The 115343-nt window shown below is 54.1% G+C and carries 102 protein-coding genes and 1 riboswitch (2 of these 103 cut by a window edge); of the genes, 74 read left to right on the top strand and 28 right to left on the bottom strand.

Features of this window, described 5'->3' with window-relative positions; all coding sequences use genetic code 11:
- From cobT to AC58P5_RS13295, 20 genes are all read left to right on the top strand, one after another.
- On the top strand, positions 1 to 165 hold the 3' end of the coding sequence (cobT, locus tag AC58P5_RS13390; RefSeq protein WP_497387170.1) for a nicotinate-nucleotide--dimethylbenzimidazole phosphoribosyltransferase. 885 nt of this gene lie to the left of the window's left edge; 165 of the gene's 1050 nt are visible here — the last part of the coding sequence; its start codon lies beyond the left edge, outside the window; its stop codon occupies positions 163 to 165.
- Positions 165 to 758, top strand: a complete 594-nt coding sequence (cobU, locus tag AC58P5_RS13385; protein ID WP_497387169.1) for a bifunctional adenosylcobinamide kinase/adenosylcobinamide-phosphate guanylyltransferase — start codon at positions 165 to 167, stop codon at positions 756 to 758. Before cobT ends, cobU begins: the two co-directional genes overlap by 1 nt.
- A gap of 9 nt (positions 759 to 767) precedes the next feature.
- Positions 768 to 1874, top strand: a complete 1107-nt coding sequence (cbiB, locus tag AC58P5_RS13380; protein WP_497387168.1) for an adenosylcobinamide-phosphate synthase CbiB — start codon at positions 768 to 770, stop codon at positions 1872 to 1874.
- Entirely contained in the window at positions 1850 to 2707 is an 858-nt protein-coding gene (cobS, locus tag AC58P5_RS13375) for an adenosylcobinamide-GDP ribazoletransferase (protein WP_497387167.1), read from the top strand. The genes cbiB and cobS overlap by 25 nt, the downstream gene beginning before the upstream one ends.
- Positions 2708 to 2879: 172 nt before the next feature.
- Positions 2880 to 3995, top strand: a complete 1116-nt coding sequence (gene cobD, locus AC58P5_RS13370) for a threonine-phosphate decarboxylase CobD (protein WP_497387166.1) — start codon at positions 2880 to 2882, stop codon at positions 3993 to 3995.
- Positions 3996 to 3997: 2 nt separating this feature from the next.
- Entirely contained in the window at positions 3998 to 5674 is a 1677-nt protein-coding gene (locus tag AC58P5_RS13365) for a cobyric acid synthase (protein ID WP_497387164.1), read from the top strand.
- A 175-nt stretch (positions 5675 to 5849) separates the two neighbouring features.
- Positions 5850 to 6419 carry a cob(I)yrinic acid a,c-diamide adenosyltransferase gene (locus tag AC58P5_RS13360; protein WP_497387162.1) on the top strand — a complete coding sequence of 190 codons (570 nt, stop codon included), beginning with the start codon at positions 5850 to 5852 and terminating at the stop codon, positions 6417 to 6419.
- On the top strand, positions 6416 to 7558 hold the full coding sequence (locus AC58P5_RS13355; RefSeq protein WP_497387160.1) for an RluA family pseudouridine synthase: 1143 nt from the start codon (positions 6416 to 6418) through the stop codon (positions 7556 to 7558). Before AC58P5_RS13360 ends, AC58P5_RS13355 begins: the two co-directional genes overlap by 4 nt.
- Positions 7559 to 7766: 208 nt before the next feature.
- The gene (locus AC58P5_RS13350) at positions 7767 to 8123 is read left to right on the top strand and encodes an arsenate reductase family protein (RefSeq protein WP_009676101.1); all 357 of its coding nucleotides are present in this window, start codon (positions 7767 to 7769) and stop codon (positions 8121 to 8123) included.
- Between the two features lie 39 nt (positions 8124 to 8162).
- Positions 8163 to 9245: a site-2 protease family protein gene (locus AC58P5_RS13345; protein ID WP_497387158.1), complete on the top strand. Its 1083-nt coding sequence runs from the start codon at positions 8163 to 8165 to the stop codon at positions 9243 to 9245.
- A 30-nt stretch (positions 9246 to 9275) separates the two neighbouring features.
- On the top strand, positions 9276 to 10457 hold the full coding sequence (locus tag AC58P5_RS13340; protein ID WP_497387156.1) for an aminotransferase class I/II-fold pyridoxal phosphate-dependent enzyme: 1182 nt from the start codon (positions 9276 to 9278) through the stop codon (positions 10455 to 10457).
- Positions 10458 to 10565: 108 nt separating this feature from the next.
- Positions 10566 to 11702, top strand: coding sequence for a DNA sulfur modification protein DndB (locus tag AC58P5_RS13335; RefSeq protein WP_497387154.1), 1137 nt, complete (start codon positions 10566 to 10568; stop codon positions 11700 to 11702).
- Positions 11702 to 12874, top strand: a complete 1173-nt coding sequence (locus AC58P5_RS13330; protein WP_497387152.1) for a DNA sulfur modification protein DndB — start codon at positions 11702 to 11704, stop codon at positions 12872 to 12874. The genes AC58P5_RS13335 and AC58P5_RS13330 overlap by 1 nt, the downstream gene beginning before the upstream one ends.
- 222 nt (positions 12875 to 13096) lie before the next feature.
- A complete protein-coding gene (locus AC58P5_RS13325) occupies positions 13097 to 16369 on the top strand; it encodes a glycosyltransferase family 39 protein (protein ID WP_497387150.1) in 3273 nt (1090 codons plus the stop codon).
- A 96-nt stretch (positions 16370 to 16465) separates the two neighbouring features.
- Positions 16466 to 17371: a 5'-3' exonuclease gene (locus tag AC58P5_RS13320; RefSeq protein WP_497387148.1), complete on the top strand. Its 906-nt coding sequence runs from the start codon at positions 16466 to 16468 to the stop codon at positions 17369 to 17371.
- A 358-nt stretch (positions 17372 to 17729) separates the two neighbouring features.
- Positions 17730 to 17948 (top strand): hypothetical protein, encoded by a 219-nt coding sequence (locus AC58P5_RS13315; protein ID WP_497387146.1) that lies wholly within the window; start codon positions 17730 to 17732, stop codon positions 17946 to 17948.
- A 25-nt stretch (positions 17949 to 17973) separates the two neighbouring features.
- On the top strand, positions 17974 to 18912 hold the full coding sequence (locus AC58P5_RS13310) for a hypothetical protein (RefSeq protein ID WP_497387144.1): 939 nt from the start codon (positions 17974 to 17976) through the stop codon (positions 18910 to 18912).
- Positions 18912 to 20117 (top strand): glutathionylspermidine synthase family protein, encoded by a 1206-nt coding sequence (locus tag AC58P5_RS13305; RefSeq protein WP_497387142.1) that lies wholly within the window; start codon positions 18912 to 18914, stop codon positions 20115 to 20117. The genes AC58P5_RS13310 and AC58P5_RS13305 overlap by 1 nt, the downstream gene beginning before the upstream one ends.
- Complete coding sequence (locus AC58P5_RS13300; RefSeq protein ID WP_497387140.1) at positions 20114 to 20779, top strand: signal peptide protein; 666 nt, start codon at positions 20114 to 20116, stop codon at positions 20777 to 20779. Before AC58P5_RS13305 ends, AC58P5_RS13300 begins: the two co-directional genes overlap by 4 nt.
- Positions 20776 to 21165, top strand: a complete 390-nt coding sequence (locus tag AC58P5_RS13295; RefSeq protein ID WP_497387138.1) for a DUF350 domain-containing protein — start codon at positions 20776 to 20778, stop codon at positions 21163 to 21165. Before AC58P5_RS13300 ends, AC58P5_RS13295 begins: the two co-directional genes overlap by 4 nt.
- Positions 21166 to 21307: 142 nt before the next feature.
- Here the strand turns inward: AC58P5_RS13295 and AC58P5_RS13290 are convergent, their stop codons facing one another.
- Together AC58P5_RS13290 and AC58P5_RS13285 are read right to left on the bottom strand one after the other, a co-directional pair.
- The gene (locus AC58P5_RS13290) at positions 21308 to 21571 is read right to left on the bottom strand and encodes a hypothetical protein (RefSeq protein ID WP_042229375.1); all 264 of its coding nucleotides are present in this window, start codon (positions 21569 to 21571) and stop codon (positions 21308 to 21310) included.
- 72 nt (positions 21572 to 21643) lie between these two features.
- Positions 21644 to 21937, bottom strand: a complete 294-nt coding sequence (locus AC58P5_RS13285; protein ID WP_497387137.1) for a DUF3055 domain-containing protein — start codon at positions 21935 to 21937, stop codon at positions 21644 to 21646.
- Positions 21938 to 22543: 606 nt separating this feature from the next.
- Between AC58P5_RS13285 and AC58P5_RS13280 the strand changes: the two genes are divergently transcribed.
- The 3 genes from AC58P5_RS13280 (at position 22544) to AC58P5_RS13270 (ending at position 26820) form a co-directional block, all read left to right on the top strand.
- On the top strand, positions 22544 to 23422 hold the full coding sequence (locus AC58P5_RS13280) for a protein phosphatase 2C domain-containing protein (RefSeq protein ID WP_497387136.1): 879 nt from the start codon (positions 22544 to 22546) through the stop codon (positions 23420 to 23422).
- Between the two features lie 160 nt (positions 23423 to 23582).
- A complete protein-coding gene (locus AC58P5_RS13275; protein ID WP_497387135.1) occupies positions 23583 to 24611 on the top strand; it encodes an HRDC domain-containing protein in 1029 nt (342 codons plus the stop codon).
- 205 nt (positions 24612 to 24816) lie between these two features.
- Positions 24817 to 26820 carry a peptidoglycan D,D-transpeptidase FtsI family protein gene (locus tag AC58P5_RS13270; protein ID WP_497387134.1) on the top strand — a complete coding sequence of 668 codons (2004 nt, stop codon included), beginning with the start codon at positions 24817 to 24819 and terminating at the stop codon, positions 26818 to 26820.
- A 96-nt stretch (positions 26821 to 26916) separates the two neighbouring features.
- Here AC58P5_RS13270 and corA read toward each other — a convergent pair whose 3' ends face one another.
- Positions 26917 to 27855, bottom strand: a complete 939-nt coding sequence (gene corA / locus AC58P5_RS13265; RefSeq protein WP_497387133.1) for a magnesium/cobalt transporter CorA — start codon at positions 27853 to 27855, stop codon at positions 26917 to 26919.
- Between the two features lie 511 nt (positions 27856 to 28366).
- A riboswitch (SAM riboswitch) is annotated at positions 28367 to 28496 on the top strand.
- An 85-nt stretch (positions 28497 to 28581) separates the two neighbouring features.
- Here corA and metA point away from each other — a divergent pair.
- The 4 genes from metA to mqnC all read left to right on the top strand — a co-directional run bounded on the left by metA (position 28582) and on the right by mqnC (position 33428).
- Positions 28582 to 29526, top strand: a complete 945-nt coding sequence (gene metA / locus AC58P5_RS13260) for a homoserine O-acetyltransferase MetA (RefSeq protein WP_497387132.1) — start codon at positions 28582 to 28584, stop codon at positions 29524 to 29526.
- Between the two features lie 35 nt (positions 29527 to 29561).
- Entirely contained in the window at positions 29562 to 30731 is a 1170-nt protein-coding gene (locus tag AC58P5_RS13255; RefSeq protein ID WP_497387130.1) for an aminotransferase class I/II-fold pyridoxal phosphate-dependent enzyme, read from the top strand.
- Positions 30728 to 31885 (top strand): trans-sulfuration enzyme family protein, encoded by a 1158-nt coding sequence (locus tag AC58P5_RS13250; RefSeq protein WP_497387128.1) that lies wholly within the window; start codon positions 30728 to 30730, stop codon positions 31883 to 31885. Before AC58P5_RS13255 ends, AC58P5_RS13250 begins: the two co-directional genes overlap by 4 nt.
- A gap of 409 nt (positions 31886 to 32294) precedes the next feature.
- On the top strand, positions 32295 to 33428 hold the full coding sequence (gene mqnC, locus AC58P5_RS13245) for a cyclic dehypoxanthinyl futalosine synthase (RefSeq protein WP_497387126.1): 1134 nt from the start codon (positions 32295 to 32297) through the stop codon (positions 33426 to 33428).
- 324 nt (positions 33429 to 33752) lie between these two features.
- On the opposite strand, the gene AC58P5_RS13240 is transcribed toward mqnC, so the two are convergent.
- Both AC58P5_RS13240 and AC58P5_RS13235 read right to left on the bottom strand, forming a co-directional pair.
- The gene (locus tag AC58P5_RS13240; protein ID WP_497387125.1) at positions 33753 to 35546 is read right to left on the bottom strand and encodes a sensor histidine kinase; all 1794 of its coding nucleotides are present in this window, start codon (positions 35544 to 35546) and stop codon (positions 33753 to 33755) included.
- Complete coding sequence (locus tag AC58P5_RS13235; RefSeq protein WP_497387124.1) at positions 35536 to 36237, bottom strand: response regulator transcription factor; 702 nt, start codon at positions 36235 to 36237, stop codon at positions 35536 to 35538. Before AC58P5_RS13235 ends, AC58P5_RS13240 begins: the two co-directional genes overlap by 11 nt.
- Positions 36238 to 36582: 345 nt before the next feature.
- On the opposite strand from AC58P5_RS13235, the gene ytxC reads away from it, so the two are divergent.
- The 4 genes from ytxC (at position 36583) to AC58P5_RS13215 (ending at position 43196) form a co-directional block, all read left to right on the top strand.
- Positions 36583 to 37557: a sporulation protein YtxC gene (gene ytxC, locus AC58P5_RS13230; protein WP_497387123.1), complete on the top strand. Its 975-nt coding sequence runs from the start codon at positions 36583 to 36585 to the stop codon at positions 37555 to 37557.
- Positions 37558 to 37920: 363 nt separating this feature from the next.
- On the top strand, positions 37921 to 39855 hold the full coding sequence (thrS, locus tag AC58P5_RS13225) for a threonine--tRNA ligase (RefSeq protein WP_497387122.1): 1935 nt from the start codon (positions 37921 to 37923) through the stop codon (positions 39853 to 39855).
- A gap of 231 nt (positions 39856 to 40086) precedes the next feature.
- Positions 40087 to 40947 (top strand): VOC family protein, encoded by an 861-nt coding sequence (locus tag AC58P5_RS13220; protein ID WP_497387121.1) that lies wholly within the window; start codon positions 40087 to 40089, stop codon positions 40945 to 40947.
- A 503-nt stretch (positions 40948 to 41450) separates the two neighbouring features.
- On the top strand, positions 41451 to 43196 hold the full coding sequence (locus AC58P5_RS13215; protein ID WP_497387119.1) for a methyl-accepting chemotaxis protein: 1746 nt from the start codon (positions 41451 to 41453) through the stop codon (positions 43194 to 43196).
- A gap of 440 nt (positions 43197 to 43636) precedes the next feature.
- Here AC58P5_RS13215 and AC58P5_RS13210 read toward each other — a convergent pair whose 3' ends face one another.
- Entirely contained in the window at positions 43637 to 45139 is a 1503-nt protein-coding gene (locus AC58P5_RS13210) for a mechanosensitive ion channel (RefSeq protein ID WP_497387118.1), read from the bottom strand.
- A gap of 214 nt (positions 45140 to 45353) precedes the next feature.
- On the opposite strand from AC58P5_RS13210, the gene AC58P5_RS13205 reads away from it, so the two are divergent.
- The 14 genes from AC58P5_RS13205 (at position 45354) to AC58P5_RS13140 (ending at position 61279) form a co-directional block, all read left to right on the top strand.
- Positions 45354 to 46055, top strand: coding sequence for a 3D domain-containing protein (locus AC58P5_RS13205; protein ID WP_497387116.1), 702 nt, complete (start codon positions 45354 to 45356; stop codon positions 46053 to 46055).
- Between the two features lie 172 nt (positions 46056 to 46227).
- On the top strand, positions 46228 to 47262 hold the full coding sequence (liaF, locus tag AC58P5_RS13200; protein ID WP_497387115.1) for a cell wall-active antibiotics response protein LiaF: 1035 nt from the start codon (positions 46228 to 46230) through the stop codon (positions 47260 to 47262).
- Positions 47263 to 47274: 12 nt separating this feature from the next.
- Positions 47275 to 48312, top strand: coding sequence for a HAMP domain-containing sensor histidine kinase (locus AC58P5_RS13195; RefSeq protein ID WP_497387114.1), 1038 nt, complete (start codon positions 47275 to 47277; stop codon positions 48310 to 48312).
- Positions 48309 to 48971 (top strand): response regulator, encoded by a 663-nt coding sequence (locus AC58P5_RS13190; RefSeq protein WP_497387113.1) that lies wholly within the window; start codon positions 48309 to 48311, stop codon positions 48969 to 48971. Before AC58P5_RS13195 ends, AC58P5_RS13190 begins: the two co-directional genes overlap by 4 nt.
- 389 nt (positions 48972 to 49360) lie before the next feature.
- Positions 49361 to 49774, top strand: a complete 414-nt coding sequence (locus tag AC58P5_RS13185; RefSeq protein WP_103994626.1) for a YugN family protein — start codon at positions 49361 to 49363, stop codon at positions 49772 to 49774.
- 231 nt (positions 49775 to 50005) lie between these two features.
- Positions 50006 to 51613 carry a S1C family serine protease gene (locus AC58P5_RS13180; RefSeq protein WP_497387111.1) on the top strand — a complete coding sequence of 536 codons (1608 nt, stop codon included), beginning with the start codon at positions 50006 to 50008 and terminating at the stop codon, positions 51611 to 51613.
- Between the two features lie 201 nt (positions 51614 to 51814).
- Entirely contained in the window at positions 51815 to 52504 is a 690-nt protein-coding gene (locus AC58P5_RS13175; RefSeq protein WP_042229337.1) for a response regulator transcription factor, read from the top strand.
- Positions 52505 to 54025 (top strand): sensor histidine kinase, encoded by a 1521-nt coding sequence (locus AC58P5_RS13170; protein WP_497387109.1) that lies wholly within the window; start codon positions 52505 to 52507, stop codon positions 54023 to 54025.
- Positions 54026 to 54070: 45 nt separating this feature from the next.
- A complete protein-coding gene (locus tag AC58P5_RS13165; RefSeq protein WP_497387107.1) occupies positions 54071 to 55024 on the top strand; it encodes a 4-hydroxy-3-methylbut-2-enyl diphosphate reductase in 954 nt (317 codons plus the stop codon).
- A gap of 32 nt (positions 55025 to 55056) precedes the next feature.
- Positions 55057 to 55611: a DUF2062 domain-containing protein gene (locus AC58P5_RS13160; protein WP_497387105.1), complete on the top strand. Its 555-nt coding sequence runs from the start codon at positions 55057 to 55059 to the stop codon at positions 55609 to 55611.
- A gap of 244 nt (positions 55612 to 55855) precedes the next feature.
- Positions 55856 to 56899: a 3-deoxy-7-phosphoheptulonate synthase gene (gene aroF / locus AC58P5_RS13155; protein ID WP_497387104.1), complete on the top strand. Its 1044-nt coding sequence runs from the start codon at positions 55856 to 55858 to the stop codon at positions 56897 to 56899.
- A gap of 234 nt (positions 56900 to 57133) precedes the next feature.
- The gene (gene glnA, locus AC58P5_RS13150) at positions 57134 to 58558 is read left to right on the top strand and encodes a type I glutamate--ammonia ligase (protein ID WP_497387102.1); all 1425 of its coding nucleotides are present in this window, start codon (positions 57134 to 57136) and stop codon (positions 58556 to 58558) included.
- 164 nt (positions 58559 to 58722) lie between these two features.
- Complete coding sequence (locus AC58P5_RS13145; protein ID WP_497387100.1) at positions 58723 to 60033, top strand: DUF1800 domain-containing protein; 1311 nt, start codon at positions 58723 to 58725, stop codon at positions 60031 to 60033.
- 16 nt (positions 60034 to 60049) lie between these two features.
- Positions 60050 to 61279 carry a DUF1501 domain-containing protein gene (locus tag AC58P5_RS13140; RefSeq protein ID WP_497387098.1) on the top strand — a complete coding sequence of 410 codons (1230 nt, stop codon included), beginning with the start codon at positions 60050 to 60052 and terminating at the stop codon, positions 61277 to 61279.
- Positions 61280 to 61390: 111 nt separating this feature from the next.
- On the opposite strand, the gene AC58P5_RS13135 is transcribed toward AC58P5_RS13140, so the two are convergent.
- The gene (locus tag AC58P5_RS13135; protein ID WP_497387096.1) at positions 61391 to 61492 is read right to left on the bottom strand and encodes a YjcZ family sporulation protein; all 102 of its coding nucleotides are present in this window, start codon (positions 61490 to 61492) and stop codon (positions 61391 to 61393) included.
- Between the two features lie 227 nt (positions 61493 to 61719).
- On the opposite strand from AC58P5_RS13135, the gene AC58P5_RS13130 reads away from it, so the two are divergent.
- A complete protein-coding gene (locus AC58P5_RS13130) occupies positions 61720 to 62526 on the top strand; it encodes a YheC/YheD family protein (protein WP_497387094.1) in 807 nt (268 codons plus the stop codon).
- Positions 62527 to 62672: 146 nt separating this feature from the next.
- Here AC58P5_RS13130 and AC58P5_RS13125 read toward each other — a convergent pair whose 3' ends face one another.
- From AC58P5_RS13125 to AC58P5_RS13100, 6 genes are all read right to left on the bottom strand, one after another.
- Positions 62673 to 63821 (bottom strand): YheC/YheD family endospore coat-associated protein, encoded by a 1149-nt coding sequence (locus AC58P5_RS13125; RefSeq protein ID WP_497387092.1) that lies wholly within the window; start codon positions 63819 to 63821, stop codon positions 62673 to 62675.
- 214 nt (positions 63822 to 64035) lie between these two features.
- Entirely contained in the window at positions 64036 to 64803 is a 768-nt protein-coding gene (locus AC58P5_RS13120) for a C40 family peptidase (protein WP_497387090.1), read from the bottom strand.
- A 26-nt stretch (positions 64804 to 64829) separates the two neighbouring features.
- On the bottom strand, positions 64830 to 65354 hold the full coding sequence (locus AC58P5_RS13115) for a C40 family peptidase (protein ID WP_497387088.1): 525 nt from the start codon (positions 65352 to 65354) through the stop codon (positions 64830 to 64832).
- A gap of 220 nt (positions 65355 to 65574) precedes the next feature.
- Positions 65575 to 66924, bottom strand: a complete 1350-nt coding sequence (locus tag AC58P5_RS13110) for a YheC/YheD family endospore coat-associated protein (RefSeq protein ID WP_497387086.1) — start codon at positions 66922 to 66924, stop codon at positions 65575 to 65577.
- A gap of 489 nt (positions 66925 to 67413) precedes the next feature.
- Positions 67414 to 67755, bottom strand: coding sequence for a hypothetical protein (locus AC58P5_RS13105; protein ID WP_497387084.1), 342 nt, complete (start codon positions 67753 to 67755; stop codon positions 67414 to 67416).
- Between the two features lie 420 nt (positions 67756 to 68175).
- A complete protein-coding gene (locus tag AC58P5_RS13100; RefSeq protein WP_497387082.1) occupies positions 68176 to 69273 on the bottom strand; it encodes a nitric oxide synthase oxygenase in 1098 nt (365 codons plus the stop codon).
- A 394-nt stretch (positions 69274 to 69667) separates the two neighbouring features.
- On the opposite strand from AC58P5_RS13100, the gene AC58P5_RS13095 reads away from it, so the two are divergent.
- The gene (locus AC58P5_RS13095) at positions 69668 to 69796 is read left to right on the top strand and encodes a hypothetical protein (RefSeq protein WP_497387081.1); all 129 of its coding nucleotides are present in this window, start codon (positions 69668 to 69670) and stop codon (positions 69794 to 69796) included.
- A 52-nt stretch (positions 69797 to 69848) separates the two neighbouring features.
- On the opposite strand, the gene thpR is transcribed toward AC58P5_RS13095, so the two are convergent.
- Positions 69849 to 70421: an RNA 2',3'-cyclic phosphodiesterase gene (gene thpR / locus AC58P5_RS13090; protein WP_497387079.1), complete on the bottom strand. Its 573-nt coding sequence runs from the start codon at positions 70419 to 70421 to the stop codon at positions 69849 to 69851.
- 139 nt (positions 70422 to 70560) lie between these two features.
- On the opposite strand from thpR, the gene serC reads away from it, so the two are divergent.
- Entirely contained in the window at positions 70561 to 71649 is a 1089-nt protein-coding gene (gene serC / locus AC58P5_RS13085) for a 3-phosphoserine/phosphohydroxythreonine transaminase (protein ID WP_497387077.1), read from the top strand.
- Between the two features lie 364 nt (positions 71650 to 72013).
- On the opposite strand, the gene AC58P5_RS13080 is transcribed toward serC, so the two are convergent.
- Positions 72014 to 72727: a response regulator transcription factor gene (locus AC58P5_RS13080; protein WP_497387075.1), complete on the bottom strand. Its 714-nt coding sequence runs from the start codon at positions 72725 to 72727 to the stop codon at positions 72014 to 72016.
- Positions 72728 to 72868: 141 nt separating this feature from the next.
- Between AC58P5_RS13080 and trmL the strand changes: the two genes are divergently transcribed.
- Positions 72869 to 73333 (top strand): tRNA (uridine(34)/cytosine(34)/5-carboxymethylaminomethyluridine(34)-2'-O)-methyltransferase TrmL, encoded by a 465-nt coding sequence (gene trmL, locus AC58P5_RS13075; RefSeq protein WP_497387073.1) that lies wholly within the window; start codon positions 72869 to 72871, stop codon positions 73331 to 73333.
- Between the two features lie 152 nt (positions 73334 to 73485).
- Here trmL and AC58P5_RS13070 read toward each other — a convergent pair whose 3' ends face one another.
- Positions 73486 to 74841: an ArsB/NhaD family transporter gene (locus tag AC58P5_RS13070; RefSeq protein ID WP_497387071.1), complete on the bottom strand. Its 1356-nt coding sequence runs from the start codon at positions 74839 to 74841 to the stop codon at positions 73486 to 73488.
- A 624-nt stretch (positions 74842 to 75465) separates the two neighbouring features.
- On the opposite strand from AC58P5_RS13070, the gene AC58P5_RS13065 reads away from it, so the two are divergent.
- Positions 75466 to 75723, top strand: a complete 258-nt coding sequence (locus AC58P5_RS13065; protein ID WP_170318711.1) for an AbrB/MazE/SpoVT family DNA-binding domain-containing protein — start codon at positions 75466 to 75468, stop codon at positions 75721 to 75723.
- A 179-nt stretch (positions 75724 to 75902) separates the two neighbouring features.
- The gene (locus tag AC58P5_RS13060) at positions 75903 to 76319 is read left to right on the top strand and encodes a DUF2500 domain-containing protein (protein WP_497387069.1); all 417 of its coding nucleotides are present in this window, start codon (positions 75903 to 75905) and stop codon (positions 76317 to 76319) included.
- 67 nt (positions 76320 to 76386) lie between these two features.
- Here the strand turns inward: AC58P5_RS13060 and AC58P5_RS13055 are convergent, their stop codons facing one another.
- From AC58P5_RS13055 to AC58P5_RS13045, 3 genes are all read right to left on the bottom strand, one after another.
- The gene (locus AC58P5_RS13055; protein WP_497387067.1) at positions 76387 to 77403 is read right to left on the bottom strand and encodes a serine hydrolase domain-containing protein; all 1017 of its coding nucleotides are present in this window, start codon (positions 77401 to 77403) and stop codon (positions 76387 to 76389) included.
- Between the two features lie 351 nt (positions 77404 to 77754).
- On the bottom strand, positions 77755 to 79386 hold the full coding sequence (locus tag AC58P5_RS13050; protein ID WP_497387065.1) for a response regulator: 1632 nt from the start codon (positions 79384 to 79386) through the stop codon (positions 77755 to 77757).
- Positions 79383 to 81356, bottom strand: a complete 1974-nt coding sequence (locus tag AC58P5_RS13045; protein ID WP_497387063.1) for a cache domain-containing sensor histidine kinase — start codon at positions 81354 to 81356, stop codon at positions 79383 to 79385. The genes AC58P5_RS13050 and AC58P5_RS13045 overlap by 4 nt, the downstream gene beginning before the upstream one ends.
- Before the next feature lie 119 nt (positions 81357 to 81475).
- Between AC58P5_RS13045 and AC58P5_RS13040 the strand changes: the two genes are divergently transcribed.
- From AC58P5_RS13040 to AC58P5_RS13030, 3 genes are all read left to right on the top strand, one after another.
- Positions 81476 to 82354, top strand: coding sequence for a carbohydrate ABC transporter permease (locus AC58P5_RS13040; RefSeq protein WP_497387061.1), 879 nt, complete (start codon positions 81476 to 81478; stop codon positions 82352 to 82354).
- The gene (locus tag AC58P5_RS13035) at positions 82355 to 83191 is read left to right on the top strand and encodes a carbohydrate ABC transporter permease (protein WP_497387059.1); all 837 of its coding nucleotides are present in this window, start codon (positions 82355 to 82357) and stop codon (positions 83189 to 83191) included.
- A 137-nt stretch (positions 83192 to 83328) separates the two neighbouring features.
- Entirely contained in the window at positions 83329 to 84630 is a 1302-nt protein-coding gene (locus AC58P5_RS13030) for an ABC transporter substrate-binding protein (RefSeq protein ID WP_497387057.1), read from the top strand.
- Positions 84631 to 84992: 362 nt separating this feature from the next.
- On the opposite strand, the gene AC58P5_RS13025 is transcribed toward AC58P5_RS13030, so the two are convergent.
- On the bottom strand, positions 84993 to 86447 hold the full coding sequence (locus AC58P5_RS13025; protein ID WP_497387055.1) for an MFS transporter: 1455 nt from the start codon (positions 86445 to 86447) through the stop codon (positions 84993 to 84995).
- 257 nt (positions 86448 to 86704) lie between these two features.
- On the opposite strand from AC58P5_RS13025, the gene AC58P5_RS13020 reads away from it, so the two are divergent.
- From AC58P5_RS13020 to AC58P5_RS13005, 4 genes are all read left to right on the top strand, one after another.
- Entirely contained in the window at positions 86705 to 87286 is a 582-nt protein-coding gene (locus tag AC58P5_RS13020; RefSeq protein ID WP_497387053.1) for a TetR/AcrR family transcriptional regulator, read from the top strand.
- Between the two features lie 188 nt (positions 87287 to 87474).
- Entirely contained in the window at positions 87475 to 88470 is a 996-nt protein-coding gene (locus AC58P5_RS13015; protein WP_497387051.1) for an NAD(P)/FAD-dependent oxidoreductase, read from the top strand.
- Positions 88471 to 88790: 320 nt separating this feature from the next.
- Positions 88791 to 89435, top strand: a complete 645-nt coding sequence (locus tag AC58P5_RS13010) for a hypothetical protein (protein ID WP_497387049.1) — start codon at positions 88791 to 88793, stop codon at positions 89433 to 89435.
- 220 nt (positions 89436 to 89655) lie between these two features.
- Complete coding sequence (locus AC58P5_RS13005) at positions 89656 to 89814, top strand: hypothetical protein (RefSeq protein WP_497387047.1); 159 nt, start codon at positions 89656 to 89658, stop codon at positions 89812 to 89814.
- A gap of 132 nt (positions 89815 to 89946) precedes the next feature.
- On the opposite strand, the gene AC58P5_RS13000 is transcribed toward AC58P5_RS13005, so the two are convergent.
- Both AC58P5_RS13000 and AC58P5_RS12995 read right to left on the bottom strand, forming a co-directional pair.
- A complete protein-coding gene (locus AC58P5_RS13000; protein ID WP_497387045.1) occupies positions 89947 to 90657 on the bottom strand; it encodes a hypothetical protein in 711 nt (236 codons plus the stop codon).
- 549 nt (positions 90658 to 91206) lie between these two features.
- Positions 91207 to 92217 (bottom strand): DUF2161 family putative PD-(D/E)XK-type phosphodiesterase, encoded by a 1011-nt coding sequence (locus AC58P5_RS12995; RefSeq protein WP_497387043.1) that lies wholly within the window; start codon positions 92215 to 92217, stop codon positions 91207 to 91209.
- A 256-nt stretch (positions 92218 to 92473) separates the two neighbouring features.
- Between AC58P5_RS12995 and AC58P5_RS12990 the strand changes: the two genes are divergently transcribed.
- From AC58P5_RS12990 to AC58P5_RS12970, 5 genes are all read left to right on the top strand, one after another.
- Complete coding sequence (locus AC58P5_RS12990; protein WP_497387041.1) at positions 92474 to 94369, top strand: PrkA family serine protein kinase; 1896 nt, start codon at positions 92474 to 92476, stop codon at positions 94367 to 94369.
- A gap of 206 nt (positions 94370 to 94575) precedes the next feature.
- A complete protein-coding gene (locus tag AC58P5_RS12985) occupies positions 94576 to 95964 on the top strand; it encodes an MATE family efflux transporter (RefSeq protein WP_497387039.1) in 1389 nt (462 codons plus the stop codon).
- A 175-nt stretch (positions 95965 to 96139) separates the two neighbouring features.
- Positions 96140 to 96496 (top strand): hypothetical protein, encoded by a 357-nt coding sequence (locus AC58P5_RS12980; protein ID WP_497387037.1) that lies wholly within the window; start codon positions 96140 to 96142, stop codon positions 96494 to 96496.
- 180 nt (positions 96497 to 96676) lie between these two features.
- Positions 96677 to 96943, top strand: coding sequence for a hypothetical protein (locus tag AC58P5_RS12975; protein WP_497387035.1), 267 nt, complete (start codon positions 96677 to 96679; stop codon positions 96941 to 96943).
- A gap of 163 nt (positions 96944 to 97106) precedes the next feature.
- Positions 97107 to 97883: a class I SAM-dependent methyltransferase gene (locus AC58P5_RS12970; protein WP_497387033.1), complete on the top strand. Its 777-nt coding sequence runs from the start codon at positions 97107 to 97109 to the stop codon at positions 97881 to 97883.
- A gap of 420 nt (positions 97884 to 98303) precedes the next feature.
- Here the strand turns inward: AC58P5_RS12970 and AC58P5_RS12965 are convergent, their stop codons facing one another.
- Positions 98304 to 99371: a LacI family DNA-binding transcriptional regulator gene (locus AC58P5_RS12965; protein ID WP_497387031.1), complete on the bottom strand. Its 1068-nt coding sequence runs from the start codon at positions 99369 to 99371 to the stop codon at positions 98304 to 98306.
- 212 nt (positions 99372 to 99583) lie between these two features.
- Between AC58P5_RS12965 and AC58P5_RS12960 the strand changes: the two genes are divergently transcribed.
- The 6 genes from AC58P5_RS12960 to AC58P5_RS12935 all read left to right on the top strand — a co-directional run bounded on the left by AC58P5_RS12960 (position 99584) and on the right by AC58P5_RS12935 (position 107133).
- On the top strand, positions 99584 to 100399 hold the full coding sequence (locus AC58P5_RS12960; protein WP_497387029.1) for a DUF817 domain-containing protein: 816 nt from the start codon (positions 99584 to 99586) through the stop codon (positions 100397 to 100399).
- 3 nt (positions 100400 to 100402) lie between these two features.
- A complete protein-coding gene (locus AC58P5_RS12955; protein ID WP_497387027.1) occupies positions 100403 to 101746 on the top strand; it encodes an MATE family efflux transporter in 1344 nt (447 codons plus the stop codon).
- 263 nt (positions 101747 to 102009) lie between these two features.
- Positions 102010 to 102702: a lysoplasmalogenase family protein gene (locus AC58P5_RS12950; RefSeq protein ID WP_497387025.1), complete on the top strand. Its 693-nt coding sequence runs from the start codon at positions 102010 to 102012 to the stop codon at positions 102700 to 102702.
- Between the two features lie 684 nt (positions 102703 to 103386).
- On the top strand, positions 103387 to 103884 hold the full coding sequence (locus AC58P5_RS12945; protein ID WP_497387023.1) for a DUF6022 family protein: 498 nt from the start codon (positions 103387 to 103389) through the stop codon (positions 103882 to 103884).
- 265 nt (positions 103885 to 104149) lie between these two features.
- Complete coding sequence (locus AC58P5_RS12940; protein ID WP_497387021.1) at positions 104150 to 105790, top strand: SNF2-related protein; 1641 nt, start codon at positions 104150 to 104152, stop codon at positions 105788 to 105790.
- A 683-nt stretch (positions 105791 to 106473) separates the two neighbouring features.
- Entirely contained in the window at positions 106474 to 107133 is a 660-nt protein-coding gene (locus AC58P5_RS12935; protein WP_497387020.1) for an FMN-dependent NADH-azoreductase, read from the top strand.
- Positions 107134 to 107392: 259 nt separating this feature from the next.
- On the opposite strand, the gene AC58P5_RS12930 is transcribed toward AC58P5_RS12935, so the two are convergent.
- The gene (locus AC58P5_RS12930) at positions 107393 to 108142 is read right to left on the bottom strand and encodes a MerR family DNA-binding transcriptional regulator (RefSeq protein ID WP_497387018.1); all 750 of its coding nucleotides are present in this window, start codon (positions 108140 to 108142) and stop codon (positions 107393 to 107395) included.
- A 157-nt stretch (positions 108143 to 108299) separates the two neighbouring features.
- Here AC58P5_RS12930 and AC58P5_RS12925 point away from each other — a divergent pair, with 157 nt between their 5' ends.
- Positions 108300 to 108794 (top strand): DUF6022 family protein, encoded by a 495-nt coding sequence (locus AC58P5_RS12925; protein ID WP_497387016.1) that lies wholly within the window; start codon positions 108300 to 108302, stop codon positions 108792 to 108794.
- A gap of 356 nt (positions 108795 to 109150) precedes the next feature.
- Here the strand turns inward: AC58P5_RS12925 and AC58P5_RS12920 are convergent, their stop codons facing one another.
- The gene (locus AC58P5_RS12920; RefSeq protein ID WP_497387014.1) at positions 109151 to 110191 is read right to left on the bottom strand and encodes a UCP032817 domain-containing protein; all 1041 of its coding nucleotides are present in this window, start codon (positions 110189 to 110191) and stop codon (positions 109151 to 109153) included.
- Positions 110192 to 110277: 86 nt separating this feature from the next.
- Entirely contained in the window at positions 110278 to 111072 is a 795-nt protein-coding gene (locus AC58P5_RS12915) for a MerR family transcriptional regulator (protein ID WP_497387012.1), read from the bottom strand.
- A 295-nt stretch (positions 111073 to 111367) separates the two neighbouring features.
- On the opposite strand from AC58P5_RS12915, the gene AC58P5_RS12910 reads away from it, so the two are divergent.
- Entirely contained in the window at positions 111368 to 111493 is a 126-nt protein-coding gene (locus tag AC58P5_RS12910) for a DUF6254 family protein (protein WP_497387010.1), read from the top strand.
- A 310-nt stretch (positions 111494 to 111803) separates the two neighbouring features.
- On the opposite strand, the gene AC58P5_RS12905 is transcribed toward AC58P5_RS12910, so the two are convergent.
- On the bottom strand, positions 111804 to 112901 hold the full coding sequence (locus tag AC58P5_RS12905) for a cation diffusion facilitator family transporter (protein ID WP_497387008.1): 1098 nt from the start codon (positions 112899 to 112901) through the stop codon (positions 111804 to 111806).
- Positions 112902 to 113179: 278 nt separating this feature from the next.
- On the opposite strand from AC58P5_RS12905, the gene AC58P5_RS12900 reads away from it, so the two are divergent.
- Both AC58P5_RS12900 and AC58P5_RS12895 read left to right on the top strand, forming a co-directional pair.
- The gene (locus AC58P5_RS12900) at positions 113180 to 113575 is read left to right on the top strand and encodes a metal-sensitive transcriptional regulator (RefSeq protein ID WP_497387006.1); all 396 of its coding nucleotides are present in this window, start codon (positions 113180 to 113182) and stop codon (positions 113573 to 113575) included.
- Positions 113576 to 113613: 38 nt separating this feature from the next.
- Positions 113614 to 113814, top strand: coding sequence for a copper ion binding protein (locus AC58P5_RS12895; protein WP_497387004.1), 201 nt, complete (start codon positions 113614 to 113616; stop codon positions 113812 to 113814).
- Positions 113815 to 113936: 122 nt separating this feature from the next.
- On the opposite strand, the gene AC58P5_RS12890 is transcribed toward AC58P5_RS12895, so the two are convergent.
- Positions 113937 to 114689, bottom strand: a complete 753-nt coding sequence (locus tag AC58P5_RS12890; protein ID WP_497387002.1) for an IclR family transcriptional regulator — start codon at positions 114687 to 114689, stop codon at positions 113937 to 113939.
- 261 nt (positions 114690 to 114950) lie between these two features.
- On the opposite strand from AC58P5_RS12890, the gene AC58P5_RS12885 reads away from it, so the two are divergent.
- On the top strand, positions 114951 to 115343 hold the 5' end (the start) of the coding sequence (locus AC58P5_RS12885) for an ABC transporter substrate-binding protein (RefSeq protein ID WP_497387000.1). The gene runs 717 nt beyond the window's last position; 393 of the gene's 1110 nt are visible here — the first part of the coding sequence; it begins with the start codon at positions 114951 to 114953; the stop codon falls past the right edge of the window.

The following is a 115343-nucleotide window of genomic DNA, read 5'->3' as shown; positions in this document are numbered from 1 at the left end:
CACGGACGGATGCTGGAAGCGGTCGGGCTCAGCCCCATGCTTCATATGGATATGAGACTGGGAGAAGGGACCGGGGCTGCGCTCTGCTTCACGCTCATGGATGCGGCGGGCAAAATCATGCGCGAGATGGCTTCCTTCGAAAGCGCCGGAGTGTCGCGGGGCTGATGGATCTGGCACATGATCTTACCCCGGGAACGGGAGCTGTCCTCGTGACAGGCGGCGCCAGAAGCGGCAAAAGCTCGTTTGCCGAGCAGCTGTCCTCGCGGCTGGCCTCTCACGGGACTTATCTCGCTACGGCCCAGATCTGGGACGAGGAGATGCGGCAGCGTATCGCTCTGCACCGCACGCAGCGCGAGCAGTCCGGCTTCCCTTGGATTACGGCGGAAGAGCCGGTGGAGCTGTCCGCCGTACTGAAAGCGTGCAGCGGCAGCAGGGGCCCGGGCGTCGTCCTGGTGGACTGCCTGACGCTGTGGCTTTCCAATCACCTGCTGCAGGCGGAGTCTTCGCCGGATGCGGCGGAACAGGTGAATTCCGCCGTGGATGAGCTTGTCCGGACGGTTGAGGCTTACGAGGGACCGCTCGTTCTCGTCACGAACGAAGTGGGGAGCGGCATTGTGCCCGAGTATCCCCTCGGGCGTCTGTACCGAGATCTGGCCGGCCGGATGAATCAGCGGCTGGCACAAGTTTGCGGCCGGGTTTTTCTGGTGACCGCCGGGATACCGGTCGAGCTGAAAAGCCGGGCTTACCGGTTTGAATAGAGGGAACTCATGATTTTTTATTCGCTAAAAGAAATCTTATGGATGATGCTGGCGGCCATTGCCGTCGACCTAGTGATCGGCGACCCGAAGTGGCCGACGCATCCGGTGATCCGCATCGGGAGTCTGATCAGCTTTCTGGAACGGAAGCTGAGAAAGGAGCCCGCATCGCGGGAGAGCGCGTCAGAATGCGCCGGAGGAGTCCCGGCCGAGGCGGGAGCCGAGACCGGGTCTGGAGACGGCGTGCCGCTTGAGACCGGCGCTAAGGCGGACAAGGCAGACGGACAAGCGGCCGCTCTGTCACCGCGCTCCTTGAAGCGGCGGGGAATTGTCTTGGCCGCAGCCGTCATGCTGGCCGCATTTGCCGTTATGACGGCCGCAACGGCCGCAGCCGCGGCGATTCATCCGTGGCTGGGATACGCGGTGACGACGTGGTTCATTTCGACGACGATAGCCGTCAAAGGCTTAAAAGACGCCGCTCGGCTGGTAGCGGTGCCCCTTGCCGCCGGAGATTTGGCCGCCGCGCGCACATATACCGGCTATATCGTCGGGCGCGACACGAAGCACCTGGACGAGGGCGAGCTGACGCGCGCCGTCGTGGAAACAGTCGCCGAGAACACCGTCGACGGAGTCGTTTCGCCGCTGTTCTACGCCCTTATCGGCGGAGCGCCTCTGGCGATGCTGTACCGGGCGGCGAATACGCTGGACTCCATGGTCGGCTACAAGAACGAGCGATATATTCATTTCGGCTGGGCCTCCGCGCGATGGGACGACGTGATGAATTGGATTCCGGCGAGACTGACGGGAATCCTGCTGATTCTGGCCGCGGCCGTACAGCCGCGGATGAGCGCTTCCCGGGCGGCCCGCTCGATAGGCCGGTTCGCCCGGCTTCATCCGAGCCCGAACAGCGGGATTCCGGAGTCGGCGGTTGCCGGGGCGCTCGGCATCGAGCTGGGCGGACGCAATACATACGGAACCGTGGTCAGCGAGCGCGCACGCATGGGTTGGCCTCTGAGGCCGCGGAGCCGCGGTGATATCGACGGAACGGTCCGGCTGCTTTACGGGGCGGCCGGCTGGCTGGCAGGAGGGGTAGTATGCGCAATTTGGCTGCTGAATTAAAGCTGTGGCTGCTTGGACTGGTTACGGCGATCCAGTTTCTTACCCGGCTGCCGGCTCCGGTAAGGATCGAGTGGACGCCCGCCGTTCTGCGGCGAAGCCTCGCTTTTTACCCGGTGGTCGGTATGATCTTGGGCCTGCTTCTTGCCGGTTCCGGCTGGGTGCTAGAGAAGGCGCTTCCCCCTCTTCCGGCGGCCGCGCTTCTTCTGTGCCTGTGGATCGGGCTGACGGGAGCACTGCATCTGGACGGGCTGATGGATACGGCGGACGGACTGCTCAGCCACCGCTCCCGGGAACGGATGCTGGAAATTATGAAAGACAGCCGTGTCGGAGCCATGGGCGTCATCGTATGTGTCGCGGTCGTGCTTCTCAAGTGGAGCGTGATGGTTCAGCTTCTGACGGGCGGTGCTCTTGCCAGGAGCTGGATACTTCTGCTTGTTCCGGTCTGGAGCCGGACTTTCATGGCCGCAGCCGTGGCTTTATGGCCGTATGCGCGGAGCGGGGGCGGCCTGGGCGGTTTTTTTGAAGGAGAAAAAAAGCCCTTCGCCCTTCTGGGTGCGGGACTCGCTTTCCTTCTGAGTGCGGGAGCGGCCGCGCTTTTCTATGAAACGGGCGGTAAGCTTCCGCTCAAACCTTCTTTGCATGTTTTGGAAGGGGCGGGGCCTTTATTGTGGGGGCTGATGCTCCTTGTGGTCACCTTTGCGCTTGGAGGAGTCTTGGCGGCCTGGATGGCCAAAAAGCTCGGCGGTCTGACGGGGGATACCTACGGGGCTTTAAATGAACTGCTGGAAGTTCTGCTGCTTCTTGCCGCCGCTTTCGTGCTGAATTTGGCCTAGATATGCGGGAACGCTTAAAAAAGCGCTGTTTGTCCCTAAGGCTGTAAGGAGCGTGCGGAGCAAGCGGATTTTCCGGTAGGAACGAAAAGAGGCGGGATGGATTCGTTGATCGGACTCCCGGCCTTTTTGCATATAAACGGATAGGAAATGAAAAAAAAGGTGGGGGATCACTATGCTGGAGCGATACGGACACGGCGGGGATGTGTGGACGGCGGAGGAGAAGTTCGGGCGCGGCCGGGAACAGTTTCTCGATTTCAGCTCGAATATGAATCCGTTCGGTCCGCCTCAAGCCGTGGAGGAAGTGCTGCGGTCAGGCTGGAAAAATATTGTCCGGTATCCCGACCCGGCCGTCAGGGAGCTTACAGGAAAAATTGCGGCCAAATACGGAGTTCCCGCAGAATCCGTGCTGGTGGGCAACGGCGCCGCCGAATTGATCGATCTTATCGTGCGTGTCCTCCGGCCCGAGGTGACGGCGCTTGCGCGTCCGTCTTTCAGCGAATACGAGGATGCGGTGCTTAAAACGAGAGGCCGTATCCATAGTATTCCGCTGAGTGCGGAGCATGGCTTCCGGCTGCAGAAGGCGGATGCCGAAGAAGCGGTGAAGCGGTCGGATCTGTTGTTTCTGGGACAGCCGAACAATCCGACGGGGAGGCTCATCCCCAGGGAACTGTTGAACGACTTGGCCGGCAGCGGGCATCCGCTCATTCTGGACGAGGCGTTCCTCGATTTCATGCCCGACGAAAAAAACGTGACGCTTCTGCGGCTTGCGGCCGAATCCAGGCATGTCGCCGTGATTCGTTCCATGACGAAGTTTTACGCGATCCCGGGAGCCCGGCTCGGTTTTATCGTCGCTCATCCGGATGTGATCAGCCGGATGTCCCGTCTGCAGGTACCGTGGAGCGTGAATTATTTCGCCCAGCTTATCGGATGCGCCGTCCTGGAAGATGAAGTTTTCCATGCGGAAACCGTCTCCTGGCTGCAGAAAGAAAGTCCCTGGCTTGCCGCCAAGCTTGCGGGTCTCGGGCTCGAAGTGACACCGAGCGACACGAATTATATGCTGTGCGCCCTCCCGGAAAGCAGTTCGATAGATGTCCGCATCCTTCAGGAAGAAATGGGCAGACGGGGGGTTCTCATCCGGGATGCTTCACTTTTCGAAGGGCTAGGCACGCGGTATTTCCGCACGGCGGTCAAACTCCGCAGCGATAACGAACGTATGCTGGACGCTTTGTCCGAAGTGCTGGAAGCGGCTCAAGCCGGTGAAATCTTCCTTGAAAGGGGCGGCCGATGAACATGACGAATTCCACAACATTAAAAGGACGCGGCGACAAGGCTCCGGCTGACCGCAGCGAGAATCAACCGGCGCACAGCCTGAAGAGCCCGGCCGGGATGCCGGCCAAGACTCTTATGGTGCAGGGGACGGCTTCGGATGTCGGCAAAAGCATTTTAACGGCGGCTTTGTGCCGTATTTTCGTGCAGGACGGCCTTCGTGTGGCGCCGTTCAAGTCGCAGAACATGTCGCTGAACTCCTACGTGACGCCGGACGGCAAAGAAATCGGGCGGGCTCAGGGGGTGCAGGCCGATGCGTGCCGCATACCGGCCACAACCGATATGAACCCGATTTTGCTGAAGCCGTCTCAGGATATGCGCTCCCAGGTCGTGGTGCACGGCAAGCCTTATCAAGACATGGACGCCAGAGCCTACCGCGAATCTTACCTGCCTCTGGCGGAGAGAGTCGTGCGCGACGCATTGGACCGGCTGCGTCAAACGGTTGACCTCGTTGTGCTTGAAGGAGCGGGAAGCCCGGCGGAAATCAACCTGAAAGACCGGGATATCGTGAATATGCGGATGGCCAAGTGGGCCGACGCCCCCGTGATTCTCGTGGCGGATATCGACCGGGGCGGGGTGTTTGCGTCCATTGTCGGGACGCTGGAGCTGCTGGAGCCCGAGGAGCGGGACCGGGTAAAGGGATTTGTCATCAACAAATTCCGGGGCGACGTCAGCCTGCTGAAGCCGGGACTGGACTGGCTGGAGGAGCGGACGGGTAAACCCGTACTCGGCGTCGTCCCTTACTATCCGAAGCTGGGGATTGAAGACGAAGATTCCGCTTCGCTGGATTCCAAAAGAAGGCTGGAACCGGCTCCGGCCGCACAGCAGGACGCTCAGCGGCCCGATGTGCTTGATATCGCGGTCGTCCGGCTGCCCCGGATTTCTAATTTCACGGATATCGATCCGCTCCACGAAGAGCCGGATGTGTCCGTGCGTTACGTCGGCAGCGCCGCCGAATGGGGAAATCCGGATATCGTCCTTGTGCCGGGGAGCAAAAATACGATGAGCGACCTTCTTTTTCTGCGGGAAAGCGGTCTGGCCGACAAAATCGTCCGTCATGCGGACCGCGAAGGTCGGGTTGCCGGAATATGCGGGGGATACCAGATGCTGGGCGCTGCGCTTTCGGACCCGCTCGGAACGGAATCCGATTACAGGGGGGACCGGGAAGGGCTGGGCCTTCTGCCGGTAGCGACCGAATTCACGCCGGAGAAAAAAACGGTGCGTGCCGAAGGCAGCTGCGGGCTCTTCCGTCAAAAGCCGGACCTGCCGGTCGACGGCTATGAAATTCATATGGGCGTGACGAGGATGACGGACGGAACGTCGGAACGGCCGTTTCGCCTTCGCGCTTCCTTGGCGGATCCCGGAAATGAAGCCGTTGCGGCGGACGATTTGCATCCGGAGGGAGCTTCGGCTTTCGAAGGACGGGTCTGGGGAACGTATCTGCACGGCATTCTGCATAATGACGATTTCCGCAGATGCTGGCTGAACGAGGCCCGTCAAAGCAAAGGCTGGGAACCTCTTCCCGCCGAACTGCGTTTCCGGGAAAAGCGGGAGGAAGCGTTCGACCGGCTCGCGGATCACGTCCGCAAACATATTGACATGGGTCTCTTGTACAAGATGGCGGGATTAACCGCTGAATAAACGCGTCCGGACAAGTTTCCGGAGAGATCGGCTAACCGACCGATTCTATTTGCACTGCCTGTCCGGGAAAGCTATGATAATAAAAAAGAGACTTTCGGAGCTAATGGAGCGAAAACGGGGGATGTTGATTTTTTTCCCTGATTAAGAAAGAAATTTAGCGTGAGGAGGAATACAGGTGAAAATTTATACGAGAACAGGGGACGCCGGCAAAACGGGTGTCATCGGCGGACGAGTCGATAAAGACGACGAACGGGTGGAAGCGTACGGAACGGTAGACGAGCTGAACTGTTATCTGGGGCAGGCCATGAGCTTTATGGACCCGGAGAAGTTTGCCGATCTGCTGGAGGACCTGCTTACGGTCCAGCATGAGCTGTTTGACTGCGGCTCGGATCTGGCTCTGCTCAAAACGGAGCTAAGGCCTTTTAAAGTGACGGCGGACATGGTGGACAATCTGGAGACATGGATCGACAAATACGATGCCGAGACGCCCGATATTACACGGTTCATTCTGCCGGGGGGAAGCCGGAGTTCCGCTGCGCTTCACATTTGCCGGACGGTATGCCGCCGTGCCGAAAGACGTGTCGTGACGCTGGCCCGCACCCAGGAGATCAACGTGGAGGTACGCCGTTACCTGAACCGCCTGTCGGATCTGTTCTTTACGATTGCCCGCACGGCCAACTTCAGGGAAGGTCAGACGGACGTAGAGTACGTCCGCAGCGCCGAGGTGTTCCGACGGAAAAAATGATGAATTATTACCGTCCTTTAACGTATGTGGTCCCTCCCGATGAGGAGGGTTTTTATCTGAAGACGATTTTGCAAAACCGGATGGGTCTTTCGCGGAAACTGCTCTCCAGGCTTAAGCTGACGGAGCAGGGCATTACCGTCAACGGCAAGCGCGAATACATCAGCATCAAAGTGAAGAACGGAGATGTGATCGAAATCCGGATGCAGGAGGAAGAGTCGGAGGATATTTTGCCTCAGGACCTTCCGCTCGAAATATTGTACGAGGACGAGCACCTGCTCATCGTCAATAAAGAGTCCGGGATGATTGTGCATCCGACGCACGGGCATTATTTGAACACGGTGGCCAACGCCGCCGTGCATCACTGGAAGGAGCGGGGGGAGAACGTCCGCTTCCGGCCGGTTCATCGGCTGGACCAGGAAACCTCGGGCGTGCTTGCGATTGCCAAAAATCCGTATGTGCACCAGCAGATTTCGGAGCAGATGATCGCTCACAGCATAACGAAGGAGTACCTGGCCATTGTACACGGCACGGTGGAGCGGGACCGGGGGACGATCGACGCCCCGATCGACCGCGATCCGGAGCAGCCGCACGTCCGTATCGTGACGCCGTCCGGTTACCGCGCCGTCACTCACTACGAGGTGTCGCGGCGCTATGACGGCATCACCCTGGTGCGGCTGATGCTGGAAACCGGGCGGACGCATCAAATCCGCGTCCATATGAAGCACCTCGGACACCCGCTCCTCGGTGACAAGATGTACGGCCCGGAGGCGGATGCTCTGGAACGTGCGGGTGAAGGAAGCCCCGCGGGAGAAGCCGCGACCGCTGAAGCGGAAAGCGCTGAGAAAGGTGCGCGCGGTGCCGCGTGGGAAGCAGCGCACGAGGACGCCGGAGCAGAGCGTGCCACCGGAACAGCCGCACCCGGGGACGCCGGAGCGGACTGTGCCGCCGGAGTGCCGGCGGCGCCAGCGCCCTCCGCGGCCCCTTCACCGGCGGAAGAAGGCGGGGCGGGCCCGGCGCTCGCCCGGCAGGCGCTGCACGCGTACCGGCTGGGCTTCGTCCACCCGGGCACGCGGGAGCGGGTGGAGTTCACCGCTCCGCTGCCGGCGGACATGCAGGCGGTTCTCGACGCCTGCGAATAGGCTCTCCGCGCCAAGCGGGCCTTGCCGCCTGCCGGCGTGGCGGACCGGTGGAACTTTTCCGGCAGCTCTGCGTATAAAAGCATACGGCAAGCAGGCCGAGATTTTTAAAACCAGCCTCCCCGCCGCCTCGGCAGGAGGTTTTTTCGGATACGCGAACCGCACAGGCCGTAACCAACTACAAATGTCCCATGAAAGGAAGTCTCGTTTTATGTCCGTAACGATTTATGAATACAGCAAATGCAGCACATGCCGCAGCGCCCTGAAATGGCTGCGCGCCAAAGGGCTTGATCCGGTAACCGTTCCGATTATGGAACAGCCGCCGACCGCAGAGGAAATCCGCGTACTTGTCCGCAACAGCGGCCTGGAGCTCAAAAAGTTTTTCAATACCGGCGGAGAAGTATACAGAGAGCTGGGACTGAAAGACAAGCTAGGAAGCATGACGGAGGACGAGCAGTTGGCTCTGCTTGCATCCAACGGCAAACTGCTCAAGCGGCCGATCGTAACGGACGGCAGCAGGGTTACCGTAGGTTTCAAGGAAGCCGACTTCGAGAAGGCATGGGGGTAACGGAGAAGTCCCGCTGGGGCCGTCCGTTTCCGGAAAGGGGTGACTGAATTGCCGGAAAAGCAATCGTCCAAAACATCTAAAAAAAATCCGCTCTGGGTTCTTGGAGCCATCGGGGCTTTTCTACTGAAGTTCGGAAAGTTCGGAAAATTCGGAGCGACAATTATTTCGATCGCGATTACGATCGCCAGTTATGCCATCATTGCTCCGCTGCCGTTCGCTATCGGTCTGGTAGCCATGATTTTTATCCATGAAATCGGTCACGTGCTCGCGGCCAAGAAGAAAGGGCTTCCTGTCACGGCGCCTCTTTTCATTCCGTTTCTGGGCGCGCTGATTACCATGAAGCGTAATCCCAGGGATGCCGTTACGGAAGCCTACATCGCCTACGGAGGACCGCTGCTCGGAACGATCGGAGCTACGGCGGCTTTTGCCCTGGGCGTGTACACCGAATCCAACCTGCTGATCTCGATCGCGTATACCGGATTTTTTCTGAACCTGCTCAATCTTCTTCCGATCCATCCGCTGGACGGGGGGCGTATCTCGACCGCTGTGACCCGCTGGCTGTGGCTCGTCGGTCTGGTCGGCGGACTGGCTGTTATCCTTTATCTGCGAAGCTTCCTGTTCCTGATCATCTGGGCTTTGTTCGCCTGGGATTTGTACAAAAAGTTCGTCAAATTCCGCGATAAAGCTCAGGTTATGCATTTTCAGCCGCGTTTTGACATGACGGCCCACCATATGCTGGCGCAAGGATACATGATTCCGGGAGAGGATCATCGCCGGGACCTTGCTTTTACGACCTATTCCGAGCTGAGCGGAGACGAGGCGGGCGTACAGATGGTGCACACCTCCTGGGACGCGATCGAATTCGAAACGAAATTCGCTCTTCCCCGGCAGGCTATCGTCCGCCGCGTACAGGTGGTTAAAATCGAACGGGTAACGCGCGAAGACGGCCTGCATCTGGTGCTGCACTTCGATGTCGAACTGGAGCCCTTCGAAAACGACGCCTATTACGAGGTTCCCACGGCTTCACGCTGGAAGTTCGGCACGGCTTATTTCGCGCTCGCCGTGTACCTGCTGGCCATGATGAACTGGGTCCACCGGGTACTGCCCGCGGCCGCTTATTAAAAAAGAAGATGCAAGGGGGAAGCGTTCCGGATGAAAGCATACGGCTCGACAAGATTAGGCAATCTGGGGTCGGCGATTTTCGCCGAGGTCGCCCAGTGGAGAAGGGAGGCGGAGGAGCGCGGCGTCGATGTCATCGACCTTGGAATCGGCAGTCCCGACCTTCCGCCTTCTCCACGGGTGATCGAGGCTTTGGCGGATGCCGTGAGAAATCCGCAGGCCTACGGCTATCCGGGCTCGGAAGGGACGCCCGAATTCCGCAGGGCCGCCGCGGGCTGGATGCACCGGCGGTTCGGGGTCACGCTTGACCCGCAGCGCGAGGTGCTGGCCTTGATGGGCTCGCAGGACGGATTGGCCCATCTGGCCATGGCCCTGTGCAATCCCGGCGATACGGCGCTCGTGCCCGATCCCGGCTATCCTATTTATGCGGCCAGCCTCGTTCTGGCCGGCGTTGAACCCGTTCTGATGCCTCTGAGGGAATCGAACGGGTTTCTTCCGCAGCTGGAAAGCATCCCGCCGGAAACGGCGGAGAAGGCTTCCTTCCTGCTGCTGAGCTATCCCGGCAATCCGATCCCCGAGGCGGCGGACCGGGCTTTTTACGAGAAAGCGCTCGCCTTCGCGGAGCGCTACGATCTGCTGATCGTGCACGACCTGGCTTATTCGGAGCTCGCCTTCGACGGTTACAAACCAATGAGTATTCTTGAACTGGAAGGCGCGAAGAAGAGAGCGGTCGAATTTCATTCCTTGTCCAAAAGCTTCAACATGGCCGGCTGCCGGATCGCCTTTCTGGCCGGTAATGCGGAAGCGGTGGACGCTCTGCGCCGGCTGAAGTCGAACATCGACTACGGCGTTTTCCTGCCTGTCCAGCAGGCTGCCGTCGTCGCGCTGGAGGAGGAAACGTCGTTTCCAGCCTCTATTTCAGCGGTGTACGAACGGAGACGGGATGTTCTCGTGGACGGCCTGCGACAGATCGGCTGGCATGTAACCAGGCCCAAAGCCACGATGTTCGTCTGGGCGAAGATTCCGCAAGGATGGACTTCCCGACATATTTCTCGGGAAATATTAGAGCGTGCCGGAGTAGCGATGATCCCTGGAGACGCCTTCGGGGCAGAGGGAGAAGGTTATGTGCGCATAGCGCTTGTCCAGCCGGAAGAGCGCCTTCGGGAAGCCGTGTCTAGAATCGGCGTAATATGGCAGTCGGTTAGCGAATTATAGAAAATTACATAAAATTTCCAAACGACCCGTTTTAAAGAAGGGGAAAATGACAAGAATGAGTAAAGTAATAGAGGTTCCTCTATGAAACAGGGTTGAAAGGAGTTAATTATGGATTCTATCTTTTCGCTGTCCGAGCTGCTGTCCCAACAGAAGCCTTCTTCCCTTGTGGAAATTCCGGGTGTGCTCGGCCAAACTTTTGGACAAGCGACGCTTTCGACAACTTTGCCTATTAGCAAGCTTTTTTCTATTTACGAGGTGGATCTGGAAGTTCAGCGTGCTATCATTCCGCGCAATCTCAGCAAGCTGATGGATTATGTTTCGCTCTATCTGGATAACCATCAGCCGATTTATTTCCCGGGTGTTATTTTCTCCGCAAGAGGGGCCGGAAGCTATGATTCCGAGCAGCATGTGTTCCAACTGCAGCCGATTGAGAAATTGTATGTAGTCGACGGGCAGCACAGGCTGGCGGCCTTCCAGCGTTTGATGGAAACGCTTCAAAGCCAGATGGCGCGCGCCAAAGACCGCAGGGAATACGACCGGATGGAAGAAATCACGGAAAAGCTGAGCCGACTGTATGCATTCCCGGTTTCGACGATGATCTATCTGGACATCGACGCGCGCCAGGAACGCCAGCTGTTCTCGGACATTAACAAGCTTCCGCGCAAAATCGGCGGCAATCTGGCGGTTCTCCGGGACCAGCGTCGTTTCTATCACGTGACCGCCTCGCAGCTCGTAGAGAAGGCTCCGGTGATGCAGCACATCCCGGTCGATATGTTTTCCGAGCGCGGAAAAGCGCCGGAATTCCTTTTCACGTATCACCTTCTGATCGAAATTCTGGTTGCCTTGTTCGAAGGACGGATGAAGTCCGGCGCCCGCAACAACGGCTACCATTATGAAGAAGAGGAGGTAACGGATCATCTGTCGACCAGTTCCTTTTACTTCCAACAGCTGCTGAAATATTTGCCTGAGCCGGTGAAGGGCGAGCCTGCCTGGTCGGAGAACATTCAAATCGCGCTTGCGCTCTTCTTCCACGAGGAAGCGACCAAAAGCGCGAAGTTCAACCGCTATGCGCTGGAATACGCCACGAAAATCCTGCCTCATATCGACTGGAACGCGATTTTCAGCGGAGACGAGAAGGACCGGCTTCCGCGCCGTTCGCGGATTATGAAAGCTTATCAGTATATCCGCTCGTTCTACCAGGAGCAGCATTTGTTCCTGATCAGCGATAAGGAGGATGTCGGCTGATGGATGGATTATGCCTGCGAATGACGATTCACCCGTTCTGTGAGCGTTTCGGCCTCGCGACTGTGGCCCTTAAGGTGCAGGATCTGCTCAACTATACGATGATCGACGCCATCGTGCAGCGCAAGCTGAGCAAGATGCAGCGCCGTAAAATCTCGAATTATCTCCAGGAGCGCGAGCTCGACCAGGTGTTCTTCGGCCCGGTAACGCTGTCGCTGCGCGATGTGAGCCAGCTTACCCGCACGAGCGAGGAGCTGTATCTGCGGCACGGGTCCAAGCTCAGCATTATCGACGGGCAGCACCGGATCCTGGCCCTTGGGTTTGTGAATGAACAGATGCAGAAGGAAGTGAAGCGAACCGAACGCAAGCTGGCTTCCCTGCGAGTTCGCCATCGTAAAGAAACGGACAACCAGGAACTGGCCGACGAAATCGCTCAAGTGAACGGCCTGCTGGAGCAGATGGAAACCCGGCGGCTGGGTCTGATGGAAAGCGAGCTGGCCGTACAAATCTACATCGGGCTTAACGAGGTGGAAGAGCAGCAGCTTTTCGGGGACATCAACTCGAAGGTGCAGCTTGTGAGCAAAGAACTCGGGCATTCGTTCGACTCCGTTGATCCGCTCAATCTCGTGATCCAGCAAGTTGTCGATCACAACATGCTGCTGAAAGAGGCCGGCGTGGAGAAGCGCAGCAATTTGACGGCTTTCAATCGGAATTTCACGTGTCTGTCGTGGATGTATTCGACGGCGGTCATGCTCTTCTCGGGCAAAATGCAGTCGTCTTACGAGCTGCAGCGCAAAATCCGCAAGGAGACGGCTACGTACGTGGAAATTTTGCACCAGTTCTATAACACGATTCTGCCGATGATGCCGGAGCAGCCCGGGCTTGTCCAGGTGACCTCCGCCAACCGGGTTATGCAGGAGAGCCTTGCGTTGTATGCCAACCAGTTCTTGTTCCAGAACGGGGTATACAACCCGGAATGGACGTCATGCCTGAGGATTCTCGAAGGCTTCGACTGGTCGCACGGCAACGAGGAACTGATCTACATTTTCGGTTCGCTCGATAACGGCAAATTAAATCTCATTCATGAAAAGTCACTGCGCAAGCACGGCAAGCTCGTGAGCTTTTTCCTGGAAGGCATCGAGCCGGACGGATTAAAGCCGGCCTCGCTGGCTTAGACGAATTAACGAACAACCGGATTGGAAGACGTCTGCCCGAACAGGGCGGTGTCCCAAGATCCGGTTTTTTTGTATGCTTACGGACGGAGGCCGGTACAAGAGACGCGGTGTCGTCAGGGGGCACGGAGGGGCCCAAGGTAAATGTGTTTGCCAATCAAGGGACCGTTCCTCCATAATAGGAAGAAATACGTTGGATTTACAAAGCTGTAAAGGAGTGAACGCATGCAAATCGGGGAAACGATGCCTAAGGAGGCGAATGTTCGGCACGCTATGTTCGCTCTGGCGCTGGTGGCAGCCGTTCTCATCCGCTTTCTCGTGGCTCCGAATGTTTTTGGCTACGAAGCCGATGTACGCACGTTTATGGCCTGGGCGGATCGGGCGTTTACGGTCGGATTCGGAAATCTTTATACCGATCCGGGCTATTTTCTGGATTACCCGCCGGGGTATATGTACATTCTTTACCTTATCGGCGCCGCCCATCATCTGTTCGGGATCGAATGGGGAACGGGACTCTCTCTGGTCCTGCTGAAAACACCTCCTATGCTGGCGGATCTGCTGGCTTCGGTTCTTCTGTACCGGCTGGCTCTGCGTTCCGTAAATGTACGGCTTGCCGCCGTGCTGGCTTCGCTGTATATGCTGAATCCGGCCGTATGGATCAATTCGGCGGCCTGGGGCCAGGTGGATTCGCTGTTTATGCTTTTCGTTCTTCTGTCCCTGCTGCGCGTGGAAGACAAAAAGTTCCCGGCAGCGGCGGTTTACCTGGGACTGGCGGTTCTGCTAAAACCGCAGGGCCTGCTGTTCGGCCCGTTCTTCCTGCTGGCTCTTCTCTGGCGGGTCCGGCAGAAAGGATTCGGACGGGAGCTTGCGGTCAGCGCAGCCGCCGGAGCGGCTGCCTTTCTGCTGCCGGCCCTGCCTTTCGCCTGGAAGATGGAGGTGCTTTGGCTGCCCAAGCTGTATTTCGGCACGCTGGCTTCATACCCGTACGCTTCGCTGAATGCCTTCAACCTGCTGGCGCTGCTCGGCGGCAATTTCGAGTCGGTTGACGGGCGCCTCTTCTCGCTGACGTACGGGGCTTGGGGCACGCTGCTGTTTGCGCTGTCGCTCCTGTTCGTTCTGGCGTTCTTTGCCAAAAACATGGGCAGGAAGGGCGCGGGCTTGTACGCGGGTTTCCTGTTCGCCGCAAGCGCGTTTATGCTGATGACCAAAATGCACGAACGATATTTATTCTACGGACTGCTCCTGCTGCTGGCCGCTTATTTGCGGACGAAGGACCGGAGGCTGCTTATGCTGTTCGCCGGTTTTTCCGTGACGCATTTCGCGAATGTGGGCTATGTGCTCTGGAAAAGCGCGAAGGGGGTGTTCCACATCCCCAAACACGATCCGGTTCTCATCCTGATGTCCCTGCTGAACGTAATTCTGTTCGCGATGGCGTGGCAGGCTGCGCGCGCATGGGCGCAAAAAGCCGCCGGAGCGGACGCCCGGCCCCAAGGCAGTGCCGACGCCGGGAAGGGTCTCTTCGCCGGCGTCATGAACCGGGGCTCCGTCGTGTGGGACCGGGACGGAGCCGTGGCGGCCAGACAGCCGCTTCTGACGAAGAAGGACGGCTGGCTGATGGGCGGCATCACCGCGATCTACGCGGTGATTGCGCTGGTCAACCTGGGGTCGTTCGACGCGCCCCAGACGTTCTGGAAGCCTGCGAGTCAGACGGAGGCCGTCGTCGCCGATCTCGGCGCGACGAAGCATCTGACGCGCATCCATGATTTTGCCGGCGCCGGAGAAGGCGAATTCCGGTACGAATTCTCCATGGACGGGGTCACCTGGAACGAGCCGATCGACGTGAAATCGGATTATACCAAGGTATTTACCTGGAATGTCGTCAAGACGGACCGCGATGCCCGGTATGTAAAGATCACGCCGCTTGCCACCGGGTTCGCCCTGCATGAGATGGCCTTCTTCGACGGCACGTCCGACACGCCTCTGCCGGTAAGCGTTCTGCCGGGAGACGATACGCAAAATTCCGGGGAACACCGGAAAGTATTCGATGAACAGGCAATCGTGCCTGCGGCCCCCGGCTATAAAGACGGTACATATTTCGACGAAATCTATCACGCCCGGACGGCTTACGAGCATCTGCACCGGATCGAGCCTTATGAGAGCACGCATCCGCCTCTGGGCAAAATTCTGATCTCGGCGGGTGTCGCCCTGTTCGGAATGAACCCGTTCGGCTGGCGCATTGTCGGCACGCTGTTCGGCGTCGCGATGCTGCCTCTCATGTATGTGATGGCGAAGCGATTGTTCGGCCGGACGGAGTATGCGGCCATGGCGATGATTCTGTTCGCCGTTGATTTTATGCATTTTGCCCAGACGCGGATATCTACCATCGACGTGTACGGTGTATTTTTTATCATGCTGATGTTTGCCTTCATGTACCGCTATACGACGCTAAGCTTCTATGACGTACCGCTGCGCAAAACGCTGCTTCCGCTCGGACTTGCGGGCGTCACGTTCGGCATCGGCGCCGCCTCCAAGTGGATTGTGATCTACGGCGGGGCCGGTCTTGCCGTGCTGCTCGCCCTATCGCTCTGGGAGCGGTTCGGCGAGTACAGACAGGCACGCCGCAGTCTTGCCGAGTGGAGCCGTGAGGCTTCCACGGCGGAGGGGCCGGATGGGGTATGGAACGCGGGAGGATCGGCGAGAGAAGGCGATGCGTCAAGCGCATCCGCCGCTTACGGTGAAGCCGCACAGCCGCACATTCCGGGCGTGTTCGAACGTTTTCATACCGCGGAAAGCAGCGACGAGGACCGGAAACGGTGGCGGCATATCGTGCGGAAGTTCCCCAGGAATACGATATATACGCTGCTTTTCTGCGTGGTCTTCTACGTAATGATTCCGGCTGCCATTTATACGGCGTCCTACATTCCGTTTATGCTGGTGCCGGGTCCGGGGCATGGGCTCGCCGATGTGGTCACGTACCAACAGCATATGTACAGCTACCACAGCGGATTAGTAGCGACCCATCCGTTTGCTTCAAGCTGGTGGGAATGGCCGCTGATGCTCAGGCCGATCTGGTACTACAAAGGCGAGTTCGTTCCGCCCGGCAGCATGTCGAGCATCGTATCGTTCGGGAATCCGCTCGTCTGGTGGCCGGGGCTTATCTGCGTCCTGCTTGCCCTGTGGGCTGCCGTTAAAACGAAAAACAAGCCGCTCCGGTTTTTGCTGATTGCGTACGCATCCCAATATCTGCCGTGGATGCTTGTGCCGAGACTGACATTTATTTATCATTATTTCGCCATGGTTCCGTTTATGATTTTGATGGTTACCTTCTTCCTCCGGCATCTTATCGAGACCAGGCCGAAGCTAAAACGGTGGATTTATGTTTATCTGGCCGGCGCAGCCGTGCTGTTCGCCGTCTTTTATCCGCTGCTTTCGGGTCTGGTCGTGGATGATTCGTACACCGGCTGGCTGCGCTGGCTGCCGGGCTGGGGCTTTTTCTGAAGACATGGAAACAATTGTTCACTCTATCAACCGTTTCTTGTAAAGGAAGGCTTGCCCCATGTGGTATAATAGAGGGGAAGAATCAGGGTTCGGCCCATGATGGGAGAGATATTTGTGACACAAACCAGACCTTCAGTCCTGCTGGTAGACGGAATGGCCCTGCTGTTCCGGGCTTACTACGCATCGGCTGTGACCGGATATATTAAACGGACGAGCGCGGGGGTGCCGACGAATGCCGTATACGGTTTCGTGCGGTATTTCTGGGACGCCGTCCAGACCTTTTCTCCGTCGCACGTTATCGTATGCTGGGATATGGGCGCCAAAACGTTCCGTTCCGAGCAGTTCACGGATTACAAGGCTAACCGGGCCGCTGCGCCCGAAGACCTTATTCCCCAGTTTGACCTCGTCAAAGAAGTTGTGGACAGTTTCGGAGTACCGAACGTGGGAATGAGCGGCTATGAAGCGGACGATTGCATCGGAACGCTGGCGCATGCGTACAAAGATTCCGCGGATGTGTTCATCCTGACCGGGGATCACGATCTGCTTCAGCTCGTGGACGACAGCGTAAGCGTCATTATTATGAAAAAAGGCCACGGCAATTATGCCGTATACACGCCGGACCTGCTCCTGGAGGAGCGGAATCTGACCGCGGCCCAGATCATTGATATGAAAGGGCTGATGGGCGACACCAGCGACAACTATCCGGGAGTAAAAGGCATCGGAGAGAAAACGGCGCTGAAGCTGATTCAGCAGTACGGCACCATCGAAGGGATTCTCGAGAATATGGCCGAGCTTCCGAAAGGCGTGCGGGCGAAGATCGAGGCGCAGCTCGATATGCTTCATATGTCCAGGGAGCTGGCGACGATTTTCCTCAAGGTTCCGGTCGCCTGCGCGCTGGAGGAGTGCTGCTGGGCCATCGATCACGAGCGGGTGCTCACGAAGTTCGAGGAGCTGGAGTTCAAGGGATTGGCCAAGCTGGTCGGCCAGCCGGCTTTTTTGTAGGGAAACGAAAGGGAACGTGTAACGCTATAGCGCCTGCAGGTTCTTGATCCGACCGATACGCTCTTATCTATGCCGATAATATATAACAGACCGGTACAGGACGGAGTCCGGCTTGCCGGCCCTTATGGAATTCAAAGGCGATTCGTTCGGCTCCGGCCGGCGGATCGCTTTTTGATTGTTCATTTACGTCCGTTCTTCTTACTAAAATGTCATAAAAGGGTTCCCACCATTTCATGTTTTTGGTATGTTAGGGAATGAGCTCTTTACAGCATTTCGGAAAAAAATGAAACAAAATCGCCGCTCAAACGTTAGAAATAGCATGATAATTTCCTAACCGCATTTTGAAAGGATGAAAAAAATGGAAGCTAACGTATTGATTATTGAAAAATTGGAAAACGGCGAATTGAAGACGATTGACGAGCGTAATTGGAATGCGACGATGTTATCGTTGATGGAACACGCCAATTTTCTGTTAGTCGGCGGCAAAGAGTACGAAATGATCGAAGGAAGGCTCGATGTAGAGAATCAGAAGCTGGAAGTGCTGGTACTGCCCATAAATAAGCAAGCGAGTGAGTAAGAAGTCAGAATTGGAGGGACTTGCAATGAACGACAATCTGAACAACAACGCAGGCGGGCTTAACGATACGGAAGCGGCTGCAAACCTCAAAGCTGCGGCGGGCGAGAGCGCAGCGGAAGCGGTTGCAGCGGATACGGCCGGAGCGCCCGAAGCGGGCTCTCCCGAAGCGGTGCTTGCCGCACGTGCGGCTGCCGCGGACAAAGCGGCGGAGGCGCATGCCTCCCGCAGGAGGCGTACTCCGAAGCCGCTTCGTGTGCTGAACACGTCGCTCGGCGTCGTGCTGGCGGCGAATCTGCTGCTGATTCCGGCGGTCTATGCCGAGAGCAAAGCGGGCGAGCCGCAAATCATCGAATGGTCCAACGAAGATGTCAAAACCTATTTCGATCCGAGCGCGGACTGGAACATTCCGCTTCCGGAGCAGCTTGATAAACCGGGAGCGACCCCGACTCCGACTCCTTCCGCAGGCGTAGGCACGGGCGGCACAGGGGCCGGAGTCGGCACAACCGCTCCGATCGTGTACAACAACGGCCTCGACTGGACCGACCTGATGCTGTATCATCTGATCTTTAACAGCGGCGGCTCCTACTCGTCGAGCGGCTGGTCCAGCTCGCGTCCGTCTTACGATTACCGGACTAAGAAGCCTTACTCGGTGCCGACTTACGATTCAACGAAGTTTCAAAACAAACAAACAGCGAATTCCACGGTTAAGCCGAAAACTTCGAAAACAACGGGAGCTTTTAACAGCAAATCGACGATTAATTCGCGGAACAGCTCCAGCAAAAGCTCGTCCACTGGCAAGAGCTCGACGAGCAGCGGCTCCACAAGCACGAAATCCGGAACGTCCAGCTCTTCAGGCTCCGTATCCTCCGGTTCATCGAGCAAATCCTCGTCCTCGTCGTCCGGCAGTATCGGCGGCAAGTCGGGCGGATTCAGCTCGTCGGGCAGCTCCTCCAGCGGAAGCTGATGGACAGCCGGACATTCAAGGTACTCGGGCAGCCGCATGAGGACCGCAAGGCTTATGTAGCCGAGCTGGGCCGGATGGGTTTTACATGGGCCGATCTGGAGCAGGAGCAGTACTGGGTCGACCAGCTCGTACTTATGGACCGGTGTGTTTACGAAGAGCTGAACCAAGCGTCGAGGCTCTTGTGGGACATTTTCGATAAAGGAGCACGTTTTGTTATTGGCCGGCGGGATTTGTATGACATGCTGAGCATTCCGGAGGTGCTTTGGGACGGTCTGGACGGACTGGAACCGGGGCCGAAGGGACTCCTCAGCCGCTATGCCCGCTTCGATTTTAGCATATCCCAGGAAGGGGATATCAAGCTTCTGGAGCTGAATGCGGATACTCCGACCGGATACGTGGAGGCATCCGTTGTCACTCCGTGGATGTGCAGCCGGTACGGCGGTCACAGCCCTAATACGGCAATGCCGGATCTCGTCCGCCAAGCCTGGTCGGAAGAGATGCCGGAGGCTGCCGCATGCATAGATTACGGCAAACACTTGGAAGATTCGGGTACCGTCGATATGCTGATCCGTCACAGCGGACTTGAAGTCCGGCCGGTGGATTGTCTGGATCTGTGGGTGGACGAAGGCATTCTCAAAGACGGGGAGAACCGGGAAATCCGGAGCATGTTCGCCCTCTATCCGAAAGAGTGGATGGGTGTGGACGACGGAGGGGAAGCTCTCGCGTACTCCATTGAGAACGGCCATTTGCAGCTGTTTAATCCTCTTCACGCGATTATTCTGCAATCCAAGGGACTGCAGGCCGTTATCTGGGGTCTCCATGAGATGATGGCCCCGTTGTTTACGCCGGAAGAGCACCGGACCATTGAACGTTACATGCTGCCGACTTACAATCAGCCGGTTTTGGAAACCAGCTACGTGTCCAAATCGATGTTCGGCCGCGAAGGAGGCTCCGTTCGGATGTACGGCGCTTCGGGCGAAATGGATATCCAGGATGAGGACGGCTTCGATACAAGCACTCTTTTTACGAACGTGTATCAGGCCCGGGCGGATTTGCCGCAAATATCACTCACCCATGGAGAATACCGGCTGCTTACCGGGATGTTTGTCATCAACGGACAGCCTTGCGGCCTGCTGGGCCGTGCAGGAGGTTTGATTACCGGCAATGCGAGTCATTTTGTGGCGATAGGAGTTGAACAGAAATGAGCAGACCTGCGATGAACAGCAGATACAGATCGGGCAAGAAGCGGAGCCGGATCGTGATCGGGATTTTCTCGGCGCTTGTCCTTCTCCTGATTTTCGGGCTAATCGGCGCATGCTCCGATAAGAAAAGCACGGGAGGCAACGGCGGGGCTACGACCGAATCCAGCGTAGTTCCGTGGGATTATAAAGTCGAGCAGGCCAAGGTAGGGGATCTCATCGGGGGCGACATGACGCTGCTGCCGAACAACGATATGCTGCCGAACGACGGCAATTTCGCGACAGGAGATCAGGTTTGGGTGCTGAGCTTTATGACTGCGGAAATGAAAACCGGAGCCGACGGGAAGAACGATGTCAAGCTTTCGGGCTGGACCCCGCTGAAAACATTTAAAACCGAAAGCGCGGCAAAGACGGACATGAGCCAGCTCAAGACAGAAGTACAGACCGAGGTTGATCTCGTCGGCGTCTACAAGACGCAGTACGGGGATAAACACCGGGACTTCGCCGTCGTCTCCATGCCTTCGGGACATAAGGTGAAACAGCCGATTTCGGATGAACGCTATACGGCGATTAAAGACAAGAAACGCGTAAAAATCGTCCTTGAAGAAGTGCACGATTTCTCGAATTATGATTTGGCCATGTCCAAGTTCAGGGGGTGGGCGGAATGATCGCCTTGAATATTTTAGTCAGCTTTATCGTCATTGTGGCTTTACAGGTTATCGGCATGGTCATTTTTAACTGGATTACACCGTTTAACGACATGGAGGAGCTCCGCAAAGGCAATAAAGCGGTAGCTCTGGCGCTGGGCGGGAAATTTTTCGGAACGGCCATAATTCTCGGCGTTGCGGCTTACACGAACTCCTCGATCTTTCATATGGCCATGTGGTTTGCGATCGGTTACGTCTGCCTGCTTCTCACCTACTTCGTTTTCGACTTGCTGACCCCGGGCGTCAAACTGTCCGAGCAGCTTAAGGACGGCAATGTGGCGGTAGGCATTATGCTGTTCGCGGTCTATGTCGGCGTCGCGTTTTCCATGAGCAGTCTGATTATTTAGGATCATCCGCTCGAAAAAAACAATCCCCGTCAACCGGAAGCCTTGAGACCCGGTACGGGGATTTTTGTTTCGAGAGGAAAGCTACTGCCAACCGTCATGCCTCGCGGCACCGCACGCTGGGAGTTTGCGCGGCTTGAGCGATTTAAGGTCCGGGTGTCTCTTCCGACTGGTCGTCGCCGGGATAATCCCGCTCGATACCGTAATGAAGCTCGCGGTTTTCGTAGCGGAACCGGTTCGTAGGACGCTGGTCGTCCCGCCACGGAGTGCTTTTACCGAGCGATTCGCTCAGGACGGACGAGCCGTAAGGACCTTCCGGGAATTCTTCGGGGATCGTATCGTTCCGCTGGGACTCGACGGTAGACAGGTCAGCGCCCCGGCTTTCTTCTTTCAAAAATTCATCACCCATGGGAAACCTCCTGATCAAACGGCCGGTTAAGGCGCGGTTTGTGGTCTTTTCCCATTTTCTCCCCCGGAGGCGTCAAATATCCGTAAAATTCACGCTTCCCACGATCTGGAAAAGGAAAGAGCGAAGCTCCTCGGCTTCTTCCTCCGAAATTTTGTACACGTGTTCGAGATAGCCTTCTTCATTCAAATCGTCGGGACCGATAATGGCGGTTTTACCGGATTGCAGATCGGTGATCATTTTTTTGCCGTAAAAGCGGTTGGTGTTCGTGACCGCCAGATCGAAGCGGTGAAGAGACGAGCCTACAAAGCAGACAAAGCGGGTGGATGTATCTTCGGTGTGGTCATATAAAAAATCAAATTCGGACATCACGTTCACTCCATTTACCGGTTAATACTCCCGATTATATAGGAAGCGGGGCGCGGCGTCCAAGAGCGGTCCCGAAAACGGAGAAAAAAGATGATTCCGCTTTTTAATGTTGTCTGAAGGAAAGAATTTTGCCCGGTTCGAGTGTTATAAGGTATGATAAGACCGAGCGGTAAGGTTCGGAATAAGCGAAACTGAAGAAGCGGTCAAATGCGAGCTGGCCACAAAATCGGACAGCGGCAGCGAACTATATACCCGTGCCGGGAAGTTTCGTTGTTGATATATGAATGGTATGGTATGGTGTTTTAAACTCAGGTGTATTTCTATAATTTCTCTGGAAAATGGGCGGATTTGGAGCCCAGGAGAAGGATGGAGAGAACGATGCTTACGCTTTTCTGGACGCGGCGGTCGTGTGCGGTTTTTGTCATGGCGGGCTGCCTCCTTTTTTAGTAAGGGAATGAGTCACTTAAGCGACTTTGTTTATAAACCAATTGTACATCGGACAACGGACCGGCGTAACGGACCCCGGTATGAGGCGGGGCCCCGACAAAGGTCCAGGCTTCGGTGAATGACCGGTCATGAAACTTGTTTGGAAAAGGGGAGAAAAGTATGCCGCCGCATTCATTCAAAATGGAAAGTGTTATCCGGCAGGGACAGGGAGTATGCAACGAGGATGCGCTTCTCTTGGCGCCTGAAGCAGGCGTGTTCGGCGTGATCGACGGCGTTTCGGGCCTGACGCCGTATCGGGACGCGCGAGGCCGAACTGCGGGCCGTATCGCGTCGGCGCTTGTGGCGTCCTGCTTCGCCGGCGCCGGCGGAGCCGATCTCGAGCGTACGACGCTCGAGGCGAATGCGCGGCTGCACGGGGAAATGGAGCGCCTGCAGGGGCGCTCCGAAGACACCGGGAGCCGGTGGGGCGCCGTCCACGCCATCGTACGCGTGGACGAGGATCGCGTCGCCTGGGTGCAATCAGGCGACTGCATGGTTTACGCCGTCTACGAGGACGGCGTGGTGCGCGCGGTGACGCGGGACTCCGTGGAGCCCCACGACGAACGCGCACTGGCGCTCTGGCGCCGGGAATATCCCGGCGAGTGGGAGCGCAGGGTCCAGCCGCCGGAAGTGACGGAAGCGCTGCGGGCGAACCGCAGGCGCGCCAACCGCCCCGGCGGCTACAGCGTCATCAACGGCGATGACGCGCTGGCCCGGCACTTGGAGGGCGGGAATATCGCCCGCTCGGGGCTGGCGCACCTGCTGCTCGTCACGGACGGGATTTACCCGTATCGGGAAGAGCACCGGAAGAGCCCGGAGGAATGGGTCCGGGCGGTAATCGCGGCAGGGTTGGAAGCTTATGTTAACGAGCTGGAAGCGTTCGAGAAAGACGACCCCGAATGCCGCAGCGTGCACCGCTTCAAGCGTTCGGACGATAAGACCGGGATTTTACTTTCCTTTCCCAAAGAAAGCCGATCGGATAGCAATAGAGTTCTTTAAAAGATAGATTCTTGTAAAATAGGATCAAGTATGGTAGGATTTAGGATATAGCTCAGTGTACAGAGGAAGCACCTCTCCGCTTGCGTTTTATTACGCATAATGGAGAGGTGCTTTTTGCGTTTCCGGGCCTTATTCACAATCAAAATAGAGGAGGAAAGGTATGAACGTCATTTATTTAACGACTTTGGAGAAACAAGTGGAAGAAGGGAAAGTTAAGCAGGCCCAATTTTTTGCGGGAGAGAAGACGGGAATCTGGCAGGCCATGTGGAATGAAGGTAACGAGAACGGCAAGCCGGTCCAGGATATCTGGTATGAAGGAATCTCTTGGGAGGAACTTGTCGGTGCTATCAAAAGAGGGCTTCAACTGAAGCTTGCGGAAGGGTTTAAGCCTATGCTCCGGGGAATCGGGGAAGAGCAGGCGGGCTTGTCCGCCAAAGCGGAGATGACTCAGCTTCTTCAGTACTACGGTGAGATTAATGCCGATGAGACTCTCTACGAAGAACTGAGAGCTTGGAGACGCGAACAATCTTTTAAAGAAGGCCGTTCGCCGTTTATTTTGGCGTCCAACCGGATGCTGCAGATGATCGCCGCATTTTGCCCGCAATCTTTGGAGGAATTGCTTCACATTCCGGGCTTCGGGCAGAACCGGGCTTCCAAGTACGGTGGCGATGTATTGCGGATCACGAGAGACAAGCAGCGCCAGACGGATTTTCCGCTGGATTGGGTTGCGGGCGCCACAGACCGTTCGCAGTTCGAAGCCTGGATGAACCGGCAGTTGGAACGCCGGGTGCAGAAAGAGGCGGCGCGCCAGTCGGGCAAGCGCAGACTTCTGGAAGCGATGGCAAGCGGAAGCAGCCTGGCAGAGCTCCGGACCGAGCTATCTTTTACTTCACGGGAGCTGGTTGCTTTGCTGGAAGAGCTGGAGCGGGATGGCTACGATGTGCTTGCAGGCATTGAGAGTGAGCTTGCCAAAGTGCCGTCCGAGCAGCTGGCCGAGGCGGAACGTCTGTTCGCCGAGATGGGAGACCGCTACCTGAAGCCGATCCTCCAGGGCTTGTACGGGGAGCAGCTGCCTGATGCCCAGACAGCCGATGGCGTCTATGAATGGCTGCGGCTGCTGAGATTCAAAACACGTAAGCAGAAGGAGGAAGCGGCGAAGGAGCGGGACGGCGGGCAGAAAGCCGGTTAGCCGGAAAGCCGCAAACAGACGACTTTGTCCCGTGTTCCGGACCGGTCCGGTGTTAGCAGGAAGGTGAACCCTGCCGACTCGTCCGCCGCCAGTCCTCTCCCTAAATCTTAACCTTTTTGTAACCAGTCTGGAGGCTCCGTTCAATTGTAAATAAAGGGTGGTTTTGCTACACTTGAACGTATAGATTGTGAGAGAGGGCTGGCTTATGAAATCGCCTTATACCGAGCAGGACCCCGCCAAAAGAGAAGCGGACAAACGCATTCATTTTACACTACGGATCAATATTTTTTTCTTCGCAACTTTCGCCCTGTTTTGTGTGCTTATCGTTAAATTGTCCTACCTTCAATTCGTTAAAGGGCCCGAACTCCAGATCGCAAAAACGAACGGGATGAATACGGATACCGCCATTCCTCCTATACGCGGCAATATATTGAGTAGAGACGGCGTACCGATTGCCACTTCCAATTCCACGGAATCGCTGTATTTCCGTGTCGAGGGCGGCACCAAAAATCAAGAACCGATCATTGAGACGGCCAAAAAGCTCGAGAAGATTCTGGGTGAGCTTGGCGACAAAAATCTGCCGAAGATGACTATGCAAGATATCATGAAAGCTATGGACCTGGATTTCGACATCAACAAGCAGAAGATTAAACCCAAAACGCCTTATAAAGAGCCCAGAAGAATAAAGGCCAACTTAAACAAGGAAGAGGTTGCTTATCTTCTTTCCCACCGGGACGAACTTCACGGCGTCGAGGTTGTCGAAGAGAGCATCCGGGTCTACGACCAACGGAGGATCGCCGCCCAGCTTGTAGGCTACCTGAAAAAATACGATGACACCGCAAATCTTAATTTTTATAAGAGCCGGACGGATGACGGTTATCTGCTTCGGGAAACGGTAGGCTTTGACGGGCTGGAGATGATGTATCAGGACGAACTCCGCGGAAAGCCCGGCAAGAAAAGTTATCCGGTAAACGCGGCCGGAAAAATCGTCGGCAACGGGACGTTGGAAAAACCCGAGAAAGGGAAGAATCTTCGACTGACGATCGATACCAACGTACAGCTTGCCGCCCAGCAGGCGATCATGGATCAGCTGAAATGGCTGCATAACCCTCCATCTGCTTATGCAAGGTTTGCCGCCCCGTATGCCCGTTCAGGTTACGCGGTAGCGATGGAAGTCGAGACGGGCAAGATTGTCGCTATGGCATCCATGCCGGACTATGATACGAATTTGTGGACGGGTGGGATGGATCCGAAAATCTATCCGCAAGTTAAACAATTCGTCAACAACGGTACTATCCGCAACTCACCGCCGAACTTTCCGGATGACCAGCAGAAGCGCCACCCTTCTTCAATTTTATATTTGGGGTCGACCATTAAGCCGCTCAGTATTTTGATAGGTTTAAAGGAAGGTTTAATCACCCCCGGAAGTTATTACAATGATAACGCTCCTTTTGTTTACGGGAAGGATAACAGTACGGTGCGTAACTCGGATAATCATTATACAGGTATGATTTCTCCCACAAGGGCGATAGAAGTTTCATCGAACACCTACATGTCTGCTAAAATTGGAATTCCGTTTTATAATAAATATCAGCGCAAATCGGGCGAAGCCTGGGAAAAGCAGGTGGCTGAATTTGGACTCGGGGTAACAACAGGAAGCGGCCTTCCGTGGGAGTATGACGGTATGTCGGAAATCGATGCGGCCGCCAAAACGAGCAGTTATCAATCGGCGATGGTTTTTGCATCATGGGGTCAGAACGGGAAGTATACCACGCTTCAACTTACCCAGTTTGCAGCTACTCTCGGAAGCCGCGGTAAGCGGATAAAACCGCAGTTCGTCGAAGAAATCCTAGACCCTGCCGACGGCAAGGTCGTCAAAGGTTACGAACCTGAAGTTCTGAATAAAGTCGAGCTTCCCAAAGTTTATTGGGATACCGTCATTAACGGGATGAAAAGCGGAGCGGAAGGCATCGACAAGCTGCCGTTTCCCGTGGCGCGCAAAACCGGTACTTCGACGCAACAGGTTTCGGGCGGAACGGTCGATAATGCGGTGCTCATTTCCTTTGCGCCCGTTCAAAATCCTAAACTGGCGGTGGCAGTTGTCATACCGGAAGGCGGTTACGGCCGTTACGGGGCGGCTCCCATTGCAGCCAAGATTTTTGAGGCATACGACCAGCATATCGGCGGACTCAGCACCCCTAAAAAATAAAAAACGGCACAAAAATAGCATCGGCTTCCATTTCGTTCTTGGTCAAGAACAATGGAAGCCGATGCTTTGTTAGGTCAACGTCGTCATTCTGCATAGTCAAATCCACCCTTTTTTACGGAAGAGTAGGAACATGCAAAGCCCGAGTAAACCCATAAATCCGAAAATGAATAAATCCGCGTAAGGTACGGTCAGAAGCCCGAGAATATCGTTAAAGTTCATTCCGAAAATACCGGTGATAAAAGTCAGAGGCATAAAGATCGTGGTCAGTGCGGTAAAAATACGCATGATTTCGTTCGCACGGTTCGCTACGCTGGACTGATAAGCTTCTCGTAAGTTGCCCATGAGATCGCGGAGCGTATCGAAGGTGTCGACGATTTTGACGGCATTTTCGTGAATGTCGCCGAAATATTTTTGCAGCTGGTTATCGATCAGTTTCAGTTCTTTGCGGTTAAGCGTCGCCACGACGTCGCGCTGCGGCACAAGCATTTTTTTCAGCCACAAAATTTCCCCGCGGAGACCGACGATCTCGTTCAAATGGGATTTTTTCGTGTGCATCAGGATATCTTCTTCAAGCTTCTCGATCTTATCTTCGATCCGGTCCCCGACAATGACGTAGTTGTCAACGACAAGGTCAACCAGATGATACAGGAAGCGGTCCGGGCTGTTAACCTCTTCATCCCAAAGAAAGGGTTTGATGGCACGGAGCTCCTGGATTTTCTGTCTCGTAACGGTAATGATGAAATGCCTGCCCAGAAAAATATTGAGTGCGCGAAGAAAGATTTCTTCATCATCAAACCGGATGCTGTTAATTACAATAAAATAGTGCGTGTCGTAAATTTCGATTTTGGGCCGCTGTTCTTCTTCGCTGAGACAATCCTCTACGGCCAGATCGTGAAGATGGAAGAGCGGCTGCAGCTGCTCCAGATCGTCCACATCCGCATCGATCCAGTAAAAGCCGGATTCGGGTGGTGTCAGCGCTTCGTGAATGTCTTCAACCAGCGTAAAAGCGCCCTTGTGTACCAGGCGTGTTTTCATCCGTTTCACCTCTTTATGCGAAACGGCGCACAGCACTCCGGTCCGTAGGGAAACTACGGACGCTGGAGTGCCGGCCCCGGTTCGCTGCTATTCGATTATGATCGTACCGGGTAAAGCGTCTACTACTCGGTCGGTCCCCGTCCATCCGTATGTTCCCCCCTTTATCATTCCGTGTCGAACACTTGTCTAGTATATACCTACATTTTCCACGATTCAAGCATCAAACTCTGGTACTTTTCTCCTGCTAGTCCCCGATGCCTGGGGATTTTTTATCCTATGCGGGAGAAGGGTTTGAGGTGCGGGCAAATGATTGGACAAGAAGCCGGAGGGTTTGTTCGGAATGCGGCCGGCGCCGGAGAGAACACCGCCTTTCCACGCCATGAAGGCGCCGGAAGCTGCGAACGTGTGAAAGACATAAGTTTTCTCTTTGTAAGTTTATTATGTGCAACTTTTCAAAAAGCACTTGACATTTGCCCGGTAACCATTAAGATAGGAGATAACTGAATAAACTTTCTTATCAAGAGTAGGTGGAGGGACTGGCCCGATGATACCCGGCAACCGACATTGTAACCCCCGAGGGGCAATGCACGGTGCTAATTCTTGCGGGAGCCGTATGAATAGCGGCTTCTGGGAGATGAGAGAGGAGCATGTTGCATAGGGATGAACAGGCCTTTCTCAACTTTTTGAGAGAGGTCTGTTTTAATTTCTTTCGAGGAGGAATGACCGATGCCGATTAAAATACCTGATAATCTTCCGGCTAAAGAAGTACTGAACCTGGAAAATATTTTTGCGATGGATGAGACGGTTGCCTACCATCAAGATATCCGCCCTCTGCGGATTGCGATTCTGAATCTGATGCCGACGAAGGAAACGACGGAAACCCAACTGCTGCGCCTCCTGTCCAATACGGCTCTTCAGGTCGAATTTGTCCTGCTGCATCCTAAAACCCACACCTCCAAAAACACTTCTCCCGAGCACCTGGAGATGTTTTATAAAACGTTTGAAGATATCGAAGACGAAAGATTCGACGGAATGATCATTACCGGAGCCCCCGTTGAGCAAATGGAGTTCGAGGACGTTCATTATTGGGATGAGCTGAAGAAAATCATGGACTGGAGCATAGACAATGTGACCTCGACGCTTCATATATGTTGGGCATCCCAGGCCGGACTTTATCATCATTTCGACGTGCCGAAGTACACGGTGGACAAAAAAGTGTTCGGTGTATTCCCGCACACGATTGGGGAAGAGAACGTGAAGCTGCTCCGCGGGTTCGACGAGTTTTTCTACGTTCCCCAGTCGAGACACACGGAAGTGCGCCGTGAAGACATCGAGAAGGATGAGCGGCTCGTGATTTTATCGGAGTCGGAAGAAGCCGGTATTTATATCGTGGCGACGAAAGACGGCAAGCAAATTTTCGTCACGGGACACTCCGAATATGATCCGCTGACACTGAAATGGGAGTATGACCGAGATGTCATTAAGGGCATGGACGTGGAGATCCCGAAAAATTATTATCCGAACGATGATCCGAGCAAGAAGCCGATGATCACGTGGAGAGCGCATGCGAATCTTCTGTTCTCCAACTGGCTGAACTATTACGTTTACCAGGAAACGCCGTATGATCTTAATGCGGGTCGTGAACTCAGCGCGCTTAGTGCCTGTCTATAGTATAGAAACAAAACCTTAAAGGAGAGATGCCACGCATGAACATCGAAAGTCGATTGGCCCAAATCGGTTCGGTTTCCGAGCCTGTGACCGGAGCGGTGAGCTTCCCCGTATATCAGTCAACGGCGTTCCGCCATCCGCGTCTTGGAGAAAGTACCGGATTCGATTATGCCCGTACGAAAAGCCCGACCCGCAGTGTGCTGGAGGACGCGATTGCCGATCTGGAATCCGGAGATGCCGGCTTTGCCTGTTCTTCCGGCATGGCGGCGCTGCAGACCATTTTCACGCTGTTCAGCCAGGGGGACCATCTGATAGTATCTCTGGACCTGTACGGCGGTACATATCGCCTGCTGGAGCAGATCATGTCCCGCTTCGGCGTGAGCGCTTCCTATGTGGATACCAATGACGTCGAAGCGCTGGAAGAAGCCTACCGTCCGAACACGAAAGCGATTCTGATCGAAACGCCGACAAATCCGCTCATGATGGTCACGGACTTGAAACTCGTCTGCGGCTGGGCCAAGAGCAAACAGCTTCTCTCCATCGTGGACAATACGCTGCTCACTCCTTATCTGCAGCGTCCCATCGAGCTTGGCGCGGATATCGTCATCCACAGCGCGAGCAAATATTTGGGCGGCCACAATGATGTGCTGGCCGGTTTGATCGTGACCAAGGGGCAGGAGCTTTCCGAACAAATGGCATTCCTGCACAATTCCATCGGCGCCGTGCTCGGTCCGCAGGACAGCTGGCTGCTTATGAGAGGGATGAAAACGCTCGCTCTGCGCATGGAGCGGCACGAGCATAACGCGACGACGATCGCCCGCTATCTGCAGTGGCATCCGCTTGTAACGGATGTATATTACCCGGCGCTCGAATCCCATCCGGGTTATGCGATCCAGAACAGGCAGTCGTCCGGTAACACGGGAATTTTCTCCTTTAAAGTAACGGATGCGCGTTTAGTGGAGCCGATTCTGAGGCACGTTAAGCTTATTGCGTTCGCGGAAAGCTTGGGCGGAGTAGAGTCGCTTATGACGTACCCGGCCGTTCAGACGCACGCCGATATTCCTCTGGAAATCCGGGAAAAAGTAGGTGTCGACGACCGGCTGCTGCGTTTTTCGGTCGGCATCGAGCATGTGGACGATCTTATTACCGACCTGGCGCAGGCGCTGGAACAGGCACAGGCAGAGGTGGAAGGAGACAATCAAGCGTGAGCACCGACAAAAAACTAGGAACGAAAATCATCCACTTCGGTGGAGAAATCGATAAAACGACGGGCGCTTCCAGCGTTCCGATCTATCAGGCATCTACCTTTCACCATTTCTCGCTGGATAATCCGCCGGAGTTCGATTATTCCCGTTCGGGCAATCCGACCCGTCAGGCGCTGGAAGACTATATCGCTCTGCTGGAAGGCGGAGCGCGGGGATTCGCGTTCGCTTCCGGGATGGCGGCCATTTCGTCGGCCTTCTTCCTGCTGTCGAGCGGCGACCATGTAATCTGTACGGAGGATGTGTACGGCGGAACGTACAGGCTGCTCACCGCGATTCTGACCCGGATGAATATCGAGACGACGTTCGTCGATATGACGGATCCGGAGAAGGTCAAGGCGGCGTTGAAGCCGAACACGAAGGCGGTCTTCCTGGAGACGCCGTCCAATCCGACGCTGAAGATTACGGATATCGCGGTCATCTGCGCGTGGGCGAAGGACAACGGGCTGCTCACGATGCTCGACAACTCTTTCATGACGCCGTACTATCAGCGTCCGATCGAGCAAGGCGTCGATATCGTGCTGCACAGCGCCACGAAGTTCCTGAGCGGTCACAGCGACGTGCTGGCGGGCTTGGCCGTTGTGGCTAACGACAGCCTCGGCCGCCGCATGAAGCAGATCCAGAACGGCCTCGGCAACGTACTCGGCCCGCAGGACAGCTGGCTGCTTATGCGCGGCATGAAGACGCTCAAAGTGCGGATGGAAGGCTCCGAGCAGAACGCCCGCCGCCTGGCCGAATGGCTGGACAGTCATCCGGCTGTCCAGGCCGTGTACTATCCGGGGCTGCCGGGGCATCCGGGCCGCGAGATTCACGAGAAACAGTCGAGCGGCTACGGCGCCGTCGTCTCGTTCGACGTGAACGGGGGCGAGCGCGCCAGGAAGCTTCTCGGCGAGGTCAAGATCCCGCTGGTCGCCGTTTCTCTGGGCGCGGTCGAGAGCATCTTGTCCTATCCGGCGATGATGTCCCATGCCGCGATGTCACGCGAGGTGCGGCTGGAGCGGGGAATTACGGACGGACTCGTGCGTTATTCCGTCGGTCTGGAAGATATCGACGATATTATAGCGGACCTGGACGCGGCTTTATCCCATCTGCAGGGATAAGCGGCTGTCTGAGAGCCCGAAGGAAGCAAGTGAAAGAAGGCCAACCTGTTCACGATGGACGGCGGCCTCTTCGCTTGCTTTTTTTATTCTGAAGGATGGAGGGGAAGACGGCTATCAAGGAGATAATAGAACAAAAAACCATCGTCCGCCGCGCGTCCCTGTAAAACGGTCAGGCAGTAGAGGCGTTTGACGGATGCCTAACGAAGGGGCCCGATCAAACCGGAAATTTTACAGGATAACAAGTTCGAAAGATAGCCGGAAGGCCTATTTTTCCCGTAGCCGGATTTGGGGCGGTATGTTACAATGGTGATAATGTTTTTCTATACATGTAACTTTTTTCACATAGTATACCGTGAGCCGCGAATTCATACCTAAATTCGTGTGCGGAAGTCAGAAAGGAGTGAATGCCATGAATCCGATCGACCGCATTTTGGATAAATCTCTTGCAGGCGGACGAATTGATCTGGAGGAGTGTGTCACACTGCTCGAATCCGACCAGATCGAGAAAATGGGTCATGTCGCTAACCAAATTATGCTGAAGCACCATCCTGAACCGATCACCACGTTTGTAGTAGGCCGCAACATCAACTACACGAACGTTTGTGACGTTTATTGCAGATTTTGTGCATTCTATAGAGCTCCCGGTTCTACGGAAGGATACGTACTTACCAATGAGGATATTTTCCGCAAAATCCAGGAGACGCTGGATGTAGGCGGAACCGAGATTCTGATGCAGGGCGGCACGAACCCGGATTTGCCGTTCAGCTACTATACGGATCTGCTGCGCGAGATCAAGCAGCGCTTCGATATTACGATGCATTCTTTCTCTCCGGCGGAAATCTGGAAGATGAAAGATGTGTCGGACGGCCTTTCGCTTGAAGAAGTAATCCGTCAGCTGCGCGACGCAGGACTGGATTCTCTGCCCGGCGGAGGCGCGGAAATTTTGGATGACCGCATCCGTATGAAAATTTCCAAGAAAAAAGGCTCCTGGCGCGACTGGATGGATGCCATGGAAACGGCTCACCGTCTGGGCATGAATACATCGGCGACGATGGTTTACGGCTTCGGCGAGACGATGGAAGAGCGCGCCATGCACCTGCTCCGCGTGAGAGAAGCGCAGGACAAATGCATTCAGAACGGCTACGATTCGCTAGGCTTCCTGGCCTTCATCCTGTGGCCGGTACAGCCGGACAACACGAATCTGCGCGTAGAGAAAACAAAGCCGGAAGAGTATCTGAAAATGCTGGCCATTTCCCGCATCATGCTCGACAACATTCCGAACTTCCAGTCTTCCTGGGTAACGATGGGCCCCGAAATCGGCCGCCAGTCGCTGCATTACGGCTGCAATGACTTCGGAAGCACCATGATCGAAGAGAATGTCGTATCGGCTGCGGGCACTACACATAAAGTGAACATTTCCTCCACTCTGGAAATGATCCGTGCCGCAGGCAAGATTCCTGCCCAGCGCAATACGAAGTATGAGATTCTTCGCGTGTACGACGAGGATACGGTCGTTGAAAAAGACTTCATTATGCAGAACTAATCAAACTAATCCAATATAGAGTTCTCTATTTTCAAAACAGCAAATAAACCCGGAAGCCGTCTAAACGGTCTTCCGGGTTTATTTTTTTCTCAGCGCAGCCCTACCGGGAACTCGTTTTCAAACGAATGGCACCGTGATGGCAGTCGCTTGTTCAGGACAGGATACACAGTGGACCGTCACATCCGGTTTGCAGCTGCGAATTGCCTTCGGCTCATTATGAAGCCTCGGATACTAGACACCGGAACCGGCGCATCGTGTTCGTTGTCTCGGGATATACTTCTTTCACCTTCGATTGCCGCGATTCGCAATCGCCCGATGGCTGCATTAATACCGGCGAAGTTTCACATGGAACATAATCGATTGGCCGCGATTCTCCGCCCAAATGCGGCCGTCATGAGCTTCCACAATGCTGCGTGCAATGGCCAGACCGAGCCCGGAACCGCCCGTATCGGAAGAACGCGCGGCATCCATCCGGTAAAACCGGTCAAACAGGCGATCAAGCTCGGCCGATTCCGAAAGATCGCTTTCGTTGATCACCGTCACTTTGACTTCCTGGCCTTCCTCCTGGACGATCACCTCGATGGCGCTGGGTTTGGCGCTGTATTTAACCGCATTCGTAAGCAGGTTTTCGAAGACGCGGATCATCTGATCGGGATCCATGGAGACGAACAGCCGCGTAGGCGGGAGAACGAGGCGAAGGGAGAGGCCGTTCTGCTCCGCGATCGTGATATATTCTTCCGACAACTGATAGATCAGGTCGTTTACGCAGACCGATTTTTTGGCGAGCGGCACGCCTTCGTTCGTTATCCGGCTGAATTCGAACAGATCGTCAATGAGAATTTTAAGTTTTTCCGCACGCCCGTAAGCGATTTGCATATAGTTCGCCGCCTGCTCCTCGTCTTTATAATCCTTGTCTTTCAAAAGCCGGAGATAACCGATAATGAGCGTAAGCGGCGTGCGGAGGTCGTGAGAAACATTAGTGATCAATTCGTTTTTCAGCCGCTGGGATTTGCGCTCTTCTTCCAGAGAATGCTGAAGATCGAAAGCCATGGAGTTCATGTGTCCGGCGAGCACGCCGAGTTCGTCATGGCTTCTTTCGGGAACCCGGTGAGCAAGATTGCCTTGGGACATTTGGACAAGGCCCTGCGCCATTTCTTCGATAATCTGCATTTTCCGCCGGGTGATCCAATAGAAAAGTCCCAGGAAGGTAGCGATCCCGGTAATCAGGGGGAGAGAGGTATCCTGCTCGTAATAAGAGATATGAGCTTCAGGAACCGCCTTGGCGACCAAATAAGCCTGGGCCCCGTTCAAGGTAACCGGGTACATGAACGTGAATTCGCGGTTCTGGTGATTTTCGCGGTACGTTTCTTCCGAACCCATAGCGCTTCCGATCAACTGCGGGATATCGAACCGGCTTTCGCCGCTCCCTTTTGTTCTGTACAGTACCTTACCGGATGCGTCGATAATGTAAAGCGATTTTCTTCCGGGCCTGTCGGTCTCATCGTCCAGCAGAGACTGAATATCCACAGAATTTACGGGAAAAAAGGACGGAGCCGGCTGATCATCCGGCGCGGCAGGGACCGGCGACGCTTTGCTGCTCGTGCCCGTTCCGCCCGAAATGGCAGTCTCAGGCGCTGGAGACGGCGGGATAACGGGAACAGCGCCGTCCTGCGGGGTTGAAGCGGCGGGATTTCCCGAATCCGCTTCTTGATCCACTCCGGTACGGATACCGCCGGTCTCCTTTGGATCTTGAACTTCCGGATCGGAGCCCGGCGACTCCTTCCGGACCGACTCCTCTTTAGCGGCAGGGTACCTGTCGGCATCGCCGCCGTACTTTTGAATCTGTTCGAGGCGTTCCACAAGGCGGTGAACCTGGTTCTGCAGTATTTCTTTATCCTGTGTATAAGAGACGGTCGCTCCCGTCCGCGATGATTGGGTAAGCTCGGCTACCAGGCTCCCGGCGGCAGTCGCAACGCCTATGCATAGAGCGAACGCGAGAATAAGCTGCATTCGCAGGCTGCGCATCACATTCTGTTTGCACAGAATGACGGGACGCACGATGCCGCGCACCAGCAGCCCCCACAGCTTTCCGAATCTCCGGTTTCGATTAAGTTTCAATTTTGTAGCCTACCCCCCAAACGGTTTTGATGTATTTCGGCTGCCTCGGGTTGCTCTCCACTTTTTCCCGGATTTTGCGGATGTGCACCATGACGGTGTTGTCCGATTCGAAGTACGGAGTGTTCCAGACCGTTTCATAAATCCGCTCCGTACTGAATACGATTCCGCGGTTGCGCCCCAGAAGCTCCAGGATGGAAAATTCCCTGGGAGTCAGCTTGACCGGCCGCCCCTCTACATGAACTTCATGCGTAGCCGTATTCATGACGAGATCTTCCAGCTCGATACGGTGTGAAAGCGTTTCGGATGGCATGGGGGCGTTTAATCTTTTATACCGGCGCAGTTGGGATTTCACCCGTGCCATCAGCTCAAGCGGATTAAACGGTTTCGTCAAATAATCGTCCGCCCCGGCGGTTAATCCGAGAATTTTGTCCATATCCTCGCTTTTTGCGGAGAGCATCAGGATAGGCATGTTTTTCTCCTTGCGGATTTCCAGACACGCCTGGACGCCATCCATACGGGGCATCATAATGTCGAGGATAATGAGATCGACTTCCCGGCTTTTCAGCACATCCAGGGCCTCCAGGCCGTCCCCGGCCGAAACCGTTTCATACCCCTCGTTGGTTAAATATATACGGATGAGCTCCACGATATCTTTTTCATTGTCTACGATCAGAATCGTCTCTTTTCCCATAACCTTGCGCTCCTTTATATGCCGGAAAACGGATGCCGTAAGCGTAACGGCCCTGCCTTCCCTTTTATTTCATTATAAAAACGGATATTGTGACGTTAGCACAGGAAGAAGGGGTTGGCAATTCCGTTCGCAAAAGGAGCGTCACCTCCATCATCAAGCTTTCATAGGAATTATTATAAGAGATGGTTCTTAATAAAACCGCGCCGAATTTCTTAAGGAAAGTTTAAGATCGGCCTTATTTTCCTGAATTGCCCGGCGTTTGGACATGTCAAGAGTTGGTTGTATATCCGCCTCCGGCCGACCATATACTTTTAGAAGGAATCAGCGTCAGGAAGGAGTGAGCCCATGTCTTTCGTACAGTTTGTATTTAACAATTCCGCCGTGTTTGATATTTCTGCGCTGCAAAGCCGGATCGAAAGCCGCCTAGCGCCTCTAAATCAGGAAGGGAACCCGGTCCGGATCGTGCGTGACACTTTGGAACACTGCACGATACTTCGGATAGAGTTTACGGCAGGCGGCAAAAAGCAGCAGCCGAAGCCCGAAGCCGTTATCGAAGCCGCTGCCGAGGCCGCCGCCGAGCAAATCGTGGAGGGTGAAGAAGAGAGGCTGATCCGGAAGCTGCTCATAAATACTTTTCATTATAAAGATCCTGAAGAAGCGGTTAAAATCGGCCGTTACTGCCGCCAGTTCCTGAACGGGGAAGAGGAAGGGGAAACCGCCGCAGGCGAATACGGCCTGGACGATTATCTGGACTGGGGACCTATTGACGGCTTGAAGCTCCGGGCGGGCAAGATCAGCGAGCCTTTGAAAGCTCTGCTGCGGGAAGAGCAGACCGTGAACCTGCCGGGTTTCATTACGTTCCGGCTGCAGGAGTACATGGATGAGCTGAAAGAGGTCATTGAGTACGCCATGGATGAATACGCGATGGACCAGCAGTACCAGGAATTTATTTCTCTGCTCCAGTATTTCGTCTATATCCAGGAAACGAAGACGGCAGCAGCTCATTTGATACATAAGGAAGGCGCCGAATTTACGATTCTGGATGAGAATATGCAGCCGATCGACACCAGTAAGATGGAAGCGTCCTTCACACTGGAAATGATCGAGAAGGATATCAGCTTCGAAGATATGATCGTCTCCACGCTGATTTCGGTATCTCCGGCGACGATTTATATTCACACGCGGGAACCGGAACTGCCCGTTATCCGGACGATTATGCAGATATTCGAGTCCCGTGCCACTATCTGCTCCTACTGCGGCATATGCCGTACGAAGCTGGCGGGGAACTCGGACAGCGGGTCTCCGTCCCCCTTGACCTGATTCCGCGGCAGGCTTATAATTAGGGAATCAAAGGCTTTGACCGAAGACACGAACAGCTTGTAACACTGCTGCCAGAGAATGGGGCCCCGGCTGAAATCCCCTGCAGATTTACGGTATGTTTACCCCTTCGTGAGCTGCAAAGCGGAAACCGAACGAGAGCGGACGCAAGACGTCCGGTCCGGAAGTAAGCTTGGCCGATTCATTCCCGTTACCGGATGCTGAATGAGGATTTGTCCGATTAAATCTAAGCGGCGAATCGAATTAGGGTGGAACCACGAGTCGAGCGCACTCGTCCCTTTCGGGATGTGTGTGCTTTTTTGCGCTCTTTTTTCGAAATTTATAGAGCTAAGGAGCTGACGAATCATGATTAAATTAACTTTTCCCGACGGTTCCGTGAAAGAATATGCCCCGGGTACAACGGTTGAGCAGGTAGCGGAATCCATTTCCACGGGCTTGAAAAAAAATGCGGTTATCGGCGTGGTGAACGGCCGACAGGTCGATTTGAACTCTCCGATCGAAGAGGATGCCGAGCTTAAAATCGTAACGCTGGATTCCGAAGAGGGAGTCGAAGTGCTGCGCCACAGCACCGCCCACTTGATGGCTCAGGCGATCAAACGGCTGTATGGAGAGCAGGCGGTGAAGCTCGGCATCGGACCTGTCATCGAAGACGGATTCTACTACGACATCGATATCGAAAATCCGCTGACGCCGGAAGATCTGACGAAGATCGAGAAGGAAATGGTCAAGATCGTCCAGGAAAACCTGCCGATCGTCCGCCGTGTTGTGAGCCGCGAAGAAGCGATCGCGATTTTCGAGGAGCTTGGCGATCCGCTGAAGCTGGAGCTGATCCGCGACCTGCCGGAAGACTCCGTGCTGACCATTTACGATCAAGGCGAATTTTTCGACCTCTGCCGCGGACCGCATCTGCCTTCCACCGGCAAAATCAAGGCCTTCAAGCTGCTGAGCGTTGCGGGCGCGTACTGGCGCGGGGATTCCAAGAACAAGATGCTTCAACGCATCTACGGAACCGCATTCCCTAAGAAGGCGGAGCTGGACGAGCATCTGCATCTGCTCGAAGAAGCGAAGAAACGCGACCACCGCAAGCTGGGACGCGAGCTGAAAATGTTCACGTTCTCCAAGGAAGTCGGCCAGGGACTGCCGATCTGGCTTCCTGCCGGAGCCAAAGTGCGCCGCGTTATGGAGCGCTACATTGTCGATCTGGAAGAGCGCCTGGGCTACCAGCATGTCTATACGCCGGTACTGGCTAACGTGGAGCTGTACAAAACAAGCGGCCACTGGGATCACTATCATGAGGATATGTTTCCGAAAATGGTCATGGACAACGAGGAACTCGTTCTTCGTCCGATGAACTGCCCGCACCATATGATGGTGTACAAGAGCGACATGCGCAGCTACCGTGATCTGCCGGTCCGTATTGCGGAGCTTGGCACCATGCACCGCTACGAGATGTCCGGCGCTCTGACCGGCCTGCACCGCGTACGCGCGATGACGCTCAACGACGCGCATATTTTCTGCCGTCCCGATCAGATCAAGGAAGAGTTCGCCCGCGTCATTAACCTGATCCGTCATGTGTACGAAGATTTCGGCATCAAGGATTACCGTTTCCGTCTGTCCTACCGGGATCCGAAGGATACGGAGAAATATTTCCCGAACGACGAGATGTGGGAAATGTCCCAGCGCATGCTCCGCGAGGTTGTGGAGGAAATGAACCTGCCGTTCTACGAAGCGGAAGGGGAAGCGGCCTTCTACGGTCCGAAGCTGGACGTTCAGATCCGCACGGCCCTTAAGAAAGAAGAAACGCTTTCCACCGTTCAGCTGGACTTCCTGCTGCCGGAGCGTTTCGAGCTCGAATACATCGGCGAAGACGGCCAGAAGCATCGCCCGGTCGTTATCCACCGCGGTATTATTTCCACAATGGAACGGATGACGGCTTTCCTTCTGGAGAACTACGCCGGAGCTCTGCCGACGTGGCTGATGCCGGTACAGGCCAAAGTCATTCCGGTATCGCCGTCTTACGAGGCGTATGCCAATGACGTGACCGAGAAGCTGCTTGCGGCGGGAATTCGCGCCGAAGCGGACAACCGCAACGAGAAGCTCGGCTACAAGATCCGCGAAGCGCAGCTGGAGAAGACGCCGTATATGCTCGTTGTAGGAGAGAACGAAATGAACGCCGGCACTTTGTCCGTCCGCAAACGCGGCGAAGGCGACCTGGGCGTGCACAGCCTGGCGCATGTGGTCGGCCTCATCCAAGAGGATATCGCCAACAAGTCCAGATAAGCAGGCTGCGGATAGACGCGCTATGGAGGCAAACGGCCGCAGTGCCGGTTTTCTGAAATAGCGCCTATAAAACCGTAAAAACAGGGGGAACCTCAGTAGAGGCTCTCCCTGTTTTTTTGGCATTGGACATTATCGAGTAATTAAACTATAATTACTTACAAAAAGTAACTAAGTATATTTTGTCTCGTTTTCTGTGTTTTCTAAATAATTTTGAAAGAAGGGTGACTCTTTATGACGTCTGTTATCGACCCCCGAACTGAAATCGGATTTGTGCATATTAAAGTCGGCAGTCTTGCCCGGTCTCTTCCGTTTTACCAGGACGTGATCGGACTTAAACTGCTGAAACGGGGCGGAGCTTTCGCCGAACTGACGGCGGACGGCAAGCAGCCTCTCGTTATTCTGGAAGAAATACCCGAAGCCGTTAAAATGCCGAAGCGCGGCTATGCGGGTCTGTATCACTTCGCGATCCTTCTGCCCGGCCGCAAGGAGCTTGGATTCGCGCTGCGCAGTCTGATCCGCAGCGGTATCGAGGTCGGCCAGGGAGATCATCTCGTGAGCGAGGCGCTCTACCTGGATGACCCGGACGGCAACGGCATTGAAATTTATGCCGACCGCCCCCGCGAGACGTGGCAAAAGGATGCGAACGGCCACTACGTGATGGCGACCGATCCGGTAGACTGGGAAAGCTTACTGGAGCTTGTCGGAGAGGAGCCCTGGAGCGGAATGCCTGCGGGAACGAAAATCGGTCACGTCCATTTCCATGTGACGGATTTGCGGGCGGCGGAGGCATTCTACTGCGGCCTGCTCGGGTTTGAGATCACGCTCCGCTTCGGCCCGGCGGCTCTTTTCGTGGCGGCTGGCGGCTATCACCACCACATCGGGCTGAACACGTGGGCAGGCGCAGGGGCGCCGCCCGCACCCGCCCATGCAGCCGGAATCCGCTGGTTTACCGTCGTGCTTCCCGATAATGGCGAACTGGAACGGATTTTGGCACGCCTCCGGGAAGGAAGCGTGGACGCCGTGTCCCGGGAAGACGGATGGCTCGTGACCGATCCTTCGGGAATCGGCGTGCTGCTGACGGTGCGCGAGTAGCCCTGCCGATTCCACGCGCCGGGTCCTATGCGCGGGTGCGCAGCCGGCGGCCGGTTCGGACCGAACCGGCCGGATAAGGTTATTTTGAGTGCAACGTCGGGTTATAGCAAAAGGGTAAAATGAAGCACCATCCTTGAAAAAAGGTTCTAAAGCCGCTGCCGAGGCAGCCCACACCTATAACGAAATCAGGTGTGGTTTTTTTTGTTTCTATGGACGGAAAGCGGAAAGGGAATGGCTACAATGGCCGGATAGTATAAGGGGAGGTGAAACCCCCTTATATCCCGATGGTTGGCTCTGTTGTGAGTATTCCAACTCCATATGAAGAAGTAAATACGTTATCGCAACAATAAAACCCGGACACCCACGAAGAAGAAGAAGAAGAAGAAGAAGAAGAAGAAGAAGAAGAAGAAGATTGTCGAATAAAGGAATCTTATGTCATATTCGAGAATACTACACATTGTTTAGTAAACCATTACCTAACATAAAGAGAGGGATCCGAAACTATGGGGGAAAGAAAGAAGAAAACCGCTTTAAGCTTTTTTTCGAAAAACTTGATATTTTCTATTTCGGGAATAGTGCTGGCATGTATGATCATGTCCGTTATTAGTTACATTATTATGAGCCGTGCGCTTACAGGCAGCCTGGAGGAGCAGGCGACAGGAATTGCAACATTATGGAAGAATAGATTTGAAGTAGAAGAGTTGAAAAAAGAGAAGACAAGTATTTCTTCAGATTCAGCCATTCAGAAAAAACTTGTGTCTCTACTGGATGAATTGTCAGTTGGAAATGCGAATGTAGCGCAAGGGTTCCTATTCGAGCCGGATGTCGTGGAGGGAGCAAAAACGAGGTTCTTATCTATCCCTACCCATTTATTAGAAACGGGACTTAAACCCGGAGAATTATTTGAACAGCCGCCTGAGATGATTCAGGCATTCCAAACCTTGAATCAAACGAAAACGCCGGTAATTCCCCCTGTTTACAAGGATAACATAGGATCATGGCTCACTGTATTAGTTCCGGTCCTCGATCAACAGCAACAGCTCGTCGCCGTCTTTGGGATTGACGTGAATGCATCGGTAATTTCAGAACAACAGAACAAATTGATCGGGTCTTTAGTGATCGCTTCCCTGTTGTTTTTGGTTGTTGGAGTTATCATACAAATTTTTAGTCTGAAAAAGTTACTGCATCCTATCAAAGAATTAATGAGCGGCGTTGAAAAGATCAGCAAAGGTGACCTTACACAGAAAGTGGTTGTCCATTCAAACGATGAACTGGGACAATTATCCGAGAGTTTCAATGAGATGGCCCAATCGTTACACAGTATCTTGGAGCAAGTGCAAGTCACTGTCGAACATGTGGCGAGTTCCTCGGAACAATTATCGGTCAGCGCCGAAGATTCAACAAAGTCGTCTACGCAAACAGCCGCAATCGTTCAAGAACTGGCGACCGGAACGGAAATACAGGCGGGAAATATTAATCAAACTAATCGTGCTATAAACGATATATCGACAAAAGTAGGACAAATCGAATCCAATTCCCGGGTGGTCATGGATAAGGTGTTTATTGCGACAAACCTTGCCACGGAAGGAAATCAAGCGATTGATACGGTTATTAGACAGATGAATTCTATCAGTTTTACAGTGAACCAATCCGCTGAGTCCATGAAATACTTAGTAGATAATGCTCTTCACATAGGAAGAATTGTAGAAGTCATTAATACAATCGCTAATCAGACGAATATGCTAGCCTTAAATGCTTCCATAGAAGCATCCCGCGCCGGAGAACATGGACGTGGATTTGCAGTGGTGGCAGGTGAAGTAAGAAAGTTAGCTGAACAATCATCCAATTCGGCCCAACAGATTACGTCCTATGTGGAGAGTATCCAAGAAGGAATTCAAAACGCTGTCCAGTCTATGGAGCATGGTACAAGAGAGGTTAATGAGGGACTCCATTTGGCGAATCAAGCGGGATCATCGTTTAGTGAAATTCGCGATGCGGTTGATGAGGTGTCGCTGAATATCCAAGTGGTTTCTGCTGCTCAAGAAGAAATGACATCTCGTGTTTCCGAGGTTCTATCATCGATGAATCGAATTCTGGACGTCACCAATGAGGTGGTAGGCGGAACGCAGAATATTGCCGCCTCTACGGAGCAACAGTTAGCTTCTATGGAGGAGATCACATCTTCTGCAAATGTACTGTCTAGCATGGCAGAAGAGCTCCGGGAGAAAATAACGCAGTTTAAGTTATAACAGGATGCTTGATTAGCTGTCTGGCTTGACCAGATAAAAGAGGCTGTCCCAAAAGTAGATCAATCTACTTGAGGGATGGCCTCCTTGATAGTGTCTGACCTCATCCATCTCCGCACAAACAATCGGGTCTTCATTTCGTGTAATGAAACGTTTTTTACTTTACGGTCACAACATTGGTCAAGAATGACGCCGATGAAGTCCGCCCAAGCGGTGCGAATGCGGCGGCGGAGGGGACTGGCGCACCGTGAACGCTTATCCGGCCGTTCAAGCGGGCGCAGTTCGCCAAGCCGGCTCTCTTGCACGGGCGCGCCTGTGCGGCCGATCACCTGCGGGACTGTTGTCGCCGCACACACATTCGTGAGATACCAGGCTGGCGTCCCGCAACCGCAAAAAAAGCACCCTTCGGAAACGATTCCGGAGGGTGCTTTTTGCTGTACGTCTTACATGGAGATGTTATCGTGGTCCTTGCTGTTTTGCTTCTTATCCCAGAAGCGTTTGACGGCCGGAATGCTGCCGATACCGACGGAGATAATAAAGGCGGCGCCGAGTGCGACCATGACGACCATGTAACCGGATGTGATAATGACCGAACCCAGTCCGATTTCCGTCAGACCGATCACGACGGCCAGAACGATGATAACCGGCTGGACAAACCCTTTGAGCGGGTTGCCCGGACGAATCATGCTCTCTGCGAAGCCGGCCAGGATAATGCCGATCAGCACGATGATGACGATCAGAATAAATTTCGGCAGCATCACCATCAGAGCGGCGAATGTTGCGGAGATGAATTCCAGATCCAGCACGTTCGTGGATTCGACGAGGAAGAAGCCGAATACGAAGACGGCGATCAGAGTCGCGATCCATTTCGTGATAGGCAGAGCGGAAACGGATGCGGATGCGGCCGGATTAACAGACCCCGGTACGCCCATTTCGGCACCGGCACCTGCGGCTTGGCGGCGGAACATCGGCATCAGGCTGTTCAGCTTGCTGTCGATATCCATCGGCGAAAGCAGCGTAATGATGAGATTGCGGACGATTTTGGCCAGAATGTAGCCGATGTAGAGCAGGAACGCCGCAATGAGAATCTTCGGAATCCACGCCATGACAAGATTCAGAATGCCTTGAGCCGGAACCCGGATGGATTCGATTTGCAGCAGGTTAAGCGCTTGTACCGCAATCGGGAACAGAATCAGGAAATACACGATGCTGTAAACGAATTGGGACACGTTCATGCCGGTCCCGATCCAGCGCTGCAGATTCAGCGAGGATGTGAGGGTAGAGGCGAGTTTAGCCACGAACTTGGCCACATAATGGCCGAGTACGATAAGCAGGATCGCACCCGCAAGCAGAGGCAGATAGCCGATGACCATATTGATGACCGCGCTGATCGGCACGGAAATGGCCGGAATCTGAAGCGAAGCCAGAATGCTCGGTGCGAAGAGCAGAATCACAATGGCGTAGGCGATGTTGCCGGCCACTTCACGGTAATGCACCAGATTCGGCATTCTGCTTTTGATCGTGTGGGAACCGAAGAAGCCGGAAACCACACTTTTCAGCATGGAGCCGAGAATATGGGCGACTGCCGCAAGCAGTGCCGCAGCCAGCAGATGAGGTATGTAAGAAGTGATAATGGCGATGAAACCGACGAACGGATTCAGCACATTCGTGAAATTAAGAAGTTCAAGCACAACGAGCAGCGTGACGAGAATAATGAAATACTTGACTATCTTGGACACAATCCGGCTGATAGAGCTGTCCGGCGGGAAAAACTTCCTTCCGCGGGCATCCACATTCGCTTTTAGAAGTCCTTTATAGACGGCTTTCGAAGCAGCGCCTGCTATCCATAAACCAATGATCAGAACAAGAACGGCCCCTATGAGCCTCCAAATGGAATTTCCGTTCATCATGAGGAAGTTCCATTCGCCCCAATTTCTTACGTCCATTCGACCATCCGCCTTTCCTTATATGTTTTTGATGGGAGTTTATTTCCCAACCTATTTACCCGGCCCCCCGCAAGTTAAACACTGTAAATAACTAGGAATTTAAGCGCGAATAAAATCCAGCTTCCAGGGAAAACCTGACTTTGCAAAGATTGGCGGATGTTTAAACTCTTTTAAAATTGGACAAACTCTTATAGTAGGGGGAGGTATCGAACAAATGTTGCCTGATTCAAGCAATCCGACCAAATGGTTCAGTATGGTTATGATGTTGAACATCGCTCTTGTCTTGTGCGGTCAAGATCAAACAAGTCTGATAGGATTAACAGATACAGCGGCACTCGAGAAAAAAATCGCTCCCGCGATTTCGGGATTAGCATCCCGCCAGACACCCGAAGCACCCGAGGAGCCTGTCCAGTCTCAAAACGGAACCGGTGAGGTTCAAGCCGCTTCCGGTCAGACACGTAAAGTCAGCTATAAGCTGATGCCCGATTCCAGTCAGGATTTGTCCCGGTACAAGGCGGTAGAAGTGGTAGCGACCGGCTATTACTCGGGAATCGAATCGACGGGCAAAAATCCGGGGCATCCGGATTACGGCATCACCAAATCCGGCGTTAAGGTCAAACGGGACGAGCATTCCCTGTCGACGATCGCGGCGGACCCGAGAGTGTTCCCGATCGGAACGGTTCTTTATATACCGGGTTACGGATATGGCATCGTGGCCGATACGGGCGGCGCCATTAAAGGCAAAAAAATTGATCTTTATTATGAAACGAAAGACCAGATCTACAAAGAATGGGGTAAGAAAACGGTCAATGTCTTTGTCGTCAAAGAAGGTACAGGCAAAGTAACCCAGATGATCTGGAACCAGCTCGTACAGGAAATTTTCAAAAACAATCCTGTCGATACACCTGAAGCCTAAACATTCACATATACCGCACAAGAAATACCGCACAAGAAGCGTCTGCGATTTCCGCAGGCGCTTTTTCTCGGTCTAGGGACCGAGTGAGGAATCAACCCTTTGTCTCTTTTCAGAAAAGATGGACAGAGGTACACTTAATTCAGGAAAACGAAATTCAACGGGGGAATAAGTCATGAACAGTTCTATTTGGGGAAGATTGGCGGGGGGCTTTCTCCTGATTGCGCTCGGCCTGCTGTTTTTTCTGAAACAGCTCGGCTTTATCTCCTTGAGCATCGGGGAGCTCATTTCCACCTTTTGGCCGCTGCTTCTGATATACGCGGGTCTGATGAGCCTGCTCTTTAACGGGGGGAGGCGGGGAGACGGAGCCTGGGGACTTATCCTGGTTCTGATCGGAGGCATTTTCCAGATCCGAAATCTCGGATGGGCTCCGTACTCTCTCAGAGAAATGTTTCAATTTCTCATCCCGGTCGTCCTGATCGTTTTCGGAATCAAAATGATTTTCGGCCGGAGAAGCTCCCGCCGTCACGATTCGGAATACGGCGGAAGCCGGGACGGGCATGGGCATGGGAATGGGCAATGGGGTAACGATTGGGAACGTAAACTGGAGGACAAATGGGAAGAAAAAGCGCGGAAATGGCAGGAGAAAATCTCCAGGCGCGAGGCAAGACGCGGCAGGAAAGCCGACTGGAAAAGCGGAGGCGTTTATCCGGAAGCCGGAGAGCCGGGCGGAAATGCCGGCTATGCTCCACCGCCGCCACCTCCACCGCCTCCGGGCGGAAGTTCTTATGAGCGCGGGCCGGACTACCACTATGTGAATTCCTACGCCCCTCCGCAGAATAAGTCGGGTTTTATCGGCGACGTGTATATGGGACAGGATTACTGGGAGCTGACGCCTCTTAACATCTCGCACTTTATCGGCGACACTTCGCTGGATCTGACAAAAGCGAGCATTCCGATGGGGGAAACTCGGATCAACATCTCGGCGTTTATCGGCGATGTGAAGGTATTTATCCCGAGCGATCTCGACGTGGAGATCAGCGTAACCACCTCTTCTTTTATCGGCGATATGAATGTATTGGAGCGGCGCGAGGATGGAATCATGCGCTCGATGAATTACCGGACGCCTTATTACCAGGAAGGCGCCAAAAAAATCAATCTTCACGTATCGATGTTCATCGGGGATATCGTCGTGAAGAAGATGGGTTAGGAGGCTGGCCGCATGGTAAAGCTGTGGAGCATGAAATGGCAGCTTATGCTGTATTTTCTGGCCTCCAGCCTTCTGACTCTCGGCATTCTGGGCTTTGCACAGCTCTATATGCCCTGGGAAGCGGCAGGCGGCGGGTGGAAATTCGGCCTCGCCGTTTTTGCCGTCCTGCTGGGGCAGGCGGTCGGTTTCGTGGCCTCCCGCGCCTTCCAGCGCAAGGTGGATGTGCTGCATATCGCCATGCTTCAGCTGGCGAAAGGCAACTTGAAGGATCGGATACAGATCGATCCCATTGATTCGTTCCATCCCGTTTACAAATCGTTTAACGAGATGGCCGGAGCGCTTGAAGAGCGGACGCGGCTGCTGCAGGAGATGGGCGAAGAACGCTCCGTGATGGAACACGGCTCCGTCGAGACGGCGGTGGTCGAGGAACGCCGGAGGCTGGCCAGGGATCTCCACGATACCGTCAGCCAGGAACTCTTCGCGATTCACATGTCGGCGTCCTCTCTGCCGAAGGTGATCGGGCACAATCCCGACGTCGCCAGCCAGTTGATGGAGCAGTTGGTCCAGATGTCGCATCATGCCCAGAAGCAGATGCGGGGGCTCATTTCCCAACTGCGGCCGATCGAACTGGACGGCAGCACGCTGGAGCAGGCGCTGGAAAAATGGTTCCCGGAATACTGCCGGGCTCATGAGCTTCAGGGCCGCCTCGATGTAGAGACCGAGCAGCCGATTTCCGAGGCGATCGAGCATCAGCTGTTCCTGATCATTCAGGAAGGGATGGCCAACGTCGTCAAGCACGCTTCCGCTACGGAAATCGAGCTGAAGCTGCACGATTCGGGGCGCCAGTATGTGCTGCAGCTCGCGGACAACGGCAAAGGCTTCGAGCGGAGCGCGATATCGTCCGCCTCCCACGGCTTGTCCACGATGCGCGAACGCGCGCAGAAGCTGGGCGGGGATGCCGAGGTCCTCAGCGGATCGGGCAGCGGGACGACCGTCCGCGTACGGATACCGAAATTTGTGAAAGAGCCGAAAGGGGAAGCTTCGCTGTGAAAGATAAAGTGAAAGTGATGATCGTGGACGACCACGATATGGTGAGAGTCGGTCTGCGCACGTATATTATGCTCGAAGAAGAACTTAGCGTTGTGGAGGAAGCATCGAACGGGGAGGAAGCCCTGCGCAAGCTCGGAGCTCTGGAAGCCGCCGTTATTCCGGATGTGATTCTGATGGATCTGACTATGCCGGTGATGAACGGGATTGAAGCTACCCGGGAGATTACGCAAAGCTTTCCTTCTATTAAAATCATCATGCTGACCAGTTTCCTGGAAGAAGACAAGGTCGTCCAGGCGGTTGAAGCGGGCGCGATTTCTTATGTGCTCAAAACGATCTCCTCGGAGCAGCTCGCCCAGGCGATCAAGGGGGCGGCCGCCGGCATGCCGGTCTTAAACCCCGAAGTCTCGCTGGCGCTGACCCGCGGACTCAGGCAGCGGTCGGCTCAGACGGAAGACGAGGGGCTGACGGCGCGCGAGCGTGAAGTGCTTTCCCTCATTTCCGACGGCAAATCGAACAAAGAAATCGCCGAGGCGCTGCACATCAGCATCAAGACGGTGAAGACGCACGTGAGCAACCTGCTCATGAAGTGCGAACTGGACGACCGCACGCAGCTGGCTATTTATGCTCACCGCAAGGGCTGGGCCGGTACCGGGGCCTAACGCGAGCCTATGTATCACCCGGCCGCCCGGAGACGGTTCCGGTGTTTTGGCTTGTCCGGGCAGGGTTTCCGGCGGGCCGATGGGACTATACGGCCGCCGGTCCGCCGGGCGGCGGCCCAGCCGCAAGGGTAAGTAACCGGGTAGGGGCGGATCCTATATGGCCCTACACGATCAGGAGGCTCCTTGCCTGTCCCGGCCGTACAGCAAGTCCAGCGTCCTTGTTGCCTGTCCCGATGTAATGCAAGTCCAGCGTCCTTGTTGCCTCTCCCGATCGTACTGCGAGGCCCGCTCCGCTGCGCTTTTTCCAGCCGCTCATAAAAGAAGGCAGAAATACGCAACCTATTGCTGCGCGGGTTCATTCAACGGCGCGATGAAGAGGAGGTTGCCTTGTGAAAGCTTTGAATTCCTCACTCCAGGAAACGGTAGAAGCATTCGACAATGTCCGGGACTATTTGCACACGTTCGAGTTTACATTAGGCGGCAACTGGGAGTACGATCACGGTTCGTTCGACCGTTATCTGGACGAGGCGCACAAAGTTTGGCTGCGCATCCCTTTTGAAGTGACGGAAGGGACTCTGGACGGTGATACGGACGAAACCGACGCGATGGTGAAAATCGGGACGCCTTACGTGCTGAAGCACGTTTACAATGAAGGCAACGATCCCGAAGCCCATATGATGACGGTTTCCGCACTCGTGAACCAGTTTCAGACCCCGCTCGATCCGGATGCCGAGATCGAAAGCGAATGGATCGGGAAAGCGGAAAAACTTCTGCGGGATGTCGAACAAAAATGGCTGCACTGAGCGTTCCCGCCGCATAGTTTTAGTTAAATGGACCCAGATCGACACGATGCCGGCCGGAGAGCCGGCTTTTTTAGCTCCATTTTATTGAATTTTAAGGTTTGCTTAAGGAAGGAAGTCCATTATAAAAGTACAGAGACGGTGAACAACACGGATTACAAAACAAGCCTTCATGTCAACCGTCCTTCGTTTTTTATATTCTTTTTCCTAACTTTTATAAATGGAGGAATTGCCATGGATGATTATAAAAAAGATTTCGGCCCTGGCCACAACAACGATTCGGATTTAAACCGCGACCGTGACCGCGAGCGTGAACTGGAAAGACGGGAGGCCGGCTACGAACCCGGATACGACTCCGGACGGGAAGAAGCGGCGGCGCAGGAGAAGCCTTCCTACTATTACTCTTACGGTCCCCACAAGACGGGCATGACCGAGGAAACGCACAACACCGAATCGGACACGACGGCTTACTCGAACGGCGAAGGTTCGGCGCCTGTGGAAGTGACGCCTCCGAAGCCGGTAAGATCCTTCTCCTTCAGCAGAGACGGCGCATCCAAGCCGGGCGGAGGCTGGAACGGCAGCGGACCCGCCAAGAAGCGCTCGTCTCTCCGGAGCGGATTTGCGGCTTTCCTGGCCGGTGCGGTCGTCGTGAGCACGCTGATGTTTGCGGCGGACAAAACGAACCTGTTCACCGGCAAACAGCCGATGACCCTGCCGGGCGCCCAGCCGAATTCCTCTCAGACGGTAGCGGCGGGCAGCGCAAGCAAAGTTTCGCTGGACTCGGCCCGTCCGGACAACATCGCCCAGATTTTCGCCCAGGCAAGTCCGGCGACCGTTAAGATCGAATCTTACGTCAAGACGAAAAGCAGCTCCCAGCGCAATCAGATGAACGATCCCTTCTACCGGTTCTTCTTCGGTGACCAGGGAGACTCCAAGCAGGACAGCGGTTCGGGCAAAAGCGACGGCGCCCTTCAATTGGCAGGCAGCGGAACCGGCTTTATTTTCGAGAAAAGCGGCTACATTCTGACCAATGAGCACGTAATCGACGGAGCGGATGAAATCCGCGTAACCGTTCAGGGCTACGATAAGCCGTTCGTCGCCAAGCTTCTGGGCAACAGCTACGATCTTGACCTGGCCGCGATGAAAATCGAAGGCGACAAGGACTTCCCGATTCTGCCGATCGGTAAAGCGGACAGCCTGAACGTAGGCGACTGGGTTGTCGCGATCGGTAACCCGTACGGGTTCGACCATACGGTAACAGTCGGCGTGCTCAGCGCCAAGGAGCGTCCGATCACGATTCAGGATGAGCAGGGCACGCGCAACTACAAGCACCTGCTGCAGACAGACGCATCCATTAATCCCGGCAACTCCGGCGGCCCGCTGCTCAACATGAACGGTGAAGTCATCGGGATCAATACGGCCGTAAGCTCTCAGGCGCAGGGGATCGGGTTCGCTATTTCGGAAAGTACCTTCTCGACCGTTCTGGATAACCTGAAAAACAACGTGACGATTCCGAAGGAAAAAGCTCCGTACATTGGAGTAAGCCTTCAGAACGTGGATAAGGAATGGGTAAGCGAGCTGAAGCTGCAAAACACCGAAGGTGCGATTGTAGCCGAGGTTACACGCAAGAGCCCGGCCTTCCAGGCGGGAATGCGTCCTTATGACGTCATCGTAGACGTGAACGATCAGAAAGTGACGAACTCACAGGACGTGACGACCAAGATCCAGGCCTTGAAAGTCGGGGACAAAGCCAAAATCGGCGTGATGCGTGACGGCAAACGGGTAGAAGTCAGCATCACCGTCGGAGACAAGAACGCAGCGGAAACGACCGAGAAGAAGTAACGGTCGGACTGCCGCACCATGCGGAGCAGAGAACGGCAGCGATGCCGTTCTCTGTTTTTTTTCGGCAGTAAGTTGTGCTTCAAGGACGGAGGACGAGCGAGCGAGATTTTGCTCCAACGCCGAATTTGATACAATAGAGGGTAAAAGCGTCCCGCGAGGCTGCCTGCAGCCCAATCCATCTACAGAAGGGTGAAAACATTCATGCGTGAAACGATACTGGTTATAGATGACGACGAAAAAATTACGTCCATGCTGCGTCGCAGCCTTGCCTTCGAGGGCTATACGATCGTAACGGCCAACAACGGCAACGACGGCTTGAAAAAAATGCTCGAGCAGGAGCCTCATCTGGTCATCCTGGATGTGATGATGCCCGTTGTGGACGGGTGGGAGGTCTGCCGCCGCATCCGCGAAGGCGGAAGCAGCGTGCCGATTCTTATGCTGACGGCCAAAGACGAAGTCACCGACCGGGTGAAGGGGCTTGATCTGGGAGCGGACGACTACCTCATCAAGCCATTTGCGTTGGAAGAGCTGCTGGCCCGCGTGCGGGTGCTGCTGCGCAGACGGAATGAACGCGCCGAGCAGCCGACGAACCGGCTGCATTACGACAACATCACCCTGGATATGGATACGCGCGAGGTGTTCCGCGAGAGCCAGCTTATTGAACTCACGACGAAGGAATTCGATCTGCTGCACCTGTTTATGCAGAACCCGAAGCGGGTGCTTTCCCGGGACATCATCATGGAAAAAATATGGGGTTACGATTACAGCGGGGAATCGAATGTGCTGGAAGTGTACATTGCCCTGCTCCGGCAAAAAACGGAGGAGTACGGCCATAAGCGCATTATTCAAACCGTGCGCGGGGCCGGTTATGTGCTGAGAGGAGAGAACTAGATGTCTATCCGCCTCCGGCTGACGCTGTGGTATTCCGGCATTTTGTCGGTCACGCTGCTGCTGTTCGGCTTCGGCCTTTATTTATTTCTTTCCTTTTACATCTATAACGATCTGGAAAAGCAGTTGAACCGCACCTGGACGGAGACGTACGAGCGGATTAAACCGCTTGCCGCTCCCTCGATCCGGGGACGGGTTCCGATCAAGCTGGAGCTCGACAATGTAGACATGTTTTCGGAAAACACGCTCCTTCAGCTTGCCAGCTTGAACGATAAGGAAGGCCCCGTTATTCACGACCGGTCTTCCGTGCTCAAAAATCTGGAGCTGACGCTGCCCATCACAAACAATGCGGGGCAGAAGCTGCGGGGCAAAGATTCGCTTGTGGTCGAGCGGCTGAACTTGAAGGTGATGGACAAATCGTACCCGATTATTCTGGTCAGCCGGGGTTTCGACATCACCGACCCGGTAACCGGGAACAAGCTGACTCGGGGTGTGCTTCAGGTCGGAGCGACCATCAACTACTACGAGAACTTCTTCAACCTGCTCCAATATACGCTGGCGATTCTCGCCATGCTGACCGTACTGATCGCCGGAACGCTCGGCTGGTTCCTGGCGAGGAAGGCGCTGCGGCCGATCGAACAGGTGATCGTGGCTACGCAGCAGATCGAGAAGGGCACGGACCTAGACAAGCGAATTCTGTACGACGGACCCGAAGACGAGATCGGGCGGCTCACCGTCACGATTAACAGCATGCTTGGGCGGCTCCAGCTTGTATACAGCGAGCTCGAGGAGGCTTACCGCGCCCAGCGCCGGTTCGTCTCGGACGCCTCTCATGAGTTGAGGACTCCGCTGACGACCATCCGCGGCAACGTGGAGCTGCTTGAGAAGATGTGGAGCCGCACGCTCACAAGCGGGCAGGCCGGCGGCCAGGACAAGGAGCAGATGGAGATGTCCATCGAGGCGATGCAGGATATCGCCGGAGAAGCTCACCGGATGAGCCGGCTCGTCAACGACATGCTGTCGCTGGCACGGGCGGATGCCGGCTTCGAGATGCAGCGCCAGCCTCTTGAGCTGAGACCGCTGGTGGAGGAAGTCGCCCGGCGCGCTCAGTTCCTGCCGCGCCAGGTGCAGTGGGAAGTAGGCGACCTGGAGCCGCTGACCGATGTGGTTGTGGTCGGCAACAAAGACTATGTCCAGCAGCTTTTGTTCATTTTTATCGAAAATGCCTTCAAATACACCGAGGAAGGCAGCGTCCGGCTGGATGCGCTCCGCTCCGGGGACCAGATCGGTCTGCGTATTGCGGATACGGGAATCGGGATGGACAAGCAAGAGGTTCCGCACATTTTCGACCGGTTTTACCGGGCGGACGTTTCCAGAGGAAGGACGGCGGGCACCGGGCTCGGCTTGTCGATCGCGAAATGGATTATCGACGAGCATAAGGGCTCCATTGAGGTGAAAACCCGCCAGGGAGAGGGTTCGACCTTTATCATTTGGCTGCCCACTGTCTTTCTTCCCGTCTCCTGATCGGCTATAATGAAGGTATGAACGACAAAAAAGGTGGTGCTTTCGTTGAAAGTCGTCAAGATTTCCCCAAGGGGCTATTGTTACGGCGTGGTGGATGCAATGGCGCTTGCAATGCAAACCGCCAAAAATCTGGATCTGCCGCGGCCGATTTATATACTCGGTATGATTGTTCATAACTCTCACGTAACCCGTTTCTTCGAAGACGAAGGGGTTATTACGCTGGACGGTCCCAACCGGCTCGAAATTCTGGAGCAGGTCACGGGCGGTACCGTTATCTTTACGGCACACGGCGTTTCGCCGGAAGTCCGCCGCAAGGCACGCGAGAAAGGCTTGACGGTTGTGGACGCAACTTGTCCGGATGTGACGAAAACACACGATCTGATCCGCGAGAAAACGGCGGAAGGATACGAGATTATTTATATCGGCAAGAAAGGCCATCCCGAGCCGGAAGGCGCCGTCGGTATCGCACCCGATCACGTCCATCTGATCGAGACGCTGGCGGACGCGGAGGAGCTCCATATCGCTTCGGCCAAAATTCTGATCACCAATCAGACGACGATGAGCCAGTGGGACATCAAGCATATTATGAAGAAGCTGCTGGAGAGCTTCCCGACGGCTGAAATCCACAACGAAATTTGTCTGGCGACGCAGGTCCGCCAGGAAGCGGTTGCGGAGCAGGCGAAGGAAACGGATCTCGTCATCGTGGTCGGCGACCCCAAAAGCAACAATTCGAACCGGCTGGCTCAGGTGTCCGAAGAGATCTCCGGCGTCAAAGCGTACCGGGTTTCGGACGTTTCCGAAATCGACAAGAGCTGGCTGACGGGCGTCCGTACGGTGGGCGTCACTTCCGGAGCGTCCACGCCGACTCCCATTACGAAGGAAGCGATCGCTTATCTGGAGCAGTTCGATCCGGCTGACCCGGCAACATGGGGCATTACACGGACCGTTAATATGAAGAAACTGATCCCGATGGCCAAAAAAAAGGCTGCCGCCGAATAACCGGCCTAATTTACAGGATAGGATGAGGCACCATGCAGTATAGTGAAGGGGCACTCCGAAAGAAAAAGTTTGATCTTAAACAGACAGGTCGCTGGTTTAAATACAAATATCTTCTGCTGCTTCGCGCCAAGGGCGGGCCTTCGATGGTCGCCACCGGCTTTTCCATCGGACTGGCCGTCGAAATGTTCACTCTTCCGACGGTCGGTCTCGCTTTTTTTCTTATTTTTCCTCTCGTATGGCTGCTGCGGGGCAATTTTGCAGGTGCGCTGATCGGGTTCGTGTTCGGTAAAATCATCTACGTGCCGATGGCGATCCTGCTTAACAAACCGGTCGGTTCGCTTGTCGTTCCTCCGGGCTTCAAGGAGTACCTGATTCACCACGTTCCTGCCTTTTTGGCGAATGTCCTGAAAGGAAGCCTGGAGCTGATCGTGGGCGGAATGATCGTCGGAGGCATTCTTGGCCTGATCATGTACTTCCCGATCATGCTTTTGCTGAGGCTTCATGCCAACCGGCGCCGGGACAGGCGCAGATTGCGCAAGGAACATCAGCACGCTGGGGCATCCGGGTTTTCGGATGACGCGCATTAACCTTCCTGCGGGCACATGGACGCGAAGTCTACGTGTTGGAGCGCTTTACATTCACTGGCATTCCATAGGTTCTCCGGCCTTAATATGAAAAACGGACACATGCAGGCTTGACGGATAATCGTCGAGCCTGTTATTATTATTTTAGCGAAATACTTTAATGGATAAAAGCATAAAAGCTTAAAAGCAAACAAGCGTTGAAGCGTCGAGGCAAAACTATACCCAACCTATCAGGAGCGTGAACGGAATGATCGTAATTCTTTCAAATAAGGTAGAAGAAGCGCGTATTCAGGAAATCGTACACATTATCGAGAAGCATGAAGTGAAAGCACACGTATCGCACGGAGAAGACCGTACGGTCATCGGCATCATCGGGCAGGCCGATCCGGTATTGGCCGAGCAGCTGCGCCAGTTGAAGGGGGTCGAGCAGGTTGTCAAAATCTCCAAGTCCTACAAGCTGGCAAGCCGCGACTTCCATCCGGCGGATACGGTCATCCGCATCAAGGGCGTGGAAATCGGCGGAGATCAGCTCGTAGTCATGGGCGGCCCGTGCGCCGTCGAGACTCCCGAGCAAATCGACGAGATCGCCCGCCTGGTCAAGGCGGCGGGCGGTCAAGTGCTCCGGGGCGGCGCCTTCAAGCCGCGCACAGGCCCGTACAGCTTCCAGGGCGTCGGCGTGGAAGGGCTCGTCATGATGGCGGAAGCCGGTCGCAAGCACGGTCTTCTGACGATTACGGAGGTCATGACGCCGGAATACGTGGATGTTTGCGCGGAGTACGCCGACATTCTGCAAGTGGGCACCCGCAACATGCAGAACTTCGATCTGTTGCGCAAGCTGGGCTCGATCCAGACGCCGGTGCTGCTCAAGCGCGGCTTCAGCTCGACGTACGACGAATTCCTTAATGCGGCGGAGTACATCCTTGCGGGAGGCAATCCGAATGTGATGCTCTGCGAGCGCGGAATCCGAACATTCGAGACTTATACCCGCAATACGCTCGATCTTTCGGCGATTCCGGTGCTTCAGAGCTTGAGTCATCTGCCGGTAATCTCCGATCCGAGTCACGGAACGGGCCGGCGCGAGCTGGTCGAGCCGATGACGAAGGCTTCCGTGGCTGCCGGGGCGAACGGCCTGATCATCGAAATGCATACGGATCCGGACAATTCGATGACCGGAGACGGCGTCCAGTCCCTTTTCCCGGACCAGTTCGCCAAGCTGCTTCAGGATCTGGAGAAACTGGCTCCGCTTTGCGGCAAAAGATTCGATACCGCCAAAACACCCGTACTTGTCTAATTCGACAGGTTGTACGAATATCCCCGAAATCCCCCCCCGAAAAGCCTGAAAACCGGAGAAATCCGGTTTTTTTGTTTTTGATGTAATATTACCTGACATCCTTTAAAAAAATACCTGACATGAGTATTGACGATTTTTCTTCGGCCGCTATATAATATGAAAAAAGATCGAATGAAAACTGGAACATTACACAGGGGAAACAATGTGAATGTACGGAATTAGGAGGGTTTACACATGTCAGTACAGGACGTTTTGAACATTATCAAGGAAAAAAACATTGAGTGGATCGATTTTCGTTTTGTGGATCTTTTAGGTAAGGCGCACCACATTTCTCTCCCGGCTTGCGAAGTCGAGGAAGAAACTTTCGAGAACGGAGTTGCCTTTGACGGTTCCTCCATTCATGGTTTCCGCGGCATTGAAGAGTCGGATATGGTCATGATGCCTGATACGGAGTCGGTTTATGTCGATCCTTTCACGGCTCACCCGACACTGATCGTTATGTGTAACATCCACACACCGGACGGCGAGCGCTACGAGCGCGATCCGCGCAGCATCGCACAGAAGGCGGAAGAATTCCTGCAAACAGCCGGCGTAGGCACGACGGCGAACTTTGCTCCCGAGTCCGAGTTTTTCATTTTTGACGATGTCCGTTACGAAAGCGGGATGAATACCTCTTACTACTCCGTTGATTCCGAAGAAGGCGCTTGGAACACCGGCCGCAAAGAAGAAGGCGGTAACCTGGGCTTCAAAATCGGCGTTAAAGGCGGTTACGTGCCGGTTCAACCGGTCGATACCCAGCAGGATATCCGCAGCGAAATGTGCCGTCTGCTTCAAGAAGCGGGCCTTCGCATCGAACGTCATCACCACGAAGTGGCGACAGCCGGTCAAGCGGAAATCAACTTCCGTTTCGATACGCTGACCAAAACAGCCGATAATCTCATGAAATACAAATATATCGTCCACAACACGGCGAGACAGCACGGAAAAGTCGCAACCTTCATGCCGAAGCCGCTTTTTGGCGACAACGGATCGGGTATGCACGTTCACCAAAGCATCTTTGACGGCGACACGCCTTTGTTCTTCGACAAAAACGGCTACGCCAACCTGAGCGAAATGGCTCTGCACTATATCGGCGGTATCCTGTACCATGCACCGGCTCTGATCGCTCTGACGAACCCGTCCACGAACTCGTTCAAACGTCTCGTTCCGGGTTACGAAGCACCGGTTAATCTGGTGTTCTCCAAAGGAAACCGTTCCGCGGCAGTCCGTATTCCGGTTGCGGCCGTAACGCCGAAAGGCTGCCGCATCGAATTCCGTACGCCGGATTCCACGGCTAACCCTTACTTGGCTTTCGCGGCTATGCTGATGGCCGGTCTGGACGGCATCAAGAAGAAAATCGATCCGCGTGCGCTCGGCTACGGTCCGTTGGATAAAAATATCTACGAACTGTCCGACGAAGACAAGTCCGAAATCCGCAGTGTGCCGGGTACGCTGGACGAAGCTCTCGACGCTCTGGAAGCCGATCACGACTTCCTGCTGGAAGGCGACGTGTTCACCCAAGATTTCATCAACAACTATGTCGACATCAAACGCGGCGAAGCGAAAGATGTTGCGATCCGTATCCACCCGCACGAGTACTCCCTGTACTTCGGCTGCTAATCGATCCTCCTTTCTCCTCATTCAAGCAGGCAAAACTCCCGAACATTTCCCAAATGTTTCGGGAGTTTTTGTTTTCCTAACATTCTCTTAGCATGTTCCTGATTCTAATGTCATATTTTGGTTGTATAGTAGATAAGAAGTAAAAGAATTAGGTGGTGTACAACATGAAACCCTGGACCGAAAAGGAAGTCCTCCATCTGCTGGGGAGAGCTTCTTTTTCCGCTACGCCGGGAGAAGTGGATAGATGTCTGAAGCTAGGCCGGGAAGAGACGGTCCGCAGGCTCACCTCGGGCCAGCCTCTGGCCGACGGAGCTGCTTCCGCCCTTGTGTTCTCGGAAGTAAAAGCGGACGACAAGCCGCTGATCGTCACGGGAACGGGCGATCAGCAAACGTACTGGCTGTACCGCATGATTGCTTCACCAACCCCGCTGGTGGAGAAAATGACGTTGTTCTGGCACGGTCATTTTGCCTCCTCCTATTATAAGGTGAGCGATATCAAGCTCATGGTGCGGCAGAACGACCTGTTCCGGCAGCACGCCCTGGGCGGCTTCCGTAAGCTGACCGAAGAAATCGGCCAAGACCCGGCCATGATGCTGTATCTTGATTCGTATACGAATCAGAAGGGGAGTCCCAACGAGAATTACGCCCGCGAGATGATGGAGCTGTTCACCCTCGGCATCGGCAACTATACCGAACAGGACGTGAAGGAAGCGGCGAGGTCCTTAACCGGTTGGAGCTATAACCGGAAAACGGATATCGTCCAGTATCAGGAAGCGCGGCACGATGCCGGACACAAGGTTTTTCTGGGCGAAGCGGGTTATTTCGATTCCGCCGATGTGGTGCGCGTCGTCTTCAAACAGGCGGCGCTCCCGAAGTTTCTGGCGACGAAGCTGCTCCAATATTTTGCGGCGGAAAACCCGCCCGACGCCTGGATAGACCGGGTCGCCCGCAATATCTCGAAGATGCCGACGATCGGGGACGTGCTGTACGATTTGTTTGTTTCCGACGAATTTTACGAGGAAGCCTACCGGCTGTCTCTTATCAAAAATCCGGCGGAGTACGTAGCGGGCACGATGAGGACGCTGGGACTTCCCTTAACGGCGGCGTTCCGTGCAGGCATGGGGCTTATGGGCATGGAGCTGTACGCGCCGCCGGATGTCTCCGGCTGGAAGGGAGGAGCTTCATGGCTGGCGACAAACCGCCTGATCGCACGCTACCAGTTCGCCGAGAAGGTGGCCAAACGCGTTACGGAAGATCAGCTCCAGTCTTTGGCTCCGCAAGGGGCGCAAACCGGTCCGGAAGCGTATGTGGAGGGCTGGAGACGCAGCGTAGGGCTGGCTCCGCTCGGCAAGAACACGATGAATGTGCTGACGCAGTACGCGGCGGAAACGATCGTGAGCTCGAAAAAACCGGCCGGCGGCAAACGGAGCCTGCTGCAGCTTCTGCTCATCAGCCCGGAAGCGCAGATGAAGTGAGCGGAGGATTAGTAAAATGAACTTAACGAGAAGAGACTTTCTGATCAAGGGAACGGCACTGATAGCGGCGATCGGCATCGGAGGCCCCCTGCTGTATGCGGACAGTAAAAATATACTCAAGCCCGGACCGCCGGCCGGCTCGAAAGACCGGGTCCTCGTCGTGGTCCAGCTTTCCGGCGGCAACGACGGCCTCAATACGCTGATTCCGTACGGAATCGGAGCCTACCATGACGCCAGGCCGCGGCTTCGTCTCCAGCAGCACGAGGTGCTGGATATCAACAGCCAGCTTGGCCTGCACCCGAGTCTCGCGCAGCTTCACGGGCTGTACCAGCGCGGAAAAGTTGCGATTGTCCAGGGTGTCGGCTACCCGAAGCCCGACCATTCCCATTTCCGTTCCATGGAAATCTGGCATACCGGGGAGCCGGAGAAGCGGATCAGCGACGGCTGGCTGGGACGCTACGCTTTTTCGTCCCTGGATACCGCGAATCCGCTCCGGGCCGTCCAGCTGGGGAAGACGGAAACGCGGGCTCTCCGGCACGACTCCGTTTCGCTTCCCGTTGTTTCCGCGCTGGACTCCTATAAGATCTTTACCAGCAAGCCCCCCGATCCGGACCGGGGCCGTCTGAACAAGGCTTTCTTGGATATGTACAACCTGAACAAGCAGACGGCTCCTCTGCGGGTAGCCTGCTCCAGCGGGATCGAAGCTTACCGCAGCGTGGAGGCGATCGGCTCTCTGCGGCCGGGTTATACGGCGGGCGCCCCTTATCCGGACACCTCGTTCGCCAAGGATTTGCAGCTTGCCGCCCAGCTCATGGCGTCCGGCTCCGGCACTCGGGTCTTCTACACCCAGCTGGGGCCGTTCGACGACCATGCCAACGAGAAGGCGCACCATGCGGCCATGCTGTCCACGCTGGACGGGGGGCTCGGCGCCTTCTACCGGGATCTGGAAGCTCACGGCCTCCAGGATCAGGTTATGGTCATGGCGTTCTCCGAATTCGGCCGGAGAATGAAGGAGAACGGCAGCGGCGGAACGGATCACGGTACCGCCGGACCCGTTTTTCTGCTGGGAGGCGGGGTGAGCGGCGGGCTTTACGGGGCCAATCCGAGCCTCACGAAGCTGGATAAGGGAGATTTGAAGGCGGAGCTCGACTTCAGATCGGTTTATTACACCGTCGTGGAGAACTGGCTGAATGGGGACGCCCGCAGTGCGGTCGGGCGCTTGTACGAGAAGCTCTCGTTCGTTTAGACGCCTGCTTCCGGTATAATGTCTGCCCGGTGCTTTCCAATGAAAGAAAGACCGTTTCCCCAAGGAGGGAACGGTCTTTTTGTCGTTCAAGCATTAGCCGGATCGGCTGAATTAGTAAATGAACGCTTTGCTGATGATAACCAGTAGAATGAACAGAACCAGAATGGCGCCTGTGCTTGTAAAACCTCCGCCGTATCCGCCTACTCCTGACATTTTCGCATGACCTCCTTCGTAATGGAGTACGTGATATCGTATGCGCCGCGAAACCGCACGGTCTGGGTGGGCAGTGCCTAAGTATGCATGCGGCCCGGAATTCGCACGTTTTGGCTTCTGCGGCCGTATGATAGAAATCAGATGAATAGATCTAACAAAATCGCCGGTTTACTTGCCGGATTTCGCTTGCACGTCAATTTGCATATGGAGAATACGGGAGGCTGGCCATGGATTCACAAAACGTTCTGCCCAATACCAAACTGGGTAAAACCCAATTTCTGAATCGGCACTCGGAGCTGAAAAAGTTTCAGCCGGATACGGCACAGGCAACGAAAGATCATCTGTACGACTTTCTTAAACGGTACCGGATGGTGTACGTCAAGCCTAACAACGGGACGGGCGGCCGTGGCATTTTCAAGGTGGAATACAGCCCGAAAGGCCGATACCGGTATCAGATCAATGAGACAAAAAAGAAATTCGAAACGTACGATGAGCTGTACCGCACCATGTCCAAGCATTTCGGGGACACGAAGCATCTCGTTCAGCGTGGCATTCATCTTCTGACGAGCAAGGGCCGGGCTTTCGACATCCGGATCATGGTACAGAAAAATTTGCGGGGCGATTGGGAAAACACCGGCATTATCGGCCGTGTAGCGCACCCGGATAAGATTGTGACCAACTATCACCGCGGCGGAACCCCGACGGAAATTTCGAAGCTTTTGAAAGAGTATCTGAAAAAGGAACAAGTGCCGGATTATGTGACAAAGCTGAACCGGCTTGGACATGAAATCGCCGAATACATGGAAACCGGCTATCCCAAAGTAACGGCGATCGGCGTGGATATCGCGCTGGACAGCGAGCTGAAGCCCTGGATCCTCGAAGTGAACACCAAGCCGGACGCTTCTATTTTCAAAAAGCTGGACGACAAGAGCATCTACCGGAAAATATGGAAATACAAAAAAGCAAACCGGGTCATCATCCGCAGAAGAAGCGGCGACAATACCCCTAAATCCAAGCCTCTTACCAGGGTATAGAAAGCAGGAACGCAGCCGCTCGGAAAAAACGCATAGAAAGGGTGCAGGAGAATCTCCTGCACCCCTTTTCTGCGCTTTAGCCGCAAGACCGCTTATGAAGGAGCGCCCCGTCGGATTTGTGATCCGGTGACCGAGGCGGCCGGCGGTTACTTTTCCTGCTCCTGTTTCTGCTCCTGTTTTTGCTCCTGTTTCTGTTTCTGCTCCTGCTTCTGCTCCTGCTTCTGCTCTTGTTCGTTCAAATAGAGCGCGTACTGCAGCGGCCGGCGGATGGATTGCTGGTACAGATCATTGCGGCCCATCTTCTTGAACAGTTCGCGCCCCGGCTTCGGATTTACTTCGATCAGCCACACGCTGCCCTGCTTATCGATTCCGATATCGAGCCCGTATTCCAGCATTCTGCCGAAATGCTTCTCGATGACGGTGACGACCCCGTGGGCCAGATTGTGACACTCGGCGATGATCTCGCGTGTCTTCTCGGGCGTGAAACGTTTGTGAAGCACGGCTTCCGTGGAGGACGCGCGGCCGCCTCCGTGCAGGTTCGAAGTGGGATTGTTAACACCGCCTATGCGCATGCCTTCACCGGTAACTTCCCACTTGCCCTTATCGTTTTTCTGGATGAGCAGCCGCATGTCGGACACGTGGCCAGGCAGAAGATCCAAATCCAGTCCCTGCTGGATCATAAAGCTGCCCTTGCGTATCCTCTCCTGGCGGACCCACTGGTTGAGCCAGTTCGTGAGCGAGGTGAGGTTGCGGAAGAGGACGTTGCGTTTCGCGTACCCTTTCGTCCGCCCGAGCAGTCTGTACCCGCCCTTCACCCGTGTAATCTTCACGATGCTTTTGCCGCCGGTTCCGTTTCCGGGTTTGATGTAAACAATCTGGTGATTTTTGAACATGCGCACGAGGTTTTCGGCGTTATAATCGAGGGTAGCGGGTATCCATTTCTTGAGTTCTTCCTCGTTCGAAAAAAGCCGGGTGGCGCTCATTTTGTTCGTAAACGTATGATTGGCGTACACAAAATGCTTTTGTTTGCGGAATTCGCTGTAACCTTCCTGTGCCGTTCGGCAACGGTCGATCACGACATCCGGCCAGGGGAAGCTACGGCTGGTCCAGCTTCCGTTTCCGTCCGGTACATAGCCGCGGACCTGTTTTTTATCCGGGAACGCATCTTTGTGAGAGAAGATAAATACGGTGGCGCCTAATTTCTGGCCTTCCCTCACCAGCGAGCGAAAATAGCCGGGTTCCTTGAAGGAGTGCCCCTCCCGCCAGGTGAGGATGCCGATTACGGGCTTTGCCATTACGATTCCCAGTCCCTTCTTATTAAACTGTATTATCATATGGCCGGCGGGAGCGGTTTGTGAGTTTGAAACGGGGGGTGCGGCGCCTATCCTTCTCCGGCCGGGGAACGGTCCGGAGCCTTTTGTCATACAATGAATGTACGAGTAGGGAAGAGAAGTCCGCATACGCAAATAAACCGAGAGGCAAGCTCCCGGTTTTGAAGGCCGTAACGCATTATTTGAGAATGCGGGCCGATGCGACGTAATGATTTTTCTGCCATGTGTTGTTGAGATCGCCGATGACGACATCATCCTTCTTATTCACGTTGTGGATGAATTTGTTGTTGCCGATGTAGATGCCCACATGGCCGATTTTGTTGACGGTGTCTTTGTTCTTGGCCGTAGCCGTCGTGGAGAAGAAGACGAGATCGCCTTTGCGCAGCTCGCTCTTGCTGACAGGCGTGCCTAGCTTATACTGCGCCCTTGCGCCCCAAGGCAAATGGATGCCTTCTTTGTTAAACACATACTTCGTGAACGAAGAGCAGTCGAAGATAAGGTTCTTCGTGTCGTTCTTGGCGTAACCGTACTGCACTTTACCCTCCAGAGACTTGGCGAACGAAAGAATGCTGTCCGCCTGCTTGCTCCAGGTTGCGCTGCTGGAACCGGAGGTTCCCGGTTTAGAAGGAGCCGGAGCCGGAGAAGTTGCGCCGCCGACAGCCTTTAAGTATAAGGTGGAAATATAGCCGGTTTGACCGTTATATTTCACCTTGACGTAATACTTGTTTGTATTTTCAAGCACAGTCAATTTGGTGCCTTTAGGCACGGATCCATAAATTTTTCCTTGGCTGGAATAAGGAAGTTGTTTCAGATATGGATTTCCTGTGGTAATAATAGTAGATGAAGTTGTTATTGCTGGAGCCGTCTCTGCAAAGGCGGCGCCGGCGCTAAGACTGCTTCCTGCAAGAAGACTTAGTCCCAGCACAAGCTTGGCTATTTTTTTCATAGATTTAAATCCTCCGGTGGTAAAGATTATTTGATGACTCTTACTGCGCTCACGTAATGGTTGTCCCACCAGCCGGAACCCATGTTGCTGTATTTGACGCCTCCTTCTCCGTAAGTGTGCAGGACTTTATTATTGCCGGCATAAATCCCGACGTGACCGATGCGTTTAACGGAGCTGGCGGAGTATTTCATTGTTGCTCTGGTAGAGAAGAAAACAAGATCTCCCGGTTTCAGTTCGCTGCGCTTGATCTTTGTCCCGTTTTTGGACTGATCGCGGGCACCGCGGGAAAGCTTGATGCCGTTCTGCTGATATACATATTGAACGAAAGAAGAGCAGTCAAAGGAGCTTGTGTTGCCTGTTTTGGCACCGAATTTGTAAGGTCTGCCGAGATATTTCTTGCCGAGTGTGAGAATTTTATCGCCTTTCGCTTTGAATGCGGAAGAAGAAACGGCAGCGTGCGTTTGCTGAGGAAGAGCAGTAAGTCCTCCCGAGAGGGCAATTGTGGCGCTCAGACTTGCGATGATGAATTTCGTTCCTAGTTGTTTTTTCAATGTCTTGTACCTCCATCTCGTGATGTGTCTCAGTATAGCACACACAAAGATGGGGCTAATTGGATAAAAAAGCGCAAACCCAGACCTCGTCTGGGTTTGCGCCGTTTAATTAGAAAACTATTAGAAATAGCCGAAAAGGATGCTATTGGGCGGATGAGAAGCCGTTCATTCTACTTCTCTCTGTTATTCTCCGGTTATCTCGGGTTTTTTTGCGTTTGCACTAATGATTCGCCAAGTATTTAGAATAGCGGATGACCCTGCGGACGGACGGCCTGATTTTATTGCCGCCGTCCAGCGGGGTATTGTCGTTCTTAGAAGGCTTTGAATTGATCTCCAGCAGCCACACCCGCCCGTCGGTATCGACAGCCAGATCGACCCCGAGCTCGCCGAACAAGGCGGGGATATGAGTCTGGATGCCTTCCGCTACGGCAAGGGCCGCTTTACGGATCTGCGTCGAGATCTTCTTGTGGTCCGCCGCCGGCAGAGAGGTGCGGGCGAGCGCCTCTTTGACCGTGCTGAGCGATCCTCCGCGGGCCAGGTTGGAAACGAAATGATTGGCCCCCGCAATCCGGGCGACGACGGACGTGATCGCCCATTCTCCCCGCTGGTCCTTCTGGACCAGGGCGCGGAAATCGACGGGGCGGCCGTCGGCCTGGACGAGCTGAAGACCTTGCTGGATCTGGTAGCGGCTCGTTTTCAGCTTCCCGGCCTGGGCGTTGAACAGCTTCAGCAGACTCGGGTACACTTTCCGGTTCGTGCCGTTCAGCGTAGGGATTTCACAGCTGTAAGAACCGTCGCCCAAGGCAGAGACGCGCAGAATGCCTTTGCCGAGGCTTCCCAGCACGGGCTTGAGGAAGACCGTGGCATGCTTTTTGCACATAGACTGCAGCATGGCATAATTTTTGAAGAGATACGACTCGGGAAGAAAGCTTTTGCACGCCGCCTCGTCTTTTAAAGCCTGAAAAACTTCCGTTTTGTTCAAATATTTCTCGTTAAACACTTTGGCGCCGTAGCTTGCTTTGGCGACCTGGAAAAATTGCTGGACCTTCGGCCGGTTTTCCAGAATTCGCGAGGTGAGCCGATTATAAATAACGGAAGGCATCGGGAAAGTATCCTTTTTCCAGTCTCCGGAGGCATAGTGCCAGCCGGTTATTTGCGGGCTTCCCGGCTTTATGCCGTCAACGGAGAAGAAAAACACGCGGGCTCCCTGCTCCTTGCTCGCTTCGTCCAGCTCTTTGCAAAAAGTCGTGATCCCCCCGAACAGGTTGGGGGAGGAGGGCTGAAGCGTTTTGACGAGTACGCCGATCAGCGGGTTGGAGCCGCCTGCTTTCGCATGAATTTGTGCCTCAAGAAGTTCTTCTTCGGTCAGCCCGTCGATACGGCCGGTCTCTACGGAACGGCGCTGCGGGTTTTCGGCGGCATCCTGGATGGACCGTGTTGCTTTCTCGGGTCCCGTTGAGCCGCCGATGGGCGGGGTCTTGCTCTTGGAAGATCGCGGATCCACCCGGAGCAGTCCCGCCGGAAGTGTTGATGCTTGCCGCGCTTTGCGGGACGGTACCATTTTGGCCATATACAATCCCCTTCATCAAACGAATCTCCTGCAAGCAGTTTATTAGAAGGGAAGGGTTGTTGTGCCTGTACGCTGCCGCGGATTTACCGGACGGAATACTTGAGGAAATAATGAGCGGCCAGCGATAAAAGGACAAGCGCCAGCTGTACGATCCCCAGCCACACTGTAAATGTCTTTTCCTTGTGCCAGCCGCTTTCCCGGCACATTCACCGGCGGGGAGTAGCCGCCGGGATTTATCTGCTTGACGGACATGAAGGCTCCCATTTCCAGTGGCTTGGAGGTTTCTACCATATCAAGGCGTCAAATGAAGCCTTCGCGGGGACCGCGGATCACATGCTCGGTTTGCGGCCGCTCAAAATATCTTCTATATAAAGGCTCGGTACCACCATCTGCGGTTCGGGCTTGTATAGGGGGCTTACTATTGATCATCCCAGGTGCTTTCATTCATAAGGGGCTTGTAAGTAGTTCAACAATGCTTGCGTTTATGATTTACTGGGCTACAAAGTCCAGAGATAAAGGCAGATTATTTGAAGGCTGAACGATAGTATGAAGCGTATAAGCCGGTGTATGGTTAATAACGATACCATTCCCTTTGTCTACATGACGGTTAGTCACTGTACTTATTTTATAATTGATAAATGCGCCGCTGGTTCTGCTCCCATACAGGGTATAAACATTCGGAAGGCCGCTGGAATTGGTAATGTTAATGTTGTATGTATAGTCCGTACACCAGTAAGCGACCCTGATTTTTCCGTTGAAGGATACGGGAGCCTGATTTTGTGAGTTTCCATCGATATCCCATCTGGACATAAGCGTTTCTTGTTCATTCATATACCCGCCGTCGTCGCTTTGCGTAATAGTTTTGGCAGGGGAGGCGCTCGTCAAAGTAACCGTATCGGTTATTTTTAAAAGGAATAAAAGATTAAAATTTGTCTACCCATTCTTCTATCGAATCCATTCCTTTCTTTCTATTTTTCCCTATTTATATATTAAAATGAAAATGTTTACAGTCGCAATGCATCCCTTTCTTAGAGTCATCATTTTACCATAAATTGTAATTGCGTTCCTATAAATGAAGGAATCTCCATCTAAAGAGGGAATGCATGCAAAAAAGCCCGTGCACGAAGCACAGGCTCTTGCGGAGCGAATCAGCTGCAGTCACGGCTCTCTCAAAGAATACCGGCATTTGATAACGGTCTGGGCGGTATTTTAAACGGGCTTAATCGGACGTAAATCGGCCGCGGGCCCCGGTCATTTCCCGTAGGGCTTATCCTGGTAATAGAAGTTCGGGGATTTCCAGGTGTTCTCATACTTACTGTGAAAAATAGGCGTGGTCGCCGGGGATACCGGAGGAATCAGCCACGTCCAGTCTCCGGTTACTTCCCGCCTCGCCTGCACTTCCTGCTGCTCGAACAGCTGAAATTGCTGGGCTGCCGTATGATGATCGACAATGGAGACGCCGGCGCTGCGGTAGGAATGATACACGGCGGCATTCAGCTCGATCAGCGCGCGATCCTTCCAAAAGGTCGCATTCGAACCGGTATCGAGCCCCATGAGGGAAGCCGTCCGCGGAAGCAGGTTGTATCTGGTCTCGTCAGCCAGATTGCGGGCTCCGATTTCGGTTTCCATGTACCAGCCGTTAAAAGGGGCGGCGGGATAAGAGATGCCGCCGATTTCCAGCCGCATGTCGGCGATAATAGGAACGGCGTACCATTTCAGCCGCAACTCCTCGAACCCTGGCAGATCGGGATGACGGAGGGGAACCTCCAGCACGAGGTCGCGGGGAAGCTCGAACCACCGGGGAGCGTCGTCGCCGATTTGGATGACCAGCGGAAGCAGATCAAATTGCGTTCCTTCGCCCTCCCAGCCGAGCTCCCGGCAAATCTGTGTAAAGGGGATGGAGTTCGGGTCGCCGACCGGCCCGTTCTCCGTCTCGTAACCGGCGTAACGGATGAGCTGGTGGTTCCAGATGCGAACGGGACAGCTGCCGTCTTTCCCGGCGGGGGGGAGAACGGTGATGGCCGGACGGATTTTACCGTCATTCGTGGCAAAACGGATATGAGTAAGAAGAGCGTCGCGTACTTCTTCGAAGGTGCCGATATGACGGCCGTCAAATACGCTGAGCGTGTTCCAGAACAGACGGCCGATGCAGCGGTTGCTGTTGCGCCAGGCTAACTTGGCGCCGTATTCCAGTTCTTCCGGCCTATGTACGTAAGTGCCGGTTTCTTCGATTTGGGCGCGGACTTCGAGCCATCGTTCTTCGGCTTCCTTTTCGCTGTAACCCCATTCGCTGTAGCAGGTATAGAGGAAGGCGCGGGCTTTTTCCGCGATGTCGTTAGTTGAGTTCATTCGAATGCCTCCTTGGTTCAAGGATCGGCACGGGGTAGACCGTTAGTCCTTGCTAATTATGAGCGTAACACAAATTCGCGGACATAAATTCGACAGTTTTGGGAACGCGTGCGCTGCCCTGTCAGGATGTCTCCGGCGGCGGTTTTCATGCGGGAGGGAAGGGAGGGGGCCGCGATGACAAGCTGAACGGGGGGGAGCGGGGTTGTGACGCATGGGCGAACGGGGCAGGGCCCGGGCGGGCGCCTTCGAGCGAGCGGGATGCCGGGGAGCGGAGCAGGCAGGGCCGCCGGGTAGCGCAGTCGAACGAGCGGGTGCGAGGGAGCGGAGCTGTGGCGCAAGGGCGAACCGGGCGAGGGAGCCCGATAGGAGGCTGAGCGCGCGAGGAGCGCAGGATGTGCTCAGCGAAACGAGCCATGCGGTCGAGTGGGGCTGCAGCGCATATGCCCGCCGGATGGCGCCGTCTAGCGAGCGGGAGATCGGGAACGTTAAGCGGAGCGAGATCAGTGCCGGAGCGTCGGGCTAGGGCAGGGCCGCCGCGGCAAAAAGGCCGCTGTAACGTACCGGCGGCCCTTCCTTCACCCGCGCAGAGCAAAAGCTCCTGCGCGTTCATACATCGGTGACCGGCCCATATGGGTCCGGTACACCACGATCTCTTCCGCCTTCCAGGAGGCGGAAGGAGACTCGCCCGGCGCGTCCAGCAGTTCACGCGCCCATTTGCGCCCGCCTGTATAGCGGCGGGCGAGCGTGATGTGGGGCCGGTAGGGCCGATCTTCCGGCTCGAAGCCGAGCGACGAGCAGGCCGCCTCCACATCACGCTGCAGCCTTTGCAGGGCATCCAAATCGCCCTGCAGCCCGGCCCAGAGGATGCGCGGGGCATCCTTCGGGCCGAAGGTTCCCGCTCCCGCCGCGGTAAGCTCCAGCGGAGAATGAGCCCCTGCCGCTTGCTGGAGCAAGGGGGAGAGGGCGGGCAGCGTAGACAGAGGCGTGTCGCCGATAAACTTCAGCGTAATATGGAAATCCTCGGGATGAACCCATTTGTGGAAGGTGGTTCCTGAATCTCTCAGCCTCCCGGTCCAGCTCCTCAGATTTTCCCTGACGGGTCCGGACAGAGGAACGGCGACGAACAGGCGCTCTAACGGTTCGGTCATGTCGGATTTGCTCCTTTTGCGTAAGCTTCTTTTAATTTTGACGGAAAGGCCCGTATCCATGCAACTTTCTCTTGATGGTGCTGGCGAATACTGCTATCATAGCGATAAATCAAATGAAGCAGAGGGTGTGGAGAGAAAAATGGGAAACCGTGCTTACAATTTTAACGCCGGTCCGGCGGCTTTGCCGCTAGAAGTGCTGGAGCAGGCGCAGAAGGAATTTGTCGACTACCGCGGCATCGGCATGTCGATTATGGAAATTTCGCACCGCAGCGCAGAGTATGAAGCGGTGAACAAGGAAACGCAAAACCTGCTTAAAGAATTGTTCAGCATTCCGGACGGCTACAAAGTGCTTTTCCTCCAAGGCGGAGCAAGCACACAATTCACCATGATTCCCATGAATTTTCTGCAAGCCGGACAAACCGCGGCCTATGTTCAAAGCGGCGCGTGGGCGGACAAAGCGATCAAGGAAGCGAAGCTTTTCGGGGAAACCGCGGTTGCGGCGAGCTCGAAAGATCAGAAGTTCATGCGCATGCCGGATCTCGGTGCGCTCAACCTGTCCGATCAGACGGCTTATCTGCATGTCACGTCGAACGAAACCATCGAAGGCTCGCAGGTTCAAAGCTACCCGGACACCGGCAGCATTCCGCTCATCGCGGATATGTCCAGCGATATTCTCAGCCGTCCGGTCGACGTCTCGAAGTTCGGCCTGATTTACGCGGGCGCTCAGAAGAACCTGGGTCCTTCGGGTGTAACGGTCGTTATTTTGCGGGAGGATATGCTGGAGCGCGCGAATGCGAACCTGCCGACCATGTTCAGCTACGATACCCACGTGAAGAACGATTCGCTTTACAACACACCGCCGTCTTACTCGGTGTATATGATCAATCTGGTGCTGCACTGGATTAAACGCCAGGGCGGACTTGCCGCACTGGAGAAGACCAACCGCGACAAAACCGACCTGATTTACAACACCATCGATGCCAGCGGCGGTTTCTATCAAGGATGTGTCGATGTGGAGAGCCGTTCGAGAATGAACATCACGTTCCGTCTGCAATCGGAAGAGCTGGAGAAGCTGTTCGTCAAGGAGTCCCAGGCAAACGGATTTGTCGGGCTGAAAGGGCACCGCAGCGTCGGCGGACTGAGAGCCTCGACTTACAACGCGGTTCCTTACGAGTCGTGCCAGGCGCTCGCCCAGTTCATGAACGATTTCAGTAAACGCAACGGGTAGTTATTCCGTTTACAAACAGGCATCCTTCTTTATCATGACCGCAAAACGGGGCCCCGCAAAGGGCCTCGTTTTTTTTGCTGCCGGAATACGCCCCTGCCGGGAGAAGCCGCGGCGCTATCCTGGGAGGCGACAAGGCTGGGCTGGGCGCGATTTTCCCCAAAAACCGGAACACGAGCGGTAGAATCCTGCACGGTCTTAAACGTTCGCTTTGCAGGGATTGAACAAGCGCCTGAAAGTCGCGTGAGCTTTTGTCCCGGACCTCCCGCGAAGCGACTAACCAGGTCCGTAAATCCATAAAAAAGGAACGGCGGAATCATCCGCCGTTCCTTTTTACTCCTTCTGTACGCTACTTTTCCGGCGGCCCTTAGGCCAGGCTTTCTTTAATGGCGGGTTCGGTCAATTTGTAGCCGACGTTGCGAATGGTCATGATATATTCGGGTGTCCGTGCGTTGGCCTCGATTTTATCTCTAAGATGAGAAATGTGGACATCGACGATACGGGTGTCGCCGAGGAAGTGGTAGTCCCAGACGCCGTGCAATAGCTGCTGGCGGCTAAGTACTTTGCCTCTGTGCTTGCAGAGGAACACAAGCAGCTCGAATTCTTTGGGGGTCAGATCAACCGGCTTGCCCGCGCAGGTCACCTCGCGCTGATCGGGACGGATGCTGAGCTGGCCGATCGTGATCGGAGCTTCTTCGCCCGAGGCGGGAAGGGTCTGGATGCGCCGGATGATCGCCTGAATGCGGGAAATCAGCTCCTGCGGACTGAAAGGCTTGGTCATATAATCGTCGGCACCGTTATCCAGTCCGGCGATTTTATCCGATAAATCCTGCATGGCGGTGAGCATAATGATCGGAACGAGGTTGTTCTGGCTGCGCAGCTTGCGGCAGACCTGCAAGCCGTCCATTTTGGGCAGCATCAGGTCGAGAACGATAATGTCGGGACGGAACTGGCCAATGACGTCAAATACAGCTTCACCGTCATATACACACTGGACTTCGAAGCCTACGAGCTTCAGATTGAACTCGATGAGCATGGAGATCGAAGGTTCGTCATCTACGACTAGCACTTTTTTCTTCATGAATCGGTCTCCTTTGGGTTCGGTTATTAGCTCTATTATCGCACCTATGTATCACGGTCATATTAAGAACACGTAAAACGAGTGTTAAAATTGCGGAGCGGAAAGTGGTATACTAGCAGAGGAAAGAGGTGAACGTGCAGCATGGCTTTTCACATCGTATTGGTTGAACCCGAAATTCCGGCGAATACGGGCAATATTTCCCGGACCTGCGCAGCGACAGGAACTTACCTGCATCTGGTGCGGCCGCTCGGATTTTCAACGGACGACAAAACACTGAAACGGGCAGGGCTCGACTACTGGCATTCCGTCAAACTGGAATATCACGATTCTTTTGAAGAGATCAAAGAGAAATATGCCGGAAGCCGGTTCTTTTTTGCCACCACGAAAACGGATAAGCGGTATACGGATTTCGAGTTCCGCGACGGCGATTTTTTCGTTTTCGGCCGAGAGACGAAAGGGCTCCCGCCCGAAATTCTGGAGGCTCATCCCGGCCAGACCATGAGAATGCCGATGTCGGATGCGGTCCGCTCGCTGAACTTGTCGAATTCGGCGGCTATCGTCCTGTTCGAGGCGCTCCGCCAGAACGATTTTCCGGGACTCCGGTAAACAGGTACAAAAAACCCTAAGGAGAAGGGAACCAGCCCTCTTCTCAGGGTCTCCTGAATACACCCAAACTTAAACGCTCTTGTTGACATAGATTATGGTAAGCATTCCTTCTACATGAACGGTCTTCGATTTTCGAAGATCGTTTTTTTCTTTTAAAAAATCCAGGAGATCCAGTAAGCGAGAAAGACCAGCGTGAAGAGCAGGGTAACGGGAATGACCGTGATTGTCACTTTCAGATACTGGCTCCAGGTCAGCTCGACCTTGCCGGTTTTCAGAATATGCATCCACATCAGGGTGGCAAGCGTTCCTATGGGGAGAAGAAGAGAACCGATATCGCTGCCGATGACGCTGGCCAGGTAAGAGATTTTGAGCGTCAGCGGATCGAGCCCCATATGCGTTAACGTAAGCGTCCCGATCATCAGTGCGGGATGGTTGTTGAAGATGTTGGAGAGCAGGCTCAGGAGGGTGCCCATCAGCACGCTGGCATGAAGCAGGCTTCCGCTTACTATCGGTTCCAGCAGCCGGATCAGCAGGTTCGTCAAGCCGATATTGTGCAGTCCGTAAATGATGATATACATACTGAAAGCGAACAGAAGAATGTTCCACGGTGTTTTACGGATCATGTCGGCCGGAGAAATTTTCAGCCGGTACCACCGCCAGGCCAGCAGGAGAGCGGAACCGATGACGGCCATAGCGGGAACGGGAAAGTGGATGTAGGAGGCGGCAAACAAGCTTAGACGCACGCCGAATACGAAGAGGAGAATGTTCCGCATAAACCGGGCCCGCTGTCCGTCGTCCAAGTCGGAAGGACTGCTTTTGAGCGGATGGTTACCGATGCCGGGCGCCGTGTATTTCCAGGAACCGGGTCTCAGGACGGGAATGGTTTTGGGCAATATCTTGTAGAAGTTCATGAACAGCAGCAGAGCCAGCAGAACGAGTCCGAGAGAGGCGGGAATGAACATCATGGCCGTGTGCATGTAGAGGTCCATATCGACCATTTTTAACGCGATGAGGTTGACGATATTGCTGACTCCGATAGGCGCGCTCGAAGCCGTTGCGATCAAGGCCCCGGACAGCAGGTAGGGAATTTTCTGATGATTTTTGAGCTTGAGGTTGCGGAGCAGCATGAGCAGAATCGGAGTCGTAATGAGGATGCTGCCGTCGTTATTGACGAAGAGCGTCATCAGAAAGCAGAACAGGTTCGTGTACCAGAACAGCCGGATGCCGGAGCCTTGCGCTTTCTCCGATAATTTCTCCGCCGCCCATTGAAAAAAACCGAAGCTTTCGAGAACGATGGCCATCACAATGGTGGCCATAATCGTAACGGCGGCTCCGCCGATCGTTTCGGTAATGCTGCCCAGGCCGGCCAGAGAAACGCTGCCGCTCAGCAGGATAATCAGAGCCCCGACGGATGCGGGAATGGCTTCGTTAATGTCCGGTCGCCAGAAAATAAACAAGAGAGTGCCGAGAAATGTGAGAACGGTTATCGGGATAAGGAATTCATCCATGTCTGATTTCACCTCCCTTCTTTCCGAAAAGAAGGACCTTGCGAACGGAAACTAGCTTCCCTAGTTTTTTTCCCTCCTTTATACTTGTCTGCTATATTTAGTTGTAATGTATGATATGTTTATGGAGGATGGCAGGAACTAAGCTTTATCCTAATTTCACCAGTTTCAACGATTCCCTCTCCTTGACAAATGGTTTGAAGGGGCAGATGGTTGGTCGTGACAGTTGAAAGGCCGGATGTTTCCCGGTGTGGATAAACGGGATTTCGTGACGGGCGGAGGTGGGCCGGAAGGTTCATTTCGAATTTCGGGAAAACCGGGGAGTCCGGGATTCGGTGCGGGATGGTATGAGTCTAAAGCAGCAGTCCGGTGTCCGCGGAAAGAGAGTCCGGGCGGCTTTTGCCCAAAATCTTCTAGGCGTATAGGCGTATCCGGGGCTAGTTTGCAAGCCGGACAAAGGTTCTTTTGCTCTGGTGCTTAGGAATCTTGTAATCTTCCCCGTTTTGTATCCCCGAATAAAAAGAATATAACGAAGTTAGAAGGAATTAGCAGAAATTTGGCGAATAAAAACGGGTATAGATTGTAAAGCCGATTATACTTCGGTGAAATGAGGTGAGTGGCACAATGATGAAACCAGCTGGAGTTGTCCGTAAAGTGGATCAGCTTGGACGTATCGTATTACCTAAATCGCTGCGTAAAAGATATCAAATGAACGAAGGCGATCCGGTCGAAATTTTAGTACAAGGGGACCATATTATCCTAGAGAGATACCGCCCTAAATGCGTGTTCTGCGGAGAGATGGACCATGTCAACGAATTTAAAGAGCGTCACATCTGTTCCAATTGTCTGGGCGAAATGAACGCAATGAAACAGCCGAGAGTCTAGTTTTAGGGCTTATTTCCTATTTTTCGCCAGGCAGATTTAACACACGAGTTGAAAAGCGCCGTTTCCTTCGGGAGACGGCGTTTTTTCATGGTCCCGCCTTTTTTTCGCCCCCTAAAAGCAAGAGGATATGGTAAAATCAGGGCAGATCTTTCAGATGGGGAAAAGAAGGAGAGAGAGCCGTGATAAACATAGACGGTATAGGGTTCGGAGACGGACCGGGGATGTTCGGTCTAATATCGGCGTTGTTCCCGATTATTTTCATCGCCATTCTGGCGTTTATCGGATTTACCCTGGTGAGAAGCATCCTGCAGTGGAACCACAACAACAAACAACCGGTACTTACGGTAGAAGCGCGGGTCGCCACGAAGCGCACGCAGGTATCCCACCATCATTCGGCTTCGAACGAATCCATGCACAGCCACTCCACGGACACGGCCTACTTCGTCACATTCGAGGTGGAGAGCGGCGACCGGATCGAGTTTCGTATAAGCGGGTCCGAATACGGCCAACTTGTGGACGGGGACATGGGGAAGCTGAATTTTCAGGGTACCCGGTATCTCGGTTTTGCGCGGCACCGGGTGGTAAGTTATCCATAGGCCTTGGCGGCTGGACTCCGGGGAAGAGTGAATAAATTAAAGGAGCTGAGAAATCAGCTCCTTTTTGCTAGGTTAATTCTTTTTCAATACCGGCAATCATTTCGAAAGCTCCGTCGGATTTGTTGGAACAGACCACGATAGACCGTGACTCTGTGGGATAATAAACCGACCTGAAGTTCACGCCCGGGTCATACCCCATTAAAATATATTTCTCTACATCCTGCCGCCGAAGTTTCATTCGCAGCCCGTATCCGTAGTAAATATCGTTGTTTACATGCATATGGGGCTGCAGCAGCATAGAGGTCGTTTCTTCGTTTAATAATTCAAATTTCATTAAACTTTCCCAGAATTTCATCATATCCGGTGCCGTTACATAAGCCCCGCCGTCCGGGCCGCCTTTTGCGGGAAGCGAGAATACATTGGTTTTCCAGCTTCCGTCTTCATGATCGATATAGCCGGCTGCCGTACGTTCCGGCAAACAATCGGCTTCAAAGTATCCGGAATCCGTCATGTCCGCTTCGGCAAAAATAAATGTCTCTACATAGTCGCTGAAGGGAAGCCCGCTCAGGTGTTCAACAACCAGTCCTAAAACAATATAGCCTCCGTTGTTGTAATGGAAAACATGACCCGCCTCATGCTTCATCTTCTTTTCCGCAAATAAGGGGAGGAAGTCCTGAGGGCGTCTAACGCGGTACATGGGATAATGAGTCCATAAGTCTTCGAAATTGTCCATGATCTCTTCATCGAAATAATCGGGTATTCCTGAAGTATGCGTCAACAAATGATGAATGGTTATGTTTTTATCAACATTTTTAAACTCAAAAGGGAGACAGTCCCGCAGCTTGGAATCGAAAGAGAGTTGCCCTTTCTCCACTAGTTGGCAGATCGCTACGGCTGTGAAAAGCTTGCTTCCGGATGCTATCCCGAAGCGGGTATCTGCCCGGTTAAGGCTGCCTTCGGAACGGTTGGCATAGCCGCCGCTGAAGGCAGTGAGAATTTCTTCCTTGTTTCTCGCAAGGGCTGTACCGGAAAACCCGGTCGCCTCTCTAAGTGCTTGCATAGACTTGCTGATGATTTCTTTCATGCCGTTTCCTCCGCTCTTGTGCATGGAACGGTATCGTTCCCACGCCTCCTTATTCCCATAAAAAAATCCCCACCGCAGCCGGACAGAACAAGAAATTCATTCTGTTGGCTATAGTGGGGATCATTTCATATCCAGGGCTTTCATTTGTCCGCATTACGGGCGGACCTTACAGGCCTTTGGTTTTATCCTCGTTGTACGAAGATGTGAAGATGGCCACGATAAACATGGTAAGCACTGCAATAATGATCCAGAAAGCATGAGACATCCAATCGCACCTCCAAGTAAACATACGTTAGCCTAATTATACCCAATCGTCATTCAAAAGAAAATGACAAAAATGTGAACAAGCCTTTACATCATCGGCTGATTGGCTTTCCGGTATTCATTCGGGGAGCAGCCGGTCACTTTTTTGAACACTTTGCTGAAATATTTCTCGTCGCTGTAGCCGGCCATTTCACTGACCTGGGAAATCCGCAGGTTGGGATTCATCATGAGCAGCTTCGCTTTGTCGATACGGATAGCGCCCAGATAGTCGGAAAGATTCGTCCCGAACTCCTGCTTGAATTTGCGCGATATATATTCGCGGGAGAGGAAGAAACGGCCGGCGATATCCTGCAGCGAAATTTCCTCATGATAATGCGTCTGCAAGTATTTCGCAATGTCGTAGATGACGTTCTTCTCGCGATGCTGCCTTTTCAGCAGATGCTTCGAAAGCTGGACGAACGAATGCGTCAGCTCCTGCTGCCAGTCGGCAAGCGAGAGCGTGCCCTGCTCGTTCAGCGGGACGATGGTCTGCCCGTTCCCGGCCTCCGAGCGCACCTCCGCGAGCAGCTCTTCGGGACCGTCCGGGAAGAAGTCCTCGATCCACCGGCCCCGCATGGTGTCCGCCTCGCGGCGCCACTGCTCGATCTGCTCGAGTGTAATGGCGCTCAGGCTGCGCACGCCGTCGAACCACGCCTGCACGGCGGAGGTGATCTCTTCGGCGCTGCCGCTGCGGATCGCCGTCCGGATCACATCCTCGAAGTCGCTGAACCGCAGCCGCCTGGGCTGAATCCCTTCGGGCCGGACAGCCTCGTGAATCCAGCCGGCGCGGCTGAGCAGATTGCGCTGGCGCAGCGCGTCGCGGGCTTCGCGGTAAGCCGCCGGGAGGCCGTCCGGGAAGGCGTGCAGCCCGCTTAGCCCGAAGTCGAGCCGGCTGTGCAGGGCGGTCCGGATGCCTTCGTTGATATCCCCGAGCAGGGTGGGGACTTTGTCCGGCTCGCCCCAGACCAGGAGCACGATCTCGTTGGAGCTCCAGTAGCGGAAGGCGGCTCCGCGGCTGCGGCAGTGCAGAAACTCGTTGCAGATGTTGATCAGCGAGAAGAAGAGCAGGTCCGTGTTGCGGCCGAATTTGTTCTTCAGCTTCGTCTCCATCGTGACCATGCTGAGGATGGCGATGCGGCACATGTCCGTTCCCGCCGAAAGCCCCCATTCGGCCTGGAGATCCCGGACGGCGCCCGGATTCTGGGCGGGCTCGTCGAGCAGCCCGGACAACTGCCGGTCCCAGTAGACCGGCTTGATACGGTTCATCTCGATGTTCCGCTCCACGCTCCGGGACCGTTCATGCTCTTCTTTCTTCCAGCTGGCCACCGCCTTGGCCAGCGCCTCGTTGACCTGATCCGGATCGATCGGCTTCAGGATATAGTCGGTTCCGCCGTATTGGATCGTATGGCGGACGAGGGCGAAATCATCGTGGCCGCTGATTACGATCGATTTGGCGGAGGGCTCGTTGGCCTGCAGCCATTGGAGCAGCTCCACGCCGCCCCTTACCGGCATCATCATATCCGTGATGATGATCCGGGGCTTCTCGCGCCCGATCACTTCGATGGCTTCTTCTCCGTTTTCCGCCTCGAATACCTCTGTGATGCCGTGTTCTTCCCATTTGATTAGCATCCGCAGGGCATTGCGGACGTGTTTCTCATCGTCTACGAGTAATGCGATCATGTTGTTGTATCCTCCCCGAGCGGAATGCGCATCGTAATCCGGACGCCGTGCGGGTCCGTATTTTCAAGTGTCAGCGAAGCTCGCGGATCGAAGTAAAGGCGCAGTCTCGTCCTCACGCTGCCGATCCCGATTCCGCCTTCTTCGTCCATCCCGGTCTCCTCGCGCATAACGGCAAGTCCGGCTTGCAGTTCCGTGAGCTTGTCCTCCGGGATGCCGCGTCCGTTGTCCTCGACTTCCACGAAGAGGACGGGCTGAGCGAAGGTTCCGCCGCCGGGAGCGGCCGAAACCTGAGCCGCCATTGCCGCGGAATCTTCGTCCGTCCGGGATTCCGGCGCGTTTCTCAGAGCGGCGCCGGCTGCGGGTCCGCTCTCTGCGCCGATCCCTTCTGGCCCCGCTTCTCCGTCCGGTTCGGGAGGGACCCCGTCGGGTCTCGTCCCACCGCCGGGTTCAAGCCGGGCCCGCACTGTCAGTTGGCCGGGTCCGAGCTTCGGATCGAAGCCGTGCTTGAAATAATTTTCGACCAGCGGTTGAATGATCATCTTCGGAACCTCTATCCCGAGGACGGCTTCGTCCAGCTCGAAGTCCGTGTTGAATTTGCCCTCGAACCGCTCCTTCTGGAGCTCCAGATACGCTTTCACATGGCCGATTTCCATGGAGAGAGGGACGGCTTCCTGGTTCGTGTTCATGCTGTAGCGCATCATTTTCGCCAGCGAGTTGATCAGCGCGTAGATGCGCGGAACGTTATGCTGGAGAGCCAGCGTACCGATGGACTGCAGCGCGTTGTTCATGAAATGCGGGTTGATCTGGGCCTGCAGCGCCTTCAACTGGTTCGTTTTATTGGCGATGTTCAGCCTATACTCCCGCAGAATCAGGTTGTTGATCGTCTCCATCATCGTGCGGAACCGGCGGACCAGGATGCCGATTTCGTCTTGGCCTTCGCCGTCTACGCGGGCCGTCAGATTACCGGCCTGGATCTGGTTGATCGTTCCGATCAGTTTTTTGATCGGAGCGGTAATGCGGATCGTCACGAACAAAGTGGCCGCAATGACAAGCAGCAGGGAAACCGCCGCGATGATGATATTGATCTGGGTCAGGCTCCGCGCCCCTTCATACAAATAGCTGTGCGGGATTTCCTTCACGAGCGTCCACTTCATGTAAGGGGTGTCCATTTTTTCGTACAAATAAACCGACTTGTTCATTTCCAGCTGGCCGCGCGTTTCCTGCGAATCCAGAACCGGGCCCGTCCAGGCACTGGCAAGGGGCTTGCCGATCAGGTCGTTGTCTCCGGAATAAACGACCACGCCCGACTGGTCGAGCAGGTATAGACGTTCATGCCGCTTGTTGAAAAGCTGGTCGGCAATGTCCTGAATCGCCTCCAGTTTGATATCGATGGACAAAGTTCCCAGCCATTCCGTCGTCGGGACGTTGTAGATGGCCCGGTGTAATGTTATGACGGGGCGGGGGTCATAATAAGGTGGACTTTGCCCCAGGCCGTATATGGAACTCATGTGCGTAGGCTCCACGACGGAAGAGAGGTTGCCGGTCGTATAAGGCTCGCTGAAATTATCCGTATCGTAGCCGCGCTTCGGGATGTCCCCGATGAGCAGCGTAGATCTGCGGGTTTTTGCCATATAGAAATAGATCTGGTAAATGCCGTCCACGGAGTGAGTCAGATTTTGCAGCAGGGTATAGGTCTGGGCCTCGTTCGTATAATCATGCACATTCCGCCGGAGCATCAGAAGAATGTTCGGATCGTTATAGAGGGAAAGCGAGTTGCGGTTCAGCGTGTCCATGTACGCCTGTACATTCGTTTTGCCCTGGTAAATCAGATTCGCGTTCTCCTGAATCAGCTTGGTTCCGACCGAACGGGTGGTGTAGAAGTACGTGACGATCATGGAGATCACGATCGGAATGACGGTTGCGACCAGCATGAGCAGGATGAGGCGTGTACGAATGCTGCTTTTGTTCATCGGGCAGACTCCTCAGATCAATATATTCCACCTAACGGTTCACCTCGTGCGGTAGTGGGGAGCGGGTGGAGCGCCCTATACTAAATACACAACCTTCCGTAGAAAAAGGAGGAAGACAGATGCATAAGCGTTCATCGCAATGGGGTCAGCAATTATTTTTTCTCGGACCTGCGGTCCTGTTCTTTACCCTGATCCTTATCATCCCTTTCCTGCTCGGCATGTACTACTCGTTCACGAACTGGAACGGGGTGTCCGGCGAAGTCAGTTGGGTAGGCTTTGATAATTTTAAAAGAATCTTTACCGGGGATCAAGATTTCTGGAGTGCGTTCTGGTTTACCGTCCGGTTTACGATCGTGGGCGTCGTGCTGTCCAACCTGGTCGGATTCGTTCTGGCGTATCTGCTGACGAGACCGCTGAAGACCCGGAATTTCCTGAGAACGATTTTCTTTATGCCGAACGTAATCGGCGGGCTTCTTCTCGGTTTTATCTGGCAATTTATTTTTGTAAAAGGATTCTCCGCTATCGGCGAAATGACGGGAATCGGCTTCTTCAACCTTCCGTGGCTCGGGGATGCCACCACTGCCTTCTGGGGCATTGTCATCGTGTTCGTCTGGCAGACAGCCGGGTATCTGATGGTCATTTACATCGCGGCTTTCAGCAACGTGCCCAGAGACGTCATCGAAGCGGCGCAGATCGACGGAGCTACGCAGGGACAAGTCCTGCGTTCCATTATGATTCCGCTTATCATGTCGGCCGTTACCGTCTGCCTGTTCCTCGCCATCTCGTGGACGTTCAAAATGTTCGATCTTAACTTGTCGCTGACGAAAGGCGGACCTTTCCGCTCGACCGAATCCGTTGCGATGAATATTTACAGCGAAGCGTTCCAGAACAACCGGTACGGTCTCGGAACAGCCAAGGCGCTGGTGTTCTTCATCGTCGTCGCGGTCATTACCTGGCTGCAGGTCCGTTTCACGAAAAGCAAGGAGGTCGAAGCGTAAATGGAAGCACAGAACCGTTACTCCGGGCGTGTGTTTGCCGCCGAAATCGTAACGTTTGTCCTCGCTCTTCTATTCCTTGTCCCGTTTTACTTCCTTCTCGTGAACTCCGTGAAAAGCTTCGGCGACCTGCTTTCCAATGCCGCCAGCTGGCCGGAATCGTTTCACTTCGAGAATTACAAGCGGGCCTGGAGCATCACCAAATTCCCGACCGTCTTCTGGAACTCTCTGATCGTGACCGTGATCAGCAACATCGGCATCGCGCTCATCAGCGCCATGGCGGCTTACCGGCTGGTGCGGTATAAAAGCCGCATCAACCAAATCCTGTTCGGCATGTTCGTGGCCGCGATGGTCATCCCATTCCAGTCGATCATGATTCCGCTCGTGAAGGTCCTCTCCGGCGTAGGCCTGATGGACAGCCTGTGGGGCCTGATCATCTGCTACCTGGGATTCGGGGCGCCGATGGCCATCTTCCTCTTCCACGGATTCGTGAAATCGATTCCTTTGGAGATCGAGGAGTCGGCTGTCGTGGACGGAACGTCTCCTTACGGCGTGTTCTGGCGCATCGTGCTGCCGCTGCTTAAGCCGATGTTCGTAACCGTCATCATTCTCAATGCTCTCTGGACGTGGAACGACTATCTGCTGCCGTCGCTCGTTCTGCAAGATCAATCCCTGCGGACCATTCCGCTGGCCACGTTCTCGTTCTTCGGCCAGTATATGAAGCAGTGGGATCTGGCTCTGCCGGCGCTCGTGCTCGGCATTACGCCGATCATCATTTTCTTCCTGGCCATGCAGCGCTATATTATCGAAGGAATTACGGCCGGATCGGTTAAAGGCTGAGTGAGGATCGGACAAAGCATGTGAGGTCAATTTGTTCCACTCAACAGATCAACAGCCTCCGTGTTAACGGCTCTATCCGGTCTATATAATGAAGAGGTCACCCAGAAAGACGTAAGACCATAAAGGGAGGTTTCACTATGAAAAAGCTTTCTACACTCGCACTCGTTTCCGTATTCGCGATGTCCACCGTGCTCGCAGGCTGCGGAAGCGGCGATTCCGGTAAAATCGCGGAAGGCGGCAATGCGGCCGAGGGCGGAACGAAAACGATTAAAATCTTTCAATTTAAAGTCGAAATCGCGGAAGCGTTGAACAAAGTCAAAGCGGAATACGAAAAAACGCATCCCGGCGTGAAGCTGGACATCCAGACCGTAGGCGGAGGCGCGGATTACGGTGCGGCGCTCAAAGCGAAGTTTGCGGGTGGCGATACGCCGGACATTTTCAATAACGGCGGCTTCCAGGAAATGAACACGTGGATGGAGCATCTCGAAGATCTCTCCGACCAGCCTTGGGTAAAAGATCTTGTTCCGGTTGCGAAAGAACCGATGACCAAGGACGGTAAAATCTACGGTCAGCCAATGGGACTGGAAGGCTACGGCTTTATATACAACAAGGACCTGTTCAAAAAAGCCGGCATCACCGAGCTTCCGAAAACGCTCTCCCAGCTGGACGAAGCCTCGAAGAAACTTCAGGCGGCGGGCATCACGCCTTTCGCGAACGGCTACCAGGAATGGTGGGTGCTGGGCAACCATACGCTTAACGTCGCGTTCGCCAACCAGCCGGATTCCAACAAATTTATTGCCGGTCTGAACGCCGGAACCGAGAAATTCAAGGGCAACCCGGTCTTCGAGCAGTGGACCAAGATGGTGGATCTGACCCTGAAATACAGCAATAAAAATCCGCTGACGACCGACTACAACACGCAGGTCACGCTGTTCGCGAATGGCCAGGCCGCTATGATGCAGCAGGGCAACTGGACGCAAGTCCAGATCGACGGCATCAACAAAGACCTGAGCATCGGCATTCTTCCGATGCCGATCGGCGACGACGCGGCCCAAACGGACAAGCTTTATGTGGGCGTTCCGAACAACTGGGTCATCAACAAGAACTCCAAAGTCAAAGCCGAAGCCAAGGAATTTTTGAACTGGCTCGTATCCTCCGATGCCGGCAAAACTTTTATCACCCAAGACTTCAAATTCATTCCGGCCTTCACGAACATCGAAGCCAAAGCCGAAGATCTCGGCGACCTGGCCGCGGATATTATGACGTACAGCAAGGAGAACAAAGTTCTGGGCTGGAACTCCTCCAAGTATCCGGAAGGCGCCATGCAGGAATTCGGAGCTACCATGCAGGCTTATGTGGCCGGCAAGAAAACGAAGGATCAGATGTTCGACGACTTCCAGAAAACGTGGGATAACCTTAAAGGGAAAACCGCGCAGTAAGGAAAAAGCAGAGGAGACGCTTGCGATGTGAATCGCAGGCGTTTTTTTGTGTGTGGTAAAGCTCGCGGATGTATGGCGGGGAGTGGCTCCCATAAGCGAATTAAACGTAGTGAAATGCACAGAATTGTAGTGGGCGAGTTGGGAGAACGGGGATAAGTGAATGAGCGGGAGGACAGGCGGGGAGACATAGCCAAGAGGAAATGAAGGGAAAACGAAGGAAGAATGAGGCGGAATTGATGGGTGAATGAAGGGAGACAAAGAGGAGAGTGAATGAAGAACGAAGGGGAAACGAAGAGGAGAGTGAAGGAAAACCAGTAAACGGAGGAAAAGCGGTCCCTTATCCGTAAGGGTACCGCTTTTGGTTATTCGGGACCATGCCCTCGTGTAACGGCCCAGAAGAGAAGGGCCAGCCCGCTGACGGCAGCCCCGAAAAGGCACACTCCGTTCCAGCCGGCGGCGGCGTACAAGCCTGTCGAAGCAATCGCTCCGGTGGCGCTGCCGAGCGAGTAGAAGATCATGTATCCGGCAGTCAACCGGCTGCGTGCTTCTGGACGTACGGTGAAGATCAGGCTCTGGTTCGTCACATGGACGGCCTGTACGGCAAGGTCCAGCAGAATCACGCCAACGACCGCGGCCGCAAGTGAATGGGGCGTGAAGCCGATGAAGCCCCAGGACGCCAGCAGCAGAACAAGCGCCATGCCGGTGGTGCGTTGTCCCAGGCCCCGGTCGGCCAGCCTGCCCGCTTTGGCGGCGGCTAAAGCTCCGGCTGCTCCGGCAAGGCCGAACGCCCCGACGGCCGTATGGGAAAGCGACAGCGGAGGCGCGCTGAGAGGAAGGACAAGTGCGGTCCACAGGGTGCTGAATACGGTAAAGATCAGGAAAGCCAGTACAGCGCGTATCCGCAGCAGGCGCTCTTCCGCAAACAAAGTGAAAACCGACCGGAGCAGCTGCGGATAAGAGAGCGCCGTCTTCTTGTATAGGACATCCGGCAATACCCGGTACAGGGCGGCTCCCGTAACGAACATCAGCAGCGCCGAGGTGAGATAAACCGACCTCCAGCCGGCCAGGTCCGTCAGGGTGCCGGCGAAGGTCCGAGCGAGAAGGATACCGATTACGATGCCGCTCTGCACGACTCCTACGAGACGTCCCCGTTCAGCGGGGGAAGCGAGGGTGGAGGCGTAAGCGACAAGCACTTGAGTCACGACGGCGAGCAGTCCGACTGCGGCCATTCCGGCCAGAAGTACCGGAGCGGAAGGAGCGGTGCCGACAATCAGGAGAGCCCCGGCAGCCAGCAGCATTTGAACGGCAATCAGCCGCCGCCGGTTAAGCAGATCGCCGAGGGGGACGAGCAGCAGCAGGCCCAGAGCGTAACAAATCTGCGTTACGGTAACGACAAGGCCGACAGCGGCGGGAGCTACACCGAATTCCGCCGCCAGAGCGTCGAGCAGAGGCTGCGCGTAGTAAATGTTGGCCACGGCGAGTCCGCATGCGGCCGAAAAAAGCAGCGCCTTCGATGCGGACAGAGAAGACGGTGCCGAAGTCTGGGCGGGGAATGAGGCTGATGACGAAGCCGGATGGGATTCCGAATCCGCGGACAAGGCCCGTGGCGATGCCGGTGCGGGTACCAAAGCTGAGGGCAAGGCTGCTCCCGGTGACGGTTCCGAAACCGGCGCCGATATCTGATCCTGAGCGGGAGCCTCCGTCTCTGTCTGGATCGGGATGGAAGCTTCTCCGACCGGTGTGGCTGACGCGTCTTTCGGACCGGATGCTCCAGCCTCTTGACCGGCCGGGTTACTGATTTTGCAGGGGGTAACCATAGTTCATTCCTCTCCTTTTAGAGAATTAGAAATCATAAAATACCAATTGGTACATAATGATTGTTAAATTACCAGTAAACGATGTATCTGTCAAGGACAATTACGGATACAGCAGAAATTAGAAACAGCAGGAAAAGGATGCTTTTATTCAGTAATGCTAGAGATAGGAGTAAAAGTGACCTATGATTTATTGACAAGAAACAGCATGAAAACTAAAATGATAATATACCGAACGATATATTAAAGGGGGTGTTCAAATGGTCCGGCAGAGAGAATTCGATGAGGAGACGGCCTTGGAAGCGGCGATGCAGCTTTTTTGGGAAAAAGGATACGAGGCCGCTTCGTTAACCGAATTAACGGCAAGAATGGGTATACAACGGCCGAGCATGTATGCCGCTTTCGGCAGCAAAAAGGAGTTGTTCGAGGCCGCTCTGCGCAAATATACACAGGTTCACGCCGCCCGCGTCCGGGCCAAACTGCACAGTCGCGCTTCCGTAAAAGACGCCTTCCGCGCTTTGTTCGAAGGAATTGTAGCGGATGAATACGAGGGAAGCCTGAACCGGGGATGTTTCAGCATTAACACAATGGTGGAGCTGGCGCCCCACGACGAGAAATTCGAGATTCTGACAAGGGAGCATCAGCTGTACCTTTCGGTTATTTTCCAGGAAACGATCGAACGGGGGATACGCTCCGGCGAGCTGGATTCTGCTCTTCAGGCAAGGGGTGCGGCCCAGGTCCTGCTTGTGTCGCTGATCGGGCTTACCGTCATGCTGAAATCCCGTCCTGACAGGCAGTTCGCCGAGAACACGGTAGAGACACTGCTTACTTTGCTTCGCTGACGGTTTGAAAAAAAACAGACGTACCACACCGCTCGCAGCTCCCAAGCATGCGGTGTGGCGCCGGAAAAAGGCCGCCTGATCCGGCTGAGAGTGTAATCGAACCGATTACATTTCGTAAGCGAAGGGTATAGTAAAGAGGAGGTTTAACGTCGTTTAACTTGTCTTTCTACTAGTAAAGAAGGTGACTTATGACATACGATTCGATTATTGTCGGCGGAGGCATTGCGGGGCTGCAGGCGGCCATCCAGCTTGGACGCTACGGCCATCGCGTCCTGGTTATTGACGCGGGTTACGGCCGTTCTACCCTGTGCGCCAACTACCACAACGTGCTCGGTTACCCGGACGGGATATCCGGCGAAGAGCTGCGCCGCACGGGACGGGGCCAGGCCGAGTCGGTCGGTGCCGAGTTCGCCGAAGGACTGGCCGTCCGGCTGGCAGGCTCGCTGGAGTCCGGTTTCCGCGTCGGCGTGCGGAGGCTGCGGCCGGACGAGCGGGGCGGTGGGCATCCGCTGGCGGCGCACGATCCCGGCGGACGGGGGCTGCCCGGCGTGTCCGGGGCCGAGCCGGACACCGAATACACCGGTGCCACGCTGCTGCTGGCTACCGGTGTGATGGACCGCTTCCCGGAGCTGCCGGGGCTGCGGGAATGCCTCGGACATACGGTGTACGTATGTCCGGACTGCGACGGCCACGAGGTGGCGGGCCGCCGCACGCTCGTGCTGGGCGCGGGCAATCCCGGCGCCGGCATGGCTTTGACCCTGCGTCCGCGGACGGACCGGCTCACGTTCGTGAATCACGAACGGAGCCCCGTTAACGCGGATCTGCAGGAGAAGCTGGAGCGCGCCGGTATCGGCACCGTCGCCGGACCGATTGCCTCCATCCTGGAGGATGGAGGCAGGATCGGCGGCGTGAAGCTGCCCGGCGGCGAGACGCTGTCCGCCGAGAGAGGATTTCTCGGCTTCGGCGGCAATGCCGTCCATTCCGGTCTCGCCGCGCAGCTTGGCGTGGAACGGATGGAGAACGGCCATCTGCTGGCCGACCCGCGCAGCAAGGAAACGAACATCCCCGGCGTTTACGTGGCCGGAGATATCGGCGTACATGCGGAACAGCTTACCGTCGCGATGGGCGAAGGCGCCATGGCGGCCATCTGGATGAACAAAGCGATCCGCAAGAAGAACAACTGACCGCACGACAAAGGCGGAGGACGGCACCTGTCAGACAGGAGGCCGGTCCCTCCGTCTTTTTTTAGTGCCCGGCGGCGTGGAAGGCTAAGATTACGTGAGAGTTCGACGTGGCGTGAGGCGAGGTGACGTGACGTACGTGACGATCCTGCCGATTCCTTTTTTCGATAAAAAAGTTTCAAAAGAAGGTTGTAAAAGCCGGGCTCTGTTCGCCTTATTAAGTGAAGGAGCAAGGCCGTGCCTTTTTTCAAGGCTCAGGCCGTCCTGCGGGAAACGCGGGGATCAGCTCCTACCTTTGAATGAACCCGAGGAGGAACAAATCTATGGCGGAGTATGCGAAAATTTTACGGTGGACCAAGAGCGATGCGGTTTACGGTCTGAAAACGAATATTCAGCTGCCTTCCGGCGCATCGGTCGGAACGACCGGCGGTTTTATTAACTTTTATTTGGGCGTTTACGGGTCCAATACGAATTACGAGTGCGGCCTGTCCACGAACTATACGGAAGCGCAGAACGGCAAATGGCACTGGTTCTGGAACACGGGAGCCGCCAATGACGGCGGGGCCTTCAATCTTGCGGCCGGAAGCACCGTGCCCATCGAGCTGTCCGTCAACAGTTCGAACAAGCTGGACTTCAAAGTAAACGGCACCGTGGTGAAAACTTTTGCCGGCGCGACGGGCTCTTTCGGTTCGCTTACGAGTGCGCGGCTGGTAGTCGCGGCCTGCGACCGGTCGTTTACGACGATTCCGAATCCCCTGCCGAATTGGAATACGCTTCACAATCAGGTCGTATGCAGCGGCATCAGCTTCCGGAGCAGCGCGGGTGCCTGGACGATAATGTCCTCTGCGAACTCGACACCGCCGTCTTCAACCACATTCTGGCCGGACGGCTACACCCATACGGGAACACCGGCCGATTACACCAAGGTCGTGTCCACCGGTCAACTGATCGCTTCGCTTAAGCGTTAAAACGAAAAGGGCCTTTTCCACGTGTACACGGGGGAAGGCTCTTTTTTTGCCGCGGGAGAGCTGTGTGCGCTGTGCGCTGTTTATAGGAAAAGATGCAGCGGCCTATATACACATAGACGTTCGTCCAAGGAAGTTTTAAATTCGAACGTGATAAATATCTGGAAAGGATGTATGATATTTCTATATTGTAATTATTTCCTGAATAAATGAGGTGAATGTTTTGACAGAACGCCCGAACGAGAACCCGACGCCGGAGAAAAATCCGTGGAGCCTGACGATCCGGCTGCTGAATATTTTACTGATACTGGTTATTGCCGGTATAGTCGTTTATGTAGGCTTATGGTTTGTCGCTATCTATGGAATGAATGTAAAGGGGTGAAAGGCTTCTCGGCGAGAGGCCTTTTTTTATGCAGGTTTTTTTACTCCCTGGCCTTAATTTTTTAGTGGAAAGTCGGGGCGAGATAATAGAAAAAAACCAGCAGCGTGCGCTACTGGTTTTAGCTAAAACATTTTATTGTTGGGTTAAATTACACCAAACAGTGGTATTGTTCCAATTGCCATTAAGTTTATATTTAAAATCTGCGCCTAAATTAATTCCAACGCTAACAATGATGCCGGGTTCTGATTCATTAAAATTGAATGTAGTAAGGGAACCCCAATCTGTTGCTTTATAATTGTATGTATTATAAACAATAGTATTGCCACCTACGAGACCATATGCTACTGCCTTTACCCTTGGTTGTCCTGCTGCTTCTGTAATATTATAACCATTTTTCCCCACGATTTGTTGAATCACTGTACCCGTTGATTGAAAACCTGCAAATCCTGCCCAATTAACGCTAAGTGTTGCATTTCCATATGCACAAGCTCCGATATAGCTGTTGTTTTCACAGTTGTTTCCTCCATATTTTACGCTACTTCCTATTGCCATTGGTGTTATTAAAGAAGTGCCTTGCATTTCGTCACTCGAAACTATAAATTGCCCCTCTTTTTTTGCTTCTTCTATTAATTTTTCTAATTCATTTTTTCCTCCTTTCAATTCTTTTCTTGTGACTGTAACCTCAACACCATTTTTATGAAATGTGTTTTCAGAACTTTGTATTACTTCCAGGCCCTTAACCTTTTCTTTGTTATTAATTGATTCTTCAGCAAAGGCAGAACCAGTGACCATAATAGACAGAGCAAGAACAAAGGCTAAAGATAAATAACAAATTTTCTTCATAATAATTCCTCCAAAGGATATATTTTGTTTCGTTTTTATTATACATCATTCCCATATATTAGTATATATATTTTATAATGGGAATAAATAAACGTTTAAGTAATTGAGTAGAAAGAATATGGTTCCTATGGTAATATATAAATGTCTAATGAAAATTGGGAAGAAGGTGTTACTTATGATGTATTTGATAACGCCAGTAGGAATTATATTTCTAACGATCATTATCCTCCTAGTAATTGTAGCTATATTTTTAATCAAAAAAGTAAATAAAAAGTAGTATGTATTTACATAATCCTAGTGGATCTATGGAATATTAATGATAAACGGAAAAATGAAAAAGCGATAAATTGTTCTTACTAAACCATTAGGCGGGTCTCTTCCAAGTCCAATAAATTAGGATCTCACGGAGTCTTCATGTTGTCTTTCCTTCACTGATTTGCATAAATATCTTTCGAGGATTTATAGCCCTGACTCTGTCTCAGCCTAAGCATATCAGGGAGGGCCGGTTACCATCCTCAAAACTCTCCTAGCTAAATTAAGAAAGGAGGCTCACGTCGAGCCTCCTTTCTTTGCTTTCGTCGGTTTCTTTCTTCGCTTAGGCACGTTCTGCAAACCGGATAGGTCCGGTTTGTCCTCCTGATCGATTACGCCTAACTGAACCGATACGTCCTGTACGTCACGCACGTCCGCAGGTCGCGGCACGCTCTCAAGCTCAGCCGTGGCAGCCAATTCAGCTGCCTCCTCCGGCTGCGCATGCGGGGGCTCGCCCGGCTCAGGCAGTCCGGCTTCCGGGGCCGCTTTCGCCTCCGGCCCGGCAAGGCCGCCGACGCCCGCCTCGCGAGGCGCGAAGCGGGCGACCACATGGGCGAACGTGTCCAGCGCTTCTTCGCCCGGGCGCGTCAGCCCGTACAGTCCCCGCCTGACGCGCGTGAACCAGCCGTACACGTTGCGCTGGAGCAGGGCCGCCGTCTTGGCGTTGCCCGTAAGCTCGCGCAGGCTGCGGGGAGAGAGCGGTCCCTGCTCGCGGAGGAGCAGGGCGCAGTGCAGCGCCTTCTCGCGGTAAGCCGTGACGAGCTTAAGCCCCCGGCTGCCGCCCACGTTGTAGTCGGCGCTGCGCTCGCGGAACTCGCCGAGCACGCGCTCCGCAGCGCGTTTGCGCACGGATGTCTTCCGCGCTGGGGCGTCGCCGCTGGGGCCCGGCGGCTCGCACACCACCTCGACGGCGGGCTTCCGCGTTTTGTAGAACTGCACCGTGATGAGTCCGAGACCGAGCCGGCCGCACAGCTTGCGGATATCCGCCCAGGTCATCCGGTGGGGGACACGTCCTTTGGCGGGAAGCTCGATCGCGATATAGACGCGCTGCGTCACGTCCTGCCGCCGGAGTCCCTGGATCAGCAGGGGCACGGTGAGGCTTCGCTTGAGCTCGACGACGACGGGCGGCTCGCCTTCCAGGACGGCAACGAGGTCGCAGTGCCGGACTTCTCCACGGACGTCGTAGCCGAGCTTCTCCCAGTAGGCTTTAACCGGGCCGTAAAGCTCCGTTTCGCTCCGAATCGCCATTCTTTTTTTGCGCCCCCTTCCTTCTAAAACGGTTTTCCGGTTTCTTGATTATAGCATGAAAAAAGACGTACGGGACGGGTCCCGGCGGCAAAGACTTCCACCGATCTCCCACCGGTTGTGAGGCTTGTTTTTCCTTTGTTCCTGTACAAATTTAGTGGCAAGAATTGTCCTTGGACCGCATAGGATTGTAGTACCCTAAAATCACTATCACGAGCTATCCGCTCTTTTGAGGCAATGGCAGTGAGAGGAGGTACCCATGGATATTTTCAAACGCATCACGGAGCACCGGACCGAGAAGGAGCAGCTTGCATGGTCGGGCACGCTCCGGGAGTATTTCGAGCTCGTGCGGCAAAATCCGGGTCTGGCGATGACAGCCCATGCGCGTGTGTATGAGATGATCGCTTCTCGCGGCATTGAACAGAACGACGGGCACACCCGGTACAACTTTTTCGACCAGGAGATCTTTGGGCTCGACCGCTCAGTCGAAAAGCTGGTGGAGGAATATTTCCACTCCGCCGCACGGCGTCTGGATGTCCGCAAACGTATTTTGCTGCTGATGGGGCCGGTAAGTGGAGGCAAGTCGACGATCGTCACGCTGCTGAAAAGGGGTTTGGAGCAGTTTTCGAAGACAGACAAGGGAGCCGTCTATGCGATTAAAGGCTGCCCGATGCACGAAGATCCGTTTCACCTAATTCCGAATGAACTGAGGCCGGAAATTGAGGCCGAGCTGGGTATCCGCATCGAAGGAAACCTGTGCCCGTCCTGCCAGTTGAGGCTGAAAACCGAATACGGCGGCAACATCGAGAACGTGCTGGTCGAGCGGGTGCTGATCTCCGAGGACGACCGGGTGGGGATAGGCACGTTCAGCCCGTCCGATCCGAAATCCCAGGATATCGCGGACTTGACCGGAAGCATCGATTTTTCCACAATCACGGAGTACGGCTCCGAATCGGATCCGCGCGCCTACCGTTTCGACGGGGAGCTGAACAAGGCGAACCGCGGATTAATGGAGTTCCAGGAAATGCTGAAGTGCGACGAGAAATTTCTGTGGAATCTGCTGTCCCTGACGCAGGAGGGCAATTTCAAAGCGGGCCGCTTCGCGCTTATCTCGGCGGATGAGCTGATTGTGGCGCATACGAACGAATCGGAGTATAAAGCTTTTATCGCGAACAAAAAGAACGAGGCCCTCCAGTCGCGTATGATTGTCATGCCGATTCCTTATAATCTGAAAGTGACGGACGAAGAGAAAATTTACACGAAGCTTATCAGGCAGAGCGATATGTCGCACGTTCATATTGCGCCGCATGCGCTGCGGGCCGCCGCTATTTTCTCCATTTTGACCCGTCTTAAGGAAACGAAGAAACAGGGTATGGATCTCGTGAAAAAAATGCGGATGTACGATGGCGAAACCGTGGAAGGCTACAAGGATGCGGATCTGAAAGAGATGCAGAACGAGTATCTGGAAGAGGGGATGAGCGGCATCGATCCCCGCTACGTCATCAACCGCATTTCCAGCGCGCTCATCCGCCACGATCTTCAGTGCATCAACGGGCTCGACGTGCTGCGGGCTTTGAAGGAAGGGCTGGACCAGCATCCGTCCATCACCCGGGACGAACGGGAGCGGTACCTCAACTTTATTTCGGTTGCCCGCAAAGAATATGACGATATCGCGAAGAAGGAAGTGCAGAAAGCGTTCGTTTACTCGTTCGACGAGTCGGCCAAAACGCTGTTCGATAACTATCTCGACAATATCGAGGCGTACTCCAACTGGGGCAAAATCAAAGACCCCCTGACCGGGGAAGAAATGGACCCCGACGAGCGTCTCATGCGTTCGATCGAGGAGCAGATCGGCATTTCCGAAAATGCGAAGAAGGCGTTCCGCGAAGAAATCCAGATCCGGATTTCGTCATACTCCCGCAAAGGGAAGAGGTTCGATTACAGCACGCATGAACGGCTGCGCGAAGCGATCGAGAAGAAGCTGTTCGCCGATCTGAAGGACATTGTCAAAATTACGACGTCCACCAAGACGCCGGACGAAAGACAGCTGAAGAAGATCAACGAAGTGACCCGGCAGTTGATTGACGGACACGGCTACTGCCCGGTTTGCGCGAATGAGCTGCTGCGGTATGTGGGCAGTTTGTTAAACAGGTAATTTTTTTCTTAAACCAAGATAACCGAAGAATACCGCCTAACCGCCGTGAATTGACGAGGTAGGCGGTTTCTGTTGTCCGCACAGGAGCTTCGCTAACCGGGTTTACGCTATGGTAACATAAGGATATCGGCTTGCCGCGGTTGGTTCGATCCCGGAGAGGGAATCTTACAGGCGCGGCTCATTTTATCAGGAGGAAACACCCCGCCATGGCGAATAACGAAGCTCAAATGGATTTGACTCAAGGTCCGATTGCAAAAAAACTTCTCCTTTTTTCCCTGCCCGTGCTTTACGGAAATGTGCTGCAGTCACTGAACGGAACGGTAAACAGCATCTGGGTCGGAAAATTTTTGGGTGAAAGCGCTTTTGCGGCTACATCCAATGCGAATAATGTCATGTTCCTTATGCTCAGCTCCATCTTCGGCATAGGCATGGCATCCACCATTATGATCGGGCAGAGCATCGGAGCGGGCGACACCGCCCAGGCGAAGCGGGTAGTGGGGGCGAGCGCCCTGTTTTTCTTCGCCCTTTCGCTGGCCGTGGGAATCCTGGGCGTGCTTTTGTCCCCGCAGATTTTGCAGTGGATGCACACTCCCGCGGATGCGATGGACATGGCCAACGCTTATCTGAGAATTATTTTTATGAGCATGCCTTTTATGTTCTGCTATAACATGATTATGACGATTCTGCGCGGCGCGGGGGACTCCAAAACGCCCTTCCGGTTTCTCGTGCTGTGCATTATTCTGGATATCGCGCTGAACCCGCTGCTTATTTTCGGCTGGGGACCGATCCCCGCTCTCGGCATTTCGGGCTCCGCACTGGCTACGGGCATCTCGCAGTTTGTCGCCCTCGTCGCGATTCTCTGGTCGCTGTACCGTAAAAAATATTTTCTCCGCATTACGCGCGAAGACAGACACCTGCTGCGCTTCGACGGGGCGATTATCGGATCGCTGGTGAAAAAGGGCGTTCCCATGGGGCTGCAGATGATCGTCGTCTCGACGAGCTCGCTGGCCATGATCAACCTCGTAAACCGGTTCGGTTCGGAGGCGACGGCGGCCTACGGGGCCGCGATCCAGTTGTCCTCCTATATCCAGATGCCGGCTATGGCGATCGGCGGAGCCGTCTCGTCGTTTGCGGCCCAGAACGTGGGCGCGGGAAGATGGGACCGGGTGCACCGCGTAACCGGCGTCGGGGTAATGTACAACGTTCTGATGACAGGCATTCTCGTCTGTCTGATCTACTTGTTCAACCGCAGCGCCCTGAGCCTTTTCCTTCCCGAAGGCCAAGCCATCGAAATCGGCATGCGGATCAACCTGCTGACGCTTTGGAGTTTTATTATTTTCGGCATTACCTTCGTAGTTTCGGGTGTGGTGCGTTCGACGGGGGCCGTCATGTTCCCGCTTCTGATCACGTTCCTGGCGCTTTGGTGCGTGCGCATCCCGCTCTCGTATTATCTGGCCGGTTCCTACGGTCTGGATGCCGTATGGTGGAGCTTCCCGATCGGCTTCACGCTGGGTTCCCTGCTTTCGGTCGCCTACTATTTCTGGGGCAATTGGAAAAAGGCGAGCATGCTCGGCGGCGGTGTTCAAAAAGCGTAGCGTCCGCCGCGTCTATCCGCTTTTCCGAAAAGACTGCGCACGTTCCGTTCTCCCCGGCTTCGTCTGGGCAGGCGCCCAATTTTGGGCGCTTTACTCACCTTCTGGGCATCTGTTCATACGATGTGTTAGATGCAAAATGCCTTTGGGCACAACATACAGAGGGTGAGGGATTCCAATGACATTTGAAGCGCAGGGTCAGGGCGCATACGGTCAGGACACATACGGTCTCCAGCAGGAATGGAACCAAAGCGAATGGATCAGTACGGAGGCGGACGAAGAAGCGCGTAAACAAGGCGGCTTCGGCGGTCCTGGCGGCTATCACGGAGGTCAGGGAGGATACCCCGGCGGTTACCATGGGGGTCAAGGAGGCTATCACGGCGGTTACCATGGCGGTCACCACGGTGGCCACCACGGCGGTTACCCGCACTATCCTTACTATCCCTATTATCCATACTACCCGCAGCCTTACTACCCGTACTACCCGCCTTACTACAACTATCCTCCCTACTATCCGTATCCTTATAAAAGATAACGACAAGGATAAACCGGCTTAAGGCCGCAGCAGGCTGTCCGCAGAAGCGGGCAGCCTTCCTTATGGAGGACGGCAAACGGCGGGAGCGGAAGAGAGGCTCCGATGAGTAAATGAAGTATACGAATAAATGAAGTATAATAGAGAAATAACCCGTAATGGACAAGATAAGGATGGTCGCCTGTGCTTAGATCAATTTCGGATATGTTATTTTTATTGGCTTTAATTCTGCTTATCGTGTCGGCAATCGTGAGCGGCATCGGTTTCCAGGCCTTTACGATGAAAAGAAAAGACAATGACCCGCGCCAAATCGAGGCTCCCGACAAGCATAAACAACTCGAAAAGCAGAACAAGGGCATGACCGGATTCATGCGTTCTAAAATTACTTGGGCAGCGTTAGTGTTTGCTGTGGTGTCGGTCGTTTTATCCTATCTGGAGCGGTTTATTTAACAGACCTGTCAAAATAGCCCCGCAAGCGTAGAAATGCGCTTGTTTCGGGTTTTGTTATAGGTAAAACCTATAAAACGAGTAGATTTTATATATTAGACATTATAAGTCTTTCTCTTCATACTGAATGTACTACCCGCACAGACGGGAACGGGAGGCGTTCGGAATGAATGAAGCAAGACAGGGTAAGTGGGACGCGGGGCATTATGACACGCAGATGCATTTTGTATCCAAGTTAGGCAAAGGAGTGGTGGAGCTGTTAAACCCGGCCGCGGGGGAATCGATTCTCGATCTGGGCTGCGGAACGGGCAGTTTGGCTCAAGAAATGGCCCTTCTCGGAGCGAAAGTGACGGGCGTGGATTTCTCGGAGACGATGATCGAAGAGGCGAGGCAGAAGTACCCGGAGCTTGCTTTTGAGGTGGGGGACGCGAGGACATACCGGAGCGGCCGGACGTTCGACGCGGTGTTCTCCAACGCCGCGCTGCACTGGGTTCCGCAGGCCGATGAAGCCGCCCGGACGATTGCCGCGGCGCTGCGCCCGGGCGGGAGGTTCGCGGCCGAATTCGGAGGCTTCGGCAACGTGGCCCGAATCGAACGGGCGATTCACGAGGCCGTGCGCGAAGCGGGGATTGACCCCGAGCCGCGAAACCCCTGGTATTATCCGACTATCGGGGAATATACGGGCGTGCTGGAGAGGGCCGGGCTCGATGTCCGCTATGCGGAGCGCTTTGACCGGCCGACGCCGCTGCCGGGAGGCGAGCAGGCCATCCGGCACTGGCTGCATGCGTTTGCCGGCAGCTTCTTCGCGGGCACCGACGCGGCGGCGCAGGAGCGCATCACGCAGAGCGTGGAGGAGCGCCTGCGGCCCGCGCTGTTCCGCGACGGCACCTGGACCGGCGATTACTGCCGGATCCGGGTGCTGGCCTGGAAGCCGCTGGGCTGAAGCGGGGAGGGCTGCGCAGGCGGAAGGGCCGCGCGAGCAGCCCGTCTGCGGGAGGGACCTCGCCCTCCGCGTGAGTGCGAGGCTCGCCGGGCGCAGCCCGACGCCCGCGCAAGGGCCGCGCGGGCGTATGGGCCACACCTCCGTGCGATGCCATGAGGCTCGCGGGGGCGTCCCGCGCCGCAAGGCTCAAGCGCGGTCCTGCGCCGCAGCCGTGCTCCTGCTCACAGCGCAAAGGCGCTGATGCGAAGCCTTGCCTCGCCGGGGCCTCGGCCCGAACGGCGCGCAAGGGGACGCAGAGCCGGTGCAGCACGAGCGCGAGGCCGCGCGAAACGGTCCGCGGGCGATTGCGCCGCGTTCCGTGAGAAGCCAGGGCTCCGCAGGGCTGACATCCGCCGCCAGCCCCCGCCACCTGCATCTGCGCTAGCCCGAAGCCCGCGCGATAAATTCCGGCGCGAGGACGATCTTCTCGTGAGCGCGGCCGGGATGGCGCTTGCGGTACAGGAGCGTCTCTACCGCCCGGATGCCGAGAAGCTCCTTGCTCAGCTCGACCGTGCTGAGCGGGGGCGACGAAGCGGCGGCCGCTTCGATATTGTCAAACCCGATCACACGGCACTGGCCGGGGATATCGAAGCCCCTCTGCTTGAGCAGAGCCATCAGCCGCAGCGCGATGTGGTCGTTCGCGCAAATAAAGCCGTCCGGCAGCTCGCTCGTGGAGACGGCGCCCACGCGGACCGCCAGATCGTGGGGCCACGTCGGACTCAAGTAAGGCACGTTCCATTTGCTCAGGCAGACGGGACGGCCGGATTCGGCGGCTTCCTCGGCGGCCATCCGGCAGCCCAGCCCGCGTTCCCTGAAGCTGACGGAGAAGGAGTCGCTCCCCACGAAAACGAGCGATTCGCAGCCTTCCCGCAGAAGCTGCTTGGCCGCGGCCACTGCGGCGTCGACATTGCTGTTGACGACGCAGTCCACGTTAACGAGCGGCTCCTCGTGGTCCACAAGCACGAGCGGCAGTCCGGTCTGCTGCAGGGAGATAACCGCCCGCGTCGAGAAGGTGCCGAGCAGAATGTGCCCCATGCACCGTGAAGGATCCAGAAACCCGGGCATGGTCAGCTCGTTTTCCCGGTGGGGCGGGACGGATATTAGCATATAGTCCGCCTGGAGGTCGAGGCACGTCTGAGCGAGGCCGTCGATGACCTTCGGCCAGAAGAACGGGTCCTGCTGCTTGGCGCTATGTATCCATACCAGCATATAAGGGTCGGCGGAGGAAGAGGTCATCTCTCTTCTTCTGTCATCCCATTCCTGGAAAAGTTCGGCCGCGGCCGGGCTTTTGTTTATTTTTTTCCGGTAGCCCATGGTCCGGGCGGTTTCCATGATTTTCAGCCGCGTTTCGTCGCTGACCCCGTCTTTTCCTGAAAGCGCTTGTGAAACGGTGTATTTTGAAATGCCAAGCCGGTCGGCAATGTTTTGCATGGAGACGTGTTTACTCATCGTGCACCGCCTTTGAGTGGGTTCGGTCTGACAGCTCTGCACCCTCATTTTTCCTTCAAAAAAAGGTTCTGTCAATACCCGCGGCTTAAATAAATGCGGGATTTTTTCCGGTTTTCTTTTCTCCCCGTATGGAAAACTTGTGCTAAACTAGCAGAGGAATGGATTCCGGGCAAGGGCGCTTGGAACCTATAAATGTTGAAGGGGGGGTTCCCATGATTCGATCCGTGCGTCACGGGATTCGGCAGCTGCTGCTTTTCGGCTGGCTTGAAGCTCTTTCGTGCCTGTTTCCCGTTCTTATTTTTATCAGTTTGGCTGTCCTGAAAACGGCTAACGTCCCCCATATGTATGACCTCATGCTGATCATTTGTCTGCTGATCCAGTGGGCGATGGTCCGAATGGGGCTTGAAACCCGGGATGAGGTGAAAGTGATCTGCCTGTTCCATTTGATCGGGCTGGCACTGGAGATTTATAAGGTGAATATGGGCTCCTGGTCGTATCCGGAAGAAGCCTGGACGAAAGTATGGGGCGTACCGCTTTACAGCGGGTTTATGTATGCGAGCGTGGCGAGTTATTTGTGCCAGGCCTGGCGGAGATTGCATGTGAAGCTGACCCGCTGGCCTTCGCCTTGGTTTGCGATCCCGCTCGGAGCGGCGATCTATCTGAATTTTATGACCCACCATTATATCTGGGATTTGCGCTGGGTGCTGACCGTGCTTCTGTTCGTGCTGTTTTTCCGGACTGCGGTCCTGTATACCGTCGGCAAGAAAACGTACCGGATGCCGCTCGTCCTTTCCTTTTTTCTTATCGGATTTTTTATTTGGCTGGCGGAAAATATCGCAACCTTCCTGGGGGCGTGGCAGTATCCGAACCAGAGGGAAAGCTGGCAGCTCGTCTCTTTCGGCAAAATGAGCTCGTGGTTCCTGCTGGTCATCGTAAGTTTCCTGATTGTCGCGCAGCTTAAACGGGTCAAACAAGCGGAACAGAAGCCTGACGGGAGGATGGTACCGGCTGCGGTGCCCGAGGAATAGCTTATGTTTACAAATTGGGGAATGATTCTGCGGCTTGCGGTTCCGTCGATCGTGTCGTTCGCGGCGGCGACGCTGACCGGTACGATCAATTTGATGATGGTGGGCCCGATGGGCGCTCTCGTCATCGCTGCCGTAGGAATCTGCAACATTATTATGTACAACGCCTGGGCGGCCTGCTCGGGGATCGGCCACACGGTCAATTATCTGGTCGCTCAAAATTTCGGGGCGGGGGATATGAAGAAAGGTGTGGAGCGCACGTACATCGCGCTTTATCTTTGCCTGGCCCTCATTGTCGTCATTCTGGCGGCGGGGTGGTTCGGGAGCGAAGGGATTCTGCGGCTGATGGGAAGCTCGGAGGAACTGGTCGCAGCGGGAAAGGAATATCTGGAGCTCCGGTTTTATGCGATGGCGTTTTCCGTGCTGAATTTTGTCCTTTTCGGGTTCCTGAGGGGAATCGGGGATACCCGCTCTCCAATGGCACTAACGATTCTGGGAAACGCGGCGATGATCGTGTTCACCTACGGTCTGACGTACGGTCATCTCGGATTTCCCGAGCTGGGACTGCCGGGCGCAGGGCTTGCCGTTCTTATCGGAGAAGCCATCTGCAGTATCGGCTCTGTGTACATCGTGTTTTTCCGGCTGCATGACAAATACCGGACCCGCACCCGGGTCAAGCTTGACCGCAGGGAGGCACGCCTGATCGCCGGCGAAAGCGGGAAGCTCGGTATGCAGGAATTTGCGATGAGTCTGGCGATGTTCGTCTTCACGATGTTCGTGACCCGCTTAGGGACGGAGGCGCTGGCCGCCAACGAGATCGCCCTGAACGTGATGGCACTCGGCTTCATGCCGGCTTTCGCCTTCGCATCCACGGCGACGATTCTCGTCGGACGCGAGATCGGCAAGCACCGGCCGGATCTGGCCCGCCGGTACGGCACGGACACGGCGGTGCTAGGCAGCATCTGCCTGCTTGTGCTGGGTGCGGTGGAATTCGTTTTCGCGGTTCCGATCGCGAGGCTGTATTCCCAGGACCCGGAGGTTTACGTGCTTGCCGCCGACCTTATCCGGATTTCCGCGTTTTTGCAGCTGTTTGACGGTCTCCTGAATTTCTACGCGGGCGGGTTACGGGGAATCGGAGATACGACCTTTCTGCTGGGAACGTCGCTTGTGCTCAGTTGGGTCTTCTTCGTGCCGCTCGCGTATTTGCTCACCTTTGCGTGGGGATTCGGTTCGGCGGGCGCCTGGATTTCGCTGTATTCGTTTATTGCCGCGTTCGGCCTTGCCGTCATGTACCGGTTTTACCGGACGGACTGGGCCGCGGTGCGGATTAAAGAGGCCGAAGGCCGCTGAAAGGACGGCCGGGTTCCGGTCGTCTTTTTCTATGGCATAGGTTGAGCAAGGGACAAATGAAATGAAAATGCACGATAAGAAACTAGGAACGCGCATAAGGTGTATAAACGTGCGGACTTAGCCGGTTTCCATAGAACCCGGAAGGTGAAGCGCGTAATTTATGCACGGGAGTAAAAAGCGCCGGATTGCTCGCGGGACCCGCGGGGTAAGAATAGGTAACGGCATAGTGTGCACGCGCCGCACGGGAAAAGGGGGGGAGGATAATGGCATGGCTTTGGGCCGTTCAAGTGATCTTGTTTGCCGCCGGTACCGGACTTGGTATTTCGGACGCCCGGCGTAAAAGCACGGAAGTCCGGCTTCCTTTGTGGGTGCGGATGCTGATCAGTCTGACGCTTACGGCAGCGGCATTCGCCTTGTGGCGGGACGATCCGGCCTCTTCCTCCAAAGAGTGGATTTTCTGGGGAATGGCCTGGTCGTTCATCGGTGACTTGTCCATGGCCGGAATTATCCCCTGGAGGCATCCGATGATCGGAGGGATGCTGACGTTTGCCGTGGCGCACGTCTTCTACATCGCGGCATTCGCGGCCGCTTTGCACCGTGAGGGCCTTGACCTGACGAGCGCGGGCCTGGCCGTCGTTGCCGTGTTCTACGGCCTGGTGCTGATCGCCGCCTGGCTGCTCCTGATCCGCAATCCCGACGCTCCGCGCCTGTTCAACACCGGCTCGCTCGTCTACGGATTGTGGATCGGGGCCATGGCGTCGGCAGCGTTCGCAATGGCCTGGTCCCTTGGCGGAGCGCTCTGGCTGGCGGCTGTCGGCGGGCTGCTCTTCGTCGTTTCGGACACGATCATCGGAGCCGCAGCCATTGGCGGCCGGTCGCTCCGGCATCAGGGATACTGGGTCTGGCTGACCTACGTGGCGGCCCAGATGTGCATCGTTTACGCATTTACCCTGTGATACCATTTCCATATAGAATTTGATCAAATCGGATGAAAAAGAGGAGAAGTCACCCCGGCTCACTATGTTGTACAGCTTTCACATTATTTAATTTCAATAGTTACTGATATACAGGAACAATGCCTATTTAGAAAGCATTGTTCCTTTTTTTGTTAGGCATAGAGTTGCTTTTTTCCTATAAGCATCCTACTAAAAGGATAATTGAATGCTGTTGAACATCGTGACGTTAATACAATTGTTAATATTGTAGTAGACAATAGATATGCGTCTGAACAAGAAGAAAAACTAACTATCAGAATAGGCTGGAATATAAAAGAAATCAAATTACTAAGCATTCAATACTAGAAGAAAATGTAGTTTCATCTGATGAAGTAAAGTATGTTGATTCTCGGTTGAAACGCGTTGCGGGTACTTTTTCAACACTCTATGGGGGAGTGTCTCGAAATAAATCATCCGGAAGCTCCAAATGGCGAATAGTTCGCAATTTGGAGCTTCTGCACGCAATCCACCCCAGCGCGACCAGGGTCTGCTTTTAACTGCCTTTTCTAATGAATAGAAGAACATTAAAACTATTGTAACGTTTTCCCGGTTTTTATGTTGATTTTATTTGGACATTTCCGAAAAACCTTCCAATTGGCTTATATGTTATATGATGAAGATAAATCAAATCAAGGAGGAATAAGAATGACCTTTAAACCAATATTCCGTTACGATATGACAATCGAGGAGATTGACCAGGTAGGCAATCGGTATATCGAATCGGCATGGAAGCCCTTGTACGATTCGATGCACGATCAACTAACGGTCGCTTTTCGTGAGATCGAGGATGCTGCCTATGGGCTGTATTTGGACCAGTTGATGCCTGCACTATTTGATGGCCTTGAGGACGCCGGCTTCGAAGCAACGGAACCCCTCGAGGAACATGATTTCGTTGTCGGCAAATGTTTACTATTCCGAAATTCGCTTGAAAAATGGGGAACCGAGGAAAATAGATCCAGGATATTTTGGAATGTTGTACGTAGTAAAAAAAGCCAACAACCTATTGGAACTTTATTGACGGAAATTCCTCATTCGCATCTGAAGTTTGAGATTCCTACGGCACCTGTACTCTATTCGTTGAGAAAGAGTGAGAGGGAACAGATCGTGCAAGGCATCCGACATATCAAGGGACAAGAAAAATAGTGAAGGAGAGTTGGCTTGTGTGTGGATTGGCAGGAACGTAACGATCATGCCGGGCGTGCGAATCGGTGACGGGGCCATGCTATTATATCCGGAAAGAATGGGGATTTTTGGTTTACGGAACGGGGGGGCAACCAAATCGGACGTCTGATCCTATTCCCGTAGTTGAAAGACAAAAGTGCATGCCGGGCTGTCAGGACGAAAGATCGAGGGGACTATTGATAAACGCAGTGCCGGCATAAAATGATCGGTTGGAAGGTGGGGTTGAATGGGAACGATGTATGGAAAACTGGAGCTAGTGAGCGGCAGGTGGAAGTTAAGCGAAGTTCACCCGCATGTTGCGATTCGCCTGAAGCAGCTGTTTCCACGCGTTGCAATGAAACAAGTGGGCACATTTTTGTTTTCGAACAGATCGAATATATGCGCGGATCTAGCCTGGTTTATTCAGCGATTTCCGATGGAGATAACTTCTGAAGACAGAGCTAGGCTATTGCGTGGCCACGATAAGTTCTTTGAGACGAAAGCGTATTTGGAACAGATACTCACTCCTGATTATGATCCCATCATGCGCCCGGGACTTAAACCTGGACAAAAGATTCGCCACTATCAATCACAGGCTATCGATCTGTGCTTAGAACGCCGTTCTCTGCTTCTCGGTGATGATGTTGGTCTCGGAAAGACGTACACAGCGGCTGGCATGCTGTTGGAACCGGACACACATCCCGCTGCCGTTGTCGTTCAGACTCATCTCCAACACCAATGGAAAGAGAAGATTGAATCCTTCACGGAGCTTATTGTTCATAAAGTTGAAAGAACACGACCGTATTCATTGCCCGTTGCAGACGTTTATTTGTTTAAGTATAGCCAGCTTTCCGGTTGGAAGAACTTCTTTGCAGACGGCTATTTCCAATGCGTCATTTATGACGAAATTCAAGAACTTCGAACCGGTCTCACAAGTAATAAGGGTGAGGCCGCGAAAATTTTGTCCGATGCGGCAGAATTCCGGTTGGGTCTTTCGGCAACACCGATTTACAACTACGGTACTGAGATTTGGAATGTCTTGCATTTCCTCGACCCCGACCTATTGGGAACCTATTCAGAGTTTGTTCGGGAATGGTGCCGCAACGACCGGGAAGTTCGTGACCCGGTTGTGCTAGGCAGTTTCCTTCGCGAGCAGAATGTTATGCTCCGGCGAACGAAAAGCGAAGTTGGCCACCAGTTGCCCCCCATCAACCAAATCGTCGAGGTGGTCGAGCCCGATCTTTCAAAGTTAAAATCGGTGAAAGCACAAGCGAAACAACTTGCCTTAAAAGCTTCCCAAGGGACATACCTGGAACGTGGTCGAGCAGCTCGTGAGCTGGACCTTTTGATGAGACAGGCAACTGGTGTGGCTAAGGCTGCGGGTGTTGCGCAATATGCGAAACAGTTGTTGGAAGCAGGCATCCCCCTGCTTCTAGTCGGCTGGCATCGCGATGTTTATGAGATTTGGCTTAAGGAATTGGCAGATTATCGCCCAGCTATGTATACGGGCAGTGAGTCAGATATGCAGAAGATCGAATCCGTAAGGCGGTTTGTCCGAGGAGAGACAAATGTATTCATATTATCGTTGCGTAGCGGCGCAGGGTTGGACGGTTTGCAGTATCGCTGCTCGACCATATTGTTCGGAGAGTTGGATTGGTCGCCTAAGGTGCATGAGCAAATCATTGGTCGTTTAAACCGGGAAGGCCAAGAGGAGAAAATCACTGTAGTATACTTAAATGCGGAGGAAGGTTCCGATCCGGTCATGCTAGACGTATTAGGCGTGAAGCAAGCCCAATCGGACGAAATAATCGACCCTCACAAGTTACCGGACACTAAACCAATTCTGAAGCTAAACAGGACCCAAGCGCTTGTCAATCAAGTCCTATAAACGAATAGTATTCATTCCGAATTATTCTGGTGAGAGGAAAAATAATCTTCGTTATTCAGGCGGTCATGGAACGCCATCGAATATAATTGTAACCAAACAAAAGCCTCCTTCTTTCAGCTTGACATTGTAGTTCATGAACCGGCTTCACTTATATCCTGGAAATTGGTGCGATTATGAAGCTTCTCCGAAAAATTATTGTCTCGCCCTCATCATTGTTTCGGGCAGTGTTATAGCCGTGAATGCTGAGATGTCGTTATCTGGGGTAAAAACGGGATGGTGTTCTTTGAGTTCAAAGATCCTGAGGTGCCAGGATACAACCATTCATGATACTCGATGATTACGCTAACGGAGAACGATAGTTCAATCTCCAACTATGACTAGGCTGCCTACACGGATCGGCAGCCGGGCCTTTTGTTGAAAAGGGATGGCGAACTCTTTGGGGTTTTGTCTTTCCAGTTCGACAGCAGTTTGCGGCCTGCTCGATTATTCATCATCACGAATCCGGATAAGCTGAAACATGTCACATTGGATAGATGGTAATTGCTGCTTATGAAAAAGAGGAACAACCGACTTACATTTAGGTCGGTTTTTTGGTTTGGAGTCTAAAGCTGCCATGTCACAAAATAGATCCGCCATTTGTCTGTATATGCGTATCAGAAAATAGGATAAGGGAGAGATCGAAGTTGGAAAAACTGCTCGTTATTAACGCACACCCAAAAGTGGATACCGATTCATCCGTCAGTCTGCAAGTGCTTCATCATTTTCTGGAGACGTATAAAAAAATGAATCCGAAAGCACCCATCGAACAAATCGATTTATATCGGGAACACATTCCTTGCATTGACCGTACCTTTCTAAGCCTGCAGGAAAAAAAGAGGAGAGACGAGCGCTTGACTGAAGATGAACAGACGCTCGACTCTCGAATGTCGGAACTTCTACAGCAATTTAAAAGTGCGAAAAAATATGTCATCGCCATGCCGCTTCATAACTTTAACGTTCCATCTAAGCTAAAAGATTACATGGATAACATTCTGATCGCTAAAGAGACTTTTGCCTATACGGACAAGGGATCGGTCGGTCTGCTAAGCGACGGCAGGAGTGTGCTTGTCATTCAAGCGAGCGACGGGATTTATACGAACCATGATTGGTACGCGGAAGTCGAGTATTCTCACAAATTTTTAAAAGCGATGTTCAACTTTATGGGAGTCGACTATCAAATCATTCGTGCACAAGGGAATTATTTCTTAAGAAGGGATGAAGTATTAGCTAAGGCTTTCCAAGAAGCTAATACTGCGGCTGCTTCCTTTACAAGGGCGGTTAATGTAGAGGGGACTATTGAGTGATTAGAGGATTGTATGAAGCACACATGCCCGTTGGACTGAAAAGGGACGAAGTTGGCTGGCTTTATGGGTTGCGGAACAGGTGAACATTCCTTATCACGTTTCCAAGTAAGCAAGCAACACATGCCCACACGCTTCATTTAAAGCAACTTCTCGATGAGTACGATCTCTTTGACCGGGGAGGAATCCCCGGTCGTTCGTTTCAGACGGATAAAGAATATTGTGCTCCGGGTTAGTTGAACAGTTTCAATCCCTCTATGATCTAATCGTCGGGTCCATTCGGGCTTGTTTGAATGATCCTAGCTCCGTCGAAGATCGAGGCTTTTGTAAACTGAATTAATTGGTGTAAATAGGATATCCCACACATCTGGGATTCGATGATCTTATCTAGATAAGTCCTGACATTCTCAGCCACATTCACGACCCCCTGCAGATCCGTATGTTCGGCCGCGGCGATGGATTGCTTAAAATTCACGGTATCTTCTGAATACACGGAGCTTTGTAGCACTTGAATCAACCTGATTTTTAGCAAATGAGATCCACTGTATCGACGATATCGGTTGTCAGGATCCCGATCCGCCGTTACATATCCTGCTTGCTCCCAGTAGCGGATCGCCGATTTGGGAACCTGCGTCAGTTTGGATGCTTCGTTGATGGTGAACGGCTCCTCGGCATACGGAGATTTATTTTCGTTAGCGTACTTCCGAATATCCTGGATTAACCTCTCTAATTTCTCTTTTTCCTCGTACAAAGCGACTTCCTTTTCCCTGATGATCCACATTGCATCTTGCGGTTTATCCTGATGGAGACAACGAAGCACCTCGGCCGTCACTTCCATTCCGAATGCCGGGGTCATGGCTTGGATACACGACAGATAGGCTGCGTGCTGGTCCGTATAAATACGGTAGCCATTTGATGATCGTTCAGCTGGAGGTATTAGGCCTTTAGCCTCGTAATTCCTTATAGTACTGGCGCTAATCATGAATTTCGACGCCATTTTTTTGGGGCGCATCGTCAACTCTCTCCTCATTACAATAGATCAAGATTAAACATACTTATAAGGTTTTCTATAAAAACAGGTGATATTCCTTCTCTTTTTTTGCTTTACCTTCGAATTTGCTTCCAAGTTGTACAATGGAATTGAAATGAAGAGAAGGAGGCGTTTGCTTGTGAAAAAAGGATTTCCGATTTTCCGGCAAGACATGGTGATCGAAGAAATAAGTGAGGTGGCCAACAGTTATATCGAGTCCGAGTGGAGGTCCATGTACGAATCCATGCATGAACAATTGACGGCTGCTTTTGTTGAAATCGAAGATGCGGCCTATGGTCTTTATTTGGATCAGCTTATGCCGTTCATATTCGAACAGCTGGAAGATGCCGGTTTCAGCGCTATGGAGAAGCTCGAAGAGAATGATTTCGTTATCGCCAAGTGCTTGATTTTCCGAAACTCCCTTGAAAAATGGGGTACGGAAGACAACCGATCGAGAATATTTTGGAACGTAATCCATGACAAGCAAGGCAACCCGATCGGCACCATACTCACGGAAATTCCCCACTCCCATCTGAAATTCGACATCCCTTCGGCACCGGTCATTCACTCGCTTCGGGAGAGTCTCAAGGAGCGGATAGTGCAAGGAATCCGGCGAATTAAAGAATCCGGATGAGTTCATTAGAATAGAGATGTAGAGATGTATGTCTCGGAAGGATGGATTTGTTAAGCTAACGGGAAACGATAGATCAACGAACAGAATGCATTTGTACATGTATTACTCAAAAAGAACTCTCCATACCCGGAGGGTTCTTACGTTTATTCCATATGCTTTGCCCTTGGTGACAGCTAAGCTGGTATTACCCCTTGTAAGAGCCCGAGAAGTATCTCACTGATAGACCATCAAAAGTTAACATCAAAAATTCCAAATCATAAAGGTAGAGGCTTCTCAGAACTGGACTAAATTCTAAAAGGTGAGTTTACCTTTTCATCACAAACGTTACCCGCAAAAATCCCGCCCGTCCGCCCGAGTCAGGAGCTGCTGCTGCAGGACGAACTGCTGCAAGAAGAAGAGCTGCAGGAAGAAGAGCTGCTGCAAGAGGAACTACTGCAGGATGAGCCGCTATCGGACGAGCCGCTGCAGGACGAACTGCTGCAAGAAGAACCGCTACCGGACGAACTGTTGTCTGACGAGCCGCCGCAGTCCGAACCGCCGGACCCGTTCCCGCCGCTTCCCTCTCGGTCGTCGTCCCCGTTCAGGATGGAGTAAAAAAGCAGCGCGCTAAGGGCGCCGTATCCTGCGCCGGAGGCGTCGCTGGCGTTAAACGAAGAGGCCGGCGTCCTTCCGCCCGAAGACATCCTGCGGGAAGTTCCGGCTGCAGCGGCCGGCGGGGCATTCTGGATGCCGTTAAAAATGTGAAGCACGAGATCCTGGACGGCTTCTTCATAGACGGCAATCGTGTTCGGCTTGAAATAATTCCGCCGGATGCGGTTCCAGTCAAAATCGCGGGCATACGCGACGAATTCGGGGTGAAGCCTGCGCTGTCCGAATTTTCCGAGCAGCTGCTCATTTTCCGGATAGAAACGGAACACAAGGGAGTAGACCAGCTCGAACAGGGCTCTCTCGTGCTCGCCCGGCTGCGGCGCATCGCCGACATGTGGCGAATGGTGAATCATTTCTCCCAGAAGATCTCTGCAAAATTCCTGATAATGGCGGGTGAACATCAAGGCTTCGTGCCAGATGGCATCCACGGACGCGCTGTACATACCCACGTTGTTCAAATAAATATTGAGCGCGAGGAAGCGCTTGAACTCCAGTAAGAACCAAGAATACTCGGTTTCCGAAATGTGCGGGTGCTCCTTCAGCACGCGTGCTTTTACATGGTCCCAATACGGGGCGTGTTTCCCGAAAACCTCATCGAAGCGGGCTTCTACCGGTTTGAGGCTGTCGTTCTCCAGAATACCCAGCCCATGTGGTGCGAAAGAGGAAAACAATTGAACGGGCGGAGCTTTTGGCTGCTTTTGCACAGGTTGTGATTTCATACTAGTAAAAAACCATTTTAAAAAAGCCATGCGAAACCTCCAATATCAGGGCGATACCTGTTAGTTCGTTGCTCGGTTATTTGCTTTGTTCGTGGTTTGGATCGTTCGCACGTTCCTTACTTCCGGCGTATTTCTGCTCCACCGGAGATTTCCGGAGCGGCTGCCGCTTCGTGCACCGTCCGAGTGTGGTCGTAATACTCGAACGCCCTGTTTAGAAACTCCAGCAATTCGGGTTCGAACGGGTACAGGAGCATAGGGTTATCTTCCGCGCCGTGCAGCTCCCACAGCTTGTTCATCAGGGTCTCATCGCCGTCAAAAGCTTCCATGGCCAGCGCGGTGATCCGAGCGGCCACTTCCTGTGCGGCCGGAGAAGCCGGGTCTTCGTGCATGGCGGACCTTGCCCGCGAGACCTCTTCCGTCCACCGAAGTGTAAGGGGGTCGTCCTTGTTAAGATTAGGCAGCTTGTTGAGCCGCTTCCGCTCTTCGGCGGTGAAATGTTCGCGAATGAAGCGCTGCTTGGCCGCGGGGTCTTTTTGACTGAGCCGGATCATTTGAAACATCGTGTTCCAGTTCAGCGTGCCTTCCATTTGCACGGAATGGATCGTAACGCGGAGCATGCTTTCCAGTTCTTCGAGCTTTTCTTTCTCGCGCCGGACCATTTGAAGCTGATCCTCCAGGCAGGAGAGCCAATCGGTGCCATAGCTGTCGAGCATTTCTTGGACGGCTTTTAACCCGAGTCCCATTTTTTTGAGAATCGCAATCTGTTCCAGTCGCATGACGTCCTCGTCGGAGTACAGCCGATGGCCGCCTTCCGTGGAGCCAGAGGGCTTCAACAGCCCGATTTGATCGTAATGGTGCAGCGTGCGCACCGTGATATTCGCTTTACGCGCAAGTTCGCCAACGGCATACATGTCATCCGGATTTCCTTTCCTGACGGTTCTTTCCTTTTCCTTCTATCCTAAATCGTTCCAGTTCGGGCTTCAAGTTGTTTTTTATAAAGGACCAGGGACCGGAGATAAAAAAACGAAGAAAGAAAAACGGGTACTCTTAACCGGAAACCGAAGTTTGTAAGTGGCGGACCCGGAAAAGGATGAAAAAGTTAAGCGGCCGAATAGAGGGGCCTTCCCCGGGCGAAAACTAGGGGGGCAGAGCGGAGAATCGACTCGTCGACGAACCGTACCCCTTCACGAAAAGGAGTGTCGTTTCATGACCCAATCGAACAGCCGGAAGGAAAGCTTGGCCAAAAGCCGCAAGCAGAGACAGAATCCTCACGGTAAAATCCGCTCGCTGAAAGAAATTGCCGCCGAAACTCATCAGGGAATAGAGGAGTAGAGGTAGAGGGGGGCGCCCGGGCTTACAGGGCATTTCCCGGGCAATCCGGCTTCCAGGCGGCAAAAGCGAAAAGCCCGCGCTCTATGCCGCGGGCTTTTTGTCCAGATCGTCAAGCAGCAAACGGGCCGCCGGAATGACGGTATTTTCGCAAGGCTGCGCTGAATCTGCGTATGCTCAAACAGGGATGTCAGCATGCTGGAAAGGCATCGGCATGGCCGGTCTGCTCAGTTCCTTCTTCGCGAGCAGCGAATAATCGGAATGGCCGGGACCACGACTTGTTCTAGACGGGCAGGGTGCGGCCCGTTCTGCCTCATATACTGAACTCCGCATGCTTTAGATGCCGGGTCTCTACCTGAATCGTGGCATGCCGGATCTTATACTCGTTCTCCATACAGGTAACGGCCTGCTGGAGAACCGCCTGGTTGTCGGCCTCATCGTCGATGAGCAGGTGACAGCTGAAAGAATCCATGCCGGACGTGATCGTCCAAATGTGAAGATCATGGACGTCGCGGACGCCGGGAATACGCAGCAGGGTATTGCGGACATCATCTGCGTCTAGGCGCGACGGAACGCCTTCGAGCAGAATGTGCGTTGCGGATTTCAGCACGCCCCAGGCACTGCGCAGAATAAGGAGCGAGACCAGAATCGAGATAATCGGGTCCGCCTGATACCACTGGAAAGCCTGCATCAGAAGACCGGCGGCGATAGCTCCGACGGACCCGAGCGCATCCCCGAGCACGTGCAGATAGGCGCTTCTGACGTTGAGATTGTCTTTGGCACCGCCCATCCGGGTCAAAAACCAGGCGCTGACGAGGTTGGCGACTAGGCCGACGACGGCGATGAGCGTCATCGTGCCGCTCGCGATTGCAGGCGGGTGGGCGAAGCGCTCAACGGCCTCCCGGATGATCAGGATAGAGAGGACGACGAGGGTGACGCCGTTCAGCATGGCCGTTAAAATCTCCACGCGGTAGAAGCCGTACGTTCTTTTGGGAGAGGCGGGACGGGCCGCGAACCACATGGCGACCAGACTGAGCAGCAGGGACGCGGCATCGCTCAGCATATGCCCCGAATCCGACAGCAGGGCCAGACTGTTCGTCAGCAGACCGCCGGCGAATTCCAGCACCATAATGCCGGCTGTGATGAGGAAAGCGATAAACAGCCCTTTTTTGCTGCTGGGGCCGTGATGATGCCCGATACCGCCATGCTCGTGATCATGCGAATGATCGTGAGAATGCTCCTCTAAATGCTCGTGTGAATGTGCGTGTGTATGATCGTTCGAATGAAAGTGTCCGTTACTTTGATTGAGGTCATAACGGCGGCCTTGACCCGGTTCGGGAGAATGCCCGTGATCGTGCGGCTGTTCCAACCTTGCGGCACCGGCTGTTTTCCGTTTTTTTGAATCGTTCATGTACCTATTCCTCCTTTGTTACGGATGTTCGATAAGATCTGAATATAGTCTATCCTGCTCTCGCGACGCTCTTTTCTTGAATAAGAAGAAAATAAACAATCAAGAACGATTGCTTTTAATATTTAACATATGATCAAGTATTCATATGTTATTTTTATATTACCCAATCCAGAAAATTTTAACAAGCCCAAATTTTTCGAAGACTAAATTCGAATAAAAACAATATTGAAATACCCCCATGGGGTATGTTATGCTGTTTATAAGGGAGGTTGAACAAGATGGTACTCCATTCCGAAAAGGATAACGGCAGCACCGTGGGCGAAACGGAGAACGCTCCGCTTGCTTCGGCGGATGCCGGGACTTCCTGTCATACACATACGCGCGACGAAGATACGGAAAGAAGAAGCCATCATAGCGACAAGGTGAAGAACAATCTGATTTCCAGATTGAACCGGATTGAAGGTCAGATCCGAGGCGTTAAAGGCATGATCGAGAAAGACACGTACTGCGACGATGTGCTCAACCAGATTGCCGCCGTGCAGTCGGCCTTGAACAGCGTGGGCAAGCTGCTGCTGGAAGGTCATATGAAAAGCTGTGTGATCGAACGGATTCAGGAAGGCGATACGGATGTGATCGACGAGCTGCTCGTTACCGTCAACAAGCTTATGAAATAAACCAACCAAACCGGAACCGGAAGAAAGGGGTAAGGAAAATGGAAAAACTGACGTTGAAAGTGGAGGGCATGTCCTGCCAGCATTGTGTAAATTCGGTTGAAAAAGCGGTCGGAGAGCTGGGAGCGAAAGCTCAGGTACATCTGGCCGAGGGCCGTGTCGAAGTGGAATACGAGGCGGGAGCCGTAAAGCCCGAGCAGATCAAAGAAGCGATCAAAGAGCAGGGCTACGACGTCGTATAAGCCGGCTAAGCGCCAAGCCTGCCCAAGAATCGCCGCTGCTGTCTCGCAAGGCGGCAGAGCCTAGCCGCGGGCTAAAGTAGAACAAAAACACCCGGAATGTTACATTCCGGGTGTTTTTTGTTCTACCGGTAGCCCAGACCGAACGAAATGTTGCGCGTCGTCAGGAGAACTTGCTGCAGGAAAGAATCCTGCTGCGGAACGACCCGGTCCGACGGCCCGATGAGGCTGACGGACGCGACAATCTCGCCCGTCGCATCCCGGATGGCAGCGGCCATCCCCGTCACGCCGACATTGCGCAGATTCGTCGAAATCTCGTAGCCGCGGCTGCGGATAGCCGCAAGCCGTTCTTTGATTTCGTCCGGCGACTGCATGGAATGCGGCGTATACGTGCGGATTCCGTCCGCAAGCACGCTGTCGATAAACGCCTCCGGGCGGAAAGCCAGCATCACGCGAGACGCGGAGGTGGCATACAGCGGAAAGCGGCGGAATGCGTCTACATTAAAGCGGATCGGATGCTGGGAATCGATTTTATCCACATATATGGCGTCTTTCCCGTCGACGACGCACAGGCAGGCCAGCTCTTTCGTTTTCTCGGCAAGCTGCTGCAGGTAAGGTTTGGCGAAGTCGACGAGATTATGATCACGAAGCACTTTTGTGCCGAGTTCGAGTAGAGTAAAACCGAGCGAGTACTGTTTCGTACTCGGATTTTGCGAAATAAACCCGTCGCTTTCGAGCGTAGCTAGCAGCTTATGAACGGCGCCTTTAGACAACTGAAGCCGGCGGCTCAGTTCGGTGACCCCGAGCTCCTTCGGACCGTCCAGAAACTCTTTGAGCAGGCGGCTGCTGTTTTTAACGGAAGACAAATGGTGCTCCATGAACAGACTCCCCCAGGCGGTCATATCGTCGGAATATCCCGACATGCAAGCAAATTATTGCTATTGTAGCATACTTGTTTTGGGTTTCCTAGAGGTGCTTCGGACGGGTTCCGCTCCGGAAAAATAATCTTTTTTAAACCTGACATACGTATTGCTAGGCCGGAAAGAGCGTGATAGAATCACTTTAAGATTTCCTTATAGGAAACAATGTTCACATATAGTGAACGACTAGAGAAAACCAAATAGAAGGGATGTCCATCCATGAAAAAGAAAATCGGGGTCTTGGTTTCAGTTGCCGCTCTGTGCGGATCACTTCTTGCAGGATGCGGATCTTCAAAAGAGCCGGCAAAAGAAGCCGCCGCTTCGCCGGGCGCATCGACTTCAGCGCTGCAGCCGGAGAAAGAACTTGTTGTCGCGGGTAACGGAGCTACCGTAGAAGAGCTGATGAAAGACGAAATTTTCAAGCGTTTCAAAGCGAAATATCCCGACATCAAACTGACATACGTATCCGGCGTGTCGACCGAAATCGTTGCCAAAGCGAAAGCGGTTAAAAACGATCCGCAGACGGACGTGGCCATCATTGAAGGCGGCGAGCAGGAAATCGGACGCAAAGAGGGGCTTTTCGAACCGCTGAAAGAAGCCGATATCCCGAAC

The organism is Paenibacillus sp. JT31N7, from assembly GCF_059692095.1.
This window is presented reverse-complemented; position numbering and strand designations above follow the sequence as displayed.

Coding starts and splice junctions, on each gene's coding strand:
- cobU (WP_497387169.1), top strand. CDS start 165: ATGGATCTGGCACATGATCTTACCCCGGGAACGGGAGCTGTCCTCGTG.
- cbiB (WP_497387168.1), top strand. CDS start 768: ATGATTTTTTATTCGCTAAAAGAAATCTTATGGATGATGCTGGCGGCC.
- cobS (WP_497387167.1), top strand. CDS start 1,850: ATGCGCAATTTGGCTGCTGAATTAAAGCTGTGGCTGCTTGGACTGGTT.
- cobD (WP_497387166.1), top strand. CDS start 2,880: ATGCTGGAGCGATACGGACACGGCGGGGATGTGTGGACGGCGGAGGAG.
- AC58P5_RS13365 (WP_497387164.1), top strand. CDS start 3,998: ATGACGAATTCCACAACATTAAAAGGACGCGGCGACAAGGCTCCGGCT.
- AC58P5_RS13355 (WP_497387160.1), top strand. CDS start 6,416: ATGATGAATTATTACCGTCCTTTAACGTATGTGGTCCCTCCCGATGAG.
- AC58P5_RS13350 (WP_009676101.1), top strand. CDS start 7,767: ATGTCCGTAACGATTTATGAATACAGCAAATGCAGCACATGCCGCAGC.
- AC58P5_RS13340 (WP_497387156.1), top strand. CDS start 9,276: ATGAAAGCATACGGCTCGACAAGATTAGGCAATCTGGGGTCGGCGATT.
- AC58P5_RS13335 (WP_497387154.1), top strand. CDS start 10,566: ATGGATTCTATCTTTTCGCTGTCCGAGCTGCTGTCCCAACAGAAGCCT.
- AC58P5_RS13330 (WP_497387152.1), top strand. CDS start 11,702: ATGGATGGATTATGCCTGCGAATGACGATTCACCCGTTCTGTGAGCGT.
- AC58P5_RS13325 (WP_497387150.1), top strand. CDS start 13,097: ATGCAAATCGGGGAAACGATGCCTAAGGAGGCGAATGTTCGGCACGCT.
- AC58P5_RS13320 (WP_497387148.1), top strand. CDS start 16,466: ATGATGGGAGAGATATTTGTGACACAAACCAGACCTTCAGTCCTGCTG.
- AC58P5_RS13315 (WP_497387146.1), top strand. CDS start 17,730: ATGGAAGCTAACGTATTGATTATTGAAAAATTGGAAAACGGCGAATTG.
- AC58P5_RS13310 (WP_497387144.1), top strand. CDS start 17,974: ATGAACGACAATCTGAACAACAACGCAGGCGGGCTTAACGATACGGAA.
- AC58P5_RS13305 (WP_497387142.1), top strand. CDS start 18,912: ATGGACAGCCGGACATTCAAGGTACTCGGGCAGCCGCATGAGGACCGC.
- AC58P5_RS13300 (WP_497387140.1), top strand. CDS start 20,114: ATGAGCAGACCTGCGATGAACAGCAGATACAGATCGGGCAAGAAGCGG.
- AC58P5_RS13295 (WP_497387138.1), top strand. CDS start 20,776: ATGATCGCCTTGAATATTTTAGTCAGCTTTATCGTCATTGTGGCTTTA.
- AC58P5_RS13290 (WP_042229375.1), bottom strand. CDS start 21,571: ATGGGTGATGAATTTTTGAAAGAAGAAAGCCGGGGCGCTGACCTGTCT.
- AC58P5_RS13285 (WP_497387137.1), bottom strand. CDS start 21,937: ATGTCCGAATTTGATTTTTTATATGACCACACCGAAGATACATCCACC.
- AC58P5_RS13280 (WP_497387136.1), top strand. CDS start 22,544: ATGCCGCCGCATTCATTCAAAATGGAAAGTGTTATCCGGCAGGGACAG.
- AC58P5_RS13275 (WP_497387135.1), top strand. CDS start 23,583: ATGAACGTCATTTATTTAACGACTTTGGAGAAACAAGTGGAAGAAGGG.
- AC58P5_RS13270 (WP_497387134.1), top strand. CDS start 24,817: ATGAAATCGCCTTATACCGAGCAGGACCCCGCCAAAAGAGAAGCGGAC.
- corA (WP_497387133.1), bottom strand. CDS start 27,855: ATGAAAACACGCCTGGTACACAAGGGCGCTTTTACGCTGGTTGAAGAC.
- metA (WP_497387132.1), top strand. CDS start 28,582: ATGCCGATTAAAATACCTGATAATCTTCCGGCTAAAGAAGTACTGAAC.
- AC58P5_RS13255 (WP_497387130.1), top strand. CDS start 29,562: ATGAACATCGAAAGTCGATTGGCCCAAATCGGTTCGGTTTCCGAGCCT.
- mqnC (WP_497387126.1), top strand. CDS start 32,295: ATGAATCCGATCGACCGCATTTTGGATAAATCTCTTGCAGGCGGACGA.
- AC58P5_RS13235 (WP_497387124.1), bottom strand. CDS start 36,237: ATGGGAAAAGAGACGATTCTGATCGTAGACAATGAAAAAGATATCGTG.
- ytxC (WP_497387123.1), top strand. CDS start 36,583: ATGTCTTTCGTACAGTTTGTATTTAACAATTCCGCCGTGTTTGATATT.
- thrS (WP_497387122.1), top strand. CDS start 37,921: ATGATTAAATTAACTTTTCCCGACGGTTCCGTGAAAGAATATGCCCCG.
- AC58P5_RS13220 (WP_497387121.1), top strand. CDS start 40,087: ATGACGTCTGTTATCGACCCCCGAACTGAAATCGGATTTGTGCATATT.
- AC58P5_RS13215 (WP_497387119.1), top strand. CDS start 41,451: ATGGGGGAAAGAAAGAAGAAAACCGCTTTAAGCTTTTTTTCGAAAAAC.
- AC58P5_RS13210 (WP_497387118.1), bottom strand. CDS start 45,139: ATGGACGTAAGAAATTGGGGCGAATGGAACTTCCTCATGATGAACGGA.
- AC58P5_RS13205 (WP_497387116.1), top strand. CDS start 45,354: ATGTTGCCTGATTCAAGCAATCCGACCAAATGGTTCAGTATGGTTATG.
- liaF (WP_497387115.1), top strand. CDS start 46,228: ATGAACAGTTCTATTTGGGGAAGATTGGCGGGGGGCTTTCTCCTGATT.
- AC58P5_RS13195 (WP_497387114.1), top strand. CDS start 47,275: ATGGTAAAGCTGTGGAGCATGAAATGGCAGCTTATGCTGTATTTTCTG.
- AC58P5_RS13180 (WP_497387111.1), top strand. CDS start 50,006: ATGGATGATTATAAAAAAGATTTCGGCCCTGGCCACAACAACGATTCG.
- AC58P5_RS13175 (WP_042229337.1), top strand. CDS start 51,815: ATGCGTGAAACGATACTGGTTATAGATGACGACGAAAAAATTACGTCC.
- AC58P5_RS13170 (WP_497387109.1), top strand. CDS start 52,505: ATGTCTATCCGCCTCCGGCTGACGCTGTGGTATTCCGGCATTTTGTCG.
- AC58P5_RS13160 (WP_497387105.1), top strand. CDS start 55,057: ATGCAGTATAGTGAAGGGGCACTCCGAAAGAAAAAGTTTGATCTTAAA.
- aroF (WP_497387104.1), top strand. CDS start 55,856: ATGATCGTAATTCTTTCAAATAAGGTAGAAGAAGCGCGTATTCAGGAA.
- glnA (WP_497387102.1), top strand. CDS start 57,134: ATGTCAGTACAGGACGTTTTGAACATTATCAAGGAAAAAAACATTGAG.
- AC58P5_RS13145 (WP_497387100.1), top strand. CDS start 58,723: ATGAAACCCTGGACCGAAAAGGAAGTCCTCCATCTGCTGGGGAGAGCT.
- AC58P5_RS13140 (WP_497387098.1), top strand. CDS start 60,050: ATGAACTTAACGAGAAGAGACTTTCTGATCAAGGGAACGGCACTGATA.
- AC58P5_RS13135 (WP_497387096.1), bottom strand. CDS start 61,492: ATGTCAGGAGTAGGCGGATACGGCGGAGGTTTTACAAGCACAGGCGCC.
- AC58P5_RS13130 (WP_497387094.1), top strand. CDS start 61,720: ATGGATTCACAAAACGTTCTGCCCAATACCAAACTGGGTAAAACCCAA.
- AC58P5_RS13125 (WP_497387092.1), bottom strand. CDS start 63,821: ATGGCAAAGCCCGTAATCGGCATCCTCACCTGGCGGGAGGGGCACTCC.
- AC58P5_RS13120 (WP_497387090.1), bottom strand. CDS start 64,803: ATGAAAAAAATAGCCAAGCTTGTGCTGGGACTAAGTCTTCTTGCAGGA.
- AC58P5_RS13110 (WP_497387086.1), bottom strand. CDS start 66,924: ATGGCCAAAATGGTACCGTCCCGCAAAGCGCGGCAAGCATCAACACTT.
- AC58P5_RS13105 (WP_497387084.1), bottom strand. CDS start 67,755: ATGAATGAACAAGAAACGCTTATGTCCAGATGGGATATCGATGGAAAC.
- AC58P5_RS13100 (WP_497387082.1), bottom strand. CDS start 69,273: ATGAACTCAACTAACGACATCGCGGAAAAAGCCCGCGCCTTCCTCTAT.
- thpR (WP_497387079.1), bottom strand. CDS start 70,421: ATGACCGAACCGTTAGAGCGCCTGTTCGTCGCCGTTCCTCTGTCCGGA.
- serC (WP_497387077.1), top strand. CDS start 70,561: ATGGGAAACCGTGCTTACAATTTTAACGCCGGTCCGGCGGCTTTGCCG.
- AC58P5_RS13080 (WP_497387075.1), bottom strand. CDS start 72,727: ATGAAGAAAAAAGTGCTAGTCGTAGATGACGAACCTTCGATCTCCATG.
- trmL (WP_497387073.1), top strand. CDS start 72,869: ATGGCTTTTCACATCGTATTGGTTGAACCCGAAATTCCGGCGAATACG.
- AC58P5_RS13070 (WP_497387071.1), bottom strand. CDS start 74,841: ATGGATGAATTCCTTATCCCGATAACCGTTCTCACATTTCTCGGCACT.
- AC58P5_RS13065 (WP_170318711.1), top strand. CDS start 75,466: ATGAAACCAGCTGGAGTTGTCCGTAAAGTGGATCAGCTTGGACGTATC.
- AC58P5_RS13055 (WP_497387067.1), bottom strand. CDS start 77,403: ATGAAAGAAATCATCAGCAAGTCTATGCAAGCACTTAGAGAGGCGACC.
- AC58P5_RS13050 (WP_497387065.1), bottom strand. CDS start 79,386: ATGATCGCATTACTCGTAGACGATGAGAAACACGTCCGCAATGCCCTG.
- AC58P5_RS13045 (WP_497387063.1), bottom strand. CDS start 81,356: ATGAACAAAAGCAGCATTCGTACACGCCTCATCCTGCTCATGCTGGTC.
- AC58P5_RS13040 (WP_497387061.1), top strand. CDS start 81,476: ATGCATAAGCGTTCATCGCAATGGGGTCAGCAATTATTTTTTCTCGGA.
- AC58P5_RS13035 (WP_497387059.1), top strand. CDS start 82,355: ATGGAAGCACAGAACCGTTACTCCGGGCGTGTGTTTGCCGCCGAAATC.
- AC58P5_RS13030 (WP_497387057.1), top strand. CDS start 83,329: ATGAAAAAGCTTTCTACACTCGCACTCGTTTCCGTATTCGCGATGTCC.
- AC58P5_RS13025 (WP_497387055.1), bottom strand. CDS start 86,447: ATGGTTACCCCCTGCAAAATCAGTAACCCGGCCGGTCAAGAGGCTGGA.
- AC58P5_RS13020 (WP_497387053.1), top strand. CDS start 86,705: ATGGTCCGGCAGAGAGAATTCGATGAGGAGACGGCCTTGGAAGCGGCG.
- AC58P5_RS13015 (WP_497387051.1), top strand. CDS start 87,475: ATGACATACGATTCGATTATTGTCGGCGGAGGCATTGCGGGGCTGCAG.
- AC58P5_RS13010 (WP_497387049.1), top strand. CDS start 88,791: ATGGCGGAGTATGCGAAAATTTTACGGTGGACCAAGAGCGATGCGGTT.
- AC58P5_RS13000 (WP_497387045.1), bottom strand. CDS start 90,657: ATGAAGAAAATTTGTTATTTATCTTTAGCCTTTGTTCTTGCTCTGTCT.
- AC58P5_RS12995 (WP_497387043.1), bottom strand. CDS start 92,217: ATGGCGATTCGGAGCGAAACGGAGCTTTACGGCCCGGTTAAAGCCTAC.
- AC58P5_RS12990 (WP_497387041.1), top strand. CDS start 92,474: ATGGATATTTTCAAACGCATCACGGAGCACCGGACCGAGAAGGAGCAG.
- AC58P5_RS12985 (WP_497387039.1), top strand. CDS start 94,576: ATGGCGAATAACGAAGCTCAAATGGATTTGACTCAAGGTCCGATTGCA.
- AC58P5_RS12980 (WP_497387037.1), top strand. CDS start 96,140: ATGACATTTGAAGCGCAGGGTCAGGGCGCATACGGTCAGGACACATAC.
- AC58P5_RS12970 (WP_497387033.1), top strand. CDS start 97,107: ATGAATGAAGCAAGACAGGGTAAGTGGGACGCGGGGCATTATGACACG.
- AC58P5_RS12965 (WP_497387031.1), bottom strand. CDS start 99,371: ATGAGTAAACACGTCTCCATGCAAAACATTGCCGACCGGCTTGGCATT.
- AC58P5_RS12960 (WP_497387029.1), top strand. CDS start 99,584: ATGATTCGATCCGTGCGTCACGGGATTCGGCAGCTGCTGCTTTTCGGC.
- AC58P5_RS12955 (WP_497387027.1), top strand. CDS start 100,403: ATGTTTACAAATTGGGGAATGATTCTGCGGCTTGCGGTTCCGTCGATC.
- AC58P5_RS12950 (WP_497387025.1), top strand. CDS start 102,010: ATGGCATGGCTTTGGGCCGTTCAAGTGATCTTGTTTGCCGCCGGTACC.
- AC58P5_RS12945 (WP_497387023.1), top strand. CDS start 103,387: ATGACCTTTAAACCAATATTCCGTTACGATATGACAATCGAGGAGATT.
- AC58P5_RS12940 (WP_497387021.1), top strand. CDS start 104,150: ATGGGAACGATGTATGGAAAACTGGAGCTAGTGAGCGGCAGGTGGAAG.
- AC58P5_RS12930 (WP_497387018.1), bottom strand. CDS start 108,142: ATGCGCCCCAAAAAAATGGCGTCGAAATTCATGATTAGCGCCAGTACT.
- AC58P5_RS12920 (WP_497387014.1), bottom strand. CDS start 110,191: ATGGCTTTTTTAAAATGGTTTTTTACTAGTATGAAATCACAACCTGTG.
- AC58P5_RS12915 (WP_497387012.1), bottom strand. CDS start 111,072: ATGTATGCCGTTGGCGAACTTGCGCGTAAAGCGAATATCACGGTGCGC.
- AC58P5_RS12910 (WP_497387010.1), top strand. CDS start 111,368: ATGACCCAATCGAACAGCCGGAAGGAAAGCTTGGCCAAAAGCCGCAAG.
- AC58P5_RS12905 (WP_497387008.1), bottom strand. CDS start 112,901: ATGAACGATTCAAAAAAACGGAAAACAGCCGGTGCCGCAAGGTTGGAA.
- AC58P5_RS12900 (WP_497387006.1), top strand. CDS start 113,180: ATGGTACTCCATTCCGAAAAGGATAACGGCAGCACCGTGGGCGAAACG.
- AC58P5_RS12895 (WP_497387004.1), top strand. CDS start 113,614: ATGGAAAAACTGACGTTGAAAGTGGAGGGCATGTCCTGCCAGCATTGT.
- AC58P5_RS12890 (WP_497387002.1), bottom strand. CDS start 114,689: ATGGAGCACCATTTGTCTTCCGTTAAAAACAGCAGCCGCCTGCTCAAA.